Consider the following 114,677-nt stretch of genomic DNA (forward strand, 5'->3'; position numbering starts at 1 on the left):
TCAGTCTGTGTCCGTGGAGGATCGGCGCGATAACCGCTGCCGCCCTCGTGCTTCTTCACCTACAAGCCCCCGCCTGGTGAGAAAACCTCAGTGTCCGGCCCCCGTGTTCCGCGCTTCACGCCGAGATCGATGTGCACGAACAGGGCGTGGCGGAGTGGTCATCGACCGTCGAGGGCGTCCAAGGTCCCGGACCGGCAGAAGCGGACGAGCGCATCCCTGTCTGCGGGAGTCGGTTGCCTGCCCGAGTTCATGCACTGGGCCGCGACACCGGTCACGAGGGTGTCGACGAACAACGCCTGCCGATCGGGTTCGGCCACGCCCGCCTCTGCCATGATCGACGAGAGGAGCGAGCGGATGAGATTCTTCCCCACCGGCTCGATTTCCGTCTTGTCCCTTGCGATCTGAGCGACGTTCCATTGGATGACGGTGCTCAGATCGGCCAGGCGCGGGTCTTCGATCTGCGCGAGTATCCCGTCGATCCACGCGTCGAGTTTGCCCTGCCAGGAGGACTCCTTGCCGACGCGATGGCGAAGGTAGGCGTAGACGGTGACCAGCCCCTGCTCGTAGGTGGCGACGATGACGTCGTCGCGGCTTCGGAAGTGCCGATAGAACGCCTGGTTCGTGATGCCCGCCTCGTGGACGATCTCGCTGACCTTGGGAACCTCGGTGCAGCCCTTCCGCAGCATGACCTCCGAGGTAGCCCGGATCAGAGTCCGTACCTCGGCGTCGTAGGCCTCCTGGCGGGCCGGACGGACCGCGCGCCGCAACTGCCGTCCCCCGGAGACCACCAGGAAGTCCGCGTCGAGCGCGTCACTGTGGATGGTGGACACGATCGACGCCACCTCCCTACCTCCGAGAACTTTGAGAATGCGATTCTGAGATTAGCAGCCGTCGCCGATCGCGACGACGACCTTCCCGACCGCGGTCCGATCGCTCAGACTGTTCAACGCATCGGTGACGTGGTCGAGGTCGAAGACCCGCGAGACGAGCGGCCGCATCCCCCCTGCGACGAGATCGGCGAGGGCACGCGCCGCGCCCGCAGGAGCATCCGGGTGGCGCTGGGCAAGGGTCCGCAGTTCGACGCCGCGCACCGTCAGATCCTTCAGGAGAACCAGATTCAGCGGGATGCGCGGGATCTCGCCCGCGGCATAACCGACGGTGACGAACCGGCCCCCGGGGGCCAACGCCCGCAGCGCCGGCTCCGCGTACCTGCCACCGACCGGGTCGATCACGACCTGTGCGCCCCCGCCGGTGATCTCCTTGATCCGCGCCTTGAGATCCTCGGAGTCGTAGGCGATCCCTGCTTCGGCGCCCGCCACGGCCGACAGGCGCTCGTGAGTCGATGCGCACGCGACGACCCGGGCGCCGAGCCGGTGTGCGATGTCGACGGTTGCGGTTCCCACTCCCCCGGCCGCACCGAGCACGACAACCCACTCGCCCGGACGCACACCTGCGGCGGTGACCAGGGCGTGGTAGGCGGTGGTGTACGTGACCCGGAACGCGGCCGCGGAAGGCCAGTCCAGTCCTTCGGGCACCGGGGTGAGCCCCTCCGCGGGAACGCAGATCAGTTCCGCGAAGGCGCCGCTCATCGCCGAACCCATGACCGCATCGCCGGCTTCGACCGACCGGACCCCCTCGCCCACTGCCCGCACGACACCGGCGAACTCACTACCGGGCGTGAACGGGGTAGGCAGGGACACCTGGTACTTGTCGGCGACCATCAGCACATCGGGAAAGTTGACGGCCGCGGCCCGGACCTCCACGACGACCTCACCGGGACCGGGGGTCGGGTCCGGGACATCGCGGACCGTCACCACGTCGGGCGGACCGTAGCTGTCACACCGGGCGGCACGCATCGTCTACCACCCCGCCCGGCCGGGTGTGCAGTGCCGCATCAGTACAGACCCCCGTCGACACGGACGAACGACCCCGTCGTGTAGCTCGACGCCGGGCTCGCGAGGTACAGCGCCGTGGTGACGATCTCCTCCGGCTGCCCTGGGCGACCGATGGCGCTGCGGGTCGAGCGACGCGACTCCTCGGGCCACGCGTCGGCGATGTCAGTGAGGAACGGCCCCGCCGAGATGGTGTTGACCCGGACCGTCGGACCGAACTCGCGCGCGAACACCCCGGTGAGAGCATTCAGAGCGGCCTTCGCACCCGCATAGGGCCCGAACTTCGGGGCGGGGAAGATCGCGCCGGACGAGGACACGTTGATGATCGATCCGCCACCTCCCGCGGCCATACGCTCTCCGACCAGCGAGGTGAGCCGGAACGGGCCCTTGAAGTTCACTCCGACGACCTTGTCGAAGAGTTCTTCGCTCGTCTCCGCCGAGGACGGCGCGACCGGCGACATCCCCGCATTGTTGACGAGTACGTCGACCTTGCCGAACGTCTCGTAGGCCGCCTCGACCAGTGCGTCGATCTCTTCCCACTTCCCGACGTGGCACGCGACCGGAAGCGCCTTGCGTCCGAGTGCCTCCACCTCCGCGGCGAGTGCGGCGCACGCGTCGATCTTGCGGCTGGTGATCACCACGTCGGCGCCGGCCTTCGCGAAGGCGAGCACCATCTGGCGCCCGAGTCCGCGGCTGCCGCCGGTGACCAACGCGACCTTTCCCTCGAGATCGAAAAGACTGTCGCTCATGCGATTCCGTACTTCTCGAGAACGTCGGCATGCTTGACCTTCGCCGCGGCGAGTCGGGTGGGGATGTGCTCGGACGGAAACAGACCCTCGACCGGGCTGTAGTCCTTCAAGATCCCGCGGGCAACCGCGACCTTGTGAACCTCGGTGGGTCCGTCGGCCAGACCGAGAGACAACGAATTCGCCCACATCTCGTGCAGCGGCAATTCGATGGTGACTCCGAGCGAGCCGTGCACCTGGATCGCCCGGTGAACGACGTCGTGATAGACCTTCGCCATCGCGACCTTGCACATCGCGATCTGCGTGCGAGCGGCGCCGTGCGGCTGGGTGTCGATGACCCAGGCTGTGTTGAGCACCAGCAACCTGAACTGTGCGAGTTCGATGGCGGAGTCCGCTATGAACTGCTGGACGAGCTGCTTCTTCGCGAGAGTCTCTCCCTGCGTGGTTCGCGAGAGCGCCCGTTCTGCCATCATGTCGAAGGCACGCTGGCATTTGCCGACGGTGCGCATCGCGTGGTGAACTCGGCCGCCACCGAGGCGTGCCTGCGCTACCTCGAAGCCCTGTCCCGGGCCCCCGAGGATCGCGTCGGCCGGCACGCGCACGTCGTTGTATCGGATGTAGCCGTGTGTCCCCTCGTCGAGTTCCTCGCGATCACCCATCACGGCGACGTTGCGGAGGATCTCGATTCCCGGCGTCTCGGCGGGCACGACGAACATCGACATCCGCCGGTACGGCGAGGCCTCGGGGTCGGTCACCGCCATAACGATGAAGAACGACGCGTAGCGCGCGTTGGACGAGAACCACTTCTCGCCGCTGATAACCCATTCGTCACCGTCCTTGCGGGCCGAGCACACGAACTCCTTGGGGTCGGCGCCCGCCTGGGGTTCGGTCATCGAGAAGCACGAGACGATGTCGCCATCCAGCAGCGGCTGCAGGTAACGCGCCTTCTGTTCGTCGGTGCCGAACATCGCGAGGATCTCGGCGTTTCCGGTGTCGGGCGCTGCGGTGCCGAAAACGGTCGGGGCCCACATGGAGCGGCCGAGGATCTCGTTCAGCAGAGCCAGCTTGAGCTGGCCGTATCCCTGACCGCCCAGCTCGGGTCCGAGGTGGCAGGCCCACAGGCCCTGCTCCTTCACCCGGTCCTGGAGAGGCTTCAGGATCGCACGGGCGGCCTTGTTCTCCGTGTTGTAAGGCTGACCGAGGTGGGGGAAGAGCAGGTCGAGCGGCTCGCACTCCTCGCGGACGAAGGTCTCGACCCAGTCGAGCTTCGCCTGGAACTCGGGTTCCGTCTGAAAATCCCACATGGTTGGTTCCTCCTGCGTGTGGTTCGTGGTCTACGGGCTGCGCTCGGCTCAGGCGCCGACGAGGGTGAGCGCCTCGCGCAGGAGATCCGGCAGCGCCGGTTCCATCCGCGCGAACGACGGGTTCATCGTGTTGTGCTTGCGGGCCCGCTTGATCAGCAGTGCCGTGGCGGCTGCCTCCTTGTACCGCGTGAGGGCGTCGAACCACGCCAGGTCCGGAACGGTCCCGCCGAACGACCGCTCGTACTCCCGGACGACGGCCTCGATACTCGGGGCTCCGCACGGTTCGTCGTGCGGGCGGGCGGGATGACGGGCCTCGTCGGTGAAGTAGGTCAGCCAGGTCAGATCGATCCGGGGATCGCCGACCGACCAGATCTCCCAGTCGATGATGGACGTGACCCGGTCGCCGTCACACAGGGTGTTGCCGAGTCGGAAGTCGCCGTGGTTGACGACAGGCGCCATCGGGGCCGGAATCGTGGCGCGCAACGCCTTCTCACAGACCCGGTAGTCCCCCTGTAGGTCCTCGGGGACCGCGGTGAACGCCTTTGTCCAACGGTCGATTTCAGACTCCAGGGTGACGACGGGTTCGCATCCCAGCCCCACGTCCTCGTGCGACACGCGATGCAGGTTGCCGAGCATCCGGGCGGCGTCGAGGAATCGCGCATGCGTCTGTGCGCGGAGTTCATCCGATCGCGCGTCCTCGAGAAGAGGCTCGACACACTCCCCCGTCACGAATTCCATCGCGACGAACGGAGGCACCTCGAGGGACTCGCCGTCCGCAGAGAAGTACACCGCCGGCACCTTCACGCCCGGGACCCCGTGCAGTGCGTTCATCAACCGCCCCTGCCGGACGACGTCGCGATTGCGGACGGGTTCGAGTCCGGGAGGCGCGACCTTGAGGACAACCTGCTCGACCCCCTCGGACGACGAGGCGTCCGCGATGAACGTCAGGCTCGACGAGCCGCCGGTCAGGGGACGGACGCCGGAGACCGTGAGGCCGTCTCGCCATTCCCGCCCCGCACGGGTGGCGCGCAGCGCCAGGTCGGCGAGCAGGTGCTTGTCGTCGAGCGACGTCATATGGATCGCCTTTCATGAGGCATCCCGGAAAACCAGGAATACTGTTCTCAGATTGCAATTCTGAGAACAGTATTCTGATCAACCTCCGACTGTCAACGGTTCGTCAACGGCGGCGCAACCGCGCGTCACGAACGGCGCGAGGCTCGAAGGCAAGGTCGCCGCGCGAAATGGTCGTACCGGGCGCCACCACCTTGTCGATCCGATCGAGCGTTTCGTCCGACAGGACGACTTCGCTTGCAGGAAACTGACTTTCGAGCTGTCCCATCGTGCGGGGCCCGAGGATCACCGATGTCACGGCCGGGTGCCGCATCGCGAACGCGAGGGACAGCCCGATGAGATCGGTGCCGGCATCCCGCGCGATCACCTCGAGTTCGGCAACCGCATCGAGCTTCCGACGGGCACCGGGAGAGTCCGTGCGCCACGCGCCCCGCGGCACACGCGCGAATCGAGAATCGGCGGCAGGCTCTTCGCCGTCCCGGTACTTGCCGGTGAGCCATCCGCCGTTGAGAGGACTCCAGACCAGGGTCCCCATCCCGTATCGCTGACAGGTAGGGAAGACGTCACGCTCGGCGCCGCGGACGAAAATCGAATAGGGCGGCTGTTCGGTACGGAACGGGACATGTCCGCGACGATCGGCGGCCCACTGCGCCTCGACGATCGTCTCCGCCGAGAACGTCGACGAACCGATCATCCGAACCTTGCCGGACCGCACCAGGTCCGACAGCGCCGACAGAGTTTCGTCCAGGTCGGTATCCTCGTCGTGCCGATGCACCTGATAGAGGTCGATGTGGTCGACGTTCAGTCGGCGCAGGCTGTCCTCGCACGCCTGCACGATCCACCGGCGGGATGCACCTCGCCGATTTCGCTCGCGGCCCATGGGATTGAAGAACTTGGTGGCGAGAACGACGTCGTCCCTCCGCCCGGCGATGGCCGCACCGACGATTTCCTCCGACCTCCCGCCGGAGTAGACGTCGGCGGTGTCGATCATGTTCACACCGGCGTCGAGTGCGCGGTGCACGATCGACGTGCACTCCTGCACATCGTCGTTGCCCATCGGGCCCAGGGACATCGCGCCCAGGCACAGGGCCGACACCTGCACTCCGGTTCGCCCCAGATAGCGATACTCCATGATTGCTCCATCCGACATCTCGACTCGATTTATTAAACCTCGTTATATTCGTTAACTATGACGACTGCAATATCCCTGGAGCAGCTGAGAGCCATCCGCCGGCCGCCCGTTGCCCGCATCCTGGATCTGGTTCGCGTCGACGAGGACACGTTCGAGGGCAGTGCCCACACCGGATCTCCGCGCATGTACGGAGGCCAGGCCCTCGGCCAGGCCCTGGTCGCAGCGGGATCCACCGTCGCCCCCGACAGGCCGGTCCACTCCCTCCACGGACATTTCCTCCAGCCCGGCCGTACCGATATACCCGTGACCTACCGGGTCGAACGGCTCCGCGACGGCGGAAGCTTCACGACCAGGCATGTGCGCGGCCTGCAGGACGGCCGGACGATCTTCTCCGCGACCGTCTCGTTCCAGCGCGCCGAGACCGGCCTCGAGCACCAGGAGCCGGCGAGCACGGCAGCCGTCGCCCCGGAACTGCTTCCACCCATCGAGGACAGTCTGAGCGCTGCGGAACTGAGCGAAGCCGGGTGGCTGGTCCCCCTCCTCTCGAATATCGGCGTCGATTTCCGATTCCCCGAGGAATACCCACGGCTGGCGAACCGCCGCGGTGAAGCCCGCCCACCCCGGCAGCGCGCGTGGATCCGGACCGTCGAACCGCTCGAAGCCGAACCCCTCACGCAAGCAGCAGGTTTCGCATACTGCTCGGACCTGTTCCTGATCTCCTCCACCCTGCCTCCGCATGCTCGGCACATCGAGACGCCCGGACTCCAACTCGCAAGCCTCGACCACACGGTCTGGTTCCACGCGCCGTTCCGCGCCGACGACTGGCACCTGTACGAGCAGCGCGGCACCTGGATGGGCGGCGGACGCGGCCTGGCCCACGGACACCTGTTCGATCGACGGGGCACCCTCATCGCCAGCACGACACAGGAGGGCCTGCTCCGGTTTCGGGACTGATCCGGCACAGGACGAAGGGGCACGTCGGCGCGGCCGGCGTGCCCCTTCCAGTCGCTGCGCTGCGCTGCGACCGGAGTGACACAAGAAGGCTTGAGTGATGCACTTTCATGAACTTGTAGACGTAGTGCACTTAGTTAGTTATAAATGTCACATCGCACGTTCGCGTACCCCTTCGAAAGGTCTGAAGTGAACGCCGTATCTTCCTCGTCCACCGCACCCCTTGCAGGTCTGACAGTCCTGGATCTCTCGACTACGACGCCCGGCGCGTACGCGAGCGTCTTCCTCGCCGACGCCGGAGCGGACGTCGTGATGGTCGAACCACCGTCCGGCAGCCCGCTCCGCACCCTGACCGGCTGGCCGGCGCTCGCCCGCGGAAAAAGGAGCATCACGCTCGACCTCCACGACGAGCGGGACCTCGCCACACTGCACTCCCTCGTCCGGACCGCGGACGTTCTGATCACGACCTCCCGGCCCTCCGCACTCGGACGCCTGGGACTGACCCCGGAGCAGCTGAACGCGCTCAATTCCCGTCTCGTCAGCGCCTCGATCACCGGTTGGGGCACTCGCGGTCCGTGGTCGAACGACAAGGGGTACGAAGCGCTGGTTCTCGCCCGGATGGGTATCTTCCACGGCAAGGCCAAGATGTCGGAGCGGCCCGGGCCGTCCTTCACCCCGACCCCGTGGGCTTCCTGGGGTGCGGCCCAGACGGCACTGCAGGGCATCCTCGCGGCGCTCTACGAGCGCGAATCCAGCGGTGCCGGACAGCATGTCGAAGCCGATCTGCTGCGCGGGGCCGCCTCGATGGACACCTACAACTGGTTCTTCGAACTCGTGTGCAAGCGCTGGCCCGACGCATTCCAGCCGATGTCCGCCTTCGACGATCAGGACCGCCCCGCAGCGCCCCTGATCTACCCGCTGCTCGTCGCACAGACGAAGGACGGGCACTGGCTCCAGTTCGCCCAGACCGAGCCCCGGCTCTTCTTCGCGATGATGACCGAATTCGGTCTCGCGCACGTCTTCACGGACCCCTACTGGCAGGGAGTACCCCTGTTCGAGGACGTCGAACGGCGAGTCGAGCTGTGGGAGTTGATGCTGTCGAAGGTGCGTGAGCGCACTCTCGCCGAATGGCAGCACGTCTTCGACACCAACCCCGATGTCAGTGCCGAGATCTTCAACGATCCGGTCGCAGCACTCGATCATCCTCAGCTTCAGCACGACGGACGGGTGGTCACGATCGACGATCCGGAGTTCGGCCCGGTCCGGCAGCCGTCGACGCTCGTCCACGTCGACGGTGCGCCGCTGAGTGAGCTCCGGCCCGCACCTCGTCTGGGTGCGGACACCGACGACATCGTCGCCACACTCGCGAACGGGAACCCAACCGCCGAGCCGATGGCGGCACCGGCCGGCGAACTTCCCCTCACCGGAGTGACGGTCCTCGAACTCGGCTCGATGTTCGCCGCGCCATACGGCGCGACCCTCCTGACCGATCTCGGTGCCCGCGTCATCAAGGTCGAGCCCCTGACCGGAGACTCGATCCGCGGACTCGTCGCCTTTCCCGAAGCGGGCGGAGCGAAAGTGTTGCAGGGCAAGGAATCCATCGCTCTCGACATCAACACCCCCGAGGGACTCGCGATCGTGCACGAGATCGCGAAGAACGTGGACATCGTGCTCCAGAGCTACCGGGCGGGCGCCGCGAAACGCATCGGTGTCGACGCCGCGACCCTCCAGGAGCTCAACCCCGATCTGATCTATCTCAACGCACCCGGATACGGCACGGGCGGGCCGTACGGGGGCCGTCCGGCCTACGCGCCGTCCGTCGGCGCTGCGTCCGGTCTGAGCATGAGCGATCTGGGCGGCCTGAACCTTCACGGCACCGACCTCGAGGGAATCAAGCGCGCCTCGATCCGTCGCCACACCGCAGGCGCGAACCCGTCGGTCCAGGCCGACGGTGTCGCGGCGCTCGCCGTGGGCACGGTGCTGCTGCTCGGCATCCTCGCCCGACGTCGCGGCCGTGCACTGGGCGAGCTGACCACGACGATGCTGTCCTCTGCCACCTATGCGCTGATGGATCGCAACGTCGACTACGCGCAGCGTCCCGAGCCGCCGGTGTCGGACCCGGAACTGCTCGGCCTCAGCGCTCTGTACCGCCTCTACGAGACCTCGGACGGCTGGATCTTCCTCGCCGCCCCGCAGGAATCCGAGTGGGCGCCGCTGGTCGAGGCTCTGGGTTCCCCCGCCGAGCTCACCCAGGAGACATTCGCTACCGCCGCCGCCCGCAAGGCCGCCGACGAGAGCCTCGGCGAGACGCTCGCCGCACTGTTCCGTACCCGATCGAAGTCGGAGTGGGAGAAGACCCTGACCGCGATGGACGTCGGATGCGTCGCAGTCGCCGAGCAGACCGCCGAGCGCGAGCTGCACGAAGACGTGTACTTCGATGCCGGGTACACCGTCCTCGCCGAGAGCCCCATTTTCGACGAGCATCGCCGCCTCGCCCCCCTGACCACGTTCTCGCGGTCGGGGGTCAAGGCCGACGCCGGTTGCACGATCGGTGAGCACACCGACGCCGTTCTCGGCGAACTCGGCTTCACCCCCGAGCGGATCGCCGAACTGCGGGACAAGAACATCGTCGCCTGACCCGAGCGTCGACGGCGACGAGGGCCGGTATCCGACAGGGTGCCGGCCCTTCTCCGTTGCCGCTCTCGCAGCCACCGACCTCATCGGTCCTCGGTCCCCGCCGTGATCTCGGTCCCGCCTTGACATCCCTCCCCAGCGACGACGAACCCCCACCTCGAGGAGTCGAGGTGGGGGTTCGTCTCTGCCGCGCCGGATCGGCCGCAGGATGCGTGCGGTCAGTGCAGGCGCTCGAACACCTCACCGACCGCGCGGTCGCGCAGTACGTGCGGGCGGCCGATCCAGGCCTGGTTGGCCGTCGCGCGGCGCAGCAGCAGATGCGCCGGATGCTCCCACGTGAATCCGATGCCACCGTGGATCTGAATGCAACCCTCGGCCGCATCGAGCGCGGCGTCGAGCGCAGCGGCGGTGGCCAGATTCGACGCCGTCGACCGATCGGGATCGTCGGCCGTTCGATCCGCAGCCGAAAGCACCTGCCCGCGAGCACCTTCCGCACCGACAAGCATGTAGGCACAGCGGTGCGAGATCGCCTGGTAGGAACCGATCGGCTGGCCGAACTGTTCGCGCTGACCCGCCCAGTCCACGGCCATCGCGAGCGCTCGGTTGGCGACACCCACCGAGTCCGCCGCAACGAGCAACTGCGCGACGCGACGCGCGCGGGTGAGTGCGTTGTCGACGGATTCCCCTTCGGCGAGCACCGTGGCCGGCGCACCGTTGGCGGTGACGATTGCCACGGTCGCGGTCAGATCCACCGAGTTCTGCACGGTGACCGTGACATCCGTGGGTTGCACCGAAACGAGTACGCGGTCCCCGGTGGCCGCGTCGGTGGCGAGCACCACGAGCACGTCGGCGACCGGGCCGCCCGCGACACGTTCGACCCGGCCGGTCAGCCGACCACCGTCGAGGACGGGCAGTCCCGAATCGGTCACCCAACCCTTGTCGTCGACAGGAACGACGAATGTTGCTGTGGCACCGTTGATTATGGCTCGCGCCACGCCCTCGGCGCCGGCCGCGACGAGAACCTCGAGGGTGATCGCGGTGGGCACCAGCGGAACCGGGCCGAGGTGGTAAGCGACTGTCTCGACTGCAGCACACAGCAGTCGGAGCGGCTGGCCTCCGCCGCCGAGCGAATCCGGCGCGGACAGACCCGGCAGTCCGAACTTCACGAGTTCGTCCCAGAGTCCGATGTCGTAGTCGCCGGGTGTGGACTCGCGGGCGAGCAGTTTCTCGGTGTCCACATACGAGGAGACCAGGTCACCGAGCACCTCGCGCAGCGCCGCCTCGTCCTCGTCCGGAGCGGTGAGCGGACGTCCCGGCGCGACGACCGGGTCACGGCGTCCCTCACCACGATGCGACGGCAGGCCCAGCACGTTCTCGGCGATGGTGTTGCGCTGGATCTCCGCCGTACCGGCGCCGATCGTCGCAGCGCGCGCCATCAGGTACCCGTACGACCAGCGCCCGTTCTCGACGACGCCCTCGGAACGCGTGTTCAGCACGGCCGCGGACCCCGTGAGGCGCAGAGCGAGCCGGTGCATGTGCTGTTCGAACTCGGACTTCACGAGCCGGTTCACCGATGCGACGCCACCCGGATCCTCGTTGCGCAGAACCGCATCGAGGGCGCGGGCACTGTTCGCGGCGATCTCACGGACCGACGTTTCGACCTTCGCGAGCTCCTGCCGCACCAGCGGATCTGCGGCGTAACCCTGCTCGGCCGCGAGCCGGAAGACCTTGTCGACCGTGGATCGGTAGCGGAACTCGTCGGCCAGGAAGGCCGTGGCACGCTCGTGGCCGAGCGAGGTGCGCATGATCGACCAGCCGCCGCCCTCCTCCCCGACCCGGTTGGCGACCGGAACGACGACATCGTCGAAGAAGACCTCGGCGAAGTGGTAGCCACCTGCGGCGTCGCGCAACGGGCGCACCTCGATGCCGGGCGAGTTCATGGGAATCAGGAGATACGTGATTCCCGAGGTGCCACGGCCTGGCGGGCCGGTCCGGACCAGGGTGAAGATCCAGTCGGCCTTGTCGGCCATCGTCGTCCAGATCTTCTGGCCGGTGACCCGGTAGTTGTCACCGTCGCGCACCGCACGCGTCGACAACGAGGCGAGGTCACTGCCCGCGCCCGGCTCCGAGAAGCCCTGGCACCAGAACTCGTCGGCGCGCAACAGCGGCTCGAGGAACCTGTCCTTCTGCTCCTGCGTTCCGTGCACGATGATCGTCGGCGCGACGATGAACGACAGCCCGCACGGATGCTTGGGTGCGCCGGCCTCGGTCGTCATCCGGTAGTAGTCGAGCTGATCCTCGAGCGACAGCGCCATGCCACCGACGGAGCTCGGCCAACCGGGAGCGGCCAGTCCTGCATCGACGAGTTCGGACTGCCATGCGATGGCTGCACCGAAGCGCTCGCGGGATGTCGCCGGTCGCGGGCGCTTCCGATAGTCGTCGAGGAGGGCAGCCAGTCTGCTGCGCCAGTCTCCTGTCGACGCTTCGAGTATCGCCGTGGCATTCTCTTCCACTACGCCACCCCTCCTGATGATCGTCTTGTAGCTTGTGGGTCAGTTCTTTTCGGCGCGTCGCTTGCTGAAGCGCGCACCCACGTCGGCACCGTCCGAGCGATAGGTCACGGAGGCCTCGGCTTCGAGACCGAGTGCGTGCGACAGCGAGGTACCGGCGCCTTCCTTGAGAAGTCGCAGCATGCGCTGCACGGCCCCGGGGTGTCCGGCCGCGATCCGGCCGGCGATGTCGAGCGTGCGCGTCATCAGATCCTCGTGCGGCACAACCTCGTTGGCCAAACCGATGCGCGCGGCGGTCGCGCCGTCGATCGGCTCACCGCTGAGAATGAACTGGATCGCAGCGGGCAGGCCGATCATGCGCGGCAGCATCGCGCTGCCACCCCAGCCGTTGAGCAACCCGATCTGGGCGTGGGTGTCCGCGAATTCGGCTCTCTCCGAGGCAATGATGAAGGAGCAGTTCACCGCCAGTTCGTAGCCTCCGGTGTAACACGGACCGTTGACCGCTGCGATCACAGGTTTGGAGGTACCCCGGATCACCTGCGTCGGGGTCACTCCTTCGGTGCGCGGCGGCGGTCCCGACAGCGCTTCGGGAAGGTCCACACCGGACGAGAACGAGGTGCCCGCGCCCGTGATGACCACGACGCGCACGTCGTCGTCGCCGTCGGCGCGCCACAGTTCCTTCTTGAGGGCTTTGCGCATCGCACGGTTGAGGGCATTGCGCCGATCCGGCCGGTTGAGGGTCAGGACGACGACCGCGCCGTCCTTGGTGACCAGCAGCGGGGCTTCTTCGTCGGACGGCCGATCTGCCGAGTTGATGTCGTGGGCCATCGTGATCCTCAGGCGACCGGGGCCGGGTCGACAATTCGACCGGCGACACCACGCAGAATCTGCTCGGCGTCCGCCGCAATGCGCTGCACCAGTTCCCCTGCGGGCGGAACGTCGCGAATCAGCCCCTGTGCGAGACCGACGGTCCAGATCCCGGCCTCAGGATCACCGTTCTCGTAGACCTTCCGTCCGCGGGTTCCCGCGACGAGATCCTTGACGTCCTTGAAACGCCCGCCCTTGTTCAGGATGTCAACGACCTCCTCACTGACCGAGTTCTTCGCCGCGCGCATCGTGTTGCGCAGCTGACGGAAGATCAGCTGGGTGTCGAGTTCGCTCGCTCCGACGATCTGCTGCTTGATGTTCTCGTGGATCGGACTCTCCTCGGTGCACATGAACCGGGTGCCCATGTTGATGCCGTCGGCGCCGAGCGTGAGAGCCGCCGCGAGCCCGCGGCCGTCGGCGAAACCGCCGGACGCGATGAAGGGAATTTCGAGGGCGTCGGCGGACGCGGGGATCAAGACCAGGCCGGGGACGTCGTCCTCACCGGGGTGACCTGCGGCCTCGAATCCGTCGATGCTCACCGCATCGACGCCGATTCGCTGCGCCTTGAGGGCGTGCCGGACGCTCGTGCACTTGTGGATGACCTTGATGTCGTGCTGCTTGAAATGCTCGACGTGCACGGTCGGATCGGAACCGGCGGTCTCGACGATCGTGACACCGGAATCGATGATCGCCTGCCGGTACTCCGCATAGGGCGGCGGATTGATCGACAGTGTCAAGGTGAGGTTGACACCGAACGGCTTGTCGGTCAGTGTCCGGCACCGCTCGATCTCCTCGACCAGCGCCTCCGGAGTCGGTTGAGTGAGGGCCGTGATGATGCCGAGCCCGCCGCCGTTGGACACCGCCGCCGCGAGTTCGGCGCGGCCGACCCACATCATTCCGCCCTGGACAATCGGGTGCTCGATACCGAATTCCTCGGTGAACCGCGTTTTCAACATTGCCGCTCCTTGTGGAGTCCGCCGGTCGCCCGGCGCATCGTCTCTGGGCCCAATCCCACCTTTACTTAGATAACATAGTTCACTATGTTTACCGGTGCAAGCAATCCTGGGTGCCGCCGACGCAGGTCTCGGCATCCTCGGGAACAAGCTCCACGACCGACTCGGAGAAACAATGACCGAAAGCCTGTTGTTCTCGCCGTATACGCTGCGCAGCAAGACGTTCCGAAATCGATTGTGGGTAGCACCGATGGCGCAGTATGCCGCGGGGACGGACGGCGTTCCGACGGATTGGCATCTCGCACACCTCGGCGGAATGGCGCGCGGGGGCGCCGGCCTCGTGATGACCGAGGCATGTGCAGTCGAACCCGCCGGACGGCTCGGTCCCGCCGATACCGGAATCTGGAACGCCGAGCAGGCCTCCGCCTGGAAGCGGATCACCCGCTTCATCTCCGACATGGGGGCGGTACCCGCAATCCAGCTCGCCCATTCGGGCAGGAAGGGCTGCGTGAGCCGGCGCGGCGTTCCCCTCCCTCCCGAAAACGGTGGGTGGCAGACAATCGCGCCCTCGGCTCTCGCATACGAGGGACTGCCCGAACCGCACGCACTCACTCGCACGGAGATCGCGGCGCTAGTCGACACGTTTGCCGCGGCCGCGAGGCGGTCGATCGACGCGGGTTTCGAAGTTGTCGAGATCCATGCGGCCCACGGCTACCTGATCAACGAGTTCCTCTCCCCCCTCGGCAACGACCGCACCGACGAATACGGCGGATCGTTCGAGAACCGGTGCCGTTTCCTGGTCGAGATCGTCGCCGCCGTCCGCGCGGCGATTCCCGAGGACGTTCCGTTGTTCGTTCGCATCTCGGCAACCGACTGGGCCGAAGACGGCTGGACCGTCCACGATTCCATGGAACTGTGCCGCCTTCTCGACGGCACCGGGGTGGATCTCATGGACATCTCGAGCGGTGGGATGGTCGCCCACCAGAAGATCACCGTCGGCCCGGGGTATCAGGTCCCATTCGCCCGAGCGGTGCGCTCCGCCGGTTCAATCCCGGTCGCCGCGGTCGGACTGATAACCGAAGCGGTGCAGGCCGAGCAAATTCTGGTGGACGGCGGAGCGGATGTCGTGATGGTGGGCCGACAACTGCTTCGCGAACCGCATTGGCCTTATCGTGCTGCTGTGGAATTGCGCTCGGAGTTGCGCTGGCCGGCTCCGTACGCGACCGCCCGCTATCGCGGCAGCATCCCGTGAGAATCTCGTTTGCGGTGACGCGGGTCATGCGCCTCGCACTTGGATTGCGGCGGCCGACGATACGGAGCGTACGCTTGCCTGTACGTTTACTAGGTGGGCTATGTGCCCTTGAGATGCAGGAAGGTGTCAACTCGTGACCGACGAAGCGTTGGCTCCGGTTTTCGACGCACGCGCTGCGACCGGACGAGCGATCCGCACCCCCAAGACTGCCGAACTCGTCGCACGGAAACTGCGCCGCATGATCGTCGACGGCGAGCTCAAGGACGGCGATCACCTGCCCCACGAGGCCGAACTCATGGAGCATTTCTCCGTGAGCCGTCCGACGCTCCGCGAAGCGGTCCGCGTTCTCGAGGCCGAGCGGCTCGTCGAGGTCCGCCGTGGCTCCCGCTCGGGCGCGCGGGTGTGCGTGCCCGGACCGGAGGTCGTCGCCCGCCCTGCCTCGCTTCTGCTCGAGTTGACGGGTGCCACCGTCGCGGATGTGTATGTTGCCCGCGAGGCGATCGAGCCGTTCGCGGCGCGCCTTCTCGCCGAGGTCGGCACCGACGAGGATTTCGACGAACTCGAACGCTTCGTCGACGAAGCGATCCCGTCGTCTTTCGCGTCCAACTCGTTCGGACAGGCTGCAGCCGAGTTCCATCTCCTCATGGTTCAGAAGGCCGGGAACGCGACACTTGCATTGATCGCGGGAATGCTGCACGAGATCTACGAGCGACACACCATGAACGTGACACGCGAACGCTTGGAGACCGACACCGAGAGGTACGAGGCGAACTACAAGCTGTTCGTCCGCTCCCAGCGCAAGCTCATCAAGTTGCTCCGGACCCGAGACGGCGCCGGAGCGTTCACCCACTGGCAGAAGCACATGACCGTCGCGCGGGAATTGGTCCTGTTCGGTCGTGAGAGCACGAAGGTCCGCGACATCCTGGACTGAATGCGGTGCCTCACCGAGCCGGTGACCGATCCTGCCGGCGCGGTGCGACGACGCGCCGTTGCGGTCGGGGGCTTGGACGCGGCGGGCTACAGACGCGGCGGGCTACATGGGACACGGAGGGCTACATGCGGCCGCCGATCCCACCCTCGGGAGCGATGCGGTCGATCGCGGCCAGATCTTCATCGGTCAGAGCCACGTCGGCGGCAACGATCGCCATGACCGCCTGGTCCGAATCCGAGCGCGCGGAGGCGGTCGAACTCCTGCGCCGTTCCTCCGACGCACTCGCCGCCGATCAGTCGACATAGGTTCGCCGAGCGGCGGTCGGGCCGACCACAGCGGTACGCGGCCGACGAGACTCGCGATCGGCCTGCACCGCCGTTAATCTGGGCCGATCATGACAGCGAAGACACCGTCGGCCGGGCCCGTTCGCATCAGCGTGCTGGGCTCGACCGAGGTCACGGTCTGCGACCGCATGGTGTCCCTCGGCGGTCCGGGGGCCCGTGCGGTTCTCGGTCGGCTCCTCGTCGCCTCTGGTCAGGTCGTCTCGACCGATCTTCTGATCGAGGACCTGTGGTCCGGCGGGCCGCCACCGAAGGCACTGGCCGCGCTCCAGGTGCACGTCTCGAACCTGCGGCGCCTGCTCGAACCCGCCCGCGCACCGAGAACACCGGCGACCGTCATTGTGAGCGCCCCACCCGGCTACGCGCTGCGGTTGCCCACCGAAGCGGTCGACGCGTGGCATTTCGACCGGCTCGTCACCGAGGGGCTCACCGCCGCCGACCGCGCGTCGCGGATCGAGATCCTGTCGCAGGCGCTGGACCGGTGGAAGGGCATCCCCTACCACGAACACCTCGACGCGGACTGGGCTCGGGTCGAGAGCGCACGTCTGATGCAGGTGTACGCCACGGCGCTCGAAGCGCGCGCCCACGCCTATCTCGACGAGGGCCGTGTCGAACTCGCGGCCGATCAGCTCGACCCTCACGTCGCCGAGCATCCGGAGCGCGAATTCGCGGTCCGGCTACTGGCGTCGGCGCAGTATCGCTGCGGTCGCCAAGCCGACGCACTGGCCACGCTGCGCCGCACCCGCGAATACCTGCTCGACGAGCTGGGAGTCGACCCCTCCCCCGAACTGCAGCAACTCGAACGCGACATCCTGCAGCAGCGGCCGTCGTTGTCACCCGAACGGGCGGACATCCCGCTGCGCGTCGAATCGTCTGTCCCCCAGCAACACCCGGATTCCGGCGACATCGTCGGCAGGGACGGCGAACTCGCCCAACTGTACGACGCGGCGCACCGATCGGAGACGAACGGGCTGCACCTGGTGTGGATCGCGGGCGACGCGGGCGAGGGAAAGAGCGCGCTCGCCCGCGCGTTCCTGCACCGGACCACGGCCGAGGGCCGGCTCGGTGCGTGGGGTGGATGCCCCGAGGTGGACGGTGCACCGCCCGCCTGGCCGTGGACCGAGATCCTGCGCGGACTCGGCGGACAGGAGCCGCCCGCATCACCGTTCGAGCTGAGCCGCGCGCTCGAGCACCTGCTGTCCCGGCCCGAGCAGACGACCGTCCTCGTCCTCGACGACGTCCACCGGGCCGACGAACCGACCCTGCAGGTGCTTCGGCACGTCGCCGCCTCGGCCCGGGACTCGGCGACCCTCGTCGTGGCCACGTTCCGTCCCAGCGAGGTCACCGACGATCTGCGCGCGACATGGGCTGCGACCGCCGGGATTCCGGGAGCCCGGATCACACTGCACGGAGTGGGCCGGGAGGAGGCCCGCACGATCGCTCGCCGGGCGGGGTCGGCCGACCTCGACGAGGACGTGCTGATCGAGCTCGTCGACCGCACGGGCGGCAACCCGCTCTTCCTCGAGGAGTACTGCCGCCTGATCGCCTCGGAAGGCGTCGGCACACTCGGGACACCGCCTGGCGTCGGTGCTGTGCGTGCCACGGTTCCCGACGGGGTGCGAAACGTCCTCGCGCGCCGCATCTCACGCCTCCCCGAGCGGACGGTCGTCGCGCTGCGACGCGGTGCCGTGCTCGGTCGCGACTTCGACCTGTCCGTCCTCGGCGCCGTCAGCGACATGGACGACGAGAGCGTGATCGACGCACTCGAACCGGCGGTGGTCACCGGAATTCTCGTCGAACCCGCGCCCGATCGTCTGCGGTTCAGCCACGATCTCGTGCGCGAAGCCCTCTACGACGCCCTGCCCGCCATGCGGCGCAGGCGGATTCACGCCGCAGCACTCGACATGCTCGCGCGGCGAGATCACTCCGACCCGACGGTCCTCGCACACCACGCGATCGCCGCGGCGACGCCCGCCACCGCGGAGCGGTGCGCGGAGTACGTGGTTGCGGGTGCCCGGGCCGCCGAGCGGCAGTCCTCGTTCAAGGACGCGTTCGCATTGTGGGCCGCGGCCCGGTCGTTGTCGGAGACCGCGAGCGAACCGAACAGCCGTCTCCTGCTGGAGATCCTGATCGGCCAGGTGGGATCGCAGGCCCGCACGGGCGACATCGGCGGGGCACGCGACACCCGGGTCCGCGCGGTGCGGGCGGCCCGCGCCCTCGGCGACCGCGATTCTCTCGTGCGCGCGCTCGTGTCGTGGACTGCGCCGGTGGTCTGGACGATCCGGGTCGACCCCGAGCCGGACACCGAGATTCTCGACGAGATCGACACCGCTCTCGCCGATCCTGCACTCCCGACCGCGACCCGCGCCCTGCTGCTGGTAGCGAAGGTGTTCGAACTCGAAGGCCTGGACGACGCAGGGAGCCTCGCGGCGGCCGTGGAGGCCCGCACCCTGGCCCAGGAATCCGGCGACCCGACGACGATGATGCGGGCGCTCAACGCCGTCGGTTACGTCGCGTTCGGTCCCGATCTGGTCGACGAGCGGCTCGGGAACTCCCGGCAACTGCTCGACGTCGCGCAGAAGGTGGGCGACGAGGGGTTCGTCTCGGTCGCCCACTTCCAGCGGTTCCTCGCCGCCACGGCCGTCACCGACTTCGATCAGGCATACGAGAGCGCTTCCGTCGCAACCACATACGCGGCCGGCCATCAGCTGGTACAGATGCTCGGGGTGCTCGCCGTGTTCGATGCGATGGTGGAGTTGATGGCCGGTCGCGTCGAGTCCGGACTGCGCCGATACGACGAGATCTCGGCGACGATGCACGCCCAGGGCATGGTTGTCGCGCAGTGGATCGGCACCATCGGCCGTATCGGTGTCGCCGTGGCACGCGGCGACCTGTCGCCACTGGTCGAAGAGCTCGAGCTGATCGAGGGGGTGCGTCCCCACTCGGTCCGGTTCCCACTGATCCTGGCGCTTCTGGACCGGGGCGACACCGACCGCGCCCGGCAGCTGTGGGAGGGAAGCCGGCCGTATCCGCGCGACTACTACTGGCTGGCGATGACCACGTTCCGTGCCCGGGTGGCCGCTCGTCTCGCCGACGCGGCGACCGCTCGAGAACTGCACGCCCAACTCCTCCCGTTCTCGGGCCGCATCGCCGGCCTCGACTCCGGTTCGTTCTACGCGGGCCCCGTCGACGTCGCGCTGGCCGAGACCGCCGAGGCCGTCGGAGACGGCGATGCGGCGGCCCGATGGCGGGCCGCCGCATCGGAACTGGTCACACGGCTAGCGGAGCGCCTGCACGATGCGAGGTCGCCGGCGCCGTCTCCACCGGCGGACGACCGTTCGCCCGCAGAATGAGAACCCCGATCGCGGCGAACGCCAGCCCCCGCGGCAACTCGATCACCAGTCCGCTCACGCCGGGCAGCTCGGGCAGCGGCAGGAGCAGAACCAGACCGCCGGCGGTCATAATCGCGCCGATCCAGCGGGGAACGGCGCCCGTGCGGAGCAGGCACACGCCGAACACGACCATGCTGAGCATGAACGTCAGCCCGCTCGCGGTCTGCAGCACGGTGAACGCCGTCGAGGGGAACAGGGAACCGTCCGCGGGGACGAGGTGGGCGGTCGCCGGGTTCGCCGCGAGTTCGTAGGAGGCGAATGCCTCGATCGTCAGGTGCGTGAGCGACACGAGCATCGACGAGCCGTAGAGCAGGACGAAGCCGATCAGCCCCGCGAGTCCGGCCTTCGCGGAGAACCACGCGTAGACACCCGGCAGGGCGATCAGCTGGACGACCGTACCGAACAGCAACAGCATCTGCGCCCACGGGCTGAACCCCGACGTCAGCGACTCGGCGGAATGCGCGTTGCCGTCGACGACCGGGTGCAGCAGGCCCCCGGTCAGGTTGAGCGCGAACGCGGCGATGGCGCCCGCGGCGCTGAGACGGTAGAGAAGTGAAGGTGTGATGGTCATTGCCCCACTGTGGATACCGGCACTTGGTCGCCACTTTCCGCGCCCGCACCGGGGGGTGATCGTCCCGACCAAGCGATCACCAAGTCGCAGCCAAGCACCGGCGGGCACGCTACCGACATGACATCTCTGACCAAGGCTCCGCGCCTCACCACGGATGAAGAACTGCTCGGTATGCGTCTCGCGCACCGCGTGATCGTCCACGACCTCGCCCGGCTCTCCCGTCTCGCCGACGAAATGGTCGCCGACCGGTCGCGTTTCGACCACGCCCGGTGCGCCGCGATCTCCGGCTACGTCTCCCTCTTCGCCGCGAGTCTCCACCATCACCACAACGTCGAGGACTTCTCGTTGTGGCCCCTGATCACCGAGTCGGCGGGCCCGCACGTCGATTTCACCGAGCTGACGGACGATCACGACGAGCTCGACCCGCTCCTCGACGATCTCGTCCGCTCGGCGGGGGCACTGCCGCAGAAGACCGCGGTCGCCGAATTCGCGCAGACCGTCCGCCGGCTCCGGGCGATGCTCGACGAACACATCGCCGACGAGGAACGCACCGTGTTTCCGCTGATCACCGGCTACGTGTCCGCCGAGGCATGGCAGACCTTCGAGAAGGGCGCGCAACGCGGCGCTCGCATGGACTTCGACCTCACCCGGGTCTTCGCGGTCATGACCCCCGAAGAAGCCGAGCGGGCCCGCAAGGAACTGCCGTTCTTCCTGCGCGCGCTGGTCTCCGTGCTCGCACGCAAGCAGCGTCGCCGCGAACGAGCGGTGTTCGGGGCCGCTGTGTGAGACAAGGGGCTGTGTGAGACAAGGGGCTGTGTGACACGCCGCCCGCTCCCCCGTGCGGACTCTCCGGGACTCGGGCATGATGTCGCCGTGCGTGTTCCCGATCGAATTCAACCCGCGCGGCGCGAGGCCGCTCGGGTGTTCGACACGGGAGGACACACATGGAATACAACGCAATGATCGAACTCGATGTGCTCGTCGATCTTCTGAGCGACGACGACTTCCTCGAGCCGATCGTTCCGCATCACGGTTGCGTGGGCCGCAGCGACAACGCTCTGGTCCACCTCACCGTCACGATCGACGCCGTGGACGCGATCCACGCGACGCAGTTCGTGCACGCCCTGATGCGCACCTCGTATCCGGACTACCGCGTCAACTACGTGGACGTGCTGCCCCCACGAGCGCCTTCGACGCGATCTTCGGATTCGGCGACTACTTCCGCTGACGGGCCCCCTGGTGCTTGCACCCGGCCTACAGTGCCGCACCCGGCCTACAGCCCGGCGAGCGATCTCCGGAGCAGATCCACGTACCGGTCGAGTGCGGCGTCGTCGAGCACGTCGGGGCTCGTCGTGACCGAGACCGCGACGGCGTCGCCGATGCCGTGCACGCCGTGGGTCAGTGCCATCACCGGTGACAGGCTCGGGTATCCGGTGGTGAACCGCACCGCGCCGCCGCCGAGCACGAGGTCGGCGGCGCCGCGGTTCACGCTCGACACCACGGTGTTCCCGGTGACGGTCGGCGGAACGACGGACAGGTCGGTGCGGTCGATCCCGAAACGCAGCAGCGGCGCGGGCACGTGATCCTCGGTCCGGGACCGCACCGCCATCGCCGGGTGCGCGGCGCGGCGGCGCCGCAACTCCAGTTCGGCGGCGATCGCCGCGGCCCGTTCGCCGCTGTCGCGGAGGTCCGGGCGAAGTGCGACCCCGACACTGCGGTACGCGTTCCGTTCGCTGCCCCTCGTCGGCACCGCCACCGGAACCTCCGCTCCGAGGGCGTCCACGTCCAGGAACGCGGCCAGGGCCGGACCGATCGCGGCCAGCGCCGCGACCGTGACGGTGCCGGCGCGCCGCAGGCCGGCGGCGTCGCACACGAGGGTCCGCACCGTGCGGCGGGGACCGGGCGCGGTGTTCACCGCGACGAGCGGGCAGCCCGGCGCCGGGGACGGCACGCCCGGTCCGGCCAGTTCCTGCTCGGCCCGGCTCGCCCTCACCCCGTCGGCGACCACCCCGACGATCTGTCCCGGCAGTTTCGCCGCCGCGCGCACGAGCATGGCCGGCGGCGCCGGGGCGCGGGGCGCCTCGGTGTGCGGCGGCGCGTCCTTCCCGAACAGGGCACGCGCCAACGCCGACGCGCGCACTCCGTCGGCGAACGCGTGCGAGATCTGCAGCACCGCGAGCAGCGCGGCCCCGTCTCCCCCGGGTGCGCCCGTGACGTCGGGGATCAGGTGCAGCCGCCACGGCGAGACCCGGATGTCGACCCGGCCCTCGACGAGCGTGCCGAGCAGGGCCGTCACCGCAGCCCAGTCACCGCCGGGATGGGTCCTGAACTGGTCGTCTCCGATCTCGCGGTTCGTCCAGTACGGGTAGTCGAGCAGGCCCGGAACGTCGACGGCCCGGGTGCGCAGGTCCCCGATCCTCGCGGCCCGCGCGGCGAGGTCGGCGAGCACCCGTTCTGGCGGCACGGACGGCGCGTCGAAGCAGTACACGAGGAACAGATCGCTGGGCAGACGATCGCCGAGCCAGTCGCGGCGCGCGTCGGTTGGATGCAGCTGCATGCCCGCAAGTGTGCCGGTCCGGGTAGAAATAGCCACATGACCTCTTCGACGAACTCCCAAGCCACGGCCTCCGACCCGACCGACCCGTACCTCTGGCTCGAGGACGTCACCGGCGAGCAGCAGCTGGACTGGGTGCGCACCCGGAACGCACTCACCGTCGACGAGTACACCCGCACCGACGAGTTCGAGACGTTGCAGTCCCGGATCCGGGAGGTGCTCGACACCGATGCGCGGATTCCCTACGCCCGGCGACGCGCGGAGTATCTCTACAACTATTGGCGGGACGCGGAGCACGTCCGGGGGCTGTGGCGCCGCACCACGATGGACCAGTACCTGCGCGACGACCCGGAGTGGGACGTGCTCGTCGATCTGGACGCGCTCGCCGAGCAGGAGGGCGAGAACTGGGTGTGGTCGAGCGCGCAGGTGCTGCGTCCCGACCACACGCGCGCGTTGATCGGATTGTCGCGCGGCGGCGCGGACGCCACCGTGATCCGCGAATTCGATCTGGTCACACGGCAGTTCGTGTCGGGTGCGGACAGTTTCGAACTGCCCGAGGCGAAGACGGACATCGGGTGGATCGACGCGGACTCCGTATACGTCGGTACCGATTTCGGTGACGGGTCACTCACCGATTCGGGATATCCGAGGATCGCGAAGCGGTGGCGGCGTGGCACCCCGGTCTCCGAGGCGGAGATCGTGTTCGAGGGCGAGAAGACCGACGTGGCGGTGGGCGCGTCGTACGACCGCACGCCCGGATACGAGCGGACCTTCGTCGAACGGGCCCTGGACTTCTACAACGCGCACCGGTTCGAGCTGACCGACGACGGCGAACTGGTGAAGCTCGAGGTGCCGGACGACGCCGGTGCCGGGGTCTACCGCGACCATCTGCTGGTGCGCACCCGGTCGCCGTGGCTGGGATACCCGGCCGGTGCACTGCTGGCCACGAACTATCCGGCGTTTCTGGCGGGATCACGCGAGTTCACGGTGCTGTTCACCCCGGACGAGCACACCTCGCTCGAGCAGTACGCGTGGACCCGCAACCACCTGCTGCTCGTGACGCTGCGCGACGTGCAGACCGAGGTGCGGGTGCTCACGCCGGGGCCGGACGGGTGGGAGGACCGCCCGCTCGAGGGCGTTCCGCCGGCGACGTCCACCTCGATCATCGACGTCGATCCCCTCGAGAGCGACGACTTCTTCCTCAACTCCAGCGGTTTCACCGTCCCCGCGACTCTGCTGTCCGGGACGGTCGGCGGTCCGCTGACGGCGATCAAGCAGGCACCCTCGTTCTTCGACGCCGAGAACATTTCCGTCACACAGCATTTCGCGACGTCCGACGACGGAACCCAGGTGCCGTACTTCGTGGTGGGCAGCAACACCGACACCCCGTCGCCGACCCTGCTGTACGGCTACGGTGGATTCGAGAACTCGCTGGTGCCCGCCTACGGAGGCGGTATCGGCCGGGCGTGGCTCGAACGCGGCTACACCTATGTGATCGCGAACATCCGCGGTGGCGGCGAGTACGGCCCCACCTGGCACACGCAGGCGCTGAAGGAGAACCGGCACAAGGTGTTCGAGGACTTCGCGGCGGTCGCGAAGGACCTCGTCGCGCGGGGCATCACCACCGCGGAGAAGCTCGGTATCCAGGGCGGCAGCAACGGCGGTCTGCTGATGGGCGTGATGCTCACCCGCTACCCGTCGCTGTTCGGGGCGATCGTGTGCCAGGTGCCCCTGCTGGACATGAAGCGGTACCACCTGCTGCTCGCGGGCGCGTCGTGGACGGCCGAGTACGGCGACCCCGACAACCCGGACGAGTGGGCGTTCCTGAAGGAGTACTCCCCCTATCAGAACGTCGATCCCGAGGCGACGTACCCGCCGATCCTGATCACCACCTCGACCCGCGACGACCGGGTGCATCCCGGCCACGCCCGGAAGATGGTCGCCCGCCTCGAGGAGCAGGGACATCAGGTGCGGTACTACGAGAACATCGAGGGCGGGCACGGCGGCGCGGCGGACAACGCGCAGGCCGCGTTCAAGTCGGCGCTGACGTTCACGTTCCTGGAGGACAAGCTCCGCTGACAACCGGGCGGGTCAGCGGTCGTGCAACCAGGCCGCGACCCGCTCGACGATCTCCGCGTTGTCCCGGATCCAGCCGTTGTGCCCCAGCGGACGGTCGAGGTGCCAGGTGGTGACCTCGGCCGCGGGGAGCTTCTCGAGCAGATGCCGGGCCGCGGCGACCGGGGTCATGTCGTCGTTCTCGATGGTGATCGACAGCACCGGCAGCTTCAGCCGCGCGAGGCGCTCCTCGTAGTCGATGTCGGCGCCGTAAGGCTCGAATCGTCCGCTGCGGGCCAGGCGCGCCCAGTCCGAGATGAGCACGCGGGACTGGCGTCCGAATCCCCCGATGTCGAGCCGGTCGCCGGGCCAGAATCCCGCGACGCTCGCGGTGATCGACATGGCCGCGGACCCGAGCAGCAGGCCGGGTCCGCGGGAGCCCGGGAAGTGCCGGTAGTAGGGGGTTCCGGAGGCGACGAGGATCAGTCCGCCGAGGCGGCCGCGGACCCGCGACGCGTAGAGCACCCCGAGTTGGCCGCCCATCGAATGTCCCAGCAGGTACGGGGTCGAATCGGGGAATCGTTCGCGGACGACCTCGAACATCGCGGGGAAGTCCACGGACACCAGCTCGTGGTAGCCGTAGACGCTGTCGGCGTCCGGGCGCGGCCGGCTGTCGCCCTGCCCGCGGAGCTCGCAGATCGCGACGTCGAAGCCGTGTCCGGTAAGCGCGTCGGCGAACGGTTCGTAGTAGCCGGCCGGGATTCCGAGCCCGGGGACGACGACCACCACGATCCTCGCGGCGTCCCGTCGCGTCTCGTGCTCGTGGTCCGGGCCCGGAAACAGGCGGACCGGCGCGGTGGTACCCCCCGGCAGCTGGATCGGTACGGTCTCCACCGGCTCAGAGTAGATCATCGGTGGCCGTCGAAGTCGGCGGTCCACACCCGTTGCAGCATGTGCCAGTCGGCAGGATGCGCGGCGATCGCGGCGGCGAACCGGTCGGCCAGCGCCTGCGTCGTGCCCTGCACACCGTCGACGGCCTCGATGGGCGGGCCCACCTGGAAACCCCAACCGTTCGGCGTGAACCAGCAGTTCACCGGCAGCAGCGGCGCACCGGTGTCGATCGCGAGCCGGGCGGGACCGGCCGGCATGCGGGCCGGTTCGCCGAAGAAGGTGACCGGCACACCCGTGCCGGTCATGTCGCGTTCGGCGAGCAGCCCGACCATCCGGCCCTCACGCAGCCGTGCCGCCAACTGCTCGAGCGGTGGCGTCTCGGTGCCGGTGAGCGGAATGATCTCGAATCCCAATCCCTCACGGAACCGTACGAAGCGCCGGAACAGCGAATCCGGCCGCAGTCGCTCGGCGACGACGACCGGCGAGCCCACCCGCTGCGTCACCCAGACGCCCGCCAGATCCCAGTTTCCGCTGTGCGGGAGGGCCAGCACCGCACCCTTGCCGCGCTCGACCGATTCGTGGATGTGTTCGAGTCCGGTGGCGGAGGTTTCGATGTCGTCGGCGAGCCGGACCGGATCCATCGACGGAAGCCGGAAGGCCTCGCACCAGTAGCGCGCGTACGAACGCAGGCTCGCGCGCACCAGCTCGTCGGGGATCTCCTCGGCCGGGATGGCGAGAACACGGGACAGGTTGCGCCGCAATTGATCCGGTCCGCCGTTGCGGGCTGCGCGATCGGCCGCGAGATAGAACAGGCGCAGCGCCCAGCGATCCGGCAGTGCGCGCACCAGCCGCCACGCGGCCGCGTAACCGAGGTCCCAGGTTCGATCCTTCGCGTTCACCGGCCATCACCACGCCTCATCACCCGAGTGTCCTCCCCTCGACCGCGAACACACCGGCATTGCGCCGAGTCGGGGGCACGATCCCCGGCTATTCCGGCGATCCCTCTGCGGGTCCGTGATCGCCCGGTTGCGGAGGACCGTGCTCGCCACCGGCCCGCGCCTCGAGGAACCCGGCGTTGTCGAGAGCCGCTTCGGTCAGTGTCCGGCCGAGTTCGATCATCTCGGCGGCCTTGTGGAAATCGAGGCTGCGGCATGCGCTGCGCGGTATTTCGACCAGCACATCCGGTGGGTACGCGGCGAGCTGATGCCGGGCCAGCACCGACTGCATGATGTCGATCGACCGGCTCATCACCGCGACGCGGCCGAGTTTCGGCGCGGCGACACCCCCGGACGCCACCGCGGCGGCTTCGAGCGCCGGGTCGACGGGCGGCTCGAACACCTCCTCGTCGGCAGCGGCATCGGAGTCGGCAGTGATATCGGAGTACGCGCCGTTACCGGAGTCGGCAGGGCCCGAATCCGTATGGGCCCGGGCCGAACCGAACCGGCCCACGACCGATCGCACGATGTCGCGTTCGAGCAGGAACCCGGCACTGCGGCGGAAGCGGCCGATCCATTCCTCGACCGGGCGCGGTTCGGCGCTGACGTTCACCGGGGACGCGAGGCCGCGTTCCTCACCGCTGAGACTGATCCCGATCGTCAGGTCCGACGCCAGCGCCACGGTCGGCGCGACCGGCAACGGCGCGAGCGTGCCCCCGTCGATGAGCACCCGGCCGTTGAGGACCGCCGGAGTGATGACGCCGGGAATCGCGATCGAGGCGCGGATGGCGACGTCGAGCGGACCTCGCTGGAACCACACCGGCCGTCCCGCAGCCAGATCGGTCGCGACCGCGGTGAACGGGAGCGGCAGGTCCTCGATCTGCACGTCGCCGAGGATCTCGCGGACCCGGGCGAGCACCTTCTCGGCGCGGATGGCGCCCGCTGACGTCACCGACACGTCCAGCAGCCGCACCACGTCGAGCTGGGTGAGGGTCAGCGCCCAGTCGGTGTACTCGTCGAGCTTGCCCGCCGCGTACAGTCCGCCGACCAGCGCACCCATCGACGATCCCGCGATACCGACGATCTCGAGGCCGCGGCCGGTCACAGCCTGGATCGCTCCGATGTGCGCGTATCCGCGCGCACCCCCACTGCCGAGTGCCAGAGCTACCCGTTTCGGTTCGGCCATGGCTTCGACGGTACCGCGCCCGTTCCCCGAGAAACCCCGACCCGCGAATTCAGGGTGCAGATGGGTGGCTCACCCGATGTGCCCGGTGCGGCTGTCGAGCCACGATGGGAACGGTTCGGGATCACAGCCCACATCCCGTTCGCACCAACACTTTCCTGTTCTGCACGCCTGTTCGCATCTCCGAAAGGAATCACCATGCGCACCATCGTTTCCGCCGCCGCCGTCACCGCAGCCACCGCAGCCGCCCTGCTCCTCGGGGGCCCCGCCGCGTCCGCCGCGTCGGCTCCGTACGTGGTCGGGATGAGCGAATCCGCAGCCCGCGCAACCCTCGACGCCGAAGGCGTGCCGTACACGGTGCTCAACCGCTCCGGGATCTCCTCGGATTCGTGCACGGTCACCGAGCAGCGCGACCGCGGCTACCGCACCGAGACCGACACCGTCTACGACCGCGACGACCACGAGTTCGACCGGATCGAGACCCAGGTCTGGCGGGGTCTCGGCCTCGTCGTGGTGTGCAACTGACCGTGATGGGCCACCGGCCGGAACCTACGGCGGTGGTCAGCGCAGGGCGCGGTCGAAGACCGGCCACGACCGGTGCAGGTCGTCTTGCCAGTAGGTCCACGAATGGGTCCCGGTGGGGCGGAGCTCGACGTGGGCGGGAATGCCGAGTTCGTCGAGTCTCGCGACGAACCGCCGCGTGCATTCACCGGTCGCGGCCTCGATGACCCCGCCGGTACCGGCCTGCCGGACGAGCACGAGCGGATCGCCCGCGACCTCACGGCCGTCCAGCGTGTCGTCGTACCCGGGAAGCCCCGTGCCACTGGAGATGTAGAGTTCGAGGCCGCGCAGTCGCTCGGCGTTGAGGTAGGGATCGTGCGCGGCCCACGCCGGATCCCCGACGGGACCCCACATGTTCGTCACGTCACCCCGCCCCCGTCCCTCGACGACCATTTCGACGAAGCGTCTGCTCACCGGGTCGCTCGTGGAGGGGCACCCGCTGTATGCACCGACCGCGCGATACAGTCCGGGGCTTTCCACGGCGAGATTGAGGACCGAGGTCGCCGAGGCCGACACGCCGGCGATCGCGTTGCGACCGGATGTGCCGAGAGTGGCATCGACGATCGGCGGAAGCTCACGAGTGAGGAACGTCGACCACTTGTGGCGTCCGAGCACGGGATCGTCACTGCGCCAATCGGTGTAGTAACTGGCCCGACCACCGATCGGGGTGACGACGTTGACGTTCTTGTCCGCGAAGAACGCGACGACGTCGGTGCGGTCGTGCCAGTTGCCGGGTTCTTCCCCGCCGGTGTACCCGTTGAGCAGGTACAGGGTGGGGCGCGGGCGCGACCTGTCGGACGGAAGAATCACCCGTACGGGAATCTCCCGGTCCATGGCGGCGGAGTGGACGATCAGAATCTGCTGCCGGGTATCGACGGTCTCCACCCGGACGAGATGCGCGCCGGATGTCGGCTGCGCGGTTGCCTGCGGCACGACGAACGCGACCACCGCCGCGAGCATCACCAGGGCGCCCAGCAGACTCGGAATACGATGCACCACATTCCTTTTCGTCGAAATGTATGCGGCGACCACGGCGGTTGCGCCGCGGTCGCCGCTGTGGGCCGTCAGGAGTTCGACAGCAGAAGTTGGATGATGATCTCGAGAATCTCCACGCCTCTCACCCCCTCATATCGAACGGTGGATCAGGTAACCATTCGGTCACGGGCGAGAAACTATCAGGCAAAGTCGGACAGGGAAGACATTTTGATCGAATCCGGAGAAATACCGATTCGCGACATGCGAAGGCGGGTGGAAACGACGAATGCGGGCGAGCAGCGCTCACCCGCATTCGCGTTCGTACGGTCGGTCAGTTCAGATCGAACCCCCGGCGTTCGAGCGCTTCCTTCAGCCCTTCCCGGACCCCGAGTGCCCCCGGTGTCGCGAACCGGCCCACCACCCGCTCGATCCAGCTGTCCGCCAGGCCCTGCTCGCGGTAGAACGCGGAGATGCGAGCCTCGTACTCGGCGGTGCCGGCTTCCTGCGCCTCCAGGTCGTACTGTTCGCGGTGCAGCACGACATCGACGCCCAGCCGCGGCTTGACCTCGGCGGCTGCGGTGGGATCCGGATGCCCGACGACGAGCCCGACCACCGCGAAACTGTGGGCCGGCAGGTTCAGCTCCTCGGCGAGCTCGGTGGGGTGGTTCCGGATCGCCCCGATGTACACGGTGCCGAGGCCCAACGATTCCGCGGCGAGTGCGGCGTTCTGTGCCGCGAGCGTCGCGTCGACCACTCCGAGCAGCGCCGATTCCACGAAGCCTGCATTGACGAGGTCGCGATCGTTCTGCTCGGCGATGCGGCCGGCGCGCGCGAGGTCCGCGACCCACACCAGCAGCAGAGGCGCGTTGCGGACCGCGTCCTGGTTCCCGGCGAGAGCCGCGATCCGGCCGAGCCGATCCCGGTCGGTCACCGCCACGACACTCCACAACTGCAGGTTGCTCGAGCTCGCCGCGGACGACGCCGCCGCGACGATCGCGCGCAACTGTTCTTCGGACACGCTGTCCGGCAGGAACTTCCGCACCGACCGGTGCGCGAGCTGCGTGGCGAGCACCTCGTTCCACACGAGCTCTCCGGCCAGCTCGGCGCGATCGGCCTCGGCGGTGCCGTAGCGGAGGGCGAGCGCGGCGCGGCGGCCGGCGACAACGGTGTCGGTCATCTGAGTGTCCTTTCTGCAGCGAACGCTTCCCCATCCTGCCGGGCCGGCCCGACACCGCCCAGGGTTCGCCTCACCGCGATTCCAGACGATTCGGGCTCGGCGGGTCTACTCTGACCGCATGATGCGACTCCTCGCGACTGCGGTCGTCGCCCTGATCGCCAACGCGATCGCCCTGATCGTCGGGGCATGGGTGCTCCCCGACATGTCTCTCACCCCAGTTGCGTTCCTCATCGCCGTGGTGATCTTCACGGTCGTCGCGGTCGTCATCGACCCGCTCATCCGCCAGGTTTCGGTGACGAAGGCACCCGTGCTGCTCGGCAGCAGCGCCCTCGTTTCGACGCTGGTCGCGCTGATCGTCACCGCACTCGTCAGCGACGGCCTGAAGATCAGCGGTATCACGACGTGGGTCCTCGCAACCGTGATCGTGTGGGCGGTGTCGGTGATCGCCCGCCTGCTGCTGCCGATGGTGATCTTCAGGAAGACGCTCGCCGCCCGCAAGTAGGCAGCGACCCCGAGGCGAAAGATCAGGGTCGGAATCGGGGGGTCACCGGATGTGCCCGAGTGCCTCCCGGCGGCACGCTGTAGGCATGACATTCGAAAGCAACTCCACGCCCCGCCCCTTCGTCCGTTCCCGCACGCAGCGCATGCTCGGTGGCGTGTGCGGCGGCCTCGCCGAATATTTCAACGTCGACGTCAATCTCGTCCGTGCGGGTGTCGTCGTCGCCGCCTTCGCCACCGGTGGCGGTGCCGCGCTGGTCTACCTGGCCCTGTGGATGCTGCTGCCGGAGTGACGGTTCCGGCCGTCACCGGATGCCGGTGTCGCGGCCCAGCCGGTGGGCGTTGTCCAGGATCGCCGAGCGCAGCGCCCGCGCCGGTTCACCGAGAACCGAACGCCGCGCCAGCAGGACGAACTCGAGATCGCCGGCGTCGGGTAGCCGACGCACTCCCGCTCGCACCGGTTCGAGACCGGCGGGCGGGAGACTGCGCGCGTGCAGCACGACGCCGAGCCCCGCCAGCGCCGCCGCGCGCAGACCGTTGAGACTGTCCGCGACGCACGTGATACGCGCGCCGAACCCGGCGCGTTGCAGCACATCGAGCGCGATGTCCCGGGTCAGCGACGGAGGTGGATAGGTCACGAGCGGCACCGGCCCGTCCGGCTCGATGGTGAAATCGGGGGCGGCCAGGAACGCGAGACGGTCGCGGAAGATCAGTTCCCCGTGCTGCTCCCCCGGCCGGCGTTTGCCGAACATCAGGTCGAGTTCACCGTCGTCGAGGCGCCGGTGCAGTTCCTCGCTCAGCGCGACGGTGAGTTCGAGATCCACCCGCGGGTGGCTGCGCCGGAACTCGCCGAGGATCGCCGGGAGTTCGTGCAGTACCAGGTCCTCGGACGCCCCGAACCGCAGCCGGCCGCTGACCGGGGAGTCCTGGAAGTACCGCCGTGCGGCGTCGTGCCGGTCGAGGATGTCGCGAGCGAAACCGACCATCGCACTGCCGTCGGCGGTCGGCTCGACGGAATGGGTGTCCCGCAGGAACAGCCGACGACCCACGGCCTGCTCGAGCTTGGCGACGTGCTGACTGACGGTGGATTGGCGCAGACCCAGCCGCCGCGCGGCGGCACTGAAACTGCGGTCGCGCTCGACGGCGAGGAAACTCCGCAGCTGCACCGGGTCGAACACGATCGCCTCCGATCACGATTTGTGATGACAGTAATCGTGGTGATCGGTTCTGTAAATCAGCGGTTGTTCCCCTACCGTCTAACCATGCTCTCGAAGATTCCCGTGCTGAACCGACTCGACCCGTTCCTGGTCGGCATCCTCGCGACGGTCGCCGTCGCCGCGCTGCTGCCCGCCGGCGGAGTCGTACTCACCGGGTTCACGTGGGCGTCCAAGATCGCGATCGGCCTGCTGTTCTTCCTGTACGGCGCGCGCCTGTCCACCCGCGAGGCGGTCGACGGCCTCAAGCACTGGCGGCTGCACGCCACGATCCTCGCCACCACGTTCGTGTTCTTCCCGCTGCTCGGGCTGGCCGCGAAGGCGCTGGTGCCGTGGCTGCTGACGGACCCGCTGTACATCGGGGTGCTGTACCTGTGCCTGCTGCCGTCGACGGTGCAGTCGTCGATCGCGCTGGTCTCGGTCGCGCGCGGCAACATTCCCGGGGCGATCGTCAGCGCGTCCGCGTCGAGCCTGCTCGGCATCTTCGTCACCCCGGTTCTGGTCGCGCTGACCATGGCGACGCAGGGCGTGACGTTCAGCGCCTCCGCGGTGCTGGACATCGTGCTCATGCTGCTCGTGCCGTTCGCGGCCGGCCAGGTGCTGCGCCGCTGGATCGGCACGTGGGTGAAGGAGCACGGCAAGGCCCTCAAGCTCGTCGACCGCGGCGCGATCCTGCTCGTGGTGTACGTCGCGTTCAGCCGCGGCATGAACGAGGGCATCTGGTCGAGCCTGTCGATCGCGCGACTGCTGGCCCTGGGGGCCGTGTGCATCGTCCTGCTCGCCCTCGTCCTCGCGCTCACGTGGTTCGGGTCGCGCCGTCTCGGTTTCACCTACGAGGACCGCACCGCGATCCTGTTCTGCGGGTCGACGAAGTCTCTCGCGACCGGCCTGCCGATGGCGACGGTCCTGTTCCCCGGTCAGCCGATCGGGCTGATCGTGCTGCCGCTGATGCTCTTCCATCAGATTCAGCTGCTGGTGTGTGCGGCGATCGCGGCGCGTCTCGCCAAGAACGTCGCCGAACCGGTCCCGGTGACCGTGTCCTGACGACGGGACCTCACCGCCGGGAAGCGGCCGGACCCGCCTTCTCCATCAGGGTGAGATAGGCGTCGAGCCGCGCCGCGCCGGCGAGAAGATTGCGGCTGCGCGCGCCGAGCCGGTCCTGCCAGGTCTCGAGGAAGACCCGCAGTTCCTCGGTCCCGCCCGCCTCACGCACCGAATCGACGAACCGCGCGATCCGGGTCAGCGGATATCCGCCGCGCCGCAACTGCCGCGCGATCTCGGCGTCCCGCACACAGTCCGGCCCGTAGGTGCGGTAGCCGGTGGCACGGTCGCGGCCGGGACGCAGGATGCCTTCGGCTTCCCACGCGCGCAGCGTGGCCCGGTGCACGCCGAGCCGGTGCGCGAGTTCGCCGACGGACAGCGGCCCGCCGCTCGGAGCCGGGGTCGCGGAGGACAGGGCACCGAGCGCCGACGCGACCTCGGCACGGGTTTCCCGCTCGGTCAGCAGGTCGACGTGGGCGGTGTCGATGAGACGACAGGCGGACTCGGCGTCACCGCGGTTGACGCGGCGCATGATCTCCGCCGCCTGCCCGTGGCCGTGCCCCGCGCGCAACGCGAGGAAGGCACGCAGGGCATGCGCGTGCAGCGGTGTGTATCGGCGGTATCCGGCGGCGCTGCGCTCGGCCGGCGGCAGGATGCCCGCGTCCTCGTAGTTGCGGATCGCCTGCGCCGACAGTCCGTGCTCGCGGGCGAGGTCGACGGGTCGCAGGGTGCACCTCCGTTTGAGACTTCGAACCCGAAACCGCAGATGATCTTCGTGAAAGTTTCACCCGATCCTTCAACGATACTGTCGAGGGGGTAGGTACTTCCGCCAGAGGAGTGTTCATGCCGACCACCACATCGCTGCAGGAAATCGCCCGCCCGCTCGACGACCGCGAGAGCCTCGGCCGGGTACTCGACGAACTGCTCGCCGCGCGACCCGAGCCACCGGCGGTGCTCGCACTCGGTGAGCCGACCCACGGCATCGAGGCTTTTCCGTTGCTGCGCAACGATTTTCTGAGTCACCTGGTCGACCGGGGATTCCGGTCGATCGCGCTCGAAACCGACATCTTCGCCGCGTCGATCGTCGACGACTACGTGTGCGGGGCGCCCGCGGAGCTCGAGACGGTGCTCGCGACCGGGTTCAGTCACGGTTTCGGTGCCGTACCGGGCAACCGCGAACTCGTCGACTGGCTCCGCGCGCACAACTCCGGAGTCGCCCCGGAGGATCGGGTTCGCTTCCACGGCTTCGACGCGCCGCTGGAGTTCTCCGCGGCACCGAGCCCGCGCCGCGCACTGTCCGCGGTCGTCGAATACCTGCCCGCGCCGCTGCGACCGGCGTCGATCCGGGATCTCGACGCGCTGCTCGGCGACGACGCGGACTGGACGGACGAGGCGGCGATGTTCGATCCCGCCGTCTCGATCGGCAATTCGGATCGGGCGCGGGAGCTTCGCCTCGTCGCCGACGATCTCGCCGGTGCGCTGCACCGCGCGGGACCTCGCCTGCGGCCCGCCGACCCGGACGGATACGAGGACGCCGTCACGCACGCCCGCACCGCGTCGGGCCTGCTGCGCTATCACGCGGCCATGGCGACGGCCGGACCCGACCGGATCGGGAGTCTGCTCGGGATCCGCGCCGAGATGATGGCCGCGAACCTGCTCGCGCTCGTCGCGCAGGAACAGCGGCGCGGACCGATCCTGCTGTTCGCGCACAACGCGCACCTGCAGCGGGCGGAGTCCGGGATGCAGGTCGGGCCGGAGAATGCGAGCTGGTGCAGTGCCGGTGCGCTGGCCGGGCTCGAACTCGGTGAGCGCTACGTGTTCGTGGCGACCGACGCCGCACCCCACCCGGAACCGGGCACCCTCCAGCACGCGCTCGCCGCGGCGACCGGCCGGAAAGCCCTGTTCCCGGTGCCGGAGCTACGCGCTGCGCTGCCGTCGTCCGTCGGTGCGGGCGAGCCGATCGTGCCCGGCCACATTCCGTTGACGCCGGCCGCGGTCGCCGGTGCCGACGCCGTCGTGTTCGTCGCCGACACCGACGGGACGCGGAAGCAGTACTGGTAGAAGCGGTGGCCGTCTACCGGTTCAGGGCGGCCTCGATCATCGGCCACGACTGGTGCAGGTCGTCCTGCCAGTAGCCCCACGAGTGGGTGCCGACGGGGCGGAACACGGCCTGCACCGGGATGTCGAGTTCACCGAGCCGGTTCACGAACCGGTGCGTGCACTCGTCCGTCGCGGCCTCGATGGCCCCGCCGACGAGGATCTGATTGGCGAGCGCCTCCACATCGCCGTTCACCTGGGCCTGATCGAGGCGCTCGTGCTGGCCGGGCAGTCCGGTCGCGCTCGACACGTACAGATCGGTGCCGCGCAACTTCTCCGCGTTGATGATCGCGTCGTTGGCAACCCAGTCCGGGTGGTCAGCCGGACCCCACATGTTCTCCACGTTGCCGTCGCCCCGCGATTCGACGACGGTCGTCACGTAGGCCCGGCCCAGTTCGTCGCTGGTGGACGCGCAACCGCTGTAGGAACCGACGGCGCGGTACAGCCCGGGGCTCGCGATCGCGAGGTTGAGCACCGACGTCGCCGACGACGACAGGCCGGCGATCGCGTTGGCGCCGGTGGTCGCGAACGTGGCGTCCACGACCGGCGGCAGTTCCCGGGTGAGGAAGGTCGTCCACTTGTTCCGGCCGAGGACCGGATCGTCCTTCTGCCAGTCGGTGTAGTACGAGAAGGCGCCGCCGATCGGCGTGATCACGTAGACGCCCTTGTCCGCGAAGAAGGACTCGACGTCGGTCTTCTGCGTCCAGGTGGCATTGTCCTCGCCGCCGCCGGCTCCGTTGAGCAGGTACAGGACGGGCTTCGGCGTGGTCGTGTCGGCCGGAAGCAGGATCTCGAGCGGGATCGTGCGACCCATGGACGGCGAGTAGACGTGCGCGGTGACCTTGCGATCGGTGATCCGGTCGATGTGGTCGACGTAGGCACCGGTCGAGGCCGCGTCCACGGTCCCGGCGTCGGCGGGGGGTTCGGCGGTGGCGACGGCGGTCGGGCCGGCGAGGGAGAGCAGGGCGAGTCCGGCGATGACGGTCCGGGAACGGAGGGTGGAGCGCATGTAAAGGAAAGAGCCTTTCACGCGTGACCGCAGCGGCGGAAAAATACCGCTGCGGTCACGGTTCGATGTCGGGAACGAACCCAGTCTACGAGGAACCGAATGCCGAGAAGGCAAGCACCAGGAAGTCCAGGAATTCGAACAGCCCCATTGGTTCCACAGCGGAACTCCTTTTCTAGCCGATGGCGGCGTCTCCTAGCCGATGGCGACGTCGCTGAAGCTGTCGAGAACCTGGATGAAGTCAGGGTTGGCGGCAGCCCACTGGAGCAGCAGAAGCAGCATGGATTCTCCCCTTGTTACTGAAACGAAATTTCGGACAGAAGGGTTATATCACTGTTTCAGCCCACAGGCAGCGCATCGACATGTTGTGAAGAATTCACAGAAAAATAGGTCGAACGGAATTGTTCACGTGTTTCGGACGGGGCTCGGTCAGCTAAAACGGGCGAAGCCCGACCCCACGGTGTGGGATCGGGCTTCGCGCGAGCTGGTGAGCCGGACTCAGAAGTCCATGCCGCCCATGCCGCCGGTCGGGTCCGCGACGGGCGCGGCCTTCTCCGGCTTGTCGGCGACAACGGCCTCGGTGGTCAGGAACAGGGCCGCGATGGACGCCGCGTTCTGCAGCGCCGAGCGGGTGACCTTGACCGGGTCGTTGATGCCGGCGGCGAGGAGGTCCTCGTACTCACCGGTGGCGGCGTTGAGGCCGCTGCCGGCGGGCAGGTTGCGAACCTTCTCCGCGACGACGCCGGGCTCGAGGCCGGCGTTGAACGCGATCTGCTTCAGCGGAGCCTCGAGGGCAACCTTGACGATGTTGGCACCCGTGGCCTCGTCACCCTCGAGCTTCAGGTCGTCGAGAACCGGAGCGGCCTGCAGCAGGGCCACGCCACCACCGGCGACGATGCCCTCCTCGACGGCAGCCTTCGCGTTGCGGACGGCATCCTCGATGCGGTGCTTGCGCTCCTTGAGCTCGACCTCGGTGGCAGCGCCGGCCTTGATGACCGCGACACCGCCGGCCAGCTTGGCCAGACGCTCCTGCAGCTTCTCGCGGTCGTAGTCCGAATCCGACGCCTCGATCTCGGCGCGGATCTGGTTGACGCGACCGGCGATGGCGTCGGGATCGCCCGCGCCCTCGACGATGGTGGTCTCGTCCTTGGTGACGACGACCTTGCGGGCCTTGCCGAGCAGCTCGATGCCGGCGGTCTCGAGGGACAGGCCGACCTCTTCGCTGACGACCTCGCCACCGGTGAGGATGGCGATGTCGGCGAGCTGGGCCTTGCGACGGTCACCGAAGCCCGGAGCCTTGACGGCGACCGACTTGAAGGTGCCACGGATCTTGTTCAGGACCAGGGTGGACAGAGCCTCACCCTCGACGTCCTCGGCGATGATCAGCAGCGGCTTGCCCGACTGGATGACCTTCTCGAGCAGCGGCAGCAGGTCCTTGACCGTGGAGATCTTGGAGCTGACGAGCAGGATGTAGGGATCCTCGAGCACGGCCTCCTGACGCTCGGCGTCGGTGGCGAAGTAGAGGGAGATGTAGCCCTTGTCGAAGCGCATGCCCTCGGTCAGCTCGAGCTGGAGGCCGAAGGTGTTGGACTCCTCGACGGTGATGACACCTTCCTTGCCCACCTTGTCGATGGCCTCGGCGATGAGCTCACCGATCGCGGGGTCACCGGCGGAGATGCCCGCGGTGGCAGCGATCTGCTCCTTGGTCTCGACCTCCTTGGCGGTGTCGAGCAGCTTGGCGGTGACGGCCTCGACGGCCTTCTCGATGCCGCGCTTCAGACCCAGCGGGTTGGCGCCGGCAGCGACGTTGCGCAGACCTTCGCGAACGAGCGCCTGAGCGAGGACGGTGGCGGTGGTGGTGCCGTCACCCGCGACGTCGTCGGTCTTCTTGGCAACTTCCTTGACCAGCTCTGCGCCGATCTTCTCGTACGGATCCTCGAGCTCGATCTCCTTGGCGATGGACACACCATCGTTGGTGATCGTGGGGGCGCCCCACTTCTTCTCGAGCACGACGTTGCGACCCTTGGGGCCCAACGTCACCTTGACAGCGTCGGCGAGGCTGTTCAGGCCCCGCTCGAGACCGCGACGGGCCTCTTCGTCGAACGCGATGATCTTGGCCATTGCGAAGTGATCCTCCGGATATCGGGGTGACACCTAGGACGACCGCTCGTCGGGTCGGCCCATTCACGGCTCGACCCGAGTCGGGTCGGTCCGTTCACAGGACGACCGCTCGTCGGGACGCCCCGTGTTGGCTCGGTCGGAAGCAGTGCCCGCGACGGACGACCAGGGGTGTCGATATTCCCGGCCTCACCATCCCGACCTGGCACTCACTCAGCGTGAGTGCCAACTGCATTTTTAGCACTCGGGTGTGGCGAGTGCAAGGGTCGCCACACCCGGTCGATGGGTACCGATCAGCGGCGCGTGGACCCCACACCGACCGCGCACCACTGACCCGACCCGGTGTTCACCGCGAACGACTGGGCACCGACGCACGTGACGCCGGTTTCGTCGGCGGTCGCACCCGATCCCCAGCCCGCGAGCGACAGGGTGATCACCGACGGACCCTGCGCCGACGAATGGCTCAGACCGCCACCGAGCGCGAAGGCAAACGAACGTCCGCCGTCCCGCGCGGCACTCAGCGCGGTGCCGAACCCGGTCGCCTGCGCCTCGGCCGCCCCGGCCGCGTTCGCGACCGACACCGCGGTGCCGCTGTCCGCCGCCGCCGCGCGGGCCGTGCTGCCGATCTCCGCCTTGGCACCGCAACTCGCGGTGTCCGACACGAGGATCTGATTCTCCGACGGCGGCGACACACAGGTCACCGGCGCAGCCGTCGCGGCACCCACTCCGAGCAGGGACGCGGCCGCCACACCCAGGGCGGCGACCACACCGGCACGCGCCGCGCGACGGCCGGGACGAACGGAGCGGAAGGAACGAATGATCAAGGCAGCTCCTCGAGAACTGGTTCGAGACTGATCGGATACCGGAGGAGAGACCCCCGGGGCGCGAGCGTATCCCGTCCCGAAAGGACCCGCCCGAGTGGGATGGGTCACAGCGCCCGACGGTGCCGGCGGCCGCTACAGCCGGTCCAGCAGGGCCGGAAGATCGGCGATCGAATCGATGACGTGATCGGGCCTGTCGACGGCCAGATCGAGCACCGACTGGCGGAACTTGCCCGTGCGCACGAGCACTCCGGACATCCCGAGCCGCTGCCCGGGGATCACCTCGGCGCCCAGATCGTCGCCGACCACGACGATGCGGTCCGCGTCGGTGCCCATCAATTCGGCGGCCTCGAGGAAACCCTGCATGGACGGCTTCCCGACCGCGACGACGCTGCGCCCCGACAGCTCCTCGAGACCCGCCAGGTAGGTGCCGGTGTCGAGGCGCAGACCGTCCGACGCCTGCCACGCGCCGGCCCGGTGCATCGCGACGACGGGCACCCCGTCGAGCATCAGTTCCGCGACCCGGCTCAGCGCCCGGTGCGTGAACTCGGGCCCGGCGCCACCGAGGACGACGACCTCCGGATCGTCGTCGTCGCGGACGACGCCGGCGAGATCGGCGTCGACGTTGCCGTGGTTGAGCAGCCAGCACCGGCGACCGGGATAGGTCTGCCGCAGGTATTCGGCGGTGAGCGAGGCGGCGGTGACGATCTCCGACTCGTCGACGGGCATGCCCAGTTCGGTGAGCCGGCCCGCGATCTCGGCGCGGGTGCGGGAGGTCGTGTTGGTGAGGAACGCGCGCGCGAGGCCGCGGTCGCGCAGACCCGCGAGCACGTCCGCGGCGCCGGGGACGGGGTCCCACGACAGGACGATCACGCCTTCGATGTCGAACAGAACCCCGTCCACGCCGCTCATGACGCCGAGCTTATCGGCCCGCGTCGCGCTACAGGCTGCGGGCGAGCTTGTCGGCGAGCAACCGCGCGAAGCGAGCCGGCTCGTCGAGTTCGCCGCCCTCGGCGAGCACCGCGGTGCCGTACAGCAATTCGGCGGTCTCGGCGAGCGCCGGGTCGTCGCTGCGCTGCTCGTGCGCGGTACGCAGACCGGTCACCAACGGATGGTCCGGGTTCAGCTCGAGGATCCGCTTCATCGGAGGCAGCGCCTGTCCCGATGCCCGGTACATGCGCTCGAGGGCGGGCGACATGCTGAACGTGTCACCGACGATGCATGCCGGGGACGTCGTCAGCCGCGACGACAGGCGCACCTCCTTGATGTGCTCGTCGAGCGTGTTCTTCAGCCATTCGAGCAGGTCCGCGAAGCCCTTCTCCTTCTCCTCGCGTTCCGCCTCGGCGGCCTTCTTCTCGTCCTCGCTGCCGAGGTCCACCTCGCCCTTGGCGATCGAGCGCAGCGCCTTGCCCTCGAACTCCGGCACCGACGACGTCCACATCTCGTCGACCGGGTCGGTGAGCAGCAGCACCTCGATGCCCTTGGCGCGGAACGCCTCCATGTGCGGGGAGTTCTCGAGCTGCTGCCGCGACTCGCCGGTCAGGTAGAAGATGTCCTCCTGGCCTTCCTTCATCCGCTCGACGTACTCGGCGAGCGTGGTCTGCGTCGCAGTCGCGTCAGGGTCGGCGCCGGCCTCCGTGCTCGCGGTGGAGTCGAACGACGACAGCGCCAGCAGGGTCTCGCGGTTGTCGGTGTCGGAGATCAGGCCTTCCTTGACGACGCGACCGAACTCCGCCCAGAACGTGCGGTACTTGTCGCGGTCGTTGGCGAGCATGTCCTTGATCGTGGACAGCACCTTCTTGGTGAGCCGGCGCCGGATCGCCCTGATCTGGCGGTCCTGCTGCAGGATCTCGCGAGAGACGTTGAGCGAGAGGTCCTGTGCGTCGACGACACCCTTGACGAAGCGCAGGTACTCCGGCATCAGCTCTTCGCAGTCGTCCATGATGAACACCCGCTTGACGTACAGCTGGACGCCGGACTTGCGTTCGCGCATGAACAGGTCGAACGGAGCGTGCGACGGAAGGAACAGCAGCGCCTGGTATTCGAAGGTGCCCTCGGCCTTCATCGGGATGATCTCGAGCGGGTCGTCCCAGGCGTGGGAGACGTGCCGGTAGAAGTCCTTGTACTCCTCGTCGGACACCTCCTCCCGGGAACGCGCCCACAGGGCCTTGCCGGAGTTGAGGGTTTCGGTTTCGACGACCGTCTCGACGACGGGTTCGCCGCCGTCCTCGGCGGGGGTGGTCTTCGTGCGTTCGATCTCCATCCGGATCGGCCAGGCGATGAAGTCCGAGTACTTCTTGACGATCTCGCGCAGCTTGCTCGGGGAGGTGTAGTCGTAGAGGTGGTCGTCGGCGTCCTCCGGCTTGAGGTGCAGGGTGACGGAGGTGCCCTGCGGCACGTCCTCGACGGCGGCGATCGTGTAGGTCGACTCGCCGCCGGATTCCCAGCGCGTGCCGGTCTCCTCCCCCGCCCGGCGGGTGACCAGGGTGACATTGTCGGCGACCATGAACGCCGAGTAGAAGCCGATGCCGAACTGGCCGATCAGTTCCTCCGACGCGGCGGCGTCCTTGGCTTCCTTCAGCTTGCGGCGCAGTTCCCCGGTGCCGGACTTGGCGAGTGTGCCGATGAGGTCGATCACTTCGTGGCGGGACATGCCGATGCCGTTGTCCCGGACGGTGAGGGTCCGCTTGTCCTTGTCGACCTCGAGGTCGATGTGCAGATCGGAGGTGTCGACCTCCAGGTCCTTGTTGTGGAACGACTCCAGTCGCAGCTTGTCCAGCGCGTCGGACGCGTTGGAGACGAGTTCCCGCAGAAACGTGTCCTTGTTCGAATAGATCGAATGGATCATCAGGTCCAGCAGCTGCCGGGCCTCGGCCTGGAACTCACGCTGTTCGACGTTTGTGCTCATTTTCGGTCCCCTTCGAAGCAGAACTGACGACCGTCGATCCTACTGATGACGGCAGGCAGCTTCGCTGCTCGTGTGCCTTTGTGGCGGTCAGGGGCGCCACTACGGCACACGGACGGATTCCGCCTCCGCGAAACAGCGGCGGAGCGAATCCATGCGCGCCTCGACGTGGGACAGATAGTGCGGGTGCGTGAGGATGTACGGAAGGTCGCGGGCGATGCCGTCGAGCACCCGCGCGCCGGCCTCCGCCGGGTCCATGCCGAGGCTGCCGTCGCCCTTGATGTGGGCGACGTTCTCGACCTGACCGCCCAGCCGGGTGGTGGTGCTGTCGAGGTTGGACCGGACCAGTCCGGGGCACAGCACCGACACCCCCACCCCGTGGGGCGCCATCTCCTGCCGCAGCGCCTCGGACATCGCCACGACCGCGCTCTTGGCCGCACTGTAGGCCCCGCGGCCCGGCGCACCCGCGGTCAGGGCCATCACGGACGCGGTGTTGACGATGTGGCCCCGCCCGCGGACGCGCAGGTCGGCCGCGAACGTGGAGATCCCGTTGAACACTCCCGTCAGGTCGATGTCGATGATCCGGTCGAACACCTCCGGGTCCAGGTCGGCGAAGTCCCGGCCGTTGAATCCGATTCCCGCGTTGTTGACAAGGATGTCGACGGGCCCGAACACCGCTTCCGACCGGGCCTTCGCCTCACGCCAGGCCGCGCGGTCGCGCACGTCGAGGTCGAGCCCGGCGAAGTCGTCCGGGCGGGTGGCGACGACCGCTTCGGTTGCCTCCCGGTCGATGTCGGCGATCGTGACACGCACCCCGGCGTCGGCGAGCGCCTCGGCGATACCCCTGCCGATACCACTGGCGCCGCCGGTGACGAATGCGTGGCGCGCGGAACCCAGGTCCACTTGCTTCCACCTCCTGCTGCGAAACCTCGACGAGAATGATGTTTCCGTAAAGCAGAACATCATTCTTGGCGATGGTCAAGCAGCTGCGCTGCCGGTGTGCCGAAATGGCGGTCGGAGGCGCCACTTCGGCACACCGGCGCCGAATCGGCGCTTCGCCACCGCATCACGGCACCGAGAGGGTGTAATCGGTACAGGCCCGAACACCGCGAGGTGATCATGACGAACCTGCCCGGCGCCCGGCCCGTCCGCGCTCCCCGCGGCCGCGACCTGCACTGTCGCGGCTGGCAGCAGGAGGCCGCGCTGCGCATGCTGATGAACAATCTGGATCCGGAGGTCGCCGAACGCCCCGACGATCTCGTGGTCTACGGCGGCACCGGGCGCGCCGCCCGTAGTTGGGCGGCGTTCGACGCGATCGTCGCCACGCTCGAGACCCTCGCCGACGACGAGACCCTGCTCGTCCAGTCCGGCAAGCCCGTCGGGGTCCTGCGCACCCACGAGTGGGCTCCGCGGGTGCTGATCGCGAACTCGAATCTGGTCGGCGACTGGGCGAACTGGGAGGAGTTCCGCCGGCTCGAGGCGCTCGGTCTCATCATGTACGGGCAGATGACGGCAGGTTCGTGGATCTACATCGGCTCGCAGGGCATCCTCCAGGGCACCTACGAGACGTTCGGGGCGGTCGCGCGGAAGCTCGCCGCCTCGGGGCGCTACCCGGACAGCGGCGGCACCCTCGCGGGCACCCTCACCCTCACCGCGGGCCTCGGCGGAATGGGCGGCGCGCAACCGCTGGCGATCACGATGCACGACGGTGTCGCCCTGTGCGTCGACGTCGACCCGGCTCGCATCGAAAGACGCCTGGACCACGGCTATCTCGACGTGCGCGCCGACACCCTCGAAGCCGGACTCGAACTGGCGGTCGCCGCGCGCGAGGCCCGCACCCCGTTGTCGATCGGGGTGGTCGCCAACGCCGCCCACGCATTCCCGCGACTTCTCGAGCGCGGCGCGCCGATCGACATCGTCACGGATCAGACCTCCGCGCACGACCCGTTGTCCTACCTTCCGCTCGGGGTGGAACTCGAGGACTGGCACCGGCTGAGCGAGAAGGACCCGGCCTGGTTCACCGAGCAGGCACGCGCGTCGATGGCACGGCACGTCGAGGCCATGGTCGGATTCCTCGACCGCGGCGCCGAGGTGTTCGACTACGGCAATTCGATCCGCGACGAGGCCCGCAAGGGTGGCTACGACCGCGCGTTCGCCTTCCCCGGCTTCGTCCCCGCCTACATCCGGCCGCTGTTCGAGGAGGGTCGCGGCCCGTTCCGGTGGGTGGCACTGTCGGGTGACCCCGCCGACATCGCCGCGACCGATCGGGCGGTCGCCGAATTGTTCCCGGACAACACGCATCTGACGCGGTGGCTGCGCCTGGCCGGGGAGAAGGTGCAGTTCGAGGGTCTGCCGGCGCGGATCTGCTGGCTCGGATACGGTGAGCGGCACCGGGCGGGCCTGCGATTCAACGAGATGGTGGCCTCCGGTGAGGTGTCCGCGCCGATCGTCATCGGCCGCGACCACCTGGACGCCGGGTCGGTGGCGTCGCCCTACCGCGAGACGGAGGCGATGGCCGACGGCTCCGACGCGATCGCCGACTGGCCGCTGCTCAACGCGCTGGTCAACACCGCGTCGGGAGCGACCTGGGTGTCGATCCACCACGGCGGCGGCGTCGGCATGGGCCGGTCCATCCACGCCGGTCAGGTCTGCGTCGCCGACGGCACCGAGCTCGCCGCCCGCAAACTCGAGCGGGTGCTCACCAACGATCCCGCGACCGGCGTGCTGCGGCACGTCGACGCCGGCTACGACAAGGCCGGTGAGGTCGCCGCCCGGCACGGCCTGCGCGTCCCCATGCAGGAGCGGTGAGTCGTGACCTCGGGTCCGTGGACGCTGCTCGACGGCATCGGTGTCCTCGTCACCAACGATCCCGATATCGGTGCGGGCCGGTTGGGGCTGCTGCGCGACGCGGCGCTCCTACTCGGGGACGGTGTCGTGCAATGGGTGGGCAGCAGCGGTCGGGAACCGCACGCCGACAATGTTTTTCGTCTCGACCTGGACGGCCGCACGGTACTTCCCGGATTCGTCGACAGCCACACGCATCCGGTCTTCGCCGGCGACCGCGCCGAGGAGTTCGCGTCCCGGATGGCCGGGCAACCCTACACCGCGGGAGGTATCCGCTCGACGATCGCGGCGACCCGCGCGGCGACCGACGCGGAGCTGAACGCGACCGTGACCCGGTTGGTGACCGAGGCCCGCCGGTCGGGGACGACGACGATCGAATGCAAGTCCGGATACGGCCAGACCGTCGCCGACGAACTGCGCAGCCTGCGCCTGGCCGCGGCGCACACGCCGGAGACGACGCTGCTCGCCGCGCACGTCACTCCGCCCGAATTCGACGGCCGCACAGACGACTACGTGCGCATGGTGATCGAGGAGATGATCCCCGCGTGCGCGCCCCACGCGAAGTGGATCGACGTGTTCTGCGAGCGCGGCGCGTTCGACGCCGACCAATGCCGCGCGGTGCTCAGCGCCGGTGTCGCGGCGGGGCTGGTCCCGCGGGTGCACGGCAACCAGCTGGGTCCGGGCGACGGCGTGCGGCTCGCCGTCGAAACCGGCGCGGCGTCGGTCGATCACGTCACGCACACCAGCGCGGACGACATCGCGGCGCTGGCCGACAGCACCACGGTCGCGACCTTGCTCCCGGGAGCCGAATTCTCCACGCGGGCCACGTATCCCGATTCCCGACGACTGCTCGACGCCGGTGTGACGGTCGCGGTGGCGACCGACTGCAACCCCGGCACCTCGTACACGACGAGCATGCCCCTGTGCATCGCGCTGGCGGTACGCGAGATGCACATGAGCCCAGACGAGGCGGTGTGGTCCGCTACCGCGGGCGGAGCACACGCGCTGCGCCGCAACGATATCGGCGTGCTGAGACCCGGCTGTCGGGCGGATGTGATCGCGCTCGACGCCCCCTCGCACGTGCACCTCGCGTACCGGCCGGGCGTGCACCTCGTCTCGCACGTATGGAAGGACGGAATACGCCGATGATCCTGCGGACGGATGTGCCGGCGCAGCCGTGGACCGGCCGCGACGACGGCCCGGGCCGGGAGCACCTGCGCTGGCATGATGCCGTCACACCGTGGCCCGCCGACCCGGCACCGGGGACGCCCGTATTGATCGGGTTCCGCAGCGACGAAGGCGTGCGCCGCAACCGGGGCCGGGCCGGCGCCGCCGACGGACCGGCCGCACTGCGCGCGGGGCTCGCGTCGCTGGCGGTGCCGCCGTCCGGACCGTCGACGGTGTACGACGCGGGCGACGTGGTCGTCTCCGGTGGCGACCTCGAGGGAGCACAGCGCCGCCTCGGCGCCGCGGTGACCACACTGCTCGACCACGGACACCCCGTCACGGTCCTCGGGGGCGGGCACGAGGTCGCGTACGGCACCTATCTGGGCATCGCGGGCAGCGCGGCCGTGCGGGACGGCGCGCGCTGCGGCGTGCTGAACCTCGACGCGCACTTCGACCTGCGGGCCGATGCGACACCGAGTTCGGGTACCCCGTTCCTGCAGATGGCGCGCGAGGAGAAGTCGCGGGGGCGGGATCTGCGGTATGCGGTGGTGGGGATCGCGCAGCCGAGCAACACGACCGCGCTGTTCACGACCGCCACGGAACTCGGGGTGCGATACCTGCTCGACGACGAGTGCCGCATCGCGCATCTGCCCGATGTCGAGACGTTCGTCGGCGAGTTCCTCGCGACGGTGGATCTGGTCCACCTGACAGTCGACCTGGATGTCCTCCCGGCCGCGATCGCGCCGGGCGTCAGCGCGCCCGCCGCGTACGGGGTTCCGCTCGAGGTGGTCCAGCACGTGTGCGATCTGGTGGCGCGCAGCGGCCGGCTCGCCGTCGCCGAGGTCGCCGAGCTCAACCCGGCCTTCGACATCGACGACCGGACGGCACGCACTGCGGCACGGCTCGTGCACCGGATCGTCACCGGAACCCTCTAGAACCGGGACACACGACAAGACCCGGGTATCCGAGCCGATGTTCGCCGCCCCGGTCGCGCACACGCGTGCATGATGGAACCGGATGGGGCATTTCGGATACGGGAGTGCGTCATGACCGTTCGTCGGGTGATCGTCGTCGGTGCCGGTGTCGTCGGACTGTCCACCGCCTGGTTCCTGCAGGAGCGCGAGGTCGAGGTCACGGTGCTCGACCGCGAGGGTGTCGCCGCGGACGCCTCGTGGGGCAACGCGGGGTGGTTGGCTCCGGCGTTGACGCTGCCGCTGCCCGAGCCGTCGGTGCTGCGCTACGGACTGCGGTCGGCGCTGACTCCGTCGTCGCCGGTGTACGTGCCGCCGACCACCGACCTGCGGTTGCTCCGGTTCCTCGCCGGTTTCGCCCGCAACTGCACGCCCGGCCGCTGGCGTGCCTCGATGGCGGTGTTCGCGCAGGCCAACCGGGTCGCGCTGGACGCCTACGACGACCTGATCCGCGGCGGGCTCACCGAGCAGACCCGCACCGCCGATCCGTTCCTGGCCGCGTTCGTGTCCGAGTCGGATCGGCAGGGCCTGCTCGACGAGTTCGAGCACGTGCGGGCCGCCGGCGGCGAGGTCGACTACGAACTTCTCGATCGTGACACCGTGCGGTCGCTCGAGCCGCTGCTCGGCGAGGCCGTGCGAGTGGGGGTGCTGATCCGGGGGCAGCGGTTCATCGATCCGCCCCGCTTTCTCGCGGCCCTGGCCGACTCCGTGCGCGAACGCGGCGGTGAGATCGTCGAAGGGTTCGACACCGAGTCGATACGTGCCCGCGCGGAGTCCGTGGAGGTCACCGGCCCGGACGGGCAGGCCTACTCGGCGGACGCGGTGGTGCTCGCGACGGGCGCGCGGCTCGGGGATCTGGCGCGGCCCTTCGGGGTGCGGACGATCGTGCAGGCAGGTCGCGGCTACAGCTTCAGCGTTCGCCCCGCGGAACTGCCCAAGAATCCGATCTACTTTCCGACCCAGCGGGTCGCGTGCACACCGCTGCACGACCGCCTGCGGATCGCCGGGATGATGGAGTTCCGCAGCCCCGACGCCCCGTTCGATCCACGTCGAGTGCAGGCGATCATCGATGCCACCCGCCCGCTTCTCAGCGGAATCGATTGGTCCGCAACGAAAGAGGAGTGGGTCGGGTCGCGTCCGTGCACCGCCGACGGTCTGCCGCTGATCGGCGAAACCCTGTCGCCGCGGGTGTTCGTCGCGGGCGGGCACGGCATGTGGGGTGTCGCGCTCGGTCCGCTGACCGGCCGGCTGCTCGCGGAGCTGGTGACGACAGGTATTCCGGATCCGCTTCTGCGCCATTTCGATCCGCTGCGATGAGTGCCACCGCCTCGACTAATGCAACGGACCGACGACCGCCTCGGCCGCGGCGACGAGTTCACCCGACGCGGCCATGGCCACCGCCTCGTCGATCTCCGGCGCGAGGTGCCGGTCCGTTCCGGGTCCGGGCACGCGGCGACGCAACGCATCCCGGACCGCCGCGGTGCCCGGCGCCGGGGTCAGCGGGGAACGAAGGTCCAACGCCCGTGCAGCGGTGAGAATTTCGATCGACAACACCCGCGTCAGTCCGTCCAGGGCGCGGCGAAGTTTGCGGGCCGCGGACCACCCCATCGAAACATGGTCCTCCTGCATCGCCGACGACGGAATCGAATCGACACTCGCCGGTGCCGCAAGTCTTTTCAGCTCCGCGACGATTCCGGCCTGCGTGTACTGCGCGATCATGTGGCCGCTGTCGACCCCGGGATCGTCGGCGAGGAACGGCGGCAGGCCGTGATTGCGCGCGACGTCGAGCAACCGGTCCGTGCGACGTTCGCTCATGCTCGCGACATCGGCCACGGCGATGGCAAGGAAATCGAGGACGTAGCCGAGCGGAGCCCCGTGGAAGTTGCCGTTCGATTCGATCCGGCCATCGGCAGTGACGACGGGATTGTCTATGGCCGAGCACAATTCGCGGTTCGCGACCTGTTCGGCGTGGGCGAGGGTGTCGCGGGCCGCACCGGCGACCTGCGGGGCGCAGCGAAGCGAGTACGCGTCCTGCACGATCGGGCAGTCGTCGGTGCGGTGGCTGGCGACGATCCCGGAGTCGGCGAGCAGGCGGGCCATGTTCGCGGCCGCAGTCGCCTGGCCGGGGTGCGGACGCAGCGCGATCAGGTCGGCGGCGAAGACCCGGTCGGTCCCGAGCAGCGCTTCGACGCTCATGGCCGCGGCGATGTCGGCGAGCCGCAGCAGGTCGGCGAGATCGCGGCACGCGAGCACGAGCATGCCGAGCATTCCGTCGGTGCCGTTGATCAGCGCCAGGCCTTCCTTCTCGGCGAGAACGACCGGCATGCACCCCGCCTCGGCGAGCGCCTCCACCGCGGGCAGGGCGACGCCGGCGCGGTCGCGAACCGTGCCCTCCCCGGTCAGCGCGAGCGCGACGTGCGCGAGGGGCGCCAGGTCGCCGGAACAGCCGAGACTGCCGTGCTCCGGCACGATCGGGGCGATCCCCGCATCGAGCATGGCCGCGTACGCGACGGCGGTGTCGACCCGGACGCCGGTGCGACCCGTCGCGAGGGTGGACAGGCGCAGCAGCATCATCGCCCGCACCACCTCCCGCTCGACCTCGGGGCCCGTGCCCGCGGCATGGGAGCGCACGACGCTGCGCTGCAGCCGGGCCCGGTCCTCGGCGGGGATGTGCCGGACGGCGAGGGCACCGAACCCGGTGGAGATGCCGTACACCGGCCGGGAGCCGCGGGCCAGCGCGTCCACGAGGGCGCGGCCGTCGGCGATCGCGGTGAGCGCCTCGTCGGACAACCGGACCGACGCGTCGCCGCGCGCGACCCGCACCACCTCGTCGGGGGTGACGGGTCCGATTCCGACGACGACCTCACCGGCCACTGCTACCTCCCGGATTCGCTTTCGAGGTCGTTGTGGGCTTCGAGGTCATTGTGGACGCCGTCCTCGCCCGGGGTGTCGCCTTTCGGGTTCGGGCCGGTCAGACGGTCCCCGACGCGGTCGAACCAGTCGAGCACCGCGCGTTCGTAGAGCACGCCGAAGTCGAGGGTCGCTCCGAAGTAGGGGTCGATTCCGTCGAGCGCGGCGAGTTCTTCGTATTCGGAGAGTCGTTGTTCGTGGGCGGTGCGGTGGGCGGCGAGCATCTCGGCGAGACGCTCGGGCGGCAGATGGCCGCCGAAGGCGACGGTCAGCAGCAGCGGGTACCGGATGTTCTCGGGGCCGGGTTCCCGGACGATCCAGTCCGCGAAGGCGCGACGGCCGGCGTCGGTGAGGGAGTAGGGCTTGCGGTCGCGCGGGCCCTTCTCCCCCGCCACGATCAATCCCGCGGTCTCCATCGCCGCGAGTTCCCGGTACACCTGGCTGGTCGTCAGGGACCAGAACTTGCCGATGCGGTCCTGCGCGGTCGCGACCAGGTCCCATCCGGTCTTCGGGCCCTCGTGCAGGAATCCGAGCAGCGACGCCGCGGTCGCGTTGAGGGGGCGGGCTGTCATCGCGGGTTCCTTCCGCCGAGGGGTTGACATTCCACTGTGGCATATCGCATGCTGGATTACGCGACATTCCACAATGGAAGATCCTGGGAGGGGTCCCGATGGACGCACTCGCCCCCGAAACTCCTATCTCCGGCCTCCGCATCTCCGACGCCGACCGCGAACGGCTCGTCCAGATCCTCGGCACCCATGTCGGCGCGGGCCGCCTGACCCTGACCGAGTTCGACGACCGCGTCACGCAGGTCTACCGGGCCGTCACCGAGGACCAGGCCCGGCAGGTTCTCGCCGACCTTCCCGCCCCGACGCCCCCGGCCCCGCCCCGGCGTCCGCTGCGGGACTACGTGCGCGGGCTTCCGCTGCACCAGCGCATCGAATGGTCGGCGTGGCTCGCCGTCGGTGTTCTGAACCTCGCGATCTGGGCCGTCGTCTCGCTCGCAGTCGGCGCACTGATCTACCCGTGGCCGGTGTGGGTGATCGGCCCCTGGGCACTGGTCCTGGTGGGCCGCACCCTGCTCGGCGTCGAGGGCGGAGCGGCCCCCGGTCTCGTGCGCGCTTTCGGTAGCTGCGGCTACCAGAAACACGCACGAGCACGGGTGGCTACGGGAAGCCGGTGCATCTGAGATAGTCGACTCATGCGACCGCTGTACCCCGGAACTCAGCAGCCCGGAACTCGCTGATGTTCCTGCTCGACGACACGCTGGTGTACAGCGCCGGCGACCTCACCCACGCCGCGACCTGCGAGTTCTCGCTGCTGCGGACGCTCGATGCGGCGCTGGGGCGGGGTGCGCAGACCGACACGGCCCCCGACCCGATGCTCGAGCGGGCCTTCGCGCTCGGCGATGCGCACGAGCAACGGGCGCTGCGGGACTTCCAGGAACGATTCGGTGGCGGGGTCGCGATCATGTCGCGCCCGGAACACACCACCGACGGCTACGCGGCAGCTGCCGCCGCGACACTCGACGCCCTCTGCGCCGGAGTCGACGTCGTCTACCAGGGCACCGTCTTCGACGGCCGGTTCGTCGGCTTCTGCGACTTCCTGGTCCGCGACGGCGACACCTACGCGGTCTACGACACGAAACTGTCGCGGCACACGAAGATTCCGGCGCTGCTGCAGGTGGCGGCGTACGCGGATGCACTCGCCGCCGTGGGTGTCCCGGTGTCGTCCCACGCGCATCTGCTGCTGGGCGACGGGACCGACTCGGCACATCCGGTCGCGGACATCGTTCCGGTGTTCGCGCTGCACCGCGCCCACCTGCAAGAACTCCTCGACGACCACCACCGCGCGGGTGCACCGGTGGTCTGGGGCAGTACCGGGCACACCGCGTGCGGGCGCTGCCCGGCGTGTGAGCCGGAGGTGACGTCGAGCCGGGATCTGCTGCTCGTCGCCGGGATGCGGGCGACGCAGCGGGCCCGCCTCATCGCCGGAGGGATCACCACCGTCGACGACCTCGCCGCCCGCGAGGACCCGGTCCCGGGTATCGCCGCACGCACCTATGCGTCGCTGCGCGCGCAGGCCCTCGCCCAACTGGAGCAGGAGCGCACGGGCTCGGCCTACGTGGAGGTCTTCGCCCCGAACAGCCTCGGCGCCCTGCCGAAACCGGATGCCGGGGACATCTTCTTCGATTTCGAAGGGGATCCACTATGGTGCAGGGACGACAGCTCGGACTGGGGACTCGAGTACCTGTTCGGCGTCGTCGAACGGACCGCGCAGGACCCGGTGTTCCGGCCGTTCTGGGCCCACGATCGAGCCGAGGAACGACGCGCGTTCACCGAATTCCTCGACTACCTGACGGACCGGCGGCGGCAGTACCCGAACATGCACGTCTACCACTACGCGGCCTACGAGAAGTCGGCGCTGCTGCGGCTCGCCGGGAGACACGGGGTCGGCGAGGAGATCGTCGACGACCTTCTGCGCGGGGGTGTTCTCGTCGACCTCTACCCGGTGGTGCGGGCGTCGCTGCGGATCGGTGCGCCGTCGTACAGCATCAAGAAACTCGAACCGCTGTACACGACGAAGCGCGACGGCGACGTCACCGACGCGGCCACCTCCGTCGTCGCGTACGCCGACTACTGCGACCACCGGGACGCCGGCGACGACGAGGCCGCCGCGGAAGTGCTCGCGGGCATCGCCGCATACAACAAGGACGACTGCGTCTCGACGATGCTGCTGCGGGACTGGCTGCTCGCGCGCGCCGACGAACACGGTGTCGCGACCACCGACCCCGTCGCGGTGACCGAAGCCGAGGAGTCCGAACCCGACCCCCTCGAAATTGCCCTGCGCGAGTTCGCCGGTCCCGCAACACATGCGGACCGCACCGCCGAACAGCAGGCCGCGGCGCTGATGGCCGCGTCGCTCGGCTACCACCGCCGCGAGCGGAAACCGTTCTGGTGGGCGCACTTCGACCGGCTGTCCGATCCCGCCGACGAATGGTCGGACACCCGCGACACGCTGGTCGCCGCGTCGGTGACGCTCCTCGACGACTGGCACAAGGCCACACCGCGGCAGCGAAAACTGCGCCGCAACATCCGGTTCGTCGGCGAATTCGGTACCGGCAGCACCGTCGGACCGGGGACCACGGTGTACCTGCTCTACGACATGCCCGTGCCGGACGGACTGCTCGACGGGGGTCCCGGGACCCGCGGCTGGAGCACCGGTACGGTCGTCACCCGCACAACGGACGACCGTTTCCACGACGTGCTGGTCGTGGAGGAGACGCTGCCCACGGATTGCGACGAGTACTCGCAGCTGCCGATGGCGATCACGCCCGGGCCGCCGATCCGGACGACGAGCATCGAAACTGCGATCGTCGCGGCCGCCGACGAGATGTGCGGAACGCTGCCGCACCCGCCGGTCACGGCGGCGGTCGACGTGCTGCGCCGGATCCCGCCGCGCACCCGGTCGAATGCCGGCCTGCCCCCGGTGGTCGACGGCGACCACGCCGCCGCGATCACCGCCGCACTGCTCGACCTCGACGATTCGTACGTCGCGGTGCAGGGACCGCCCGGCACCGGAAAGACCTACACAGGCGCTCGCGTCGTCGCCACCCTCGCGCTCCGGCACGGCTGGCGGATCGGTGTTGTCGCGCAATCACATTCGGTGATCGAGAACATGCTCGACGGGATCATCGACGCCGGTGTCCCGGGTGATTCCGTCGCGAAGGCCAAACCGAGGAAGACCGACCCGGCCTGGACCGCGTTCCCCGACGCCAAGGCAATGGCCGGGTTCCTCGACCACGCCGCCGGCGGCTGCGTCGTCGGCGGAACGGCATGGGATTTCACGAACCTGTCGTGCTTCGAGCCCGGCGGTCTCGACCTGCTCGTGATCGACGAGGCCGGGCAGTTCTGTCTCGCGAACACGGTCGCGGTCGCCCAGGCCGCGCGAAAGCTGTTGCTGCTGGGCGACCCTCAGCAACTCCCCCAGGTCAGCCAGGGCACCCATCCCGAACCGGCGGACACCTCGGCGCTCGGGTGGCTCGCCGAGGGGCACGGCGCCCTACCCGCAGACCGCGGCTACTTCCTGTCCCGCACCTGGCGTATGCATCCGGCGCTGTGCGCGCGGGTGTCGGACCTGTCGTACGAGGGTCGTCTGCTCTCGCAGGAGAACGTCACGGCCGCACGGTCGCTCGACGGGGTACCGCCCGGCGTGAGCACCGTCCTGGTCGAGCATCACGGCAACTCGACCGAATCGGTGGAGGAAGCGGACGAGATTACCCGGCGCATCCGGGACCTGCTGGGCACCCCGTGGCGCGACCCGAATTCGTTCGAAGGCACCCGCCCGCTCGACCAGGGCGACGTCCTCGTGGTCGCGCCGTACAACGCGCAGGTGATCGCGATCCGCGAGCGGCTGGCCGCGGCGGGTCTGGACCGGGTCGACGTGGGAACGGTCGACCGGTTCCAGGGGCGTCAGGCCGCCGTCGTGTTCGTGTCGATGACCGCGTCGGCGCACGAGGACGTCCCGCGCGGCATGTCGTTCCTGTTGTCCCGCAACAGGCTCAACGTTGCGCTCTCGCGCGGGAAGTGGCATGCGGTCGTCGTGCACTCCCCCGCCCTGACCCGGTATCTGCCGAGCACGCCGGAGGGACTGGCCGAACTCGGCGCGTTCCTCCGGCTCACCCGCTGATCCGGTCCGCTCCCCTCACACCCGCTGCACGACGACCGCCGCCCCGAGTCCGAGACCACCGGGAATCACCAGCAGAGCGAACTCCCCGTCGGTACGAGCCAGCTCGTCCAGGGCGTTGACGAGCAGCATGCCGCCGCTCGCGCCCAGCGGATGTCCCGTGGCGACGGCGCCGCCGTTCGGATTGACGCGGGCGGGGTCGATGCCGAGTTCCCGGCCGACCAGCAGCGGCGACACTGCGAACGATTCGTTGGCCTCGACGACGTCGAGGTTCGCGGCCGTGATCCCGGCACGATCCAATGCGGCGCGGGCCGCGGTCATGCCCGCGGTCAGTCGTGGCGAGCGCACCGCCGTCTGGGTGACCGCGACGATCCGCCCGATCGGGTCCGACCCCGCGACCTCCCGGGAGCGCCCGGACCCGAGTACGAGGGCCGACGCCCCGTCGGCGAGTTGCGGCGCGGTCCCCAGCGTGTGCAGGCCGCCGGTGGGCCGGAGCGAATCGGGTAGTTGCCGCGCGACGCGCTCCCAGGACGGATCCTCCCCGAACAACGTTCCGAGAGCAGCGAATCCGTCGAGGGTTGCGTCGGCGCGGGCTCCTTCGTCCCGGTCCAGCACGACGGTGTCGCCGGACGTGATCGGGACGATCGACGCGGATGTCGTGGAGGCGGCGGAACGCCGATGCGACGTCACCGCGTAGCTGTCGAGATCCTCGCGGGTGAAGCCCGCGTCGGCCGCGGTCAGGTCCGCCGCGACACCGATGGTCACGTACCCGGTGACGTCCTGCAACGGACCCTCGTAGGCGAACGCAGGTTTGTCGGTCAGCATCGGCACCCGCGACATGGACTCCACCCCGCCCGCGACGACGACGTCGTGCATTCCGGACGCGACCTTCGCTGCGGCGGTGCCGATCGCGTCGAGCCCGGAGCAGCACAGCCGCGACACCACCCCACCCGGAACGGTGTCGGGCCACTGCGCCCACAGGGCCGCGGCGCGGGCGACGTCGCCGCCCTGGTCACCGGCGGCCGTGCTGGTGCCGATGACGATGTCGTCGACCCGCTCGGCGTCGAGTCCCCTCGCCTGCAGGGCGCGCAGCAGCGTCGCGAGAAGTTCGTATGCGGGCACGTCGGCCAGGGTTCCGCCGCCGCGCCGGACGCGACCCTTGGGTGTCCGGACCGCGTCGTAGACGAAGACGTCCGAGCTGAACTGGGACAAGAGATCTCCACTTCGGGAACAGAGGGATGGTGCGGGACTCAGTCGACGGACGTGGGTGTCCGCCGCAGTTCACGCTTGAGGAGCTTGCCGACGGCGTTGCGGGGAAGCACCTCGCGGACCTCGAGACGCTCGGGAAGCTTGAACGAGGCGATCTTCCGTTCCTTCAGGAACGCCACCAGTTCGTCGAGGGTCAGCGATGCGCCGGCACGGCACACGACGACCGCGGCCACCTTCTCGCCGAGCACGGTGTCGGGATCACCGACGATGGCGACCTCCGCCACCGCCGGGTGCTCGGCGATGATGCCCTCGAGTTCGACCGGCGCGATGTTCATGCCGCCGCGGATGATCAGGTCCTTGCTGCGGTCGACGTAGCGCAGGTACTGGTTCCGGTCGCCGGCGATCTCGAAGATGTCGCCGGTCTTCAGGTATCCGTCGTCGTCGAACGGACTGGGGAGGTCCACTCCCCCGATGTATCCGGGGAAGACGGCGGGACCCGCGATCCGGAGTTCGCCGGGCCGGCCCGGTTCGGTGATCTCCTCACCGGTCGCGAGGTCGACGAGCCTGACGCCGACGCGTTCGGCGAACCTCGACGACCACTGGATGCCGTCGGCTCCGTAGCGGGGGAAGAACTGCGCTCGGATGTCGGGGTCGGGGAAGTCCTCGGGACTCGACAGCAGCGACACACCCTCGTTGGAGCCGAAGAAGTTGATGACGCTGAGCCCGAAGCGTTCCTGCCACCCGCGCACCATCGCCGGTTGCAGCGGCGCCGAACCCGAGCCGATCCGAGTCAGGCTGGACAGGTCGATCTTCGCGAGCAGGTCCTCGTTGTTCAGGAGCATCCACATCAGCGCCGGCGGCGCGATCGTGTAGGTCACGCGCTCGACCGCGATCTGCCGGAAGAAGGTGGGCGCGTCGAAGGGATGGTGTTGCACGAGCCTCGCCCCCATGACGAGCCACGGCAGCAACATGCCGTTGATGCCCGCCATGTTGATCATGGGGAACGGGTTGAGCAGCACGTCGTCGCCCGTCACGCGGGGTGCGTCGATCGTCGCGATCGAGAAGGCGAGCCAGTCGTAGTGGGTCCGCTGCACCCCCTTCGGTTCGCCCTCGGTGCCGGAGGTCCAGCAGATCGTGACGCAGTCGTTGGGATCGTTCGGGTCCGCGGTACGCAGCGCTTCGACCCGCCCTCTGTCGGTGTCCGACGCCGGACCCGGGACGATGTGCGCGTCGGCCGTTCCCGAATTCTCCTCCGCCGCACCGATCGTCAGGACAGACCGCAGGGACGGAATCGTGTGCCGCACCGCGACGACTTCCGCGGCGGTCGGCCGGTCGCCGAACTTCTCCACGGTCAGCAGGGTCGCGAAGCCGCCCTTGTTCGACATCGTCACGATCTCGTGTTCGCGATACTGCATCGCCAGCGGCGACACGATGGCACCGATAGACCACGCGGCGAGGTACACCTCGACCAGTTCGATGGAATTGGGCAGTTGCACTCCGACGACATCGCCGCGACGGATTCCGTGGTCGAGCAGCTGCGCCGCGAGGTGGACGACCTCGGATTCGAGTTCGTTCCACGTGAGGCGCCGGGGCTGCGATCCGACGAGGTCGGCCCGGTTGGCCGGGTCGACGATCGCGGTGGCGTCACCGCGCGCGCTCACCTGCTCGCGGAACACCCGGTCGAGCGTGTGATCCGTCCACCATCCGCGCCGGACGTAGTCCTCGACGCGGTCTTTCGGATGCAGGCCTCGGTGTGGCTGGGCCATGGGCCACCTTTCCTTCTCGACTGTGCGAACTGGGGTTACGGGGAGAACGGATCCGCGGTGCCTACAGCCCGATCGCCTGCGCCGGGTCGTCGGCGGCGCGCCAGCGCCGGAGTTCTTCGCCCGCCGCCCACGTGGAATGGGTTCCGCTCGAAATCCGTTCGGGCAGGCGCAGTTTGCAGACCGGTCCGTCTCCGACTGCCGCCGCGTCGAACACCAGACAGTAGGAGGCGTCGTCGTTCATATCGGTGGTGAGCGTGACGAGGTATCCGTCGTCCTCGGATGTGCTGCCCACCCGCGGAGCCATCGACGTCTCGCTGCCGTACACGCCGTCACCGAACGAACAGCTCTCCTCGGCGCCGGTGCGCACGTCGTGCTTGACCAGGCCGTTGAACAGGAACCGTCCCGGCACACCCGTCGCCGCGTAGACGTAGCGGTGCTCGCGTCCGCCGAGCGTGTTGTTGATCATGCCGAACTCGGTGATCGTGTCGGTGAGGGGCTCTTCCTTCACCGCTCCGGTGACGAGATTGAAACGCCAGCGGTGCAGCCGGGTCTGCAGGTAGTCCAGTGCGAGGAACCGGAATGCCCGCTGCTGCTCCGTGAGTCCTTCGGGCGAGGGTTCGGGGGCGCCCTGGTAGAAGCCGTCGAGCACGATTTCGTCGCCGTCCTCGTAGGCGTTGGCGAAGTGCAGGACGTAGGTCGGGTCGGCTTCGAACCACTTGATGTCCGACGTCTGCCCGCGACGGGGGATGACCGCGAACCGGGCGGGCATGTCGCGATGGAACTTCGGTGCGTGGACGCCGCGCTCGAGCAGCCGCGGATCCCAGAACAACGGCAGATCGTTGAGGATCGCGTAGTTCTCGGTGAAGGCCATGTCGTGCGGCAGGCGCGGACCGGGGAGCGGGATGTCGACGTAGTGCACGAGGTCGTTGTTCTCGTCGACGACGCCGTACTTCATGTACGGCGCCTCCTTGCTGTAGTTGAAGAACAGCATTTCACCGGTCGTTTCGTCGACCTTCGGATGCGCCGACACACCCCAGTGGTAGGGGAAACTCCCGTTCCAGTCCTCCTTGCCCAGGGTGCGTGCCGAGTACGGATCGAGGCGGTACAGATCGCCGCACTGCCAGAAGCTCGTCAGCGCACGCCCGCGATGGACGACGACGTCGGTGCTCGACGCGTCCTTCATCCTCCGCCGCGCGCCCCAGCCGTCCTCACGTTCGGCCCACTCGGGCATTTCCGAGGCGCCCGCCCACAGGGCACGGCCCGCTTCGTTCTCGGCGAGAAGGCCGTCCGTGCGCACGAAACGGTTGCGGTAGAACGCCTTCCCGTCCCGGAAACCCACGACGTGGATCATGCCGTCGCCGTCGAACGGGTGGTATCTCTGCACCGCCGGATGGAGCGGATTCTCGGTGTTGCGCAGGTACACACCGTCCAGGTCCGTGGGGACCTGCCCCTCGACGACCTCGAGATCGTCGGCCTTCCATTCGGTGGTCTGCGGCCGCCACGGGCCCGTGCGGTAGGGGTGATCGTCGTCCTCGGGAAGGGTCGACAGCAGTCGGCCGACGATCTCGATATCCATGATGGCCTTCACCTTTCGCATCGGGCTGGCGCGGCATCCCGGCGTGGGCTTCGGGGCGCGCCTTCGTTCTACAACTAAGAGAGTGACTAACGACACGTGCCATTGTCAAGACGCCCTCGACAATCCCCCTCGACGGAAGAGGACTTCCCATTTCCCGCAAACTCTTATAGTTGTAGTAACGATCGCAGTTCACACAGCCCGAAAGCAGAGACCCATGAGCCCTGAACCGGTGTGGATCGCCGGCGGATACCAGTCCGACTTCTCCCGAAACCTCACCAAGGAGGGTCTCGACCTCGACGCACTGACCGCCGAAGTCGCCCGCAGTGCACTCGACGCCGCGAACATCCCGATCGCCGACATCGACGTCGTCCACGTCGGAAACGCGTTCGCGCAGGTGTACACGGGTCAGGGCCACCTCGGTGCGATGCCGGCCTCGGTCCTCCCCGATCTGTGGGGAGTGCCGGCCACCCGCCACGAGGGCGCCTGCGCGTCCGGATCCCTGGCGATCCTCGCGGCGATGGCCGATCTCGAATCCGGGCGATACGACTGCGCCCTGGTCGTCGGCGTCGAACTCGAAAAGAACGTGCCCGGCGACCTCGGTGCGAAGAACATGTCCGGCGCTGCCTGGATCGGGCACGAGGGTCAGGATGCCAAATTCATGTGGCCCTACATGTTCAGCCGCATCGCCGACGAGTACGACAAGCGGTACGGTCTGGATCCCCGGCACCTGTGGAGCATCGCCGAGCTGAACACCCGCAACGCCCGCTCCAATCCGAACGCGCAGACCCGCGGATGGCAGTTCGGTCCGGCGTCCTTCACCGACGACGCCGACGCCAACCCGGTCGTCGAGGGCCGGTTGCACAAGGTCGACTGCGGTCCCCTCACCGACGGCGGCGCCGCGGTCCTCCTGATATCGGACCGGTACCGCCGCGCCCACACGGAAACAGCCGAACGGAAAGACCTTTCGCGCATCCTCGGCTGGGGCCACCGCACCGTCGGGCTGCTGCTCGAGGAGAAGCTCGCCCGCAGCGCCGACGAGCCGCTGATGTTCCCCCACGTGTCCGCCGCGATCGGGGATGCCTTCACGCGCGCCGGCATCAGCGGGGTCGACGACCTCGACCTCATCGAGACCCACGACTGCTTCACCGCCAGCGAATACATGGCGATCGACCATTTCGGCATCACGAAACCCGGCGAGAGCTGGCGCGCAATCGAATCCGGAGAACTCGAGATCGGCGGGCGCATCCCGATGAATCCGAGCGGCGGCCTGCTCGGCGGCGGGCATCCCGTCGGCGCAACCGGTGTGCGCATGCTCCTGGACTGCCACAAGCAGGTCACCGGGACGGCAGGCGACTACCAGGTGCCCGGCGCCGCCCGCGCCGGAATGCTCAACTTCGGTGGAAGCACCACCACCACAGTCAGTTTCGTCGTCGGACGAGACCGATCGGAAAGATGACCATGACAACAGCATTCCGCCCGGTGACACGCTTCGAGAATCTGCGCCTGCCGGTCGTGGCGGCACCGATGTTCCTCGTCTCCGGTCCCGACCTGGTGGTCGCCGCCTGCGAGGCGGGCATCGTGGGATCCTTCCCCAGCCCGAACTGCCGCACCACCGCGGACCTCGACGAGTGGATGGGCACCATCCGCGACCGCCTCGCATCGTCCCGCACCGCGCCGGCGCCGTGGGCACTGAACCTCGTCACCCACCGGACCAACACACGTCTCGCCGACGACCTGCGGCTCGTCGCCGAACACCGGCCCGACATCGTGATCACGGCCCTCGGCTCCCCCGCCCCGGTGATCGACGTCGTCAAGTCGTACGGGGGAACGGTCATCGCGGACGTCGTGAACATCGCACTCGCCCGCAAGGCCGCAGAGGCAGGTGTCGACGGACTCGCGTGCGTGTCCGCCGGCGCGGGCGGTCACACCGGTCACCTGTCGCCCTTCGCGTTCATCTCCGCGGTCCGGGAGTTCTTCGACGGGATCGTGACCGTCGGTGGGGCCGTCACCGACGGGGCCGGTATCGCCGGGGCGGTCGCCGCGGGCGCCGACCTCGTCTACATGGGCACCCGTTTCCTGGCCGCCACCGAGAGCATGGCCGCGCCGGAATACAAGCAGATGGTCGTCGACCACGGTCCCGACGATCTGATCGTGAGCGCGGGCATCACCGGGACTCCCGCGTCGTGGCTGCGCCCGAGCTTGGTCGCCAACGGATTCGATCCCGACAACCTGGTTTTCGGTGCCGAGCGATCCTACGATGCGGCATCCGACGGTCCCGCCCGCTGGAAGGATGTGTGGGCGGCCGGCCAAGGGCTGCAGACCATCAAGTCGGTCGAGCCGGTCGCGGCTATCGTCGACCGGCTCGAATCCGAGTTCGCCGCGGCCACCACGCGATTCGTCGGACACGGCTACGGTACGGCGGCCGGGGCACCGGCACCGGATCGAGCACAGGAACGGCACCACTAGAGTCAGCTGACGTGGCCGAACGAATGTTCACCGAGCTTGCCGAGGGCGGCGACAACGCGATCGCCGTCACCCTCGGTGTGCTCGGCGACGAATGGAATCTGTGGATCCTGCGTCACGCGGTCGCGGGGTGCCGGCGCTACGGCGACTGGATCGCACAAGGTTCGATCTCGAATTCCGTTCTGTCGAAACGCCTCACCCAGCTGACCGAGCTCGGCCTGCTCGACAAGGTGCGCTATTCGGACCATCCCGTCCGCTTCGAGTACCCGCTCACTCCGCGCGGGCTCGCCGTCTGGCCGGTGCTGCTGAGCATGTGGGCATGGGAGCAGACGTGGTCGCCCGAGTCCGCCGACGTACTGCCGTCGATGCGGCACGCCGCCTGCGGCGCGACATTCACACCGGTTCTGGTCTGTCGCGCATGCGGTGAACCCTGCGACCGGCACGACGTGTCGGCGGATCTCGGCCCGAGTGCCGACTGGTCGCGCAGCGTGCCGGCGTCGATCGGCCGTCGCCGGTCCACGTCGGTGCGGCAACCGTCCCAGGTGCTGCCGCACACGATGGAGCTGCTGGGAAACCGGTGGTCGGCCGCGATGATCGGGGCGTTGTTCCTGGGCGCCCGCCGGTTCGGCGAACTGGCGGAACGCACCGGCGCGCCGCCAGCGATGGTCGCCGACCGGCTCCACAGACTCGAGGACCTCGGGGTCGTCGAGACGTCACCGAACCCGACGCGGCCGGATTGGGTGACCTACGGCCTCACCGCCAAGGGTGAGGCGTTCTTCCCCGTCGTCGCGCTGATGATCGACTGGGGTCAGCAATGGTTCCGGGCACCCGAGGGTCCCGCGATCCTCTTCCGGCACGTGGTGTGCCGGAAGGACTTCCATCCGGTCCTTCGGTGCAGTGTCTGTTCGCAGGCGCTCCGTGGCCGGGAGGTCCTGATCGAGCCCCCGGCTTCCGGCACCTGACGAGACGGAGGTTGTGCGCGAAATCCTCGGGAATATCGCGCACAACCTCCCTCTCACCAGTCACAGACCTGTGGACAACGTCGAAGTTGTACACATGTGCGCCCAGCGGGGTTTCGCGACCGGACGCGGTCGCTCACGCTGGGCATCATGATCGACTTCGACGAGCCGTTCCGGGGTTCGGAGGCCCTCGAGGCTGGACTCGTCACCCGGTACGGCCTCGACCGGCACTTCGTACGTCTGCACCGCGACGTGTACATCCGCCCGGGGATCGCGCCGACAGCGCGACTGCGAACGAAGGCCGCGTGGATTTGGTCGAACCGCAGCGGGATCCCGGCAGGACTGTCGGCGGCCGCGATGCACGGGTCGCGGTGGATCGACCCACACGCACCCGCGGAACTGCTCAGGGACGGTCATGTGCGGTCGGTGCCCGGCATCGTGGTTCGTACCGCACGGGACGTGGAGACGTGCGCGGTCGACGGGATGACCGTGACATCACCGGCGCAGACGGGCTACGACCTGGCACGGCGCCACCGCCCCACCGTCGCGTGCATCGAGATGCTCGACGCGCTGTGCAACGCAACCGGATTGAAGGTCCGCGATATACAGGGTGTCGCGGCGACACATCGGGGTGACCGGGGCGTCGGCGGCCTGGATCGGATACTCGCCCTCGTCGACGGGGGCGCCGCGTCGCCTCCCGAGACGCACACGCGGCTGCTGTTGATCCGTGCGGGATTGCCCGCCCCGGAAACACAGATCGAGGTGTTCGACGGTGACCGCTTCGTGGCGCGGGCGGACCTGGGCTGGAAACAGTGGCGGGTGCTCGTCGAGTACGACGGCAGCCACCACTGGACCGATCCGGCCCAGCGCACGAGCGACATCGAACGCTATGCCCTGCTCCCGGAACTGGGTTGGACGGTCATCCGGGTGGGCGCGGACCTGCTCTACCGGCGATCCGGCGTCCTCGTCGAGCGGGTCCGGGAGACCCTGCGTCGTGCAGGCGCTCCCGTGTAAGACACGAGCGGGAGGTTGTGCACGAAATTCTCGAAAATCTCGCGCACAACCTCCCGCTCGGCGAAGGCTCACGAACCGGTGGACTCCAGCACGTCGCCGCTCGCGTCGTCGGCCTCGCCGGCCGACGGAGACGCCGGCTCCGGGCGGCGGCGCAGGAACGCCACGGCGATCAGCACGACACCGATCACGGTGAGCAGCAGCGGCAGCCACTTCGAGACGATGTCGAGCATGGTCTCCGACGAGGACAGCTTCGAGGCCGTGTCCGCGACCGATGCGTCGTCGGTGCCCACGACGGCGCGGGACAGGTCGAGCAGCGGGATCAGCTCTTCCCCGGCCTTCATGTTGAGGACGGTGGTCTGATCCTGGACGGAGCGCACCGTGCTTCCGAAGCGGGTGTCGATGTTCAGATCGACCATGGTGTCGGCGGTCAGCACGACAGGCACGAGATCGGGCTGGGCCGCCAGCGCCGCGGTGATCGGCTGCGCCTTCTCGGGCGGCAGGACACCGGCGAGAACCTGGAGGATCTGCTTGGGAAGGACCGATCCGTCACCCACGCCGGCCATCGCGGCGATCCCGGCCTGCGCCGGAGCGAGCACCGCGGGGTCGGCGATCGGCGCTGTGAGGTGGCCCCGCAGGTCGAAGACCTCGCGACCCTCGAGGACCGAGTCTCCGACGTGCTCGAGCGGAATGGGTTCGCGAGTAACGGTGTCGTACAGCGCGTTGCCGTCCGGCGAGGGGTTCATCGGCAGGGAGAAGACCATGGCGCCCTTCTGGTCCTCCACCTCGAAACCCTCGGGTGCCGGCTGCTGGGAGTAGTCGACCCGGCTGAGCGCGTAGGTGTGGCCCGACGTGGAATCCCCTGTGGGTCGATGGGTTTCGGCGACGCTCGTGATGACCGCGACGTCCCCGTCCACGTGGTCGACCTCCACGTGCCGCGTCACGGTGAACTCGGCGCCGTCCCCGAGGGCGAACTTGCTGGGGTCGAACGACTGCAGGCTGCCCGTGTAGGTCGACCGGCCGTCGAGTTCGGTGGGCATCTTCGTCATCGACGGGACGAGGACGAATCGGATCAGCCCTGCGGCTGCGATGAGTAACACTCCGACGACGGCGAGTACGAGCGACGAACGACGCAAAGACACGTGGTCCTCCTGAGATTGCAGACAGCACCGGTCCACGGACCACCCGTGCTGCGGGGACCGCTCGATGCTGCCGAAATACGTGATTGAATGCGCTGCAACGGATTCGGACCACCGTTGCAGGATTCCGACCCCTGCGGGCGCCCCCGCGCCCCACCCCTCCGATCGTCCCACTTCGTGACGCGCTCAGCATACGGACTGCATGTACCGAGCACATCGAATTCCCGGAGAATGGGAGACGCAGAACCAGGCAAATCGACCACTGCCCTTCCGGTGCAGGTCTGCGTACGATACGGTCGGTAACTGCCCGTAACCCTAAGTACCGCTTATATACCGGGAGTGACGTGTCCAGAACCCTCGAAGCCACGATCGACATCTCCGCGAGCCCGCAGCAGGTGTGGGCGGTTCTCGCCGACCTCCCGCGGATGAAGGAGTTCAGCCCGCAGTGCCGCGGGATGAAGGTGCTCGGCGGTCCGGTCGGTGTCGGCACCAGCACGATCAACATCAACCGCAGGGGCGCGCTCGTCTGGCCCACCACGTCCAAGATCCTCACCTTCGAGCCCGGCCGTGAACTCCGTTTCCGCGTCAACGAGAACCGCACGATCTGGTCGTTCGTCCTCGAACCCACCGAAACCGGCACCCGCGTCGTGCAGCGGCGCGAAGCGCCCACCGGCACGACCAAGATCTCGCGGACTCTGATCAACCTCGCGATGGGCGGCACCGAATCGTTCGACGACGAGATGATCGTCGGGATGAACGCCACGCTCACCCGACTGAAGCACGTGGTGGAGGCCACGCCCGTCACCGTGTAACGCTGCTCGCGTACGCTGTGGTAGCCCGCGGGCCCGTCGGTCCGCGGCTCACATCGCAACGCGACAGTAAGAGGAGCCGTGGCCCGAAAGCCCACACCCGCCGGAATGCCACCCACGAGCGGTGTCGCCCACATCGCCGATCTGGTTCGTAAGGCGGTTCCGCCGCTCCACCCCGCCGGCCTGCCGTTCGTCGCGGCCCCGCTCGCGGTGGCCGCACTCGGCCGCAACCGCAAGTGGGTGCGCCGCGCCGGTCTCGCGTCCGCCGCGGCGACCGCAACGTTCTTCCGTCATCCGCACCGGGTTCCGCCGAACCGGGTCGGGGTCGTCGTGGCCCCCGCCGACGGCGAGGTCGCGCTCGTCGACACCGCGGTACCCCCGGCCGAACTCGGACTGGGCAACGAACCGCTGCCGCGCGTGAGCATCTTCCTGTCGGTCCTCGACGTGCACGTGCAGCGCAGCCCCGTCGGCGGCACCGTCCGCAAGGTCGTGCACCAGCCGGGCAAGTTCCTGTCCGCCGATCTCGCGGACGCGAGCGAGGTGAACGAGCGCAACAGCATGCTCCTCGAGACCCGCGACGGTCACCAGGTCGCCGTCGTCCAGATCGCAGGCCTGCTCGCCCGCCGGATCGTGTGCGACGCCGGTGTCGGCGACACGCTGCCGATCGGCGACACCTACGGCCTGATCCGCTTCGGCTCCCGCGTCGACACCTACCTGCCGGCCGGAACAACCCTGCTCGTCGAGCGCGGGCAGCGCACCATCGGTGCCGAAACCGTCATCGCTCAGCTCCCGTGAACCCCCCGCTGACCACCCCCGAACCGGAACGCAAGCGCCGCGGCCGACCCCAGGCGGTACGCCTGCTGCCCAGCGTCATCACGATCCTGGCGCTGTCGGCGGGTCTGTCCGCGGTGAAGTTCGCGCTCGACGGCGAGCTCGGCACCGCGCTCGGCATGATCGGCGCCGCCGCGGTCCTGGACTCGCTCGACGGGCGCATCGCGCGGCTGCTCGACGCCACCAGCAAGATCGGCGCAGAACTCGACTCGTTGTCCGACGCGATCTCGTTCGGCGTCGCCCCCGCCCTCGTGCTGTACGTGACGTTGCTCGACGGCAGCGCGTTCGGCTGGATCATCACGCTGCTGTACGCGGTGAGCATGGTGCTGCGCCTGGCGCGGTTCAACACCCTGCTCGAGGACGACAGCATTCCCGCCTACGCCCGCGAATACTTCGTCGGCGTGCCGGCCCCCGCGGGTGCGCTCATCGTGCTCTCCCCGATCGCCGCGTACATCCAGTGGGGCGACGGCTGGTGGACGTCCTACCCCGCGGTCGCGGCGTGGACCCTCATCACCGCAGCGCTCGTCGTCAGCACGATCCCGACCCTCGCCATGAAATCGGTGTCCGTGCCGCCGCGCCTGGCCGTGGTCCTGCTGGTCCTCGTCGCGCTCGCCGCGGCCGCGCTCGTGACCTACCCGTTCGTCCTGATGCTCGTGCTCGTCGCCGTGTATCTCGCGCACATCCCGTTCGCGGTCCGCTCCAAGCGGTGGGTCGCCGCGCGCCCGGAAACCTGGGACATCAAGCCGTCCGAACGTCGCGCGATCCGGGCCGAGCACCGCGCGCTGCGTCCCCGCCGCGTCGTGATCCGCCGCACCGCGGCACCCGCGGATCGTTCCTCGGCGCGCCTCGGGCTGCGTCGCCCGCGCGGACGGTGAGTACGTTCTAGGCTCGGCGGGTGACCACCGCTGAACTCGCGCTGACCGTCCGGCTCAACACCTCCGCGGCGGATGCACGCCGCGGCGTCGTCCGCCTGCACCCGGAAGCGCTGACCGCGCTCGGCCTGCGCGAATGGGATGCGATCGCACTGGTCGGCTCCCGCCGGACCGCGGCCGTCGCCGGACTGGCCCCCGCCGGCACCCCCACCGGCACGATCCTGCTCGACGACGTCACCCTGTCGAACACGGGCCTGCGGGAGAACGCCACCGTCGTCGTCGCACCCGCCACCGTGTACGGCGCCCGGTCCGTGTCCGTCACGGGGTCGTCGCTGGCCACCCACTCCATCAGCGACACGACGCTGCGCCAGGCGCTGCTCGGGAAGGTCGTCACCGTCGGTGACGCCGTATCACTGCTTCCCCGCGACCTCGGTCCCGGGACGAGCAGCGCCGACACCACACGCACCCTGTCGCGCACGTTCGGCGTCGCCTGGACCTCGGAACTGCTGACGGTGGCCGCCGTGGACCCGGCCGGACCGGTCAGCGTGCAACCGAACACCGCGGTGACGTGGGGCGGTCACCCCCGGACAGCCGCGCCGAGCGCACCCGCGCTCGCGGGTACCGACACAGGATTCACCGAACCGGAACGCGCTGCCGCACCGCCGCCGGAAGACCTGGTCGGTGTGCAGGCCCAGGTCGCGCGGCTCACCGAATGGCTGAAACTGGCCCTCGACGAACCCGAGCTGCTGCGCACCCTCGGTGCGTCCCCGCACCTGGGAGTGCTCGTCACCGGTCCCGCCGGAGTCGGCAAGGCCACGCTGGCCCGCGCGGTCCTGGCCGACCGGAAGGTCGTGGAGGTCGACGGCCCCGGGATCGGTGCGCTCGCCGCCGACGAACGGCTCCGTCGCGTGAGTGCCGCCGCCGACGCCGTGGCCGGCGGCGGCGTTCTGCTGATCACCGACATCGACACGTTGCTCCCCGACCCCGCGGAACCGGTGTCGACGCTGATCCTCGACGTGCTGCGCCGTGTCGTCGACACTCCCGGCGTCGCGCTGATCACGACGACCGCCCACCCCGACGCGGTCGATTCGCGGCTGCGTTCCCCCGAGATCTGCGACCGCGAACTCAACCTGCCGCTGCCCGACGGCGCGACCCGCCGGGCGCTGCTCGAAGTGCTGCTGCGCACCGTGCCGTCCGAGGGGCTCAAGCTCGACGCGATCGCCGCGCGCGCCCCCGGGTTCGTCGCCGCCGACCTCGCCGCACTCTGCCGGGAGGCGGCGCTGCGGGCGGCGTCCCGGGCGAGCCGCGACGACGCGGATCCGGTGCTGCTGCACGACGACCTGCTCGGCGCGCTCGAGGTGATCCGTCCCCTCTCCCGCTCGGGTACCGAGGAACTCGCGATCGGCAGCGTGACCCTGGACGACGTCGGCGACATGGTCGAGACCAAGCAGGCCCTGACCGAAGCCGTGCTGTGGCCGCTGCAGCATCCCGATTCGTTCGCGCGGCTCGGCGTCGATCCGCCGCGCGGCGTGCTGCTGTACGGGCCGCCGGGCTGCGGCAAGACGTTCCTGGTCCGTGCGCTGGCGAGCACCGGACATCTGAGCGTGCACGCGGTCAAGGGCGCCGAACTGATGGACAAGTGGGTCGGTGCCTCCGAGAAGGCTGTGCGTGAACTGTTCGCCCGGGCCCGCGATTCGGCGCCGTCGCTGATCTTCCTCGACGAGGTCGACGCGCTCGCCCCCCGGCGCGGTCAGAGTTCGGATTCGGGGGTGGGCGATCGGGTGGTCGCGGCCCTGCTCACCGAACTCGACGGCGTCGAACCGCTGCGTGACGTCGTGGTGCTCGGTGCGACGAACCGACCCGATCTCATCGATCCGGCGCTGCTGCGGCCCGGTCGGCTGGAACGCCTCGTGTTCGTGCCGCCGCCGGACGCCGAGGCCCGCGTCGACATCCTGAAGACGGCGGGCAAGTCCGTCCCGCTCGCCGACGACGTCGATCTCGAGGCGCTCGCCGAGGACCTGGACGGTTACTCGGCGGCGGACTGCGCGGCACTGCTGCGGGAGGCCGCGCTCGCCGCGATGCGCAGAAACGTCGACGCTGCGGTCGTCACCGCCGAGGATGTCGCGACCGCGCGTACCGCGGTGCGGCCGTCGCTGGATCCCGCGCAGGTCGAGCACCTGCGCGCGTACGCGGAGAACCGCTGATGGCCACGCTCACCGCGGCCCGCGTCGACGCCCCGCTCGCGGCACTGGCAGGCCTGTGCGCCACGGCTCTCGCCGGGGTCGTCCTGATCGTCGACGGTGCCGTGACGGTCGCGCCCGTCCACCACGACAGCACCCCGATCGTCGCGGCGGTACTCGCGGTGGTCGCGGTGGCGGGTCTGCAGCATTCGGGGTCGCGGCGCACCGGGTGGGCGATCGCCACCGGCTGCGTGCTGGTGCTGGGCTCCATTCGCTACATCGCACCGTCCGACGCCGCCGCGGACACCCGATCCGCACTGCAGATCGTGGTCGCGGCGACCGCGGGCATCCTGCTCGGCGCGGCGGTCGCCGCGACCTGGGGGCGCGTCGGCGGGCAATGGGCGGTCGTCGCCGGTGGCTGGTCCGCGTTTCTCGCGGCGGCAGCGGCCGGGAACGGGCGACCGTTCGAGTCACTGCACTGGACGGTGCCGCAGTGGCTGCTCGCGATCGCGCTGGTCACGGTCGTGGCCGCGGCGCTCGTCGCGCAGCCCGGCATGCGGGTGCAGCGGGCCGATCCACGGATGTGGACGGTCGCGGTCGGTGCGGCGCTGGCTCTGTCCGTCGGATACCGCCTGCTCGCCGACCGGGTCGACGCCGAGGCTGCGTCGTCGACCGTGCGGATGTGGCTGTTCACCGGGGGCGCGCTGCTACTCCTGGTCATCGGCGCCGAGGTCGCGGCACGGTTCCTGCCGCCCGGCGACGGTGCCTTCCCGATGGCGGTCACGGGCGCGATCGTCACCGCCTACCCGCTCGTCGTCGCGCTCGGCGGGCCGGACGTGTCGGGATGGGCTCCGGCGGTCGCGATCGTCGCGGTTGTCCTCGGGCTGCGCGCGGCACCGCACATGCCGCGGCCCGAGCTGGGTCTGGCGGTCGCGCTCGTGACGACCGCGGTCGCGGCGCTGTGGCCGGATCTCGCCGCCGACGGCTGGCCCCTGCTGGTGCGGGTGGCGCTGATCGCGGCGGGCACGGGCCTTGCGCTCGGGTCGGCGCTGCCGGGGTCGGCGCCCGTCGCCGCACTCGGGTTGTCGTTGCCGTTCGCGGCACTCCCCGTCGTCGGAGCGGTGTGGTCGATCCCGGCGGATCCGAAGCTGATCGTCGGCGCTCTGGTGGTGACCGGGGCGGTGTGCGCGTGGCAGGTGCGGTGAGCTGCATCGGGTGAGCTGCATCCAGGGGCAGCCCACTGGCCTCAGTCCACGAGGCCGAGCGAGTGCAGGTGCTCGAACACGAGCATCGAACCCGGCGCGACCTCCGGCTGGGCGGCGTATTCGGCGACGGTGAACCAGCCGAGCTCGGCGATCTCCCCGGCCGGATACGGATCGCCGATCGGATCGGCGCGGAAGCACGTCATGTGCAGTCGGGTGCCGGCCGGATGGCCGTACGCGACGGTCTCGAAGACCCCGACCTCGGTGACGTCGCGCAGTCCGACGCCGAGCTCCTCCCGGATCTCCCGGTGCAGCGCCTGCTCGGCGTTCTCGCCGGGTTCCAGCTTGCCGCCCGCCATGTAGAACACCGTCGCCCCGGCCGATCGGGTCTGCAACAACCGGCGGTCGCGGACGAGAGCGAGTGCGGCCGTGCGGATGAGGGGACGGTCGGATGCGGCAGGCATGCCCGGCACCCTACGGACCACCGCCGTGAGTGGCGGGCGGACCCTCCGGTTCGCAACGATGCGAAGTTTCCCGTTAGGATGTGAACCAATCCGATTTGCCCTTTTGGCGAACGGCATGCGGTTCGGGGCGTCCCTAGTTTCGGCGGTATGCCGCGCGCACAATGCGACCGTGTGCTTCCGCGCACACTCGCATTTCCGGTTACACGCCGCCAGGCCCGACCCCGACGGAGTGCCTTTTGCTCGCCATACTCTTCGCCCACGCGGTGGCCGCACTACTTGCGCCGCCCCTGGTCAGAGTCATGGGGAGAAACGCCTTCATACCGTTGTCCCTGGTTCCGCTCGCCGGTCTCGGCTGGGTGATCGCGAACTGGGGGACCGAACAAACCCTGCACATCACCTGGGCCACGACGGTGTCGATGAACATCGACATGCGGTTCGACGCGCTCGCCTCGATCATGTCGGTGTTGGTCCTGGGTATCGGCGCGCTGATCCTGCTGTACTGCGCCCGCTACTTCACCGACGACGAACCCCGCCTCGGGATCTTCGCCGCCGAAATGGTGGCCTTCGCCGGCGCCATGTTCGGGCTCGTCACCAGCGACAACATGCTGGTCCTCTACACCTTCTGGGAACTGACCACGGTCCTGTCGTTCCTGCTCGTCGGGCACTACGCGGAACGCGCGTCGAGCCGGCGCGCAGCGACGCAGGCCCTGCTGGTGACGACCGCGGGTGGTCTCGCGATGCTCGTCGGCATCATCATCCTCGGGCAGCTGGCCGGCAGCTACAACCTGTCCGCGGTGATCGAGGCCGCCCCGCACGGCTGGCTCGCCGGGGTCGGTCTGGTGCTGGTTCTCATCGGTGCGCTGTCGAAGTCCGCGGTCGTCCCGCTGCACTTCTGGCTGCCCGGAGCGATGGCCGCACCGACACCGGTGTCCGGCTATCTGCACGCCGCGGCAATGGTCAAAGCCGGTATCTACCTCGTCGCGCGTCTCGCGCCGGCGTTCGCCGATGCGGCGCCGTGGCGACCGATCGTCATCACGCTGGGGCTGGCGTCGATGTTGCTGGCCGGGTGGCGTGCGTTCCGCGCGTTCGACCTGAAGCTTATCCTCGCTTTCGGCACCGTCAGCCAGCTCGGGTTCCTCACGATGCTCGTCGGGGTCGGTACCCGCGAGGCCGCGCTGGCCGGCATGACGATGGTCGTCGCCCACGCGATGTTCAAGGCGTGCCTGTTCATGGTGGTCGGGATCATCGACCATTCGACCGGCACCCGCGACATTCGCAAGCTTGCGCATCTGGGCAAGCGGACCCCGTTCCTGGCGATCGTGGCGATCCTCGCCGCGATGAGCATGGCCGGACTACCGCCGTTCCTCGGCTTCGTCGGCAAGGAAACCGCATTCGAATCGGTGCTGGTCGCGGACGTGTTGCCGCAGTGGGCGCGGATCGCGACGACCACCACGATGGTGGTCGGCTCGATCCTGACGCTGGCCTACAGCATCCGGTTCATCTGGGGCGCGTTCGGCCGGAAGCAACTCAAGCGTCCGAGCCCCGCCGTCCAGAGGTTCCACGCCCCGGGCCCGCTGCTGCTGTCGGCGCCGTCCGTGCTGGCGGTCGGAGGTCTGGCCGGCGGACTCGCCGCGCCGTGGATCGACTCGCTGCTCAGCCCGTACGCCGACACCCTTCCGGCGAGCCTCGCCTACCCGTATCACCTGGCCCTGTGGCACGGACTCAATCTGCCGCTGGGTCTGACCGGCATCGTCGTCGTCGGCGGTGTCGCGATGTACCTGGCTCAGCGCACAATCTCGCGGCTGCGGTTCGAGCATCCACCGCTCGGCAACGCCGACCGCATCTACGACGCGACGCTGCGCGGCATGGACACCCTGTCGATGCGACTCACCGGTGTCACCCAGCGCGGTTCGCTGCCGTTGACGCAAGCGACGATCCTCGTCACTCTCGTGGTCCTGCCCTCGTCCCTGCTGCTGCTGTTCGGACTCGACTCTGCCCCGAGCACCCGCCTGTGGGACACCCCGTGGCAGGTGCCGGTGGTGCTGATCATCGCGGCCGGTGCCCTGGCCGCGACCGTGCTGCGCAACCGCCTCGCCGGTGTCCTGGTGGTCGGCATGACCGGATACGGCCTCGGCGTTCTGTTCGCGCTGCAGGGTGCCCCGGATCTCGCGCTCACCCAGTTCCTGGTGGAGACCGTGACCCTCGTGGTGTTCGTGCTCGTGCTCCGCAAACTCCCCGCCGAATCCGATCCGGGCGCGGACGTCGGCAAACGCCTGCCCCGGGCGCTCCTCGGCATCGCCGTCGGTGTGGCCGTCACCGCGATCGGCGCGTACGCCGTCGCAGCCCGCAGTACCGAACCGGTCTCGCTGCTGCTTCCGGATGCGGCCTACAACATCGGCAACGGCAAGAACGTCGTCAACGTGCTGCTCGTCGACATCCGCGCCTGGGACACGATGGGTGAGATCTCGGTGCTGCTGGTCGCCGCAACCGGTGTCGCGAGCCTGGTGTTCCGCACCCGCCGGTTCGGGACCGCCCCGCGCGTCGCCGACGCACCGGCGGCCCAGGTCGACGCCGCGAACGCGAGCACCGAGACGACGTGGCTGCTCGGCGGCGACTTCATCGATCCACGGCATCGCTCGCTGATCCTGGAGGTGACCACTCGGCTGGTGTTCCCGACGATGATGATGCTGTCGGTCTACTTCTTCTTCTCCGGGCACAACGCCCCCGGCGGCGGCTTCGCGGGCGGCCTGGTCGCCGGCCTGGCCCTGGTGCTTCGGTACCTCGCCGGTGGACGGTACGAACTCGGAGAAGCCGTACCCGTGGACGCCGGCAAGATCCTGGGTCTGGGCCTGACGTTCTCGGCGGGTACCGCACTCGCGTCACTGTTCCTGGGCGCGCCCGCCCTGTCCTCCGCGACGATCGAGGTGACGTTGCCGCTGCTCGGACACATCAAGTTGGTCACCGCGATGTTCTTCGACCTCGGCGTGTATCTCATCGTGGTGGGCCTGATCCTCGACGTGCTGCGCAGCCTCGGCGCACGCCTCGACGCCGAGACGATCGGAGGTCCCCGATGAACAGCGCGAATCTGGCTCTCCTCGCGGCGGTCGGCATACTCACGGCCAGCGGCGTCTACATGCTGCTCGAACGCAGCATCATCAAGATGCTGCTCGGCCTGCTGCTGGTCGGCAACGGCATCAACCTGCTGATCCTGACGCTCGGCGGCCCCGCCGGCAGCGCACCGATCGTCGGCAACAACAACGACCTGCACGAGAGCATGGCCGACCCGCTGGCGCAGGCGATGATCCTCACCGCGATCGTCATCACGATGGGCGTCGCGGCGTTCGTGCTGGCCCTGACGTACCGGTCGTACACGATCCGGGCACGCGACGAAGTCGAGAACGACCCCGAGGACACCATGGTGTCGCAGCGCCGCACCCCCGCGGACGCGCCGTTCCGCGACCGGTCCGACGACCCGCTCACCGGCGAACCCAGCAAGAGTGGCGACGCCTTCGACGCCCAGGGAAATCCGATCCCCCTCGAGGCACTCACCAACATCGAGGACCTCGAAGCCTACGAGGACCTGCACGACGGCGACTTCGACGACCCGACCGACTCGGCGTATTCGGACCAGTCGGCATACGCCGGCGAAGCGACGCACGGCGGTGTCTCGGCGCACGGCGGTGTCTCGGCGCACGGCGGTGTCTCGGCGCACGGCGAGGGCTCCGGCGATGCCGATCCCGGGAAGGGAGTCCGCCGATGACGTTGTCCGCGGCCGCATTGATCCCACTGCCCGTCCTCATCCCGCTGCTCGCCGCCGCGGCCACCCTGATCCTCGGCCGCCGGCCCCGCGCACAGCGGTACGTGACCGTCACGGCGCTGACCGCGTCGCTGCTCGTGACCGGACTGCTGCTGTACCTCGCCGACCGCGACGGCATCGCGGTGCTCCAGATCGGCGGCTGGGAAGCACCGATGGGAATCTCGCTGGTGGTGGACCGCCTGGCAGCGTTGATGCTGGTGGTCTCCGGCATCGTGCTGCTGGCTGTCATGCTGTTCGCCGTCGGTCAGGGCATCCACGACGGCAACGAACAACAACCGGTGTCGATCTTCCTGCCCACCTACCTCGCGCTGACGGCGGGCGTGAACATCGCGTTCCTCGCCGGCGACCTGTTCAACCTCTTCGTCGGTTTCGAGGTGCTGCTCGCCGCCTCGTTCGTGCTGCTGACGCTGGGGGCGAGCGCGGACCGTGTTCGTGCCGGCGTCTCGTACGTCATGGTGTCGATGGTGTCGTCGCTGATCTTCCTGGTCGGCATGGCCTTCGCGTACGCCGCGACAGGCACCCTGAACCTGGCGCACATGGCCCTGCGACTCGACGACGTGCCGTCCGGTACCCGCGCCGCGATCTTCGGGGTGCTGCTCGTCGCGTTCGGTATCAAGGCCGCGGTGTTCCCGCTGTCGGCGTGGCTGCCGGACTCCTACCCGACCGCGCCCGCCCCCGTCACCGCCGTGTTCGCGGGCCTGCTCACGAAGGTCGGTGTGTACGCCATCATCCGCGCCCACACGCTGCTGTTCCCCGGCGGTGAACTCGACAACGTGCTGCTGATCGCGGGTCTGCTGACGATGCTCATCGGCATCCTCGGTGCCATCGCACAGAACGACATCAAGCGTCTGCTGTCGTTCACGCTCGTCAGCCACATCGGATACATGATCTTCGGCGTGGGGCTGTCGACGGAGATGGGCATGACCGGCGCCGTGTACTACGTGGCGCACCACATCCTCGTGCAGACCACCCTGTTCCTCGTGGTCGGACTGATCGAGCGGCAGGCCGGTTCGGCGTCGCTGCGACGGCTCGGTGGCCTGGCCCTGGCCAGCCCCCTGCTGGCCGTCCTGTTCCTGATACCGGGCCTGAATCTCGGCGGCATCCCCCCGTTCTCCGGGTTCATCGGCAAGATCGCGTTGCTGCAGGCCGGCGCCGAGGACGGGTCGGCGCTGGCGTGGCTGCTGGTGGCGGGCGGCACCGTCACCAGCCTGCTGACGCTGTACGTCATCGCCCGCGTCTGGTCGAAGGCGTTCTGGCGGGCCCGCGCCGACGCCCCCGAAGGGGACCTCGCCGATGTCGCGCCGTCGGCGCTGATCGACGAATCCTCCGAGGACATCGCGTTCGACGAACGCGCCGACGTCGGCAGGATGCCGCTCGCGATGCTCGTCCCGACCGCCGGCCTGGTCGCGGTCGGGTTGGCGCTGACGGTGTTCGCCGGACCACTGCTCGACATCAGCGAACGGGCCGCCGCAAACCTGATGGACCGCTCCGTGTACATCGAGGCCGTACTGGGAGGCCCGCGATGACGATGAAACGATCGAACGTCCTGCGCCTGTTCGTGCTGGGCTGGATGACGCTCGTCTGGGTGCTGCTGTGGGGCAACTTCAGCGTGGCGAACGTGGTCGGCGGCGCCGCCATCGCGGTCGTCGTCTCGGTGGTACTGCCGCTGCCGCGGGTGCCCGTCGAAGGCCGCGTGCACCTGGGATCGGCCGCCTACCTCGCGGCGGTGATCTTCGTCGAATCGATCCGGTCGACGATCGCGGTCGCGTGGCTCGCGATCCGGCCGTCCCCTCCCCCGGTGACGGGGGTGCTGCGCTGCCGGCTGACCATCAAGTCCGACCTGGTGCTCACGCTGTGGACGGACATCATGAACAACATTCCCGGCACCATGGTCCTCGAGATCGATCAGGCCCGCCGGATCATGTACGTGCACGTTCTGGACGTGAGTACCGACAAGGCGGTCGCCGACTTCTACCGGTCGGCGCGGCGCATCGAGCGGCTGCTCATCCACACGTTCGAGCGGGACGTCGACTGGCAGCCCAGCGCATGGAAGAGTTCCTGGGAGGGAACGTCATGACGACGATATTGACCGTCAGCGGGGTTCTGCTGCTGATCTCCGCACTGCTGACCACCCTTCGGGTGCTGGCCGGCCCGACGTCCCTGGACCGCCTGGTGGCGGTGGACGCGATCCTCGCCATCGCGATGTGCGGACTGGCCCTGTGGGCCGTGTACACCCGGGACACGACGATCGCACCGGCGATCGTGGCGCTCGCGCTGGTCGGGTTCCTCGGTTCGGTCTCGGTCGCCCGCTTCCGGGTGCGTGACGACCGATGAACACAGCTCTCGAGCTCGTCGCCCACATCCTGATCCTCATCGGTTCGGTCATCTCACTGACCGCCGCGATCGGCATCCTCCGCTTCCGCGACACCCTCTCCCGCATGCACCCGGCGACGAAGCCGCAGGTGATCGGGTTGTTGTTCGTGCTGGGCGGCGCGATGCTGATCCTGCGCGGCAACATCGACATCTGGATGCTGGCACTGGCCGGCATGTTCATGGTGCTCACCGCGCCGGTCATCGCGCATCGCGTCGGCCGGGTCGCCTATCGCGAGCAGCTGGGCCGCGACGGACTGATCGATTCCGACGACGGGATCTGGCCGAACGAGTCCTGAGCGGGGAACGTCGCACGGAAGGCGACGATCATCGCTACGAGTGAGGCGAGCAGCAACGGCCCGGCGATCAGTGCGTGCGCGGCCATGACGTCGGGCAGGTACCGGTAGGCGGCGAGTTGCGCGACGATGAGCAACGTACCGCCGGCGACGAGCCGGATCCGGAACGATCCCCACCCGCGGTCCGGGTCGCGGAGCGCCGATTCGAGGGTCAGGCACAGCACCGCCCCGGTGACCAGGTCGACGCCGTAGTGGTAGCCGAAGCCGAGGGTCGCGGCGAGGGTGCACGCCAGCCAGGCCGCGCCCATCCACCGCAACCATCTCGGGCCGCTGCGGGAATGCAGAAACAGCGCCGTCGCCCACGCGGTGTGCAGGCTGGGCATGCAGTTGCGGGGCGTTTCGTCGTCGAACGGGATCGGCGCGGGCAGCATGTTCAGCGGTGCCCACGTCGGCCAGGCGTCGGCGACCTGCCAGCCGCTGCCGCTGTCGCCGAACGCGAAAACCGGTCCGACCACGGGAAACAGCACGTAGCACAGCGGCCCGATCAGGCCGATCAGCAGGAACGTGCGCACGAGGTGGTGCGCCGGCCACGGGCGGCCGCCCCCAACGTTCCGCAACTGGTAGACGGCGACGACGATCGCGGCGACGGGCAGTTCGATGTACACCCAGTGCAGCACCGCGTAGGCGCCGCCACCGAGCTCGTTCAGGATCTGCCCGGCAAGCCACGACAGGTTGCCCAGCGCATGATCGGCGAGCTGGACGTATTCGTCGAGCACCTCGGGGCCGGCGAGCACGGTGAGTTCGAGCCACGCGTCCCCGATCTTCACCGACAGCACCAGCAGCACTCCGAGCCCGATCCCGCGCAGCGCACCGCGCCGGGTCTCACCGCTCATCGTGGCCGCCGCGTAGAGCGCCAGCAGGGCGAGCACGATCGTCGGCCCGTTGCCGACGGTGATCGGCCCGTCCGTCAGGACTCGTACCGCGAGGAATGCCCCGTCGATCAGGACCGCGGCACCGATGGCCCGCCGGCGATCGCGCACGGTCAGCCCCACCATCGCCAGGACCAGGCCCGCCCACGGCACCGACGCGGACTTCGGAACTCCGACCACGTCACCGACCAGTCCCGGCAGCGGCCCGGGGAATCCGGCCTGCCGCGCCACGACCTCGGCGATCAGGATTCCGGCGACTGCACCGGTGAGCGCGAACGGCACGAACCAGTGGGCGCGGTGACCCGGTTTCCGTTCGCCGGGTGGGGTTTCCGTGATCGACACCCGGAGAATGGTAAAGGTGAGACGAATGTGCTCCGAACCACGGTCTGCGTCACTGACGCAGCTCGTCCACGAGCAGATCGACGACCGCACAGAGGTCGCCGCCGGTGGCCTCCGCGACACGGCGTTGCCGCTGGTAGGACGCGCCCTTGACGGGAATGTCGGCGACGCGCGCCAATTCGTCGGCGCAGCCCAGCCGCACCGCGGTCGGGGTCAGTTGTTCGAGCAGATCGTGCAGGTCGTCGGTGACGAGTCGCTCGTGGCAGACCGGGTCGAGGATCACCTCGGCCTCGAGCCCGTACCGTGCGGCCCGCCACTTGTTCTCCTTGACGTGCCACGGCTGGAGCGTCGGCAGTTCCTCGCCGCGTTCGAGGCATTCGTCGAAGTACACGACGAGGGAGTGCACCAGCGCCACCAGGGCGGCCAACTCGGCGCGGTTGGTGATGCCGTCGAACACGCGAACCTCGAGGGTCCCCCACTTCGGTGAGGGCCGGATGTCCCAGTGCATGCCGCCCGGCTTGCTGATGACCCCGGACTTGAGCTGGTCCTCGATGAACGACTCGTACTGGGCCCAGTTCGCGAAGTGGTAGGGCAGCCCCGCGGTGGGCAACTGCTGGAACATGAGCGCCCGGTTGCTCGCGTATCCGGTGTCGAATCCGGCCCAGATCGGCGACGACGCGGACAACGCCAACAGGTGCGGATACTTCACGAGCATCGCGTTGAGGATCGGGACGACCTTCTCCGCCGACGAGATACCGACGTGGACGTGCACACCCCAGATGAGCATCTGACGTCCCCACCAGCGGGTGCGGTCGATCATCTCGTCGTAGTCCGGCGAGCGGGTCACCACCTGGTCGGACCACTGGGCGAACGGGTGCGTGCCCGCGCACATCAGGTCGACCCCCAGCGGGTCCGCGGCGGTCCGGAGCAGATCGAGCGATTCGGACAGATCGTCGACGGCCTCGGCGACGGTGTCGTGCACGTCCGTCACCAGCTCGACGGTGTTGCGCAGGAACTCCTTCGTCAGCCGGGGAGTCTGCCCGGCTTCGGACTCGACCGCGTCGAAGACGACCGCAGCGGTGTTCGACAGATCCCGCGTCGACTTGTCGACCAGCGCGATCTCCCATTCCACACCGAGCGTGGGACGCGGCGAACCGGGAAACTCGACAGACACACTCAAATCCAACCACAGCGCCCCCGCGACCGAGAGCCGGTCGCGGGGGCGCTGTGAGGGGTTTTGCTGTGAATCCCGTTACGCGGTGGCCGATCAGCCGATCACGCCGCACGCGAGGCGCGCGCCGCCTGCGGTTTCCTCGTGCACGACGACGGACGTGCCCTCCGGACCCTGGAGATCCTCGATCGTGAAGGCCGTGGTGGTGACGGTGGCCGCGGCGGTGCCGTCCTCGGTGACGACGAACGCGCCGAGGTCGCCGCTCTCCGGAACGGCGGTGTGGCCGGGCGCCTGCAGGTGCCCACCGGCGGAGAGGAAGTTGCCGGGCTCGCCGCCGGTCGGGGCGGTGGAGTTGGGTTCGCACTTGCCGATGGCGTGCACGTGCACACCGCGGTAGCCGGCGGGAAGACCCTCGAGCTCGAGCGTCACCTCGACACCGTCGCCGTGGCCGGCGAACTCGATGGTGCCCGCGTCCTCACCGGTGGGGGTCTTCAGCGTCGCGGTCAGCGTCTCGGTCCCGGCGGCGGCCTCACCACTGGTGGCGGTTCCGTGGGTTTCGCCGTGGGCACCGGCTTCGGGTGCCGGCGAACCGGTCCACACCGGCGGGGTGGTGCCGACGACGTCGGAGGCTTCCTGGCTGTTGGTGCAGGCGCTCAGGCCCACCGCGGCGATCGCGACGATCGGGGCGAGCGCACGCCAGGACATGCGACGGGTGGAACTCGAGGCCATCAAACCGCTCCTTCGGAATGCCGGAAAGTCACTCGATCATAACCGGGCCCGAATCGCCCTCATTGCGAGGTCACGATGACGATGACACCGGGCGAGGAGTCCGCGATTCCCTCGAATCGCGGCTGCGCGGTCACGCCGAGCGCTTCGGCGACGGCTTCGGCGGTCTCGCGTTCGCCGGCACCGGTTCCGTAGTACACGGAGGTCGTGGCGATCAGCCCGTCGCTGTAGTTGCCGGTCTCGCTGATGACGAACCCGTCGTCCTCGAGCAGGCTCGCGGTCTGCGCGGCGAGGCCCGCGATCTCACTGTTGTTGAACACCCGCACCGGGGTGGCCGACTCGGGCGCGAGCTCGATCAGCGACGACGCGCCCGTGGAGGCAGGCGTCGTGGTCGTCGCCCGCGCGGCGGTGGTCGTCGGAGCAGCGACGGTCGTGGTGGGGGCAGCAGCCGCCCTGGCCGGAGACACGGTGGTCGACGTCGCAGGGGCCGCGGCCGGTTCGGTCGCCGGCGGCGCCGCGCTCTCCGAGTCGGAACCGCCCAGGGACGCCAGGCCGATGCCTCCGAACAGGATCGCCAGCGAGATCAGCACCATCGCGAGTGCCCGCAGCGGTGGTCCCGAGGGCTCGGTGTTCGTACGCACGCCTTCGACCATAGTTGCCTCGTCGATGTCCGCCCGCCGTCAGCGGGTGATCTCGAAGCCCAGCCGCCGTGCGGCCCGGGCCTTCTGACGGCTCGCCCTCAGGCGGCGCAGCCGCTTGACCAGCATCGGATCCGCGGCGAGCGCTTCCGGCCGGTCCACCAGCGCATTGAGCACCTGGTAGTACCGGGTCGCGGACAGCCCGAACAGTTCCTTGATGGCTTCTTCCTTGGCGCCCGCGTACTTCCACCACTGGCGTTCGAACGCCAGGATGTCGTGCTCCCTGCGGGTCAGTCCGTGTTCCCCCACCTCGTTGGGGTTCGCGGGAGCTGGGACCTCGGCGGCGTCGCTGCTCTGCTGGGCATCGTCCACGGACCGGTTCACATTGTGCGCCGCTGCGCCGTCCATCTCACTCCTCGCCTGCCTCGAATCACACCGATTGCACCTGTGTGTTTCCGACGCCAATTGAACCACGGGCCGGCGACAGGTACCGGCTCGTCGATCAGGCGAGTCCGGCGCACTATTCTGTTCCTCCATGGCCATCCTTCCCATCGTGATCACCGGCGACCCGGTTCTGCACAACCCCACCGAGCCGGTGACCGAGTCGCCCGCCGAACTCGCCCAGCTGATCGCGGACATGTACGAGACGATGGACGCGGCCAACGGAGTCGGCCTCGCCGCGAACCAGGTCGGGGTGGCCAAGCGTCTGTTCGTCTACGACTGCCCGGACCGCGACGAGAACGGCAACGTCGCCCGCCGCCGCGGTGTGGTGATCAATCCGGTCCTCGAGACCTCCGAGATCCCCGAGACCATGCCCGACCCGGACGAGGACCTCGAGGGTTGCCTGTCCGTTCCCGGCGAGAACTTCCCGACCGGTCGTGCCGAGTGGGCGAAGGTCACCGGCACCGACGCCGAGGGCAACCCGGTCGAGATCGAGGGCCGCGGCTTCTTCGCGCGCATGCTCCAGCACGAGGTCGGACACCTCGACGGCTTCCTGTACATCGACGTCCTGATCGGCCGCAACGCGCGCGCGGCGAAGAAGACGATCAAGCGTGCCGGCTGGGGTGTGCCCGGACTCACGTGGCTGCCGGGGTCCGTCGAGGATCCGTTCGGCCACGACGACGAAGACTGAGAACAAGGACCGACGACGCCGCAATGCCTTCCGAGCCTGCCGATCCTGCCGGCCCCACCGGTCCTTCCGGGCCTTCGGAGCCTGCAGGCGGGATCCCGCTGGGCACCCGGGTCGTGCTGCGCTACCGCCTGCCCGCCGGCTACAGCCACCCGATGACCGATGTGATCGGCGAGCTCGTGGCCCTGGAACCCGCGGTCGTGGTGCGCACCGAGACGCGGCAGATCGTGCAGGTCGCGCCGGACGCCGTGGTCGCGCTCAGGGCGCTGGCCGCGCGGCCGATCCGGACCCGCGAGATCCGCGCGCTCGAGGTCGCGGCCGTCGCGGCCTGGCCCGGACTCGAAATGGAATGGGTGGACGGCTGGCTGCTGCGGGCCGGCGCCGGATTCACCCGCCGGGCCAACTCGGCGATTCCGCTCGGTGACCCCGGTACCGTCGCCGACCCCGCCGACCCGGAGGTCCTCGCACGGCTCGCCGGCTGGTTCGCCGAGCGGGGGCTTCCGCTCCGTCTGCTGGTTCCCGATCGGCTCGCCCGGGTTCCCGCGGGCTGGTCCGCGAGCGAGGACGTGCAGGTCATGGCGGCGGATCTCGAGAACGTGCCGCTGCCGGAGGGGCCGACGCCGGTCGTCGTGACCGGGCGGCCGGACCCGGAGTGGCTGTCGCGGTACCGGGGCGGGACGTTGCCCGACGAGGCTCAGGGCGTGCTCGGTGCGGTCGCGCGCGGTGTGCTCGGCTTCGGCAGGATCGGCGCGCCCGGCACCGAACCGGTCGCGATCGGCCGGGCCGCGGTGACCGACGCCTCCGACGGCCGGCGCTGGGTGGGGCTGACCGCGGTCGAGGTCGCCCCCGAGCACCGCCGGAACGGCCTGGGTACCCTGCTGTGCGGATCGCTGCTGCGCTGGGGCCGCGGACGCGGCGCGACGCACGCCTACGTGCAGGTCGCCGAGGAGAACACCGCGGCGCGGGCGATGTACCGGGAGCTGGGGTTCGTCGATCACCACCGCTACCGGTACGCGACCGAGCATGTCGGACCGCTCGCCTAGAGTGTCGGTGTGCGTCTTGCTACCTGGAATGTGAACTCCGTCCGTGCCCGGACCGACCGGATCGTCGACTGGTTGCAGCGAACCGGAACCGACGTGCTGGCCATGCAGGAAACCAAGTGCAAGGACGAGCAGTTCCCGTACGCGCGTTTCGAGGAGCTCGGTTACCAGGTCGCGCACGTCGGGCTGAGTCAGTGGAACGGCGTCGCGATCGTCTCCCGCGTCGGACTCGACGACGTGCAGATCGGGTTCGAGGACCAGCCCGGATTCACGAAGGACCCCGAGGCCGCGCCCGCGCAGGAGGCCCGCGCGATCGGCGCGACCTGCGGCGGTGTGCGGGTGTGGAGCCTGTACGTCCCGAACGGTCGCGAATTGGACGATCCGCACTACACCTACAAGCTGGAGTGGCTCGCGAAGCTGCGCGCCGACGCCCAGGGCTGGCTCGCCGCGGACCCGCACACTCCGATCGCGCTCGTCGGCGACTGGAACATCGCGCCGACCGACGAGGACGTCTGGGATCCGGCCTTCTTCGAGGGCAAGACCCACACCTCCCAGCCGGAGCGCGACGCGTTCGCGGCGTTCCTCGAGGGCGGCTTCACCGACGTGGTGCGCCCGCACGCGCCCGGCCCGGGCGTCTACACGTACTGGGACTACACGCAGCTGCGTTTCCCCAAGAAGCAGGGCATGCGGATCGACTTCGTCCTCGGTTCGCCGGCGCTCGCCGCGCGCGTCAGCGGTGCGGAGATCGACCGGAACGAACGCAAGGGCAAGGGCGCCAGCGATCACGCTCCCGTCGTGGTGGATCTGACGGACTGACCTTTCCTCTACCGGTCACGCACGACGGCGCACCAGTTCGAGCGGCACGATCACGTCGCGGTATTCGGGGTTGGTTCCGAGGAATCGCTGCACGTACGTGCAGACCGGGCGGACCTTCCAGCCGCGACGGCGGGCGATGTCCAACGACCGTCCGACGAGGATGCCCGCGAGTCCCTGATGACCGAAGTCCTCGACGATCACGGTGTGCAGGAAGTCGACGACAGGATGGTTCTGCCCCGGAACACCCGACGGGCGGGCGGCGTCGAAGTAGCCGAGGATGCCCACGAGATCGCCGTTGAGCCGAAGTTCGAAGCGGTTCTGATCCGCATTGTCGGACACCTCGGCATGCGGCAAGTTGGTGACCATGAACCCTCCGTCGTACCTGGAACAAATGTGACGCACGCCACTATAGAGCACGACATGCCGTCTGTAGGTAACCCCTCCCGGTATTTCTCACCCACCTCGATCCGGAAGGTCCGGTTACATGATGCTCCACATCGAGCGGTCGCCGGGATAGGCCGAACGACCCTCGCAACCAGGACATTCGCCGGAATCCGGCCGCTCTCACCGGTACGCACCGTCGCGGTCCGGTAGCGCTCGCGGGACCCCGGTAGGCTCACGCGCGTGAAGTTGCTGCCGTTGGCCCCGCGCGGCCAGACCCCGATCCGGGCCCTCACCATCGCCGGCACCGATTCCGGCGGAGGCGCGGGGATCCAGGCCGACTCCCGCACCATGGCGATGTGCGGCGTCCACGCCTGCGTCGCGGTGGCGGCCGTGACCGTCCAGAACTCGCTGGGCGTCAGCGGATTCCACGAGATTCCCCCCGAGACCGTGGCCGCGCAGGTGCGCTGCGTCGTCGACGACATCGGTGTGACGGCGGCCAAGACCGGGATGCTGGCGTCGACCGCGATCATCGAGGCGGTCGCGCAGGTGTGCACGGAGGTCGGCATCGGGCACGGACGGCAGATTCCGCTCGTGGTGGATCCGGTGTGCGCGTCGATGCACGGCGACCCACTGTTGCACGCCGAGGCCCTCGACGCGGTGCGCACCGTGCTCGTCCCCCAAGCCACCGTCGTGACACCGAATCTGGACGAGATCCGGCTCATCACGGGCATCGAGGTCGTCGACGATCCCACCGCGCGACGAGCCGCCGAAGCCCTGCACGCGCTCGGCGCCCAGTGGGCAATCGTCAAGGGCGGACACCTGCGGACCTCGCCGGACAGCACCGATCTGCTGTTCGACGGCGACCGCTTCCTCGAGTTCACCAGCCCGCGCATCGACACGGGCAACGATCACGGCGGCGGCGACACCCTTGCCGCGGCGATCGCGTCGGCACTCGCGCACGGCTGGTCGGTGCCGGATGCGGTCGCGTTCGCGAAGGAGTGGGTGACCAAGTGCCTCGAGTGGTCGTACGACCTCGGCGGCGGGCACGGACCGGTCAATCCGCTGTGGCGACTACAGGCCTGATCGGTCAGTTGCCGGATCGCTCCTGATCCCGCGCGTCCCCGGTCGGCACGCCGTCGAGCGACTGCGCGTAGACACCGACGCCGTAGCCGACCGACGCCGCCGTGACCGCGTACGCGTCGCGGTCCATGTTGGCGAGGGTGTCCTCCGGCGAGTGGTAGTTCGGGTCGAACGGCGTGTCGGCCTCACCACCCCACTTGCCCGCCTGGTCCGGCGACTTGCGTTCGTCGGCGCCGCTGAACACACCACCGGCCGGGATCCCGGCTTCGACGAACGGGCCGTAGTCCGACCGGCCGTCGAAGTCGGTGCCGTCGGCGGCGACGCCGCGGGACTCGAAGAACGACCGGAAGGTCTGCTCGATGCCGGCCGAGCCCTCCGGGCCCGGACCCGACCCCACGGCATCCGAGTCGTCGCCGTCGTAGACGAGATATCCGGGATTCGGGGAGCCCAGCATGTCGAAGTTGAGATACAGCGCGATCGCGTTGCGCTCGTCGTCGGACAGGGATTCGACGTACCGCGTCGAGCCCACGAGGCCGATCTCCTCGGCGCCCCAGAACGCGAACCGCACCGCGTTGGCGACGTTCGGGTCGGGGCCGAGTTGCAGCGCGGTCTCGAGCACCGCGGCGACACCGCTGCCGTTGTCGTTGATGCCGGGGCCTTCCGGGACGCTGTCGAGGTGCGCGCCGACGACGACCACGTTGTCGGTGTCGCCGGTTGCGGTCTGCGCGATCACGTTTCGCGAGCGGATGTCCTCGATGACGGTGTCGACGATCAGCGTCGCGCTCGTACCCGTAGCCAGCGCGGCACCGTCGTCGCCGCTGACACCGGCCGCGGGTATGAACCGGTCGCCGTCCTCCCCGAGGGTGCCGCCGGCGAGCGGTCCGGGTTCGTTGTTGACGACGAGGAGCGCCGCGGCCCCGCGCTCGGCGGCGGCCTTCTGCTTGTCCGAGAACGGGCACACACCCCGGTCGACGACGGCGATCGCCCCGGCGACGTCGAGGTTGTCGTAGTCGGTGGCCTCACAGCCCGGGGTGTCGTCGGCGGGAACCCGCACGAGGCGGGCGGTGATCCCGTCCGGACCGGTCGACGGCGACATCGCGAGGACCCGCAGTTCGACGGGTGCGCCGTCCACGGTCAGCGACGCGTTCTCGACGTCGAACGAGGTGACGTCGAATTCCGGTGTCTGCACGTCGAACCCGGCGTCGCGGAGCTTTCCGGCCACATAGTCGACGCTGGCGTCGTAGCCGGGGGTCCCCAGGGCCCGGTTGCCGTCGTTCTCGGTGGCGATGCGTTCGAGTTCCTGCAGGTGCCCGAGGACCGCGTCGAGCTCGACCGCCTCGGCGAGTGCCGGTCCGTCGAGCGGCGGCGCGGGCGGCGCGGGCGGAGCAGATGCGTTCGAGCAGGCGCCGACCCCCAGCGCCGCGGCGACGATCACGATCCCGGTCAGATTCCTCGCGTTCGCCACGGTCCACCCCATCCGGCGAGGATACCCACACGACCTTCTCCGACCCGGTGGACGACACCGTACCGATAACAGAGCACTTGCTCTGTTATGGTGTGCGCATGGCCCGCACCCGCACCTACGACCTCGACGGCCTGCTCGACGCCGCCGAGCGCATCGCGGCCGAATCCGGTGCCGCGGCCGTCACACTCAGGGCCCTGACCGACGCCACCGGCATGTCGAACGGCGCGATCTATCACGCCTTCGGGTCGCGTCTCGGCGTCGTCGGGCAGGCCTGGCTGCGCGCCGGGCGCCGCTTCCTCGACGTCCAGCGCGAGGCCGTCGACGCCGCCCTGGCCGACCGCGACGCCGAGGCCCCGGCGGTCGAGGCCGTCGTCGCCGCCGCCGACGCACCCGCCGTCTTCGCCGAACGCCACCCGACGTCGGCGCGGCTGGTGCTGACCGTGCGCCGCACCGACCTGCTCGGAGCCTCACTGCCCGAGGACCTGGCCCGCGAACTGTTCCGCCTCGACCACGAACTCGGCGAACTGATGGCGGAACTGGCCACGGCACTGTGGAATCGGCGCGACGGCGCCGCCGTCGACGTCGTGCACTCCTGCATCGTCGCCCTGCCCACCGGACTTCTGTTGCACACCAACAGATATCGCGATCCGGTTGCTCGTCGCCGACTCGCCGCCGCGGTCCGCGCGGTGCTGGCACTCGGCCCCGAAACCCACACCCCGAAAGGCAGACCATGACCGTCACCACGACCCGCCACGACACCGTCACCGTCCTGAACCTCGGCGACGACGAGAACCGCTTCTCCCCCGACTGGCTCGACCGCGTCGATGCCGCACTCGACGAGATCGAAGCCGGTGAACCAACCGCGCTGGTGACCGTCGCGAACGGAAAGTTCTACTCCAACGGCCTGGACCTGCAATGGCTCTCGGCGAACGGCGAGAAGGCCCAGTGGTACGTCGACCGGGTGCACGGACTGTTCGCGCGTGTCCTCACCCTGCCGGTCCCGACGATCGCGGCGATCAACGGGCACGCGTTCGGTGCCGGCGCGATGCTCGCGCTGGCCCACGACTTCCGGGTGATGCGCACCGACCGCGGCTTCTTCTGCCTGCCCGAGGTCGACATCCGGATCCCGTTCACGCCCGGGATGGCCGCGCTGGTCCAGGCCAAGACCACCCCCCGCACCGCGACCGCGGCAATGACCACCGGGCGACGATTCGGCGGACCCGACGCGCTCGCCGCCGGCATCGTCGACGCCACCGCCGAGGAATCCGCCCTGGTTACCTCGGCCGTGGGCACGGTCGCGCCGCTGGTCGGAAAGGACCCCGGCACGCTCGGAGCCATCAAGTCGACGATGTACGCGTCGACGATCGCGGCCCTCACGACCCCGCAGTCGTAGCCGTCGGAACGGATCCGCTCGGACCCCGGGCCACCGGGGTCCGAGCGAACCGCATCAGGCGTCGCGCCGGTTCACCACCGCCACGGCGGCGCCGAACACCACCAGCACGAACACCGCGAAGTACAGGAGCGCACCCCACGGGCCCCAATGGAAATCGATGCCCTGGTCGGTGCCCAGGAAGTAGTTGATGTTCGCGAACGGCAGGAACGGCTGCACGTTCCGGCCGAACGACCCGAACAGCCCGAACAGCGATTCGATGAGCATCGGCCACAGCAGCAGGATCGCGATGGTGCCGGCGGACTGACGCAGCAGGGCGCCCACCCCCACCGCCAGGATGGACGCGAGCAGCGCGAACAGCGCGGTGCCGTAGATCGTCCGCCACGTCGCCCCCTCGAGCACGAGGTCCCGTCCGGCCTCCGACCCGGCGAGCGCCTTCGTCAGATAGACCGCGGCCAACGCCAGCACCCCGGTCAGGACCGCGCCGAGCACACCGATCAGCAGTGCCTTGACGGCGAGGACGACCGTGCGGTTCGGCAGAGCCTGGAACGTGGAGCGGATCACGCCGAACCGGTATTCGCTGGTCACCGACAGCGCCGCCAGGATCATCAACACCAGCACACCGAAACCGGTCACACCGCTGACGGCGACGTCGACGGTGGGATAGAAGCGGACCGTTTCGTCGTCCGAGGACATCGACGCCTTCGCCGCCGCACCGAGGATCGCGGCCAGGCCCAGACCGAGCGCGACGATCACCACGGTGCACCAGAACGGCGACTGCACCGACGTCAGCTTGATGCGTTCGGCTCGCAACGTGTCGATCGCCACGCTCATCACAGGCCACCCTTCATCACGGAATCGGCGCCGGTGCCGTGGAACTGCACGTCGCCACCGGTCATCTTCATGAACGCCTCTTCCAGCGAGGCCTGCTGTCCGGCGAGTTCGTGCAGCACCACCGACCGGGCGGCGGCGAGCTCTCCGACCTCCGCCGCGGTCGCGCCGGTGACCACGAGCGCACCGTCGTCGTCGTGGACGGCGTGCCCGCGCTCGACGAGCGCGGCCCGCAGGACGTCGAGTTGGGGGCTGCGCACCCGCACCACCGCTTCGGAGGCCTGCGCGACGAATGCGTCGACGGAGGTGTCGGCGATGAGCCGGCCCCGCCCGATCACCAGCAGGTGGTCGGCGGTCTGCGCCATCTCCGACAGCAGGTGACTCGACACCAGAACGGTCCGGCCCTCGGCTGCGAGTGCCTGCATGAACCGCCTGATCCACACGATCCCCTCGGGATCGAGCCCGTTGACCGGCTCGTCGAACAACAGCACCTGCGGATCGCCGAGCAGGGCCCCGGCCAGACCGAGACGCTGTGACATGCCGAGCGAGAACCCACCCGCGCGTTTGTTCGCGACCTCGGTCAGGCCCACCTGACGCAGCACTTCCTCGACCCGCGACGCGGGCAGCCCGTTCGACGCGGCCATCCACCGCAGGTGCGCGCGGGCCGACCGGTTCGGATGCACCCACTTCGCGTCGAGCAGCGCCCCGACGGTGCGCAGCGGCCGCTGCAACTCCCGGTAGGGTCGCCCGCCGATCAGGGCGGTGCCGGCAGTGGGCCGGTCGAGACCGAGGATCAGCCGCATCGTCGTGGTCTTACCGGCACCGTTCGGACCGAGGAAGCCGGTGACGATGCCGGGCCGGACCGTGAACGTCACGTCGTCCACTGCCGTCGTCGATCCGAAGGTCTTGGTCAGTCCCGTCACTTCGATCATGACCCCTACCCTGCCCGATCCATCCGGAATGTGCAGGGACACGCCCGACGAGCAGCCGCCGGATCCGACACCGGCCCTAGGGTTCGAGCGGCGAGGACGCCTGCGCCCAGAACCGCTTCGGGATCCGTCCGGCGTGCCGGGCCCGGAAACCTGCCTCGACGGCGTGCCGCATCGCCGACGCCATGAGAGCCGGGTCCTTGGCCCGGGTCACCGCGGTCGCGAGCAGCACCGCGTCGCAGCCCAGTTCCATCGCGAGGGCGGCGTCGGACGCGGTGCCGATGCCCGCGTCGAGCACCACCGGGACACCGGCGGCTTCGACGATCATCTCGATGTGGTGCGGATTGGCGATGCCCAGTCCGGTGCCGATCGGCGAGCCGAGCGGCATCACCGCCGCGCATCCGACGTCCTCGAGGCGCTTCGCGAGGACCGGATCGTCCGTCGTGTACGGCAGGACCACGAACCCGTCGTCGACGAGTTGCTCTGCCGCCGAGACCAATTCGATGGCGTCGGGCAGCAGGGTGCGTTCGTCGGCGATGACCTCGAGCTTGACCCAATCGGTTTCGAGGGCCTCGCGGCCCAGTTGCGCGGTGAGCACCGCTTCCTTCGCGCCGCGGCAGCCCGCGGTGTTCGGGAGCGGGGTGATGTCGAGGCGGCGCAGCAGGTCGAGCACCCCGGTGCCGGAGGCGGCGTCGACGCGTCGCATGGCGACGGTGGTCAGTTCGGTACCCGAGGCGACGAGCGCTTCCTCGAGCACCGCGAGATTCGCGGCGCCGCCGGTGCCGGTGATCAACCGCGACGCGAAGGTGCGTCCGGCGATGGTCAGCTGCGGCAGGTCGTGTGCCGGGTCACGGAGCTCAGCCACCCTGGACCGCCGTGAGAATCTCGATCTGCCAGCCCTTTCCGACCGGTTCGGACCACCGCCCGCGCGGGAACACCGCGCCGTCGACGGCGATCGCGATGCCCTTCTCCGGCAGCCCCAGCTGCACCAGCAGTTCGGCGACCGTCGGCGCCTCGGCGAAGTAGTGGTCCTCACCGTTGACGGTGATCCCCACCGAGATCGGGTTCGTCATCACAGCCCTTCCTTCGAAAATCTTTGCGGGTCGGCGTTTTTCGCTTCGGCGAGCGGATCGTCGGCGAGTTCGGCGAGCACGGCGTCCGCGGTGATCGGGGTGAACAGGACCCCGTTGCGTCCGTGCCCGGTCGCGGCGACGACCCGTTCGGACAGCCGCCCGATCAACGGCAGGTTGTCCGGGCTCATCGGCCGCAGTCCCGCCGTCGCCTCGTACAGCTCGTACTCGCCGATCGCCGGCAGCAGCGCTTCCGCATCGGCGATGAGGTCCCGCACCCCGGCGACCGTCACCTGCGTGTCGTCGGCCTCGTACTGGGTGGCGCCGACGACGAGACCGTCGCCGCGCGGCACCAGATAGGCCGGCCGGCCGTGCACACTGCCGCGGATGGTGCGGCTCGGGGCGGGGGTGACACCGGGCCGGGCCCGCAACCGCAGGATCTCGCCCTTGACGGGCCGCACCGGAAGGCCCGGCCACAACCGGGCCGACGCCGAACCCGCCGCGAGCACCACCCGGTCCGCGGGCAGCGCGTCGAGCGAATCGACCGCGGTCGCGACGAACCGCACCCCGGCCTCGACGCAGGCGCGATGCAGGGCGTCGACGAGGATCCTGTTGTCCACGGCCAGTTCCGTCGGGGCGAGCAACCCGAGGCGGATCCGCGGGCCGAGCGACGGCTCGAGCTCCCGGATCTCGGCACGGGTGAGCACCCGCATCTCGTGGCCCTGCGCCTGCACCCATTCCGCGACGGTGCGCAGGTCGGCGGCGTCGGCGGCATCCAGCGCGACAGTGAGCGACCCGTCCGAGGTGAACAGGTCGCACCCGGTCGCGCGCTGCAACCGGTCCCCGAACTCCGGCCAGCGCGCGAGTGACGCCGCGCCCAGTTCCAGGACGTGTTCCTCGCCGGGCCAGCCCTCCGACAGCGGCGCGAGCATGCCACCGGCGACCCAGGATGCGCCCGCTCCGGGGGTCGGGTCGTGCACTGTCACGTCCCAGCCGGCGCTCGCCGCGCGCCACGCGATCGACAACCCGATGACACCGCCACCGACGACGGCTACCGTTCCCATCCTGCGTCCACCTCACTCCCTGCGCCGGCATGATCCGGGTCAGGTCATAACGGTCGGGGCCGGCAGGCCCCCTCTCAGCCCCGCGTTCCCCGGGACTCCCGTGTTGTCATCTCTCCCTCAGAGGTTACCGTCTGGGCTGTGACTTCCTATCGTGGCAACCATCCTTCACCTCGGGAACGACTCGCGGACGCGCGTCTGTACCTGTGCACCGACGCCCGCCGGGACACCGGCGACCTGGCTCGATTCGCGGAGGAAGCCCTCGCCGGCGGAGTCGACATCATCCAGTTGCGTGACAAGGACTCGGCGGGCGAGAAGAAGTTCGGCCGCCTCGAGGCACGCGACGAACTGGCCGCGCTCGAGATCCTCGCCGACGCGTGCCGGCGCCACGGCGCACTGCTCGCCGTCAACGACCGCGCCGACATCGCACTGGCGGCGGGCGCGGACATCCTGCATCTGGGTCAGGGGGATCTGCCGGTCGCCCACGCCCGCAACATCCTCGGTCCGGACATCGTCATCGGCCGATCCACGGGCAGCCGCGCACAGGCGTCCCTCGCCGAGATCGAGGAGGGTGTCGACTACTTCGCGTCCGGCCCGGTATGGGACACCCCGACCAAGCCGGGCCGCACCGCGGCGGGTCTGGAGGTCATCCGGGAGGTCGCTCAGTCGCATCCGACCCGTCCGTGGTTCGCGATCGGCGGGATCGACATCGAGCGACTGCCCGAGGTGGTCGCCGCCGGCGCCACCCGTGTCGCGGTGGTTCGGGCGATCACGAAGGCCGCCGATCCGCGTGCCGCGGCCGCTGCGCTGAAGGCCGGTCTACCTGCGTAACCGTCTACAGCCAGTCGAGGACGGTCGAGGGCGACAACGCGATCACCGAATCGGGCAGGCGCTCCCGTAGCCCGCGGTCGGCGGTCACGACCACCGTCACCTCCGACGTGAGGGTGGCGGTCGCCCCGGCGAGGCGGGCCAGTTCGTCGTCCCCGCTTCCGGTGGCGGCGTGCACCGGGATGCGGGCGTCCTCGACGATCGCGTCCCGGGCCTGGCCTTCGAGCACGGCCTCGATCTGCGTCACCCAGCCGAACCCGCCGTCGGGCAGTTCGAGGGTCCGGGGCAGCACCGCCGCCAGCTCGTTCAGCAGTGCCCCGGTCGCTCCCGGCCGGTCGCGCCACCAGCCGGTCGGGCGGGAGCCGAGCACGTTCGCGGTGTCGAGCAGGACCCGGACCACGCGGGTGCGCAGCGTCGGCCAGGACGCGGCGAACCCCGCGTGCAGCGCCATCGCCTCGACCTCGACCTCCGGCACCCATCGCAGTTCGGTGCTCTCGCCGTTGGGGACGGTGGCCAGCGGGATCCCGGCGTCGGCGACGACGGTCGTGTAGGTCCAGCCGCCGACGACCCCGGCGGTGACGCGCTCGGTTCGGACCGCAACCACCGACACGTCGATGCCGGTCTCCTCGTGCGCTTCGCGTACCGCGGCGTCGACGGTGCTTTCGTGGCTGTCGCGGGCGCCGCCGGGCAGCGCCCAGGTTCCGCCCTGGTGACTCCACGCGGCGCGGTGTTGCAGCAGCACCGCGGGCCGGCCGTCGGGCAGAGGCGCACGCAACAACAGCCCGGCCGCACCGTGCTTGCCCCACCGGCGATCGCCGTCGGGGCCGACGGCCCATCCGTCACCGTCACCGCGCATCGTGTCCGTCCTCCCTACCGGCCGCCGCGGGCTGTCGAACCCCTGTTCCGACGCACTCGCGCAGCGCATTCCTGTTCGTACTGCTTATATGCTCGCCAAGGACTGTGCAACACCGAAAGGGGCGATTGGTGGACCCTCGCCTACACCCCACGATCGACCCCGGCCCCGACCACGCCGAGCAGCGGGCCCCCGAGACACGGACCGCCCGGGTTTTCGAGCAGGGACGGTCGAGCGGCCCGCAGGTGCCCGACGATCTGGGTGCCGTGCTGCGCTCGACACCCGCCAAGCTCATCGTGCTCGGGACGCTCGTGTCGATCCTGGTGGCGATCTCGGGGTTCGTCGCGACCCAGACGGTGAGCAGCCGCAAGGCCACGCACGATCATCTGCTGTCGACGATCGAGCCGCTGGCGGACGCGTCCCAGGATCTCTACAGCGCGTTGTCCGTCGCCGACGCGGCGGCGGTCACCGGGTTCATCTCCGGCGGCATCGAACCGAAGGCCGTCCGCGAGCGGTACGAGCAGGCCGTGGCGGAGGCGTCGGCGCAGCTGGTCGCGGCGGCCATCGGTGCCGATGACGACCCGGACAGTGCCCGCCTCCTGTCGGGGATCTCCGGGCGGCTGACCGTGTACACGGGCCTGATCGAGACGGCCCGGGCCAACAACCGCTCGGGCAATCCGGTGGGCAGCGCGTACCTCGGCGAAGCGTCGAACCTCATGCAGACCTCGCTGTTGCCGATGGCACAGGAACTGCACATGCTCGGTGTCCGTGCCGTCACGGACACCCAGCACGCCGCGGTCCGGCCACCGTGGTTCTCGATCGGGTTGCTCATCGCCGCAGTGTCCGCGCTCGGCGGCATCCACCTGATCATCTCCCGCATCAGCCGGCGTGCCCTCAATCCCGGGTTGCTCCTGTCGATCGCCGCGACCGGCCTGCTGCTGGTGTGGCTGCTCGTCGCGGGGCTGGTGTCGTCGAGTGCGACGCAACGCGCCATCAGTGACGGCGCCGAGCCGCTCGGGACGGTCGCCGCGGCCCGCATCACCGCCCAGCAGTCCCGCACCGCCGAGACGCTGCTGTTGGCCCGGCGGGACAGCACCGGCGAATACGATGCCGCGTTCCGACAGTCCATGGCCCGGCTCGGCGAGCTACTGCAATCCCACCCGGGTGGAGACGCTGTCACCGACGATGCCGTGGCCCGTGCGATCGCCGCCCGCAACGAATGGATGGAATCGCACGAACGGACGGTGGCCGCTCTGCAGCGCGGTGACTACACCGCAGCGGCGGTCCTGGCGGTCGGTCCGGGTCCGAACGAATCGGCGGCCCAGTTCGCCGTCGTCGACGACGCCTTGGCCGAAGGCATCGAGGCGGCGCGCTCCGAGCTGCGTTCCAACGAGGACCGCGCCTCCCAGCTCTTGTCCGCGCTGGCACCTGCCGCGGTGGTGCTCACCCTGGTGTCGCTGATCGGTGTCACCATCGGATTGTGGCCTCGACTTCGGGAGTACCAGTGAGGAGCCGCGTGGCGCTGATGGTGGCGGCACTGTGCAGTGTCGTCGCCGTCGCCGGGTGCGCGTCGACGCCGGTGTCCCCGCTGCCCCGGGTCGAGGTCCCCTACAGCGAGGTGCCGCTGCCCGAACGCGCCACCTTGGCGCCCTCCCCCACTGCGCAACCGGAAATGCCCGACTGCGGGGATCCGACCGCGAGCCTGCGGCCCGACGGCGCGACGACCGGACCGACACTCGACGCGATCCGTGCCCGCGGCCGGCTGGTGGTCGGTCTCGACACCGGCAGCAATCTGATGAGCTTCCGTGATCCGGCCACCGGCCGCATCGCCGGTTTCGACGTCGACATCGCCCGGGAGATCGCGCGCGATCTGCTGGGGGATCCCGACCTGATCGACTACCGGATCCTCAACTCTGCCGACCGCGAGCAGGCGCTGCAGGACTCCACCGTCGACATCGTCGCCAAGACCATGTCGATCACGTGCGCCCGCCGGGAACGCGTCGACTTCTCGTCGACATACTTCCTGGCCCAGCAGCGGGTCCTGGTGGTCAAGGGATCGGACATCCGCAATGCCGCGGATCTCGCGGGCCGGCGGGTCTGCATCGTGCGCGGAACCACCTCGCTGACCCGCATGCAGCAGGTGCAGCCGTCGGCGTCGATCCTGACCGTCCCGGCGTGGGCGGACTGTCTCGTCGTCCTGCAGCAGGGGCAGGTCGAGGCCGTGAGCACCGACGACACCATCCTCGCCGGTCTCGCATCCCAGGATCCCAATCTCGAGATCGTCGGCGCCTCGATGGGTGTGGAGCCGTACGGTGTCGGCATCACCCTGGGCAACGACGATCTCGTGCGGTTCGTGAACGGCACACTCGATCGAATCCGCCGCGACGGCACCTGGGCGGAGTTGTACGACAGGTGGCTCTCCGTCCTCGGGCCGACACCGGCACCGCCGACCGCGACGTATGTGGATTGAGGGACGATCCGATGGCCGATACCGAACTCCCCGGCGGACCGGCGACCCAGCGCGGCCCGCGCCCCGACGCGGCGGAGCCCACCGAGTCGACCCAGCGCAGCCCACGCCCCGACGCGGCGGAACCCACCGAGTCGACCCAGCGCAGCCCACGCCCCGGCGCGGCGCAGTCCACGGAGTCGACCCGGCGTGCCTCCCTCCCGCCGACCGGGCCGTCGCAGCGCGGCTCGAGCCGCCGATCGCGTCCCCGTGGACTGCTGCGCCGGCGCATCGCCGGTCTCGTCGACGTCCCGGTTCCGGCGCCGCTCGATCCGGCGAGTGTCGTCCTGCGCGATCCTCGGGTCGCCGAGGGCAAACGGTTCTGCTGGAAGTGCGGAAAACCGGTGGGGCGCAGCACCGCCTCCGGTCCCGGACCCTCCTCGGGCAACTGCCCGTCGTGTGGCACGCCGTTCGAGTTCACCCCGAATCTCGCCCCCGGAGATCTGGTCGCCGGGCAGTACGAGATCAAGGGCTGTCTCGCGCACGGCGGGCTGGGCTGGATCTACCTGGCTGTCGACCGCAACGTCAGCGATCGCTGGGTCGTGCTCAAGGGCCTGCTGCACGCCGGCGACGCCGAGGCGCAGGCGGTCGCGATGGCCGAACGGCAGTTCCTCGCGGAGGTTTCGCACCCGAGCATCGTCCGGATCTACAACTTCGTCGAGCATCCGCGGCCGGACGGTGTCCCGATGGGATACATCGTCATGGAATACGTCGGCGGGCACACCCTGCGCGAGATCCTCGACACCTACACCAAACCGGAACGGATGCCGATCGAGCAGGCCATCGCGTACATCCTCGACGTCCTGCCCGCGCTCGGCTATCTGCACGAGATCGGACTGGTCTACAACGACCTCAAACCCGAGAACATCATGGTCACCGAGGAGCAGACCAAACTGATCGATCTCGGGGCGGTCTCGGGCATCGAGGACTACGGCTACCTGTACGGCACGCCGGGTTACCAGGCACCCGAAATCGTCCGCACCGGACCGACTCCGGTCACCGACATCTACACCGCCGGCCGGACCCTGGCAGCGCTGACGCTGGACCTGCCCGTCGACAAGGGCCGCTACGTCGACGGGCTGCCCACGACCGAACAGGCACCGTTGCTCGCCGAGTACGACTCGTTCCATCGATTGCTGTTGCGCGCCACCGATCCCGACCCGGAACGGCGGTTCCGGTCCGCCGACGAGATGGCCGGGCAGCTCACCGGTGTGCTGCGCGAGGTCCTGTCCCAGCAGACGGGCACCGAGCACCCCGGGCTGTCGGCGAAGTTCAGTCGCCAGCGCACCACCTTCGGCACCGATGAGGCCGTCGCGCAGACGGACGTGTTCGTCGACGGCATCGTCCGCGACAAGAACATCTCTGCGCGGGATGTGGCCGGGGCCCTTCCGGTTCCGTTGATCGATCCGAACGACCCCAGCGCGGCGCTGCTCGCCGCTGCCGTGCACAGCGAGCCCCAGCAGACACTCGACGCACTGCGGCACGCCCGCGACAACGGGCTCGAACGGGTCGTGGGCACCGCCGACGTCTCGTTCTCCCGCGAGATCGCCCTCGCCGAGGTCCGCGCCCACCTCGACCTCGGGCACGGGGAACGGGCCGAGGAGATCCTCCGCAATCTCGAACGCGACCTGGGCATGGACTGGCGGATCGACTGGCACGCCGGGATCGCCGCGCTGCTGCTCGGTGAATTCCAGACGGCGTTCGACCGATTCGAACGGGTGCTCGAGGCGCTACCCGGCGAGACCGCCCCGAAGATCGCCCTGGCCGCGACCGCGGAACTCATTCTGCAGCAATGGGAGAGCGACGATCCGGAGGCGTGGCGGCAGTTCTGCGAGAACTACTACCGGACGGTGTGGCGCACCGACCACAACATCGTCAGTGCCGCGTTCGGACTGGCCCGTCAGCTCGCCGACCGTCACGACCTGGCCGGCGCGGTCGCGACCCTCGACCAGGTGCCCGCGACGTCTCGGCACCACAGTGTGGCCAGCATGACGAGCATCCTGATCATGTTGCACGACAGACCGATCGACGACGTGACCGAGGCCGAACTGCGCGAGGCCGCGCACCGCGTCGACGCTCTGCCCCTCGACGAGGGCCGCGCCCTGCAGATGCGCACACTGGTGCTGGGCACGGCCCTCGAGTGGGTGCGCGCCGGCCATGCCTCCCGTAAGTCCCTCGATCCGATCCTCGGGGTCCCGTTCACCGAGAAGGGTCTGCGGAGGGGCACCGAGGCGGCGCTGCGGGCGCTGGCACGCAGCGCACCGGCGCGCACGCACCGGTACACCCTCGTCGACCTGGCGAACGCGATCCGCCCTCGCAGCCTCCTCTGACCGTGGCATCTGTCAACCGAACCCGCGCAGCCGGGGGATATCCGCGCGCAGCCGACAGCGCGCTGATGTCTTGTCCGTCGGCGGACCCGACGGTCAGCCCTACGAGGTTGTTGCGAACGCGGCCGCGGCCCGGGCGATGGCCAGTTCCTCGTTGGTCGGGATCACCAGCACCTCCACCTTCGATTCCGGCGCGGAGATGCGACGTTCGTCCCCTCTCTCGGCCGCGTTCGACTCGGGGTCGACGACGATCCCGAGCCGTTCGAGTCCCGCCAGCGCGTCCAACCGGACCTCGGACCGGTGCTCCCCCACCCCGCCGGTGAAGACGATCACGTCGACGCCGCCGAGTTCGACCATGTACGCGCCGAGGTACTTCCGGATCCGGTGCACGTACACGTCGTAGGCGAGTTTCGCGTCCGCGGATCCCTCCTCGATCAGCCGGATCAACGCCCGGAAGTCGTTGACACCGCACAGCCCCTTGAGTCCCGAGCTGTGGTTCAGCATGTCGTCGATCGCTTCGACATCCATACCGGCGCTGCGCTTCAGGTGCATGAGCACACCCGGATCGACGTCGCCGCAACGGGTTCCCATGGCCAGGCCCTCGAGAGGGGTGAGCCCCATCGAGGTGTCGATCGGGTGGCCACCCGCGATCGCGGCCGCGGACGCCCCGTTCCCCAGGTGGAACACGATCTGACCGAGCTCGGAGTAGTCGCGGCCGAGAAACTCCGCTGCCCGCCGCGAGACGTATTCGTGTGAGGTGCCGTGGAATCCGTACCGACGGATGCCGTGATCGGCCGCGATCTTCCGATCGATCGCGTACGTCGCGGCCGCGGCCGGCAGGTCGTGGAAGAACGCGGTGTCGAACACACCGACGTGCGGGATGTCGGGCAGCACCGCGCGGGCGACTTCCATGCCGACGACGTTGGCCGGGTTGTGCAGGGGCGCAAGGCTGGACAGGTCGTCGACCGCGCGCACCACCGCGTCGTCGATGAGCGTCGGCTCGTAGAAGAGCCCGCCGCCGTGCACGAGCCGGTGTCCCACCGCGATGATGCCGGCCTCGTGCAGCGACCGTCCGAGCCCTTCGACCATGTCCAGCACGATGCGAAGTCCCGTGCGGTGATCGGCGATGGGTCCGATCTTCTCTTCGGTTCCGGTGGCGTGGCGGAAGACGATCCGCCCCTCCGGCTCACCGATCCGCTCGATCAGCCCGTGCACCACCGACTCCCCCGTCTCCGGGTGGATCAGCTGGAACTTGATCGACGACGAACCGCAGTTCAGCACCAGCACGGTTCCGGCGGTCACTCCGTTGGTGGCAGTCATGGATCAGTCCTCCTGTGCCTGGATCGCGGTGATCGCCACCGTGTTGACGATGTCCTGGACCAGCGCGCCTCGGGAGAGGTCGTTGACCGGCTTGTTCAGGCCCTGGAGCACCGGTCCGACGGCCACCGCGCCGGCGCTGCGCTGCACCGCCTTGTACGTGTTGTTGCCGGTGTTCAGATCGGGGAAGATGAATACCGTTGCGCGACCGGCCACTTCGGACCCGGGGAGTTTCGCGCTCGCGACCGTGGGCTCGATCGCGGCGTCGTACTGGATCGGGCCCTCGACCGGCAGATCCGGCCGTCGCTGCCGCACCAGCGCGGTGGCACTGCGCACCTTGTCGACGTCGGCGCCGATCCCGGAGTCGCCCGTCGAGTACGACAGCATCGCGACCCGCGGCTCGATGCCGAAACGGGCCGCGGTCTCCGCGGAGGAGATCGCGATGTCGGCGAGCTGCTCGGCGGACGGGTCGGGCACGACCGCGCAGTCGCCGTATACGAGAACGCGATCCGCCAGGCACATCAGGAAGACGCTCGACACGGTGGAGACGCCGGGCCGGGTGCGGATGATCTCGAAGGACGGGCGGATGGTGTGCGCGGTGGTGTGCGCCGCCCCCGACACCATGCCGTCCGCGATCCCCAGGTGGACCATCATGGTGCCGAAATAGGATATGTCACGCATGATCTCGCGGGCGCGATCGAGATTCATGCCCTTGTGCGCACGCAGCCGGGCGTATTCGGCGGCGAAACGCTCGGCGAGCTCGGAGGTCCGCGGGTCGATCGTCTCCGCCTTCCCGAGGTCGATGCCGAGTGCGGCGGCGCGCCGGCGGATCTGCGGTTCGTCACCGAGCAGCGTGATGTCGGCGATGCCGCGTTGCAGAACCCGGCCGGCGGCGCGGAGGATGCGGTCGTCGTCGCCCTCGGGCAGCACGATGTGCCGGCGTTGCGCGCGGGCCCGGTCGATGAGCTGGTATTCGAACATCTGCGGGGTCGTCACCGTCGGGCGCGGAAGACTCAGCCGGCCCAGGAGCGTCGGTGCGTCGACGTGCTGTTCCATCAACGCGACCGCGGTGTCGATCTTGCGCTGCGCACCGTGCACCATGCGCCCGCGGGTCCGGTCCGCGGCGGAGGCGGTGTCGAACGTGCCGAGATCGGTGGTGAGGATGGGCAGGGTGGGTTCGAGACCTGTGACGAGCTGCGCGATCGCGGGATGGGGCCGCAGCCCCCCGTTGAGGATGATGCCCGCCAGTGACGGGAACCCTTCTGCAGCATCGGCATTGACGAGGGCCAGCAGGGCGTCCGAACGGTCGGCGGACACGACGACCGCCGCTCCTTCGGTGAGACGTTCGAGGATGTGCTCGGCGGTCATGTCGCCCACCACGACTCGCAGCGCTTCGCGGTGCAGCAGTTCGGGATCGCCGCTGTAGAGGTCGCCGTGCAGGACGGCCTGCAGTTCGGCCATCGTCGGCGCCACCAGGATCGGGACCTCCGGCAGCGTCCACACCGGCACGGGATGCCCGGCGAACCGCGCGGCGACGGCGTCGAGTTCGTCCGGGTTGCAGCGATTGACGACGATCCCGGTCAGATGGGCATGGTGAGCGGCGAGTTCGGCGGACGAGACCGCGGCGAGCTGCGCGATCTCGGCGGGGGTTCGGCGCGACCCGCGCAGCGCGAGCAGGACCGGCGCGTCGAGGTTCGCCGCGATCCGCGCGTTGTACGACAGTTCGGTGGGATTCGCGATCTCGGTGTAGTCGCTGCCGACGACCACGACGGCGTCGCAGCGGTCGGCGACGGCGTGGTATCGGGACACGATCTCGCTCAGGGCCGCATCGGGGTCCGCGTGCACCTCGTCGTAGGTGACACCGACGCAGTCGTCGTAGTCGAGGTCGACGGTGATGCGTTCGAGGAGCAGCTCGAGAATGTAGTCACGGTCGGCGTCCGAGCGTGCGATGGGCCGGAACACACCCACACGGGCGGCGGAGGCGCACAGCATCTGCAGGATGCCGAGCGCCACCGTGGATTTCCCGGTGTCGCCTTCGGGAGACGCGATGTAGATGCTCGACACGGATCCCGCAGCGGCACTCATGGGAGCCACCATAATGCGGTGCGGGGCGCCTCACTGTGTGAGACACCCCGCACTGCAAGATCGCGGTATCAGGCGAGCGCGCGAAGACGCGGCGCCAGGTCGCGTTCGAACAGCTCGAGGAAACGCTTCTGGTCGTGACCCGGCGCGTGGAACACGAGGTGGTTCAGTCCGGCGTCGATGTACGCCTTGACCTTCTCGACCGCCTCGTCGGGATCCGACGCCACGATCCACCGCTTGGCGACCTGTTCGATGGGCAGCGCGTCCGCGGCCGCTTCCATCTCGATGGGATCCTCGATCGAGTGCTTCTGCTCCGGGGTGAGCGACAGCGGAGCCCAGAACCGGGTGTTCTCGAGCGCCGCGTCCGGATCGGTGTCGTAAGAGATCTTGATCTCGATCATCTTGTCGATCGCCGCGACGTCCCGTTCGGCCTTCTCGGCGCCCTCGGCGACCGCCGGAAGCAACTTGTCGTTGTAGAGCTCCATGCCCTTGCCGGAGGTGCAGATGAAGCCGTCACCGGCACGGCCCGCGTACCGGGCGACCACCGGCCCACCGGCGGCAATGTACACCGGGATGCCCCCTTCGGGCACGTCGTAGATCGAGGCGCCCTTCGTGGTGTAGTACTCGCCGTCGAAGTCGACGCGGTCGCCGGTCCACAGCGCGCGCATCAGCCGCACCGATTCGCGCAGCCGGGCGAACCGCTCCTTGAACTCCGGCCACTCGCCCTGGTAGCCGGTGGCGATCTCGTTGAGGGCCTCACCGGTGCCGACGCCGAGCATGACGCGGCCCGGATACAGGCAGCCCATCGTCGCGAACGCCTGCGCGATGACGGCCGGGTTGTACCGGTACGTGGGGGTCAGCACCGAAGTGCCGAGCTGCAGGCGCTTCGTGCGCTCGCCGACCGCGGTCATCCACGACAGCGAGAAGGGAGCGTGCCCACCGTTGTGCCGCCACGGCTGGAAGTGGTCGGACACTGTCGCCGAATCCATGCCGTGTTCCTCGGCCAGCACCGCCAGCTCCACCAGTTCCCGGGGACCGAACTGCTCCGCGGACGCCTTGTATCCCAACTTCAAGCCCTGTGCCACCGAGTTCTCCTGTATGTCTTCGATCTCAATCTGCTTCGAGTATGACCGGAACGGTGTTCCGGCGGAGTTTTCACTGTCCGCCGTGCGGCTCGGCGAGGTGAGGATCGGGCTGCCAGTCGTAGACGACCGTGGTCCGCAGCACGATGTCCTGCAGCGACCGTCGTCGCCGATCGACGGCGACCACGATCAGCCCGACCGGGAACACGACGCAGAACCCGGCCCGAATCAGCGCGCGGAGCCAGCCCATGAGCTGCCGGTTGCGCCCGACGACCCGAAGGCCCATCACGACCGAGCCGACGGTGCGACCGGTCGTCGCCCAGCACGCCGCCAGGTACAGCACCGACAGTGCGCTGCAGGTCGTGATCGACATGACGACCTGCACGTCCGGGAACGAGAACTGCTGCGGCGAGAACAGCAACCGCATCAGCGCCCAGGACAGGTACAGGCCGCCCATACCCGCGAGCACGACGCCGAGATCCAGGAGCGCCGCGAGACCCCGCGTGACGATGCCCGCGGGCCGATGCTCGCTCACCCCTGCCCCTCGTGCTCGTGGTGCTCGGGGTGCCTCCCGAACATGCGGCCGACGAATCCGGAGACCGCGTCGTCGGCACGCATGCCCTGGGTCCGCACCCCCTGCACGGCCTCGGTGGACATCGTCCCGGTGGATTCCCGGATGATCTCGGGCAGATCGACGCCCTCGATGACGGTGCCGGCCAGACCGATCAGGTCCACACGCCGGATGATCGCGTCCACGTCGACCCGCGCCGCGATCGCGTCGATGTCCACCCGGTCCAGGATCGGCGTCAGATCCAGGCGCGCGGCGATCCCGTCGATGTCGACCCGGGCGATGATCTTCTCGAGGTCCACGCGCGCAGCGACACCGTCGATGTCCACCCGGTCGAGGATCCGGTCGATGTCGATCCGCTCTGCGATCCCGTCGATGTCGACCCGGTCGACGATGCGGCCCACGTCGATGCCCTCGGCGATCGCGTCGAGGTCGACGTGGTCGCGGACGACGGCGGTGATGTCCACTTCGAGCAACGCCGCCTGTACGACCTTCCGCACGACGACGCGCAGGACGCGGTCCACGGCGGCATCCGCCGCGCGCAGGGCAGCGTCGCCGCGCGCCTCGAGGCCGTCGATGGCCGACGCGACGCCGGGCAACCGGCGGGCGAGGTCCATGCTCACGCCCATCGCGCTCCCGACCGCACCGGCCAGCACCGTCGCGGCTCCCGCGGCCAAGCGCAGCGGATCCGCACTCCTGTCGACACTCATACCCACATCAAAGACCCGAATCCGGCGAAATGCACGTGCCGGTTCAGCTGCCGGCCAGAGTGAAGTCGTCGAAGTCGAATCCGGGCACGACGACGCACCCGACCAGGCTCGGTTCGCTTCCCGCCGGCCGGGCTCGCTGCCAGTGGCAGGGCGGCACCACGACCTGCGGCCGGTGGCCTTCGGCGAAGTCGGGACCGACGAGATATTCGGTGATCTCACCGGGTTCCGGTCCCGGTTCCGCGATCTCGAGCAGCACGGGACTCCCCCGGTGGTACAGCCACAGCTCGGCACCGCGCACCGTGTGCCACGCGGACTGCTGCCCGGGCACGAGCAGGAACAGGATCGCGGTTCCGGCGCTGCGGGACGCGGGATAGCCGGGCAGGGCCGTGGCGGGCAGCTCGAGGTCGCTGCGCCAGGTCTCCCGGTACCAGCCGCCCTCGGGATGTGGCGCGAGCCCGAGAGCGCGCGCCCATTCCGGGATCTCGCCGTTGTCGTCGCGGTCCGCGTCGCCGAATGTCACAGCGGTTCAGCCTATCCGAACCGCCGTGACATTCGGCCCGGACACGGTCAGGCGGCGCGCAGCCCCGCAAGCCCCCATTCCCGTGCGAGCAGTTCGTAGGACCGCAACCGGTCCTCGTGCCGGTGTGTCACCGACGTGACGACGAGTTCGTCGGCGCCGGTGACCCGGCGCAACGTGTCGAGCCGTTCGGCGACCGTGCCCGGGGAACCCACGAACTGGGTGACGAGACGATCGTCGACGAGTTCCCGTTCCTCGGCGGTGAGAGGTTCCGCGGTCGCCGGGTCCGGGTAGGGCACGGCGCCCTGACCCGAGCGGATGCTGTGGGCCCAGTGCCCGTACGTCGACGCGAGCTCGCGGGCGGTCGCGTCGTCGTCGGCGACGACGGCGTCCGCCGAGACCACCACATACGGCTCTGCCAGGTACTTCGACGGACGGAACGCTGCCCGGTATGCCTCGACGGCCTCGACCGTGCTGGACGGTGCGACGTGATAGTTCGCCCCGAACGGCAGTCCGAGCCGGCCCGCGAGGGCGGCGGACGGGCCCGCACTCGACCCGAACACCCACACCTCGACGTCGGCGTTCTCCCCCGGATGGGCGTGCAGCTCGATGCCGTCGGCGGTGCGGTACGTGCCGTCGAGCAACGAGAGGATGTCGGCGACCTGCTCGTCGAAGTCCGGCGACTGCGCGCCGGGCTGCTGGAGCGCCGCGAACGAGGCCGCGAGACGCGGCGAGGCGAGGATCCGGCCGGTCGGGAACGGCGGCGGGATCACCAGGCCGTTCCGGATCTCGGTGGCGCGCGGCGCCGGGGGCTCGACACCGGATGCGGCAGCCTTCAACGCTTCCGCGCGCCGCTGGCCCGAACGGCCGAGACCGAGATCGATCCGCCCCGGATGGAACGCGTCGAGCGTGCCGAATGCTTCGACGACACCCGCGGCGGTGTTGTGGCCGAGCTGCACCGCCGCCGCCCCGACCCGGATGGTGCTCGTGGCCGCGGCGACCGCGCCGATCAGCACCGCCGGGGACGACGAGGCCACCGCGACGAAGTGGTGCTCGGCGACCCAGTAGCGCCGGTAACCCCACGCCTCGGCCTTCCGCGCGAGATCGACCGTGTTGCGCAGTGCCTGCGGCACGGTCGCTCCCTCGCTGACCGGCGACAGGTCCAGCACGGACAGCGGAACCGGATTCGTCACAGCCATGGTCACTCCGGATTCTGCGATGTGCGGGGATTGCGTTCGCCCGCCTCGACGGCGAACGGGAGCCGGTTCTCGGCCGGCGCGATCGGGCAGGTCGCGGCGTCGGTGAACGCGCAGGGCAGATTCGCCGCCCGCGTGAAATCGAGTGTGACGGTGTTGTTCTCGTCCGGGACACCGAGGTCGAGCGCGCGTGCCGCCGGGTAGGTGGTGACCCCGCTGGTCGCGTCGGTGAACAACACCCGCAATGGCCCGCCGACCTCGCCGAACGCGACGAGCGTGTGCTCGCTGCCGTCGTGGTCGAACCGGACGAGCCCGGCTGCGCTGTGATGATGTTCGAGACCGTCGACGACGGCGCCGGTGGTCACGGTGCGCGACTCGTCGAACGCTTCGAAACGGCCGTTGAGAACCCACTTCGTATCCGGCTCGTACACCGGTACTTCCGTGAAGGCGGCGACCGCGGGAGCATTCCGGTCGTGGATACGGATCCCGAAACGACCGGTGCGGCGGATGATCTCGACGTAACCGCCGTCGAACTCCACCTCGAGCCCGGGCGCACCCTCGACCGGTTCGTAGGTACCGGTCTCGTCACCGTGCACGTGCACGACCGTGTCACCGTGCACGTGCACGACCGTGTCACCGTGCACGTGCACGACCGTGTCACCGGCGGTGTGCCAGATCCCCGGGGCTTCGTCGAATTCGGTGGGGGTCTCGTCGAGCCAGTGCAGCGCGGTGAGGCTGAGCCAGCCCAGCGGCTGCCGCAGCGCGTCGTTGCGGGCGGCGTGCCACTGCTTCCAGTCCTCGAGGAATCGGGTGTGGTCGAGTGTTGTGGTCACGATGCTCGGACTCCTTCGTTCGTCTCGTGCGGGTGGCACAGGCCCAGGTGGCTGCGCAGGGTGGTGCCGTCGTACTCGGTGCGGAAACTGCCGCGTTCCTGCAGCAGCGGCACGACGGTGTCGACGAACTCGTCGAGGCCGCCGGGGGTCAGGTGCGGCACCAGGATGAAACCGTCGCTCGCGTCGGTCTGCACGTAGTGGTCGATCTCGGCGGCGACCTGTTCGGCGGTGCCCACGAACTGCTGACGCGCGGTGACCTCGATGATGAGTTCGCGGATGCTGAGGTTCTCGGCCTCGGCCTTCGCGCGCCACGCCTCGGCAACCGCGCGCGGATCCTTCGCGTGGCGGACGCGGCCGCGAGTGATGGTCACGTTGTCCTCGGGGTCGACGTCGGGCAGGGGCCCGTCCGGGTCGTAGTTCGAGAGGTCGCGGCCCCATACCTGCTCGAGGAACGCGATCGCGGTCTGCGGGCCGACCTGCTGCAGCCGGATGTGCCGGGCCCGTTCTTCCGCGTCCTCGGCGCTGTCACCGAGGACGAACGCCGCGGCGGGCAGGATCTTCAGGTCGTCGTGACTGCGGCCGTATTTCGCGAGGCGGCTCTTGACATCGGTGTAGAACGCCCGCCCCTCCTCGAGGGTGCCGTGGCGGCTGAAGATCGCATCGGCCTTCGCGGCCCCGAACTCGCGTCCCTCGTCGGAGTCGCCGGCCTGCAGGAAGACCGGATGCCCCTGGGGGCTGCGCGGCACCTCGAAGCGCCCCGCGATGTCGAACTGGGTGGTGTGGATGTCGAACGGCGCGATGTCGTTGTCGGCGGCGAAGATTCCGGCCTCACGGTCGATCACGGGCCCACGTTCGGACCAGCCGTCCCACAGTTGCCGCACCACGTCGACCACTTCGGCCGCGCGGACGTAGCGCTGGGAATGGTCGAGGAAGCCGCCGCGACGGAAGTTCTCGCCGGTGAACGCATCCGACGACGTGACCAGGTTCCACGCGGCGCGGCCGTCGGACAGGTGGTCGAGCGTCGCGAACTGCTTCGCCAGCTCGTACGGTTCGTTGAAGGTGGTGTTGATCGTGCCGGCCAGCCCGAGGTGGGTGGTGGCGCCGGCGAGCGCCTCGAGCACGGTGAGCGTGTCGGGCCGGCCGACGACGTCGAGGTCGTGGATGCGGCCGCGGTGTTCGCGCAACCGCAATCCCTCGGCGAGGAAGAAGAAGTCGAACTTGCCGCGCTCGGCGGTGCGCGCGAGGTGCACGAACGACTCGAAGTCGATCTGGCTCTTCGAGGCCGGGTCTGCCCACACGGTGGTGTTGTTGACCCCCGGGAAGTGGGCGGCGAGGTGGATCTGCTTGCGAACGATATTGCGTGACAAGGTGATCGATCCTTCAGTGAGCGGAAGCGAAACGATTGGCGGGACGGGGCAGACCGAGCCGGTCGCGGAGGGTTCCGGTTGCGGGCGCGACCACGGGACGAATGACGGGCAGGACGTTCTCGACGAGCCGCGGCAGGGTCGACGGCAGAGCGAGCGGTCGCAGCGTCACCCCGTTCACGCCCCGGATGTCTCCCAGGAGCTCGACGGCTCCGGCGGCGGTGCCCACGTGGACGATCGTGTCGGAGACGTACGGCGCTCCGGCCCACGCCTCGAGTTGCGCGAGGTCGGCGGCCGCGTCGGCGTCGGTGGCGGCGAGCAGCAGGTCGACGTCGAGCAGGACGAGGACCGGACGGTCCCCCGCAGCGGCCCGGATACGGGTGGTGAGATCGGCCGCAGCCTCGGCATCCGTTGCCCGGATGCGCACGAGATCTGCTCGCTTCGCGGCGAATTCGAACGATTCGTCGCCGGTTACCGTCACCGCGACCAACGGTTGCCCCTGCGGCGACCTCGGCACGATGGACGACCCCTTGACGGAGAAGTACTCGCCGACGAAATCGATGTAGTGAACCTTGTCCCGGTCGATGAAGCGGCCGGTGGCGACGTCGCGGATCTCGGCGTCGTCCTCCCAGCTGTCCCACAGTCGCGCCGCGACCTCGGCGGCCTCGTCGGCCTCGGCCCACAGCGACGCGGTGTCCTGCTCGTCCTTGCGGCCGAACAACGCGACCGGCCCGGCGCCCGGCGTCACCGCGACCTCCCAGCCCGCGCGACCGAGCGTGGTGTGGTCGACGGTCTGGATCGCCTTGGCGACGTGGAACGGTTCGGTGTGGGTGACGGTCGCGGTGGGGACGAGCCCGATTCGGGTGGTGGCCGCGGTGAGACGCGCGGCGAGCCCCACGGCTTCGAGCCGGCCGCGCACGGTGCTCGCGTCCGAGGTGACACCGAAGGTGTCCGGGAAGAACGCGAAGTCCACGCCCGCGCGATCTGCGGCGCCGACGAGATCGGCCCAGTAGCGTGCGGTGAACAATTCCTCGGCGCGCGAATCGTCGCGGCGCCACGACGACGGGTGGATGCCGGTGCCGGCGAAGTCGACGGCCAGCAACAACTCTGAACTATCGGACATGATGGACCTTCCCGGGGATGGCCTCGAGCAACGTCTGGGTGTACTCGTGCTGCGGATTGTCGAAAATTTCTGCGGTGGAGCCGTATTCGACGACCCGGCCGGCGCGCATCACAGCGACGGTGTCGCTGATCTGGCGGACGACGGCGAGGTCGTGCGAGATGAACAGGTAGCTGAGCCCGAGTTCGGTCTGCAGCGCAGTGAGCAGGTCGAGGATCTGCGCCTGGACCGACACGTCGAGCGCCGAGACCGGTTCGTCGAGCACAAGGAGGTCGGGTTGCAGCGCGAGCGCCCGGGCGATGGCGACGCGCTGCCGTTGCCCTCCCGACAGTTCCGCGGGTTTGCGGTCCAGGTGCGCCGTCGACAGTGCCACCTGATCGAGGAGGCGTGCGACGTGTTCGGCGCGCTCGGCTCGTGTGCCGATGCCGAACGCGTCGAGCGGTTCGGCGACGATGTCGCGGATCCGCAGTTTCGGATCGAGCGACGCGTACGGGTTCTGGTGGACGATCTGCACCCGGCGGCGCAACGCCCGCAGTGCGTGTCCGCGGAGGCCGGTGATGTCGTCACCGTCGAACCGCACCTCGCCCGAGGTGGGCGTCTCGAGCCGGATCGCGATCCGCGAGACGGTGGACTTGCCGGATCCGGACTCGCCGACCAGCGACAGGGTGCCGCCGCGAGGCACCTCGAACGAGACGTCGCGCACGGCGTGCAGCGCGGACTTCCGGTCGATGCGGAACGTCCTCGACACGTTCGAGACCGTGAGGATCGGGGCGGCCTTGCGCAGCGCGGGGCGTTGCGGCGCGTCCGCAAGGCTCGGTGCCGCGGCGATGAGCGAGCGCGTGTACTCGTGCTGCGGGTCGGCGAGTACCTGTGCGGCAGGTCCGGTTTCGACGACCCGACCGCTCTTCATCACGACGATGCGGTCGGCGCGGTCCGCCGCGACCCCCAGGTCGTGGGTGATGAGCAGAACCGCCGTCCCGGTCTCGGCGATCCGTGCGTCGAGGTGGTCGAGGATGCGGCGCTGCACCGTCACGTCGAGCGCGCTGGTCGGTTCGTCGGCGATGACCAGGTCCGGGCGGCACGCGAGGGCGATGCCGATGAGCACGCGCTGGCGCTGCCCGCCGGACAGTTCCTGCGGGTACTGCTTCGCGCGCAGCGCAGGATCGTCGAGCCCGGCCTCCTCGAGGATGCGCAGTGTTTCGATCCTCGCGGTGCGCCGGTCGGCGAGACCGTGGATGCGCAGCACCTCGGCGACCTGGTCGCCGACGCGGAGGACGGGATTGAGCGAGGTCGTGGGGTCCTGGGGAACGAACCCGATGCGAGCGCCGCGAATGCGTTCGAAGGCCCGCTCCGACAGGTCGTTCAGCCGGGTGCCGTCGAAGGTCACCGATCCTCCGGTGACGCGTCCGGTGCCGGCGAGCAACCCGATGATCGCCTGGGCGGTCGTGGACTTGCCCGAACCGGATTCGCCGACCACCGCGACCACCTCGCCGCGTGCCACGGTGAGGTCGACGCCGTCCACCGCGACCACCGGTTCGCGGGCCGATCCGTAGGCGACCTGCAGGTCGCGGACCTCGAGCAGGGTCATCGCGCGCTCCTGTCCTCGATGGCGTGACCGACGCGGTGTGCGGAGAGCACGACGGCCACGATGACCAGGCCCGGCAGCGTCGTCATCCACCACGCCGCGGCGAGATAGTTGCGTCCCTCCGAGATGAGCGACCCCCACTCGGGAGTGGGCGGGACGGCACCGAACCCGAGGAAGCTCAGCGACGAGACGGCGAGCACCGCCATGCCGAATTCCACGGCTGCGAGCGCGGTGACGGGTGCGTACGAGTTGCGCAGTACGTGCCGGCGGAGCACGGTGTGCCACCGGACGCCGCACGCGAAGGCCGCCTCGACGTACAGGGCCTTGCGGACGCGCAGCACCTCCGACCGCATGACCCGGGCGAAGTTCGCCACGAGGCTCACACCGACCGCGATCGCGACGTTCATCGTGCCGAAGCCGAGCGCCGTCACCAGCGCGAGCGACAGCAGCAGGGCCGGGATCGACAGCAGCACGTCGACGATGCGCATGAGGACCGCGTCGACGCCGCCGCCGAGGGCGCCCGAGAGCAGACCGACGAGCGAGCCGACCACCAGGGCGATCCCGACGGCGACGAGGGTCGCGGTGAGCGACAGCCCGGCGCCGTGCACCACGCGGGTGTAGACGTCGCGGCCGAGGTTGTCGGTGCCGAACCAGTGCGCGACGCTCGGTCCCTGCAGCTTCTCGGCCGGCACTCCCCGCAGCGGGTCCCCGGAGGCGAAAACCGAAGGGAACAGGGCGAAGCCGACGGCGAGGAGCAGCACGACCGCGGAGACCGCGACCACGGCATTGCGTCGCAGCCAGGTCACGACGGACGAGATACGGAACGTCCTGGGCGAGACCGGATCCGGCTTCGGCGAGGTCGCCGGTACCGTCTCGAGAATCAGCGTGTCAGACACGTGCCTCCACCTCCAGGAGGGTGTCGCCGTGGGTCGGGTCTTCCTCCGTCGGGACGGCAGCGCCACCGCGGCTGCCGCCGTGCGTGATACGCGGGTCGACGAGGGGGTAGAGCAGGTCGACGGCGAGGTTCACGAGCACGAACACCGTCGCCGAGAACACGACGATGCCCTGCACGACGGGAATGTCCTGCGCCATCACCGACATCTGGGTGAGGCGCCCGATCCCGGCGCGGGAGAACACCGTCTCGACGACCACCGATCCGGCCAGCAGATTGCCGACGATGACGCCGGCGATCGTGAAGGCCGGGATGCTCGACAGTCTCAGCGCGTGCCGTGTCTGGATGCGCAGCCGTGAGGCGCCTTTCGCCCGTGCGGCTTCGATGAACGGCTGCCGCCAGGTCGACTGCAGGCTCGTCGCGAGGACCTGCGCGATCACCGCGCCGGTGGGCAACGCCAGCGTGATCGCCGAAAGGATCACGTGTTCGATGCCCTGATCTCCGAAGGCGGGGAACAACTTCAGCCGGAACGAGAAGAACTGCAGCAGGATCAGGCCCACCCAGAAAGTCGGCACCGCCACACCGAGAGGCGGAAGCGAGAACAGCAGGCTCCGTATCCACCCCGCACGGGTGTAGGTGGCGAGGAACGCGACCGCCGTGCCGAACACCAGGGCGAGCACCAGCGCGGTGGCCGCCAGAACGAGAGTGCTCGGCAGGGCGGCGGCGATCGCGTCGGTCACCTGCTGCCCGGTGGAGATGGAGATGCCGAAGTCACCTCGGACCGCGTGACTCAGCGCGTTCCAGTACTGCACCGCGACCGGCTGGTCGAGACCGTACCGCGCCTGGAGCTGTTCGATCGCCGCGGCGTCGACGGGGGTGCCGGCGTCGGCACCGGCCGCGATGCTCACCGGATCGGACGGCAGCAGGTAGAGCACCGCGAACGACACCGTGAACGCAGCCCACAGCACACCGACCGCCTGGAGCACGCGAAACCCGAGGTAGCGCACCATGATCTACTCGCTCAGCCAGGTGTCGAAGAACTGCAGCCGGGCGGAGGCCTCGAACTTCAGATCTGCCACGTTCGGTCCGGCGCCGATCGCCTGCGACAGTTCGACGGTGGGGATCCACAGGCCGTTGTCGAGCACGAGCTGCTGCGCCTGCGCGATGAGTTCGGCACGAGCAGCCGGATCCGTCGTGGACAGCTGACGGTTCAGCACGTCGTCGAGCGCGGGGATCGGGCCACGCTGGTTGATGTTGCGGCCTTGCAGCCCGAAGGCGGTGCGCAGGATGTCGCCGTCGGCGCGGGTGCTGTTGTAGTAGGACGCCTCGTAGTCGCCGGCGTTCTGACGGGCCGTGGTCTCCGGAGTGGAGACGAGGTCGAGCTGCAGGTCGATGCCCACGGCGCGCAGCTGCTGCTGCACCAGTTCGAGAATGGCCTGGTTGCCCGCGAACACGGAGCTGAAGAGCACCGGGAAGCTCAGGCGTTGCCCGTCTTTGACGCGGATCCCGTCGGGGCCGGGCACCCAGCCCGCGTCGTCGAGGATCTTCTCGGCCTTCTGCGGGTCGTAGGTGACGTCGGCGAGCTCGACGTAAGCGGGGGTCGCGGACGCGAGGGTGCTGGTGGCGGGGCGGAAGTCGGGACCGAGGACGGTGTCGACGAGTTCCTGCCGGTTGATCGCCGGAATCACTGCGCTCCGGACGGCCGGATCGGCGAGGACACCGCGACTGACGTTGGGCTGGAATCCGAACGGAATGCCCGGGTTCGGTGTGGTGAGGATG

Annotated in this window: 101 protein-coding genes and 1 riboswitch (1 of these 102 running past the window's edge); of the genes, 43 read left to right on the plus strand and 58 right to left on the minus strand. The window is 69.1% G+C overall.

Annotated elements, in window-relative coordinates; translation table 11 throughout:
• Positions 1 to 158: 158 nt before the first annotated feature.
• The 6 genes from ACWDUD_RS11280 to ACWDUD_RS11305 form a co-directional block, all read right to left on the minus strand.
• Positions 159 to 830 carry a TetR/AcrR family transcriptional regulator gene (locus ACWDUD_RS11280; RefSeq protein ID WP_450109366.1) on the minus strand — a complete coding sequence of 224 codons (672 nt, stop codon included), beginning with the start codon at positions 828 to 830 and terminating at the stop codon, positions 159 to 161.
• 51 nt (positions 831 to 881) lie between these two features.
• Positions 882 to 1,856: an NADPH:quinone oxidoreductase family protein gene (locus ACWDUD_RS11285; protein WP_248673056.1), complete on the minus strand. Its 975-nt coding sequence runs from the start codon at positions 1,854 to 1,856 to the stop codon at positions 882 to 884.
• A 38-nt stretch (positions 1,857 to 1,894) separates the two neighbouring features.
• Positions 1,895 to 2,641: an SDR family NAD(P)-dependent oxidoreductase gene (locus ACWDUD_RS11290; RefSeq protein WP_248673055.1), complete on the minus strand. Its 747-nt coding sequence runs from the start codon at positions 2,639 to 2,641 to the stop codon at positions 1,895 to 1,897.
• On the minus strand, positions 2,638 to 3,942 hold the full coding sequence (locus tag ACWDUD_RS11295; protein WP_248673054.1) for an acyl-CoA dehydrogenase family protein: 1,305 nt from the start codon (positions 3,940 to 3,942) through the stop codon (positions 2,638 to 2,640). The genes ACWDUD_RS11290 and ACWDUD_RS11295 overlap by 4 nt, the downstream gene beginning before the upstream one ends.
• A 48-nt stretch (positions 3,943 to 3,990) precedes the next feature.
• Complete coding sequence (locus tag ACWDUD_RS11300; protein WP_248673053.1) at positions 3,991 to 5,016, minus strand: phosphotransferase family protein; 1,026 nt, start codon at positions 5,014 to 5,016, stop codon at positions 3,991 to 3,993.
• A 103-nt stretch (positions 5,017 to 5,119) separates the two neighbouring features.
• Complete coding sequence (locus ACWDUD_RS11305) at positions 5,120 to 6,145, minus strand: aldo/keto reductase (RefSeq protein ID WP_248673052.1); 1,026 nt, start codon at positions 6,143 to 6,145, stop codon at positions 5,120 to 5,122.
• Between the two features lie 57 nt (positions 6,146 to 6,202).
• Here ACWDUD_RS11305 and ACWDUD_RS11310 point away from each other — a divergent pair, with 57 nt between their 5' ends.
• Both ACWDUD_RS11310 and ACWDUD_RS11315 read left to right on the plus strand, forming a co-directional pair.
• Entirely contained in the window at positions 6,203 to 7,099 is an 897-nt protein-coding gene (locus ACWDUD_RS11310) for an acyl-CoA thioesterase (RefSeq protein WP_248673051.1), read from the plus strand.
• 186 nt (positions 7,100 to 7,285) lie between these two features.
• Positions 7,286 to 9,733 (plus strand): CaiB/BaiF CoA transferase family protein, encoded by a 2,448-nt coding sequence (locus ACWDUD_RS11315; RefSeq protein ID WP_248673050.1) that lies wholly within the window; start codon positions 7,286 to 7,288, stop codon positions 9,731 to 9,733.
• Between the two features lie 215 nt (positions 9,734 to 9,948).
• Here the strand turns inward: ACWDUD_RS11315 and ACWDUD_RS11320 are convergent, their stop codons facing one another.
• The 3 genes from ACWDUD_RS11320 to ACWDUD_RS11330 are packed head-to-tail and all read right to left on the minus strand — an operon-like array spanning position 9,949 to position 14,063.
• Positions 9,949 to 12,243, minus strand: coding sequence for an acyl-CoA dehydrogenase family protein (locus tag ACWDUD_RS11320; protein ID WP_248673049.1), 2,295 nt, complete (start codon positions 12,241 to 12,243; stop codon positions 9,949 to 9,951).
• Between the two features lie 39 nt (positions 12,244 to 12,282).
• Positions 12,283 to 13,068 (minus strand): enoyl-CoA hydratase-related protein, encoded by a 786-nt coding sequence (locus ACWDUD_RS11325; RefSeq protein WP_248673048.1) that lies wholly within the window; start codon positions 13,066 to 13,068, stop codon positions 12,283 to 12,285.
• An 8-nt stretch (positions 13,069 to 13,076) separates the two neighbouring features.
• Positions 13,077 to 14,063, minus strand: coding sequence for an NAD(P)H-dependent flavin oxidoreductase (locus tag ACWDUD_RS11330; protein ID WP_248673047.1), 987 nt, complete (start codon positions 14,061 to 14,063; stop codon positions 13,077 to 13,079).
• 172 nt (positions 14,064 to 14,235) lie between these two features.
• Between ACWDUD_RS11330 and ACWDUD_RS11335 the strand changes: the two genes are divergently transcribed.
• The 3 genes from ACWDUD_RS11335 to ACWDUD_RS11345 all read left to right on the plus strand — a co-directional run bounded on the left by ACWDUD_RS11335 (position 14,236) and on the right by ACWDUD_RS11345 (position 19,937).
• Positions 14,236 to 15,312, plus strand: coding sequence for an NADH:flavin oxidoreductase/NADH oxidase (locus ACWDUD_RS11335; protein WP_248673046.1), 1,077 nt, complete (start codon positions 14,236 to 14,238; stop codon positions 15,310 to 15,312).
• A 133-nt stretch (positions 15,313 to 15,445) separates the two neighbouring features.
• Positions 15,446 to 16,243, plus strand: coding sequence for a FadR/GntR family transcriptional regulator (locus tag ACWDUD_RS11340; RefSeq protein WP_248673045.1), 798 nt, complete (start codon positions 15,446 to 15,448; stop codon positions 16,241 to 16,243).
• A gap of 394 nt (positions 16,244 to 16,637) precedes the next feature.
• Entirely contained in the window at positions 16,638 to 19,937 is a 3,300-nt protein-coding gene (locus ACWDUD_RS11345) for a BTAD domain-containing putative transcriptional regulator (RefSeq protein WP_248673044.1), read from the plus strand.
• On the opposite strand, the gene ACWDUD_RS11350 is transcribed toward ACWDUD_RS11345, so the two are convergent.
• Positions 19,855 to 20,547, minus strand: coding sequence for a hypothetical protein (locus ACWDUD_RS11350; RefSeq protein ID WP_248673043.1), 693 nt, complete (start codon positions 20,545 to 20,547; stop codon positions 19,855 to 19,857). The genes ACWDUD_RS11345 and ACWDUD_RS11350 overlap by 83 nt on opposite strands.
• Before the next feature lie 117 nt (positions 20,548 to 20,664).
• Between ACWDUD_RS11350 and ACWDUD_RS11355 the strand changes: the two genes are divergently transcribed.
• Positions 20,665 to 21,333, plus strand: a complete 669-nt coding sequence (locus ACWDUD_RS11355; protein ID WP_248673042.1) for a hemerythrin domain-containing protein — start codon at positions 20,665 to 20,667, stop codon at positions 21,331 to 21,333.
• A 487-nt stretch (positions 21,334 to 21,820) separates the two neighbouring features.
• Here ACWDUD_RS11355 and ACWDUD_RS11360 read toward each other — a convergent pair whose 3' ends face one another.
• On the minus strand, positions 21,821 to 23,104 hold the full coding sequence (locus ACWDUD_RS11360; protein ID WP_248673041.1) for a wax ester/triacylglycerol synthase family O-acyltransferase: 1,284 nt from the start codon (positions 23,102 to 23,104) through the stop codon (positions 21,821 to 21,823).
• Positions 23,105 to 23,140: 36 nt separating this feature from the next.
• Here ACWDUD_RS11360 and ACWDUD_RS11365 point away from each other — a divergent pair, with 36 nt between their 5' ends.
• A complete protein-coding gene (locus ACWDUD_RS11365; RefSeq protein ID WP_450109367.1) occupies positions 23,141 to 25,180 on the plus strand; it encodes a prolyl oligopeptidase family serine peptidase in 2,040 nt (679 codons plus the stop codon).
• A 12-nt stretch (positions 25,181 to 25,192) separates the two neighbouring features.
• On the opposite strand, the gene ACWDUD_RS11370 is transcribed toward ACWDUD_RS11365, so the two are convergent.
• The 3 genes from ACWDUD_RS11370 to ACWDUD_RS11380 form a co-directional block, all read right to left on the minus strand.
• Entirely contained in the window at positions 25,193 to 26,050 is an 858-nt protein-coding gene (locus ACWDUD_RS11370; RefSeq protein WP_248673039.1) for an alpha/beta hydrolase family protein, read from the minus strand.
• Positions 26,051 to 26,064: 14 nt separating this feature from the next.
• Positions 26,065 to 26,946, minus strand: coding sequence for a phosphatidylinositol mannoside acyltransferase (locus tag ACWDUD_RS11375; RefSeq protein WP_248673038.1), 882 nt, complete (start codon positions 26,944 to 26,946; stop codon positions 26,065 to 26,067).
• A gap of 88 nt (positions 26,947 to 27,034) precedes the next feature.
• On the minus strand, positions 27,035 to 28,168 hold the full coding sequence (locus ACWDUD_RS11380) for a patatin-like phospholipase family protein (protein WP_450109368.1): 1,134 nt from the start codon (positions 28,166 to 28,168) through the stop codon (positions 27,035 to 27,037).
• 195 nt (positions 28,169 to 28,363) lie between these two features.
• Between ACWDUD_RS11380 and ACWDUD_RS11385 the strand changes: the two genes are divergently transcribed.
• A complete protein-coding gene (locus tag ACWDUD_RS11385; protein ID WP_197255991.1) occupies positions 28,364 to 28,690 on the plus strand; it encodes a hypothetical protein in 327 nt (108 codons plus the stop codon).
• A 36-nt stretch (positions 28,691 to 28,726) separates the two neighbouring features.
• Here the strand turns inward: ACWDUD_RS11385 and ACWDUD_RS11390 are convergent, their stop codons facing one another.
• Positions 28,727 to 29,686: an alpha/beta hydrolase gene (locus ACWDUD_RS11390; protein WP_450109435.1), complete on the minus strand. Its 960-nt coding sequence runs from the start codon at positions 29,684 to 29,686 to the stop codon at positions 28,727 to 28,729.
• Between the two features lie 346 nt (positions 29,687 to 30,032).
• Positions 30,033 to 30,878, minus strand: a complete 846-nt coding sequence (locus tag ACWDUD_RS11395; protein ID WP_450109369.1) for a nitroreductase family protein — start codon at positions 30,876 to 30,878, stop codon at positions 30,033 to 30,035.
• 118 nt (positions 30,879 to 30,996) lie between these two features.
• Between ACWDUD_RS11395 and ACWDUD_RS11400 the strand changes: the two genes are divergently transcribed.
• Both ACWDUD_RS11400 and ACWDUD_RS11405 read left to right on the plus strand, forming a co-directional pair.
• Positions 30,997 to 31,380, plus strand: a complete 384-nt coding sequence (locus ACWDUD_RS11400; RefSeq protein ID WP_197255995.1) for a phage holin family protein — start codon at positions 30,997 to 30,999, stop codon at positions 31,378 to 31,380.
• A gap of 85 nt (positions 31,381 to 31,465) precedes the next feature.
• Positions 31,466 to 31,669, plus strand: coding sequence for a PspC domain-containing protein (locus ACWDUD_RS11405; protein WP_450109370.1), 204 nt, complete (start codon positions 31,466 to 31,468; stop codon positions 31,667 to 31,669).
• Between the two features lie 12 nt (positions 31,670 to 31,681).
• Here the strand turns inward: ACWDUD_RS11405 and ACWDUD_RS11410 are convergent, their stop codons facing one another.
• On the minus strand, positions 31,682 to 32,554 hold the full coding sequence (locus ACWDUD_RS11410; RefSeq protein ID WP_450109371.1) for a LysR family transcriptional regulator: 873 nt from the start codon (positions 32,552 to 32,554) through the stop codon (positions 31,682 to 31,684).
• Between the two features lie 84 nt (positions 32,555 to 32,638).
• On the opposite strand from ACWDUD_RS11410, the gene ACWDUD_RS11415 reads away from it, so the two are divergent.
• Complete coding sequence (locus tag ACWDUD_RS11415; RefSeq protein ID WP_450109372.1) at positions 32,639 to 33,634, plus strand: bile acid:sodium symporter family protein; 996 nt, start codon at positions 32,639 to 32,641, stop codon at positions 33,632 to 33,634.
• A gap of 10 nt (positions 33,635 to 33,644) precedes the next feature.
• Here ACWDUD_RS11415 and ACWDUD_RS11420 read toward each other — a convergent pair whose 3' ends face one another.
• Positions 33,645 to 34,358: a MerR family transcriptional regulator gene (locus ACWDUD_RS11420; protein WP_450109436.1), complete on the minus strand. Its 714-nt coding sequence runs from the start codon at positions 34,356 to 34,358 to the stop codon at positions 33,645 to 33,647.
• Positions 34,359 to 34,474: 116 nt separating this feature from the next.
• On the opposite strand from ACWDUD_RS11420, the gene ACWDUD_RS11425 reads away from it, so the two are divergent.
• Entirely contained in the window at positions 34,475 to 35,692 is a 1,218-nt protein-coding gene (locus ACWDUD_RS11425; RefSeq protein ID WP_450109373.1) for an erythromycin esterase family protein, read from the plus strand.
• Positions 35,693 to 35,705: 13 nt separating this feature from the next.
• Here ACWDUD_RS11425 and ACWDUD_RS11430 read toward each other — a convergent pair whose 3' ends face one another.
• From ACWDUD_RS11430 to ACWDUD_RS11455, 6 genes are all read right to left on the minus strand, one after another.
• A complete protein-coding gene (locus ACWDUD_RS11430; protein WP_450109374.1) occupies positions 35,706 to 36,737 on the minus strand; it encodes an alpha/beta hydrolase in 1,032 nt (343 codons plus the stop codon).
• A gap of 495 nt (positions 36,738 to 37,232) precedes the next feature.
• Positions 37,233 to 38,855, minus strand: coding sequence for a chaperonin GroEL (gene groL / locus ACWDUD_RS11435; protein WP_197256008.1), 1,623 nt, complete (start codon positions 38,853 to 38,855; stop codon positions 37,233 to 37,235).
• A 290-nt stretch (positions 38,856 to 39,145) separates the two neighbouring features.
• Positions 39,146 to 39,676: a DUF6764 family protein gene (locus ACWDUD_RS11440; protein ID WP_197256010.1), complete on the minus strand. Its 531-nt coding sequence runs from the start codon at positions 39,674 to 39,676 to the stop codon at positions 39,146 to 39,148.
• A gap of 132 nt (positions 39,677 to 39,808) precedes the next feature.
• Entirely contained in the window at positions 39,809 to 40,585 is a 777-nt protein-coding gene (locus tag ACWDUD_RS11445) for an HAD-IIA family hydrolase (protein WP_248673032.1), read from the minus strand.
• Between the two features lie 28 nt (positions 40,586 to 40,613).
• Positions 40,614 to 42,581 carry a molecular chaperone HtpG gene (gene htpG, locus ACWDUD_RS11450; protein WP_248673031.1) on the minus strand — a complete coding sequence of 656 codons (1,968 nt, stop codon included), beginning with the start codon at positions 42,579 to 42,581 and terminating at the stop codon, positions 40,614 to 40,616.
• A gap of 99 nt (positions 42,582 to 42,680) precedes the next feature.
• Positions 42,681 to 43,481: an SDR family oxidoreductase gene (locus tag ACWDUD_RS11455; RefSeq protein WP_248673030.1), complete on the minus strand. Its 801-nt coding sequence runs from the start codon at positions 43,479 to 43,481 to the stop codon at positions 42,681 to 42,683.
• Positions 43,482 to 43,697: 216 nt separating this feature from the next.
• Between ACWDUD_RS11455 and ACWDUD_RS11460 the strand changes: the two genes are divergently transcribed.
• The 4 genes from ACWDUD_RS11460 (at position 43,698) to ACWDUD_RS11475 (ending at position 48,877) form a co-directional block, all read left to right on the plus strand.
• Positions 43,698 to 45,386, plus strand: a complete 1,689-nt coding sequence (locus ACWDUD_RS11460; protein WP_450109375.1) for a urocanate hydratase — start codon at positions 43,698 to 43,700, stop codon at positions 45,384 to 45,386.
• A gap of 3 nt (positions 45,387 to 45,389) precedes the next feature.
• Positions 45,390 to 46,571, plus strand: a complete 1,182-nt coding sequence (gene hutI, locus ACWDUD_RS11465) for an imidazolonepropionase (RefSeq protein ID WP_450109376.1) — start codon at positions 45,390 to 45,392, stop codon at positions 46,569 to 46,571.
• A complete protein-coding gene (gene hutG / locus ACWDUD_RS11470; RefSeq protein ID WP_450109377.1) occupies positions 46,568 to 47,524 on the plus strand; it encodes a formimidoylglutamase in 957 nt (318 codons plus the stop codon). Before hutI ends, hutG begins: the two co-directional genes overlap by 4 nt.
• A gap of 111 nt (positions 47,525 to 47,635) precedes the next feature.
• Positions 47,636 to 48,877 (plus strand): NAD(P)/FAD-dependent oxidoreductase, encoded by a 1,242-nt coding sequence (locus ACWDUD_RS11475; RefSeq protein WP_450109378.1) that lies wholly within the window; start codon positions 47,636 to 47,638, stop codon positions 48,875 to 48,877.
• A gap of 15 nt (positions 48,878 to 48,892) precedes the next feature.
• On the opposite strand, the gene hutH is transcribed toward ACWDUD_RS11475, so the two are convergent.
• Positions 48,893 to 50,434 (minus strand): histidine ammonia-lyase, encoded by a 1,542-nt coding sequence (hutH, locus tag ACWDUD_RS11480; RefSeq protein ID WP_450109379.1) that lies wholly within the window; start codon positions 50,432 to 50,434, stop codon positions 48,893 to 48,895.
• 2 nt (positions 50,435 to 50,436) lie between these two features.
• Positions 50,437 to 51,042, minus strand: a complete 606-nt coding sequence (locus tag ACWDUD_RS11485) for a PadR family transcriptional regulator (RefSeq protein ID WP_450109380.1) — start codon at positions 51,040 to 51,042, stop codon at positions 50,437 to 50,439.
• Between the two features lie 98 nt (positions 51,043 to 51,140).
• Here ACWDUD_RS11485 and ACWDUD_RS11490 point away from each other — a divergent pair, with 98 nt between their 5' ends.
• On the plus strand, positions 51,141 to 51,659 hold the full coding sequence (locus tag ACWDUD_RS11490) for a DUF1707 SHOCT-like domain-containing protein (RefSeq protein WP_450109381.1): 519 nt from the start codon (positions 51,141 to 51,143) through the stop codon (positions 51,657 to 51,659).
• Positions 51,660 to 51,715: 56 nt separating this feature from the next.
• The gene (locus ACWDUD_RS11495) at positions 51,716 to 55,159 is read left to right on the plus strand and encodes a TM0106 family RecB-like putative nuclease (RefSeq protein ID WP_450109382.1); all 3,444 of its coding nucleotides are present in this window, start codon (positions 51,716 to 51,718) and stop codon (positions 55,157 to 55,159) included.
• 15 nt (positions 55,160 to 55,174) lie between these two features.
• Here the strand turns inward: ACWDUD_RS11495 and ACWDUD_RS11500 are convergent, their stop codons facing one another.
• From ACWDUD_RS11500 to ACWDUD_RS11510, 3 genes are all read right to left on the minus strand, one after another.
• Positions 55,175 to 56,368: a thiolase family protein gene (locus ACWDUD_RS11500; protein WP_450109383.1), complete on the minus strand. Its 1,194-nt coding sequence runs from the start codon at positions 56,366 to 56,368 to the stop codon at positions 55,175 to 55,177.
• A 38-nt stretch (positions 56,369 to 56,406) separates the two neighbouring features.
• Positions 56,407 to 58,131 (minus strand): class I adenylate-forming enzyme family protein, encoded by a 1,725-nt coding sequence (locus tag ACWDUD_RS11505; protein WP_450109384.1) that lies wholly within the window; start codon positions 58,129 to 58,131, stop codon positions 56,407 to 56,409.
• A gap of 61 nt (positions 58,132 to 58,192) precedes the next feature.
• A complete protein-coding gene (locus ACWDUD_RS11510) occupies positions 58,193 to 59,707 on the minus strand; it encodes a carotenoid oxygenase family protein (protein WP_450109385.1) in 1,515 nt (504 codons plus the stop codon).
• A gap of 214 nt (positions 59,708 to 59,921) precedes the next feature.
• Between ACWDUD_RS11510 and ACWDUD_RS11515 the strand changes: the two genes are divergently transcribed.
• The 4 genes from ACWDUD_RS11515 (at position 59,922) to ACWDUD_RS11530 (ending at position 64,143) form a co-directional block, all read left to right on the plus strand.
• Positions 59,922 to 61,163: an acetyl-CoA acetyltransferase gene (locus ACWDUD_RS11515; RefSeq protein ID WP_450109386.1), complete on the plus strand. Its 1,242-nt coding sequence runs from the start codon at positions 59,922 to 59,924 to the stop codon at positions 61,161 to 61,163.
• Between the two features lie 2 nt (positions 61,164 to 61,165).
• A complete protein-coding gene (locus ACWDUD_RS11520; protein ID WP_197252575.1) occupies positions 61,166 to 62,173 on the plus strand; it encodes an NAD(P)H-dependent flavin oxidoreductase in 1,008 nt (335 codons plus the stop codon).
• 23 nt (positions 62,174 to 62,196) lie between these two features.
• Entirely contained in the window at positions 62,197 to 63,132 is a 936-nt protein-coding gene (locus ACWDUD_RS11525; RefSeq protein ID WP_450109437.1) for a winged helix-turn-helix transcriptional regulator, read from the plus strand.
• A 147-nt stretch (positions 63,133 to 63,279) separates the two neighbouring features.
• Positions 63,280 to 64,143 (plus strand): endonuclease domain-containing protein, encoded by an 864-nt coding sequence (locus ACWDUD_RS11530; protein WP_450109387.1) that lies wholly within the window; start codon positions 63,280 to 63,282, stop codon positions 64,141 to 64,143.
• Positions 64,144 to 64,211: 68 nt separating this feature from the next.
• Here the strand turns inward: ACWDUD_RS11530 and ACWDUD_RS11535 are convergent, their stop codons facing one another.
• Positions 64,212 to 65,282 (minus strand): porin PorA family protein, encoded by a 1,071-nt coding sequence (locus ACWDUD_RS11535; protein ID WP_450109388.1) that lies wholly within the window; start codon positions 65,280 to 65,282, stop codon positions 64,212 to 64,214.
• A 341-nt stretch (positions 65,283 to 65,623) separates the two neighbouring features.
• Here ACWDUD_RS11535 and ACWDUD_RS11540 point away from each other — a divergent pair, with 341 nt between their 5' ends.
• From ACWDUD_RS11540 to ACWDUD_RS11560, 5 genes are all read left to right on the plus strand, one after another.
• Positions 65,624 to 66,091, plus strand: coding sequence for an SRPBCC family protein (locus tag ACWDUD_RS11540; RefSeq protein ID WP_450109389.1), 468 nt, complete (start codon positions 65,624 to 65,626; stop codon positions 66,089 to 66,091).
• Positions 66,092 to 66,169: 78 nt separating this feature from the next.
• Positions 66,170 to 66,883 (plus strand): phosphatidylserine decarboxylase, encoded by a 714-nt coding sequence (locus ACWDUD_RS11545; RefSeq protein ID WP_197252578.1) that lies wholly within the window; start codon positions 66,170 to 66,172, stop codon positions 66,881 to 66,883.
• The gene (locus tag ACWDUD_RS11550; RefSeq protein ID WP_450109390.1) at positions 66,880 to 67,794 is read left to right on the plus strand and encodes a CDP-alcohol phosphatidyltransferase family protein; all 915 of its coding nucleotides are present in this window, start codon (positions 66,880 to 66,882) and stop codon (positions 67,792 to 67,794) included. The genes ACWDUD_RS11545 and ACWDUD_RS11550 overlap by 4 nt, the downstream gene beginning before the upstream one ends.
• Positions 67,795 to 67,814: 20 nt before the next feature.
• On the plus strand, positions 67,815 to 69,995 hold the full coding sequence (locus ACWDUD_RS11555; RefSeq protein WP_450109391.1) for an AAA family ATPase: 2,181 nt from the start codon (positions 67,815 to 67,817) through the stop codon (positions 69,993 to 69,995).
• Positions 69,995 to 71,176 (plus strand): hypothetical protein, encoded by a 1,182-nt coding sequence (locus ACWDUD_RS11560; protein ID WP_450109392.1) that lies wholly within the window; start codon positions 69,995 to 69,997, stop codon positions 71,174 to 71,176. Before ACWDUD_RS11555 ends, ACWDUD_RS11560 begins: the two co-directional genes overlap by 1 nt.
• 41 nt (positions 71,177 to 71,217) lie before the next feature.
• Here the strand turns inward: ACWDUD_RS11560 and ACWDUD_RS11565 are convergent, their stop codons facing one another.
• Entirely contained in the window at positions 71,218 to 71,637 is a 420-nt protein-coding gene (locus ACWDUD_RS11565) for an NUDIX hydrolase (RefSeq protein WP_248676603.1), read from the minus strand.
• Between the two features lie 236 nt (positions 71,638 to 71,873).
• Between ACWDUD_RS11565 and ACWDUD_RS11570 the strand changes: the two genes are divergently transcribed.
• Genes ACWDUD_RS11570 through mnhG form a run of 6 tightly spaced genes read left to right on the plus strand, consistent with a single transcriptional unit; the run spans position 71,874 to position 78,123 of the window.
• On the plus strand, positions 71,874 to 74,711 hold the full coding sequence (locus ACWDUD_RS11570) for a Na+/H+ antiporter subunit A (RefSeq protein WP_450109393.1): 2,838 nt from the start codon (positions 71,874 to 71,876) through the stop codon (positions 74,709 to 74,711).
• The gene (locus tag ACWDUD_RS11575) at positions 74,708 to 75,397 is read left to right on the plus strand and encodes a Na(+)/H(+) antiporter subunit C (protein ID WP_450109394.1); all 690 of its coding nucleotides are present in this window, start codon (positions 74,708 to 74,710) and stop codon (positions 75,395 to 75,397) included. Before ACWDUD_RS11570 ends, ACWDUD_RS11575 begins: the two co-directional genes overlap by 4 nt.
• Positions 75,394 to 76,980 (plus strand): Na+/H+ antiporter subunit D, encoded by a 1,587-nt coding sequence (locus ACWDUD_RS11580; RefSeq protein WP_450109395.1) that lies wholly within the window; start codon positions 75,394 to 75,396, stop codon positions 76,978 to 76,980. Before ACWDUD_RS11575 ends, ACWDUD_RS11580 begins: the two co-directional genes overlap by 4 nt.
• Before the next feature lie 2 nt (positions 76,981 to 76,982).
• On the plus strand, positions 76,983 to 77,531 hold the full coding sequence (locus tag ACWDUD_RS11585; protein ID WP_450109438.1) for a Na+/H+ antiporter subunit E: 549 nt from the start codon (positions 76,983 to 76,985) through the stop codon (positions 77,529 to 77,531).
• On the plus strand, positions 77,528 to 77,788 hold the full coding sequence (locus ACWDUD_RS11590) for a monovalent cation/H+ antiporter complex subunit F (RefSeq protein WP_197250281.1): 261 nt from the start codon (positions 77,528 to 77,530) through the stop codon (positions 77,786 to 77,788). Before ACWDUD_RS11585 ends, ACWDUD_RS11590 begins: the two co-directional genes overlap by 4 nt.
• Entirely contained in the window at positions 77,785 to 78,123 is a 339-nt protein-coding gene (gene mnhG / locus ACWDUD_RS11595; RefSeq protein ID WP_450109396.1) for a monovalent cation/H(+) antiporter subunit G, read from the plus strand. The genes ACWDUD_RS11590 and mnhG overlap by 4 nt, the downstream gene beginning before the upstream one ends.
• Here the strand turns inward: mnhG and ACWDUD_RS11600 are convergent.
• From ACWDUD_RS11600 to ACWDUD_RS11620, 5 genes are all read right to left on the minus strand, one after another.
• Positions 78,054 to 79,391, minus strand: a complete 1,338-nt coding sequence (locus ACWDUD_RS11600; protein ID WP_450109397.1) for a DUF5933 domain-containing protein — start codon at positions 79,389 to 79,391, stop codon at positions 78,054 to 78,056. The two genes, mnhG and ACWDUD_RS11600, sit on opposite strands and share 70 nt — an antisense overlap.
• A 49-nt stretch (positions 79,392 to 79,440) precedes the next feature.
• Positions 79,441 to 80,562: a glutamate--cysteine ligase gene (locus ACWDUD_RS11605; protein ID WP_450109398.1), complete on the minus strand. Its 1,122-nt coding sequence runs from the start codon at positions 80,560 to 80,562 to the stop codon at positions 79,441 to 79,443.
• Between the two features lie 93 nt (positions 80,563 to 80,655).
• Positions 80,656 to 81,288, minus strand: a complete 633-nt coding sequence (sodC, locus tag ACWDUD_RS11610; protein ID WP_450109399.1) for a superoxide dismutase[Cu-Zn] — start codon at positions 81,286 to 81,288, stop codon at positions 80,656 to 80,658.
• Between the two features lie 59 nt (positions 81,289 to 81,347).
• The gene (locus ACWDUD_RS11615) at positions 81,348 to 81,878 is read right to left on the minus strand and encodes a LytR C-terminal domain-containing protein (protein ID WP_450109439.1); all 531 of its coding nucleotides are present in this window, start codon (positions 81,876 to 81,878) and stop codon (positions 81,348 to 81,350) included.
• A gap of 87 nt (positions 81,879 to 81,965) precedes the next feature.
• Positions 81,966 to 82,331 (minus strand): DUF3263 domain-containing protein, encoded by a 366-nt coding sequence (locus tag ACWDUD_RS11620; RefSeq protein ID WP_197250286.1) that lies wholly within the window; start codon positions 82,329 to 82,331, stop codon positions 81,966 to 81,968.
• Positions 82,332 to 82,458: 127 nt separating this feature from the next.
• Between ACWDUD_RS11620 and ACWDUD_RS11625 the strand changes: the two genes are divergently transcribed.
• Genes ACWDUD_RS11625 through ACWDUD_RS11635 form a run of 3 tightly spaced genes read left to right on the plus strand, consistent with a single transcriptional unit; the run spans position 82,459 to position 84,908 of the window.
• Positions 82,459 to 83,055 (plus strand): peptide deformylase, encoded by a 597-nt coding sequence (locus tag ACWDUD_RS11625; RefSeq protein WP_450109400.1) that lies wholly within the window; start codon positions 82,459 to 82,461, stop codon positions 83,053 to 83,055.
• A gap of 23 nt (positions 83,056 to 83,078) precedes the next feature.
• Positions 83,079 to 84,095 (plus strand): N-acetylglutamate synthase, CG3035 family, encoded by a 1,017-nt coding sequence (locus tag ACWDUD_RS11630; protein ID WP_450109401.1) that lies wholly within the window; start codon positions 83,079 to 83,081, stop codon positions 84,093 to 84,095.
• 9 nt (positions 84,096 to 84,104) lie between these two features.
• On the plus strand, positions 84,105 to 84,908 hold the full coding sequence (locus tag ACWDUD_RS11635) for an exodeoxyribonuclease III (RefSeq protein ID WP_450109402.1): 804 nt from the start codon (positions 84,105 to 84,107) through the stop codon (positions 84,906 to 84,908).
• Positions 84,909 to 84,923: 15 nt separating this feature from the next.
• On the opposite strand, the gene ACWDUD_RS11640 is transcribed toward ACWDUD_RS11635, so the two are convergent.
• Positions 84,924 to 85,274, minus strand: coding sequence for a GNAT family N-acetyltransferase (locus tag ACWDUD_RS11640; RefSeq protein ID WP_450109403.1), 351 nt, complete (start codon positions 85,272 to 85,274; stop codon positions 84,924 to 84,926).
• 258 nt (positions 85,275 to 85,532) lie between these two features.
• Here ACWDUD_RS11640 and thiD point away from each other — a divergent pair, with 258 nt between their 5' ends.
• A complete protein-coding gene (thiD, locus tag ACWDUD_RS11645; protein ID WP_197250291.1) occupies positions 85,533 to 86,375 on the plus strand; it encodes a bifunctional hydroxymethylpyrimidine kinase/phosphomethylpyrimidine kinase in 843 nt (280 codons plus the stop codon).
• A gap of 4 nt (positions 86,376 to 86,379) precedes the next feature.
• Here the strand turns inward: thiD and ACWDUD_RS11650 are convergent, their stop codons facing one another.
• Positions 86,380 to 87,849: a M28 family metallopeptidase gene (locus ACWDUD_RS11650; RefSeq protein ID WP_450109404.1), complete on the minus strand. Its 1,470-nt coding sequence runs from the start codon at positions 87,847 to 87,849 to the stop codon at positions 86,380 to 86,382.
• An 86-nt stretch (positions 87,850 to 87,935) separates the two neighbouring features.
• Here ACWDUD_RS11650 and ACWDUD_RS11655 point away from each other — a divergent pair, with 86 nt between their 5' ends.
• Positions 87,936 to 88,571 (plus strand): TetR/AcrR family transcriptional regulator, encoded by a 636-nt coding sequence (locus tag ACWDUD_RS11655; protein WP_450109405.1) that lies wholly within the window; start codon positions 87,936 to 87,938, stop codon positions 88,569 to 88,571.
• On the plus strand, positions 88,568 to 89,230 hold the full coding sequence (locus tag ACWDUD_RS11660) for an enoyl-CoA hydratase-related protein (RefSeq protein WP_450109406.1): 663 nt from the start codon (positions 88,568 to 88,570) through the stop codon (positions 89,228 to 89,230). Before ACWDUD_RS11655 ends, ACWDUD_RS11660 begins: the two co-directional genes overlap by 4 nt.
• Positions 89,231 to 89,284: 54 nt before the next feature.
• Here the strand turns inward: ACWDUD_RS11660 and ACWDUD_RS11665 are convergent, their stop codons facing one another.
• From ACWDUD_RS11665 to thiO, 5 genes are all read right to left on the minus strand, one after another.
• Positions 89,285 to 90,061, minus strand: coding sequence for an ABC transporter permease (locus ACWDUD_RS11665; RefSeq protein ID WP_450109407.1), 777 nt, complete (start codon positions 90,059 to 90,061; stop codon positions 89,285 to 89,287).
• Positions 90,061 to 90,990: an ABC transporter ATP-binding protein gene (locus ACWDUD_RS11670; protein ID WP_248673000.1), complete on the minus strand. Its 930-nt coding sequence runs from the start codon at positions 90,988 to 90,990 to the stop codon at positions 90,061 to 90,063. The genes ACWDUD_RS11665 and ACWDUD_RS11670 overlap by 1 nt, the downstream gene beginning before the upstream one ends.
• Positions 90,991 to 91,066: 76 nt before the next feature.
• A complete protein-coding gene (gene thiG, locus ACWDUD_RS11675) occupies positions 91,067 to 91,852 on the minus strand; it encodes a thiazole synthase (protein ID WP_307845972.1) in 786 nt (261 codons plus the stop codon).
• Positions 91,845 to 92,060, minus strand: coding sequence for a sulfur carrier protein ThiS (gene thiS, locus ACWDUD_RS11680; protein ID WP_197250297.1), 216 nt, complete (start codon positions 92,058 to 92,060; stop codon positions 91,845 to 91,847). Before thiS ends, thiG begins: the two co-directional genes overlap by 8 nt.
• Positions 92,060 to 93,121 (minus strand): glycine oxidase ThiO, encoded by a 1,062-nt coding sequence (thiO, locus tag ACWDUD_RS11685; protein ID WP_248672999.1) that lies wholly within the window; start codon positions 93,119 to 93,121, stop codon positions 92,060 to 92,062. Before thiO ends, thiS begins: the two co-directional genes overlap by 1 nt.
• A riboswitch (TPP riboswitch) is annotated at positions 93,119 to 93,233 on the minus strand. It overlaps the preceding gene by 3 nt.
• Before the next feature lie 26 nt (positions 93,234 to 93,259).
• On the opposite strand from thiO, the gene thiE reads away from it, so the two are divergent.
• Positions 93,260 to 93,949 carry a thiamine phosphate synthase gene (thiE, locus tag ACWDUD_RS11690; RefSeq protein ID WP_248672998.1) on the plus strand — a complete coding sequence of 230 codons (690 nt, stop codon included), beginning with the start codon at positions 93,260 to 93,262 and terminating at the stop codon, positions 93,947 to 93,949.
• Between the two features lie 4 nt (positions 93,950 to 93,953).
• Here thiE and ACWDUD_RS11695 read toward each other — a convergent pair whose 3' ends face one another.
• Positions 93,954 to 94,802, minus strand: coding sequence for an NUDIX hydrolase (locus tag ACWDUD_RS11695; protein WP_248672997.1), 849 nt, complete (start codon positions 94,800 to 94,802; stop codon positions 93,954 to 93,956).
• A 128-nt stretch (positions 94,803 to 94,930) separates the two neighbouring features.
• Between ACWDUD_RS11695 and ACWDUD_RS11700 the strand changes: the two genes are divergently transcribed.
• The 3 genes from ACWDUD_RS11700 to ACWDUD_RS11710 are packed head-to-tail and all read left to right on the plus strand — an operon-like array spanning position 94,931 to position 99,635.
• Positions 94,931 to 96,307: a hypothetical protein gene (locus tag ACWDUD_RS11700; protein ID WP_450109408.1), complete on the plus strand. Its 1,377-nt coding sequence runs from the start codon at positions 94,931 to 94,933 to the stop codon at positions 96,305 to 96,307.
• Between the two features lie 17 nt (positions 96,308 to 96,324).
• A complete protein-coding gene (locus tag ACWDUD_RS11705; RefSeq protein WP_450109440.1) occupies positions 96,325 to 97,269 on the plus strand; it encodes a glutamate ABC transporter substrate-binding protein in 945 nt (314 codons plus the stop codon).
• A gap of 11 nt (positions 97,270 to 97,280) precedes the next feature.
• Positions 97,281 to 99,635 carry a tetratricopeptide repeat protein gene (locus tag ACWDUD_RS11710; protein ID WP_450109409.1) on the plus strand — a complete coding sequence of 785 codons (2,355 nt, stop codon included), beginning with the start codon at positions 97,281 to 97,283 and terminating at the stop codon, positions 99,633 to 99,635.
• Positions 99,636 to 99,734: 99 nt separating this feature from the next.
• Here the strand turns inward: ACWDUD_RS11710 and ACWDUD_RS11715 are convergent, their stop codons facing one another.
• The 14 genes from ACWDUD_RS11715 to ACWDUD_RS11780 all read right to left on the minus strand — a co-directional run.
• Complete coding sequence (locus ACWDUD_RS11715; protein ID WP_248672996.1) at positions 99,735 to 100,952, minus strand: acetate kinase; 1,218 nt, start codon at positions 100,950 to 100,952, stop codon at positions 99,735 to 99,737.
• Positions 100,953 to 100,955: 3 nt separating this feature from the next.
• Entirely contained in the window at positions 100,956 to 103,034 is a 2,079-nt protein-coding gene (gene pta, locus ACWDUD_RS11720; protein ID WP_197250302.1) for a phosphate acetyltransferase, read from the minus strand.
• Positions 103,035 to 103,102: 68 nt separating this feature from the next.
• Positions 103,103 to 104,116: a glucose-6-phosphate dehydrogenase (coenzyme-F420) gene (gene fgd, locus ACWDUD_RS11725; protein WP_420751712.1), complete on the minus strand. Its 1,014-nt coding sequence runs from the start codon at positions 104,114 to 104,116 to the stop codon at positions 103,103 to 103,105.
• A 70-nt stretch (positions 104,117 to 104,186) separates the two neighbouring features.
• Complete coding sequence (locus tag ACWDUD_RS11730) at positions 104,187 to 104,648, minus strand: RDD family protein (RefSeq protein ID WP_197250304.1); 462 nt, start codon at positions 104,646 to 104,648, stop codon at positions 104,187 to 104,189.
• A complete protein-coding gene (locus ACWDUD_RS11735) occupies positions 104,645 to 105,391 on the minus strand; it encodes a hypothetical protein (protein WP_450109410.1) in 747 nt (248 codons plus the stop codon). Before ACWDUD_RS11735 ends, ACWDUD_RS11730 begins: the two co-directional genes overlap by 4 nt.
• Before the next feature lie 43 nt (positions 105,392 to 105,434).
• Complete coding sequence (locus ACWDUD_RS11740; RefSeq protein ID WP_450109411.1) at positions 105,435 to 105,911, minus strand: cupin domain-containing protein; 477 nt, start codon at positions 105,909 to 105,911, stop codon at positions 105,435 to 105,437.
• Positions 105,912 to 105,958: 47 nt separating this feature from the next.
• The gene (locus tag ACWDUD_RS11745) at positions 105,959 to 107,107 is read right to left on the minus strand and encodes an LLM class flavin-dependent oxidoreductase (protein ID WP_450109412.1); all 1,149 of its coding nucleotides are present in this window, start codon (positions 107,105 to 107,107) and stop codon (positions 105,959 to 105,961) included.
• Positions 107,108 to 107,109: 2 nt separating this feature from the next.
• Positions 107,110 to 107,937 (minus strand): DUF1684 domain-containing protein, encoded by an 828-nt coding sequence (locus ACWDUD_RS11750; RefSeq protein ID WP_450109413.1) that lies wholly within the window; start codon positions 107,935 to 107,937, stop codon positions 107,110 to 107,112.
• Positions 107,934 to 109,304: an NtaA/DmoA family FMN-dependent monooxygenase gene (locus tag ACWDUD_RS11755; RefSeq protein ID WP_450109414.1), complete on the minus strand. Its 1,371-nt coding sequence runs from the start codon at positions 109,302 to 109,304 to the stop codon at positions 107,934 to 107,936. Before ACWDUD_RS11755 ends, ACWDUD_RS11750 begins: the two co-directional genes overlap by 4 nt.
• A gap of 13 nt (positions 109,305 to 109,317) precedes the next feature.
• Positions 109,318 to 110,424 carry an LLM class flavin-dependent oxidoreductase gene (locus tag ACWDUD_RS11760; protein ID WP_450109415.1) on the minus strand — a complete coding sequence of 369 codons (1,107 nt, stop codon included), beginning with the start codon at positions 110,422 to 110,424 and terminating at the stop codon, positions 109,318 to 109,320.
• Positions 110,414 to 112,009 carry an ABC transporter ATP-binding protein gene (locus ACWDUD_RS11765; RefSeq protein ID WP_450109416.1) on the minus strand — a complete coding sequence of 532 codons (1,596 nt, stop codon included), beginning with the start codon at positions 112,007 to 112,009 and terminating at the stop codon, positions 110,414 to 110,416. The genes ACWDUD_RS11760 and ACWDUD_RS11765 overlap by 11 nt, the downstream gene beginning before the upstream one ends.
• Positions 112,006 to 112,902, minus strand: coding sequence for an ABC transporter permease (locus ACWDUD_RS11770; protein WP_450109417.1), 897 nt, complete (start codon positions 112,900 to 112,902; stop codon positions 112,006 to 112,008). The genes ACWDUD_RS11765 and ACWDUD_RS11770 overlap by 4 nt, the downstream gene beginning before the upstream one ends.
• Entirely contained in the window at positions 112,895 to 113,908 is a 1,014-nt protein-coding gene (locus ACWDUD_RS11775; protein WP_450109418.1) for an ABC transporter permease, read from the minus strand. The genes ACWDUD_RS11770 and ACWDUD_RS11775 overlap by 8 nt, the downstream gene beginning before the upstream one ends.
• Positions 113,909 to 113,911: 3 nt before the next feature.
• Positions 113,912 to 114,677, minus strand: partial view of an ABC transporter substrate-binding protein gene (locus tag ACWDUD_RS11780; RefSeq protein WP_450109419.1) — the 3' end only. The gene runs 887 nt beyond the window's last position; the window shows 766 of its 1,653 coding nt (coding positions 888-1,653); the start codon falls outside the window, past its right edge — the gene reads right to left on this strand; it ends in the stop codon at positions 113,912 to 113,914.

Source organism: Rhodococcus sp. NPDC003382, assembly GCF_053589135.1.

What these genes read in the sequence shown, in the direction of transcription:
- ACWDUD_RS11285 (WP_248673056.1), bottom strand. Translation starts at nt 1,856, where the DNA reads ATGCGTGCCGCCCGGTGTGACAGCTACGGTCCGCCCGACGTGGTGACG.
- ACWDUD_RS11290 (WP_248673055.1), bottom strand. Translation starts at nt 2,641, where the DNA reads ATGAGCGACAGTCTTTTCGATCTCGAGGGAAAGGTCGCGTTGGTCACC.
- ACWDUD_RS11295 (WP_248673054.1), bottom strand. Translation starts at nt 3,942, where the DNA reads ATGTGGGATTTTCAGACGGAACCCGAGTTCCAGGCGAAGCTCGACTGG.
- ACWDUD_RS11300 (WP_248673053.1), bottom strand. Translation starts at nt 5,016, where the DNA reads ATGACGTCGCTCGACGACAAGCACCTGCTCGCCGACCTGGCGCTGCGC.
- ACWDUD_RS11305 (WP_248673052.1), bottom strand. Translation starts at nt 6,145, where the DNA reads ATGGAGTATCGCTATCTGGGGCGAACCGGAGTGCAGGTGTCGGCCCTG.
- ACWDUD_RS11310 (WP_248673051.1), top strand. Translation starts at nt 6,203, where the DNA reads ATGACGACTGCAATATCCCTGGAGCAGCTGAGAGCCATCCGCCGGCCG.
- ACWDUD_RS11325 (WP_248673048.1), bottom strand. Translation starts at nt 13,068, where the DNA reads ATGGCCCACGACATCAACTCGGCAGATCGGCCGTCCGACGAAGAAGCC.
- ACWDUD_RS11330 (WP_248673047.1), bottom strand. Translation starts at nt 14,063, where the DNA reads ATGTTGAAAACGCGGTTCACCGAGGAATTCGGTATCGAGCACCCGATT.
- ACWDUD_RS11335 (WP_248673046.1), top strand. Translation starts at nt 14,236, where the DNA reads ATGACCGAAAGCCTGTTGTTCTCGCCGTATACGCTGCGCAGCAAGACG.
- ACWDUD_RS11345 (WP_248673044.1), top strand. Translation starts at nt 16,638, where the DNA reads ATGACAGCGAAGACACCGTCGGCCGGGCCCGTTCGCATCAGCGTGCTG.
- ACWDUD_RS11350 (WP_248673043.1), bottom strand. Translation starts at nt 20,547, where the DNA reads ATGACCATCACACCTTCACTTCTCTACCGTCTCAGCGCCGCGGGCGCC.
- ACWDUD_RS11355 (WP_248673042.1), top strand. Translation starts at nt 20,665, where the DNA reads ATGACATCTCTGACCAAGGCTCCGCGCCTCACCACGGATGAAGAACTG.
- ACWDUD_RS11360 (WP_248673041.1), bottom strand. Translation starts at nt 23,104, where the DNA reads ATGCAGCTGCATCCAACCGACGCGCGCCGCGACTGGCTCGGCGATCGT.
- ACWDUD_RS11365 (WP_450109367.1), top strand. Translation starts at nt 23,141, where the DNA reads ATGACCTCTTCGACGAACTCCCAAGCCACGGCCTCCGACCCGACCGAC.
- ACWDUD_RS11380 (WP_450109368.1), bottom strand. Translation starts at nt 28,168, where the DNA reads ATGGCCGAACCGAAACGGGTAGCTCTGGCACTCGGCAGTGGGGGTGCG.
- ACWDUD_RS11385 (WP_197255991.1), top strand. Translation starts at nt 28,364, where the DNA reads ATGCGCACCATCGTTTCCGCCGCCGCCGTCACCGCAGCCACCGCAGCC.
- ACWDUD_RS11390 (WP_450109435.1), bottom strand. Translation starts at nt 29,686, where the DNA reads ATGCTCGCGGCGGTGGTCGCGTTCGTCGTGCCGCAGGCAACCGCGCAG.
- ACWDUD_RS11395 (WP_450109369.1), bottom strand. Translation starts at nt 30,878, where the DNA reads ATGACCGACACCGTTGTCGCCGGCCGCCGCGCCGCGCTCGCCCTCCGC.
- ACWDUD_RS11400 (WP_197255995.1), top strand. Translation starts at nt 30,997, where the DNA reads ATGATGCGACTCCTCGCGACTGCGGTCGTCGCCCTGATCGCCAACGCG.
- ACWDUD_RS11405 (WP_450109370.1), top strand. Translation starts at nt 31,466, where the DNA reads ATGACATTCGAAAGCAACTCCACGCCCCGCCCCTTCGTCCGTTCCCGC.
- ACWDUD_RS11415 (WP_450109372.1), top strand. Translation starts at nt 32,639, where the DNA reads ATGCTCTCGAAGATTCCCGTGCTGAACCGACTCGACCCGTTCCTGGTC.
- ACWDUD_RS11425 (WP_450109373.1), top strand. Translation starts at nt 34,475, where the DNA reads ATGCCGACCACCACATCGCTGCAGGAAATCGCCCGCCCGCTCGACGAC.
- ACWDUD_RS11430 (WP_450109374.1), bottom strand. Translation starts at nt 36,737, where the DNA reads ATGCGCTCCACCCTCCGTTCCCGGACCGTCATCGCCGGACTCGCCCTG.
- groL (WP_197256008.1), bottom strand. Translation starts at nt 38,855, where the DNA reads ATGGCCAAGATCATCGCGTTCGACGAAGAGGCCCGTCGCGGTCTCGAG.
- ACWDUD_RS11445 (WP_248673032.1), bottom strand. Translation starts at nt 40,585, where the DNA reads ATGAGCGGCGTGGACGGGGTTCTGTTCGACATCGAAGGCGTGATCGTC.
- htpG (WP_248673031.1), bottom strand. Translation starts at nt 42,581, where the DNA reads ATGAGCACAAACGTCGAACAGCGTGAGTTCCAGGCCGAGGCCCGGCAG.
- ACWDUD_RS11460 (WP_450109375.1), top strand. Translation starts at nt 43,698, where the DNA reads ATGACGAACCTGCCCGGCGCCCGGCCCGTCCGCGCTCCCCGCGGCCGC.
- hutG (WP_450109377.1), top strand. Translation starts at nt 46,568, where the DNA reads ATGATCCTGCGGACGGATGTGCCGGCGCAGCCGTGGACCGGCCGCGAC.
- ACWDUD_RS11475 (WP_450109378.1), top strand. Translation starts at nt 47,636, where the DNA reads ATGACCGTTCGTCGGGTGATCGTCGTCGGTGCCGGTGTCGTCGGACTG.
- ACWDUD_RS11485 (WP_450109380.1), bottom strand. Translation starts at nt 51,042, where the DNA reads ATGACAGCCCGCCCCCTCAACGCGACCGCGGCGTCGCTGCTCGGATTC.
- ACWDUD_RS11490 (WP_450109381.1), top strand. Translation starts at nt 51,141, where the DNA reads ATGGACGCACTCGCCCCCGAAACTCCTATCTCCGGCCTCCGCATCTCC.
- ACWDUD_RS11495 (WP_450109382.1), top strand. Translation starts at nt 51,716, where the DNA reads ATGTTCCTGCTCGACGACACGCTGGTGTACAGCGCCGGCGACCTCACC.
- ACWDUD_RS11505 (WP_450109384.1), bottom strand. Translation starts at nt 58,131, where the DNA reads ATGGCCCAGCCACACCGAGGCCTGCATCCGAAAGACCGCGTCGAGGAC.
- ACWDUD_RS11510 (WP_450109385.1), bottom strand. Translation starts at nt 59,707, where the DNA reads ATGGATATCGAGATCGTCGGCCGACTGCTGTCGACCCTTCCCGAGGAC.
- ACWDUD_RS11515 (WP_450109386.1), top strand. Translation starts at nt 59,922, where the DNA reads ATGAGCCCTGAACCGGTGTGGATCGCCGGCGGATACCAGTCCGACTTC.
- ACWDUD_RS11520 (WP_197252575.1), top strand. Translation starts at nt 61,166, where the DNA reads ATGACAACAGCATTCCGCCCGGTGACACGCTTCGAGAATCTGCGCCTG.
- ACWDUD_RS11525 (WP_450109437.1), top strand. Translation starts at nt 62,197, where the DNA reads ATGTTCACCGAGCTTGCCGAGGGCGGCGACAACGCGATCGCCGTCACC.
- ACWDUD_RS11530 (WP_450109387.1), top strand. Translation starts at nt 63,280, where the DNA reads ATGATCGACTTCGACGAGCCGTTCCGGGGTTCGGAGGCCCTCGAGGCT.
- ACWDUD_RS11560 (WP_450109392.1), top strand. Translation starts at nt 69,995, where the DNA reads ATGGCCACGCTCACCGCGGCCCGCGTCGACGCCCCGCTCGCGGCACTG.
- ACWDUD_RS11565 (WP_248676603.1), bottom strand. Translation starts at nt 71,637, where the DNA reads ATGCCTGCCGCATCCGACCGTCCCCTCATCCGCACGGCCGCACTCGCT.
- ACWDUD_RS11575 (WP_450109394.1), top strand. Translation starts at nt 74,708, where the DNA reads ATGAACAGCGCGAATCTGGCTCTCCTCGCGGCGGTCGGCATACTCACG.
- ACWDUD_RS11580 (WP_450109395.1), top strand. Translation starts at nt 75,394, where the DNA reads ATGACGTTGTCCGCGGCCGCATTGATCCCACTGCCCGTCCTCATCCCG.
- ACWDUD_RS11585 (WP_450109438.1), top strand. Translation starts at nt 76,983, where the DNA reads ATGAAACGATCGAACGTCCTGCGCCTGTTCGTGCTGGGCTGGATGACG.
- ACWDUD_RS11590 (WP_197250281.1), top strand. Translation starts at nt 77,528, where the DNA reads ATGACGACGATATTGACCGTCAGCGGGGTTCTGCTGCTGATCTCCGCA.
- mnhG (WP_450109396.1), top strand. Translation starts at nt 77,785, where the DNA reads ATGAACACAGCTCTCGAGCTCGTCGCCCACATCCTGATCCTCATCGGT.
- sodC (WP_450109399.1), bottom strand. Translation starts at nt 81,288, where the DNA reads ATGGCCTCGAGTTCCACCCGTCGCATGTCCTGGCGTGCGCTCGCCCCG.
- ACWDUD_RS11615 (WP_450109439.1), bottom strand. Translation starts at nt 81,878, where the DNA reads ATGGTGCTGATCTCGCTGGCGATCCTGTTCGGAGGCATCGGCCTGGCG.
- ACWDUD_RS11620 (WP_197250286.1), bottom strand. Translation starts at nt 82,331, where the DNA reads ATGGACGGCGCAGCGGCGCACAATGTGAACCGGTCCGTGGACGATGCC.
- ACWDUD_RS11625 (WP_450109400.1), top strand. Translation starts at nt 82,459, where the DNA reads ATGGCCATCCTTCCCATCGTGATCACCGGCGACCCGGTTCTGCACAAC.
- ACWDUD_RS11630 (WP_450109401.1), top strand. Translation starts at nt 83,079, where the DNA reads ATGCCTTCCGAGCCTGCCGATCCTGCCGGCCCCACCGGTCCTTCCGGG.
- ACWDUD_RS11640 (WP_450109403.1), bottom strand. Translation starts at nt 85,274, where the DNA reads ATGGTCACCAACTTGCCGCATGCCGAGGTGTCCGACAATGCGGATCAG.
- ACWDUD_RS11650 (WP_450109404.1), bottom strand. Translation starts at nt 87,849, where the DNA reads ATGGGGTGGACCGTGGCGAACGCGAGGAATCTGACCGGGATCGTGATC.
- ACWDUD_RS11655 (WP_450109405.1), top strand. Translation starts at nt 87,936, where the DNA reads ATGGCCCGCACCCGCACCTACGACCTCGACGGCCTGCTCGACGCCGCC.
- ACWDUD_RS11660 (WP_450109406.1), top strand. Translation starts at nt 88,568, where the DNA reads ATGACCGTCACCACGACCCGCCACGACACCGTCACCGTCCTGAACCTC.
- ACWDUD_RS11665 (WP_450109407.1), bottom strand. Translation starts at nt 90,061, where the DNA reads ATGAGCGTGGCGATCGACACGTTGCGAGCCGAACGCATCAAGCTGACG.
- ACWDUD_RS11670 (WP_248673000.1), bottom strand. Translation starts at nt 90,990, where the DNA reads ATGATCGAAGTGACGGGACTGACCAAGACCTTCGGATCGACGACGGCA.
- thiS (WP_197250297.1), bottom strand. Translation starts at nt 92,060, where the DNA reads ATGACGAACCCGATCTCGGTGGGGATCACCGTCAACGGTGAGGACCAC.
- thiO (WP_248672999.1), bottom strand. Translation starts at nt 93,121, where the DNA reads ATGGGAACGGTAGCCGTCGTCGGTGGCGGTGTCATCGGGTTGTCGATC.
- ACWDUD_RS11695 (WP_248672997.1), bottom strand. Translation starts at nt 94,802, where the DNA reads ATGCGCGGTGACGGTGACGGATGGGCCGTCGGCCCCGACGGCGATCGC.
- ACWDUD_RS11705 (WP_450109440.1), top strand. Translation starts at nt 96,325, where the DNA reads ATGGTGGCGGCACTGTGCAGTGTCGTCGCCGTCGCCGGGTGCGCGTCG.
- ACWDUD_RS11710 (WP_450109409.1), top strand. Translation starts at nt 97,281, where the DNA reads ATGGCCGATACCGAACTCCCCGGCGGACCGGCGACCCAGCGCGGCCCG.
- ACWDUD_RS11715 (WP_248672996.1), bottom strand. Translation starts at nt 100,952, where the DNA reads ATGACTGCCACCAACGGAGTGACCGCCGGAACCGTGCTGGTGCTGAAC.
- pta (WP_197250302.1), bottom strand. Translation starts at nt 103,034, where the DNA reads ATGAGTGCCGCTGCGGGATCCGTGTCGAGCATCTACATCGCGTCTCCC.
- ACWDUD_RS11735 (WP_450109410.1), bottom strand. Translation starts at nt 105,391, where the DNA reads ATGAGTGTCGACAGGAGTGCGGATCCGCTGCGCTTGGCCGCGGGAGCC.
- ACWDUD_RS11745 (WP_450109412.1), bottom strand. Translation starts at nt 107,107, where the DNA reads ATGGCTGTGACGAATCCGGTTCCGCTGTCCGTGCTGGACCTGTCGCCG.
- ACWDUD_RS11760 (WP_450109415.1), bottom strand. Translation starts at nt 110,424, where the DNA reads ATGTCCGATAGTTCAGAGTTGTTGCTGGCCGTCGACTTCGCCGGCACC.
- ACWDUD_RS11765 (WP_450109416.1), bottom strand. Translation starts at nt 112,009, where the DNA reads ATGACCCTGCTCGAGGTCCGCGACCTGCAGGTCGCCTACGGATCGGCC.
- ACWDUD_RS11775 (WP_450109418.1), bottom strand. Translation starts at nt 113,908, where the DNA reads ATGGTGCGCTACCTCGGGTTTCGCGTGCTCCAGGCGGTCGGTGTGCTG.